This window comes from Vibrio sp. 1CM8B, assembly GCF_023161685.1.
GTDB classification, from domain to species: Bacteria; Pseudomonadota; Gammaproteobacteria; order Enterobacterales; family Vibrionaceae; genus Vibrio; species Vibrio coralliirubri.
This window is the reverse complement of sequence record NZ_JALNTU010000002.1, coordinates 531,943-619,991: the sequence shown is the minus strand read 5'-3', so window position 1 is coordinate 619,991 and position 88,049 is coordinate 531,943. Positions and strand designations below refer to the sequence as shown.

Genomic DNA, 88,049 nt, shown 5'->3' with positions numbered 1-88,049 from the left:
CGAACTCAGAAGTGAAACACAATAGCGCCGATGGTAGTGTGGGGCTTCCCCATGTGAGAGTAGGACATCGCCAGGCTCCAAATTTATTTTCACTTTTTAGAAAAGTGAAGACAAAAAGTTTTCAGAATCGTTTTTAAATGATTCTTGAACTGCTGATATAGCTCAGCCCGGTAGAGCGCACCCTTGGTAAGGGTGAGGTCCCCAGTTCGAGTCTGGGTATCAGCACCATATTTAGTTGATTTGATTGTTCAAGTTAACAACAGAATTTGTTTGACGACCATAGCATTGTGGACCCACCTGATTCCATGCCGAACTCAGAAGTGAAACACAATAGCGCCGATGGTAGTGTGGGGCTTCCCCATGTGAGAGTAGGACATCGTCAGGCTCAAATTGCTTTAAGCTGAATAGACACTGCGGAGTGGTAGTTCAGTTGGTTAGAATACCGGCCTGTCACGCCGGGGGTCGCGGGTTCGAGTCCCGTCCACTCCGCCACTTATTAGAAAGCCTAGTCTTATGACTAGGCTTTCGTCGTTTCTGGGTATCGATAATTTGGTCTCCGATCAACGAGTCCCGGTCGCCTGAGATCCCAGTTACTCAGCTACTATAAGAAGCCTCGCTAGAAGTAGCGGGGCTTTTTTACATCTAAATCATAGTGCTTCGCACGTTAGTCGAATAACTTGCACAAAAGATTCCCGTATCCCGTAGCTCTTAGCCTAGGGCTCTCCAACCTTACGATTAGAGTTACACCATTTCAGACTCCAGTTGTGAATTGAAACAAGCATAGAGCTTTAATCTCAGTGCCGAGTACCCGTACCATACGCGTTGTAAGTTAGCTTTATGAGACGAACTGACTCAACGTATCCCCTTCTCCACACCTGAAACTGTACAGGCCTTATAACCTATCTTGTTGCTCTGTACTTGTAGGTGGTTTCTCTATTTAGCGAGTTTTTTCAAGTATTAGCTAACAGCCCTTCGTCTACGAAACCTAACTTCTGTCCTATCTGTGAATCTAGAGGATAGTTCTGATGTGTAATTAGGGCTCTATCATGGGGGATTCTCTTAAGAACGCTAGAGCCCCTAATCAGTCGACTTAATAGCTATTGTTATGCATTACGCGCCTTGTTCTAATCATTTCAAAGGGTAAAAGTGGACTAGATTCAGGTTGAAGGAGAGGGGCGTTTGGTTGCGTTCCAAAGTTGTGCTGGAGGGATATAGACTAAGAAATAGTGAACCTCTCGTATCCGTGCCTACACGTGCAGTAATGTTTATCACCTAACCGGATTGGGACTCTTTGGTTCTAGGATCTGGTGTCTTAGGATGTTTACAGGTATCTCTTCGATTCTGATGTGTTTGTTGACTCGATATTAATCAGTTGTGTTGACCGCTTTGCTCTGAGCATATTGATTTCTTGCTGGTTAGTTCAAGCTATGTTTTGGTTATTGGGACTAAGATGAAGCTAGAAGGTCACTACTGTTTGCTTAGTTGAAATAAAAATCCCCCAAATCATCTGCGGATAGTTTTGTGATTATTTTACGAAATAGATAAAGCCTCAAAAGCTAATGGGTCGAACTATGAAATTGAGTTTTAACTTTGAAGATGCGAGCCAGATATTTGTGGGATCTTTTGCTTTGGCTGTACCGATTTCTTTTTCTGAAGAGGCTTGGAAGTTAGGGGAGACTTTACCTACCGCTAATCTATTGCTGCTATTTTTGCTGTCTGCGGTGTTCTTAGGCTTCTATACATATGAGAGCGTCTTTCAAAAAGATGTTGTTGCACGGTTGCCTGTGTTTATTTTTAGAATAGTTATTGCTTATGTTATGACGGCATTGGTCGTTGCTTTGGTACTGACTTGCCTGGACAAATTACCTCTAATGAGTGACCCTGTTGTATCGATCAAAAGAGTGATTGTTATTTCAATGCCTGCCTCTATGGGCGCTATTGTAGTGGATAGTTTTGATAAAGAGTGAACTGTGTTTCAATTTGGACTGAAGTGCCGTACAGAGCTTTTCTAGCGCTTATTTGATTCGTTATTTAGCTTTCTCACTTCCAGACTTAGCATTGATTTGTTTAACCGCTTTCTTCATCAATAAAATGAGTAGTAAGGTTACTATGAGTAACTCTTACGTCAATGTGTTGTTTGTTGTTGGGAGATATTGAAGAGCGTTAAGTAGCGAAGATTTGTAGCTTTGGAAGAATATGAAAACGGTTAGTTTCTGAATTGAATATGGTATTTGAAAGGTGAGGGTAGTTGTATTGAGATGTTGGGATCTTTAGATGCAAAAAAGCCGCATCAATGATGCGGCTTTTTTTAATTGGCTCCCCTTGCAAGACTTGAACTTGCGACATACGGATTAACAGTCCGCCGTTCTACCAACTGAACTAAAGGGGAATTGATTGTTTAGTCTCTAATCAAGAGAATGGTGCCGACTACCGGAATCGAACTGGTGACCTACTGATTACAAGTCAGTTGCTCTACCTACTGAGCTAAGTCGGCATCATGAATCAAAAAGCTTATGCTTGATGATTAACTTGGCTCCCCTTGCAAGACTTGAACTTGCGACATACGGATTAACAGTCCGCCGTTCTACCAACTGAACTAAAGGGGAATTATTCTTAAAGCTTTAAAGAAATGGTGCCGACTACCGGAGTCGAACTGGTGACCTACTGATTACAAGTCAGTTGCTCTACCTACTGAGCTAAGTCGGCACATAATATTTCTTTGTGCTTTACTGTTGTTGTCTAAGACACCAACAAATAAATTGTGGTGCCCGGAGGCGGAATCGAACCACCGACACGAGGATTTTCAATCCTCTGCTCTACCGACTGAGCTATCCGGGCGACGAGGTGTATTAAACGTGTTTTCGCGTTCTGGGTCAACATTAAATTGCAAAAAAAGTATCGTTTGATGTTTTTCTATACTTAGTGGGTTGTTTTTGCTCATTTGGGGTGAAAAACCTAGGTCTAGCATGCCCTAAAAGATAGTAAAACTACGGTTAACTACACTGAATGGGCGCCGAAATAAAAAAAGCACGTATGAAAACGTGCTTTTTTATTTAAAAATTTTCTAGGGAGTTTAGTGTTTTACTTCAAACCTATTAACCCAAGCTTCTAATTCGTTGGAAAGGGAGGCAAGAGTTTGGGTGCTGTTATGACTTTCTGTTACGACATTGCTCAGTTGGTTACCGCTCTCTTCGATCATATTGATACGCTTCGATATATCATCGCTCACCTGAGTCTGCTCAGCGGCCGCTGTTGCGATTTGATGACTCATTGATGAAATAGACTCTAATGCGACAACAATCTGTTGTAGTGCTTCAGAGGCGTTTTGAGACTCTGTTACGGTGCTTTCACTAGTCGCGGCACAAACTTCCATGGTTTGAATTGCGTTGCGAGATCCTTCTTGAAGGTTATTAATCATTAATTGGATTTCTTTGGTGCTCGATTGTGTTCGGCCTGCAAGGTTACGAACCTCATCTGCTACAACTGCAAATCCCCGACCTTGCTCGCCAGCTCGAGCTGCTTCAATAGCTGCGTTAAGTGCCAACAGGTTCGTTTGCTCCGCTATATCACCAATCACATCCAATACTTTTGCAATGTTGTTTACATCATTATCTAGGTTAGCGACAGCTTCGCTGGCTGTGCCTAGTTGGCCTGCTAGGCCTTGAATGTTATCTACTGTGTTGTGAATGAGTTGTTGGGTATGCTGGCTCTGTTTGTCGGCCTCATCTGTGTTGCGCGCGGTATCGCTAGCTGAATCAGCTACGTTATTGGCTGAAGAGGCCATCTCGGTCATTGCTGTCGCGATCATCTCTGTTGATTGCTGTTGGGTGTCTGTCAGTTGGGCAATTGACCCAGCGCGATCTTCTACGCGCTGCAGTTCGCCTCTTAATGCCAGCATTGAAGCGTCAAGGTTTGATACTAGCTCAGCCAATGACTTACTCATTTGTTGCACTGCGTGATAGATACTGCCGTCAATTGCCTGAGTTTCGAAAGAGGTTTGAATTCGACCTTGTGCTACGGCTTGTACTGCTTCTCGTACGTCTTTAGGTTCGCCGCCAAGAAGCGCTAGCATGCGTTTAATGGATACAATTAGGCTCGATAGAATAAGACCAGCAATCACCACACAAAGGAATAGCTGCCATTGAGCGGTAGACCAAAAACGAGCGTTAACTTCATTGAACCCGATACCGGTGCCGACAACCCAGCCCCAATGTGGTGTTTTCTCTGCTATAGACAGTTTTTCTTCAATCGTTCCATCTGGAAGTTTTTGTGTCCAGGTGTATTCAATTATCTGGCCAGTGCGATTACCAAGTACTCTTTGGATCAGCTGACCAACACTATTGCCGTCGCCATCTTTAAAGTCGTTAAAGCTGGTTCCGTGTAGTTGAGGATCTAATGGTGTCGCGACAAACGTCATGTTCTCATCGGCTACGTAAACATATTCATTATCTTTATAGATGTTGTTACGTAGAAGACGAGTAGCTAGTTGCTTAGCTTGCTCTTCTTCTAGAGTGCCATCAATCGCCATTTTTTCGACTTCAGTAAGGATGCTGTATGCACTCTTAAATAGCTCGGTCACGCGAGCTTTGTTGTCCATGTTGCTCGCGACTCTCAATGTCCATAAACCAGTAGCAGTCAGTGCTAGCAGGGCGATCAAGATGATGCCCGATAATAAGTAAGCTTGCGTTTTTAGTTTCATATTTCCCCGCGCAGCGATTCAATAATTAGTATTAGGTATAATTCATCGAATCTTAATCTAAGTGGTGTAAGGCAGATATTAGAAAGACATCAAAATATGATAGAGATTAAATTTTCGAAGAAAAAAAAGTAACAGAACTTGGTTCTGTTTGTTTTAATGTGAAGATTAGCGTGTCATGAACTTTGGGGTGAATTGTTCTGTCGAAGTGGGGGACTCTTTATAGAACTTAGAATCTGCTGCTGTAGTAAGAGTACTAGAAGGAGATAACTCAATTTATCGAGACTGATTAAGAGTAGAGTAGAGTAGATGAGTATATTGAATAGAGCTTGCTTTTGTTTAAACGAAAAAAAGCCAAGTCTTTCGACTTGGCTTTCTTGAATGTGGCTCCCCTTGCAAGACTTGAACTTGCGACATACGGATTAACAGTCCGCCGTTCTACCAACTGAACTAAAGGGGAATTATTTGTGTCAACATCAGGTCTATAAAGACCATTATTTGTTAAGCACCAAATAATGGTGCCTCGAGGCGGAATCGAACCACCGACACGCGGATTTTCAATCCGCTGCTCTACCGACTGAGCTATCGAGGCAAAAGAATGGTGCCGACTACCGGAGTCGAACTGGTGACCTACTGATTACAAGTCAGTTGCTCTACCTACTGAGCTAAGTCGGCACACTAAATTCTTTGCTTAAAGAGTTAAACTCTTCAATTAAAACCTCATATAAAATGAAGTCCTTTAAAAATGGCTCCCCTTGCAAGACTTGAACTTGCGACATACGGATTAACAGTCCGCCGTTCTACCAACTGAACTAAAGGGGAATTATTTGTGTCAACATCAGGTCTATAAAGACCATTATTTGTTAAGTACCAAATAATGGTGCCTCGAGGCGGAATCGAACCACCGACACGCGGATTTTCAATCCGCTGCTCTACCGACTGAGCTATCGAGGCAAAAGAATGGTGCCGACTACCGGAGTCGAACTGGTGACCTACTGATTACAAGTCAGTTGCTCTACCTACTGAGCTAAGTCGGCACACTAAATTCTTTATGCTTTTGTTCGTGTTGCTACTCCCTGTTAAAGAGTGTTGACACCAACAAATCAAATTGTGGTGCCCGGAGGCGGAATCGAACCACCGACACGAGGATTTTCAATCCTCTGCTCTACCGACTGAGCTATCCGGGCAACGGAGCGCTATTAAACGGATTTTCTTCATAACCGTCAACACCTTTTTTGAAAATAATTAAAAAAAACGTTCGTTAGTTGTTTTTTTATTCAAAAGTGAGGCTTACGTTTTACCTTGGTTAAAATCTTTCTTGAATTTTGTTACTTTTTCTAAGTATCGGCGCGACTCTTTGTTTGGGTGCTTTTTAGTAAGTGCCCAGTATGCTTGGCTAGGTTGCAGCGAGTTTAGGTCTCGCATTGCTCGTTTTCTATCCTTACTGAAGGTATTGAGTACGCCACCCGTGCCGCCGTTGTATGCTGAAATCATGCTGTACTCGAGCGTTGTCGGGTGTTTTACATCTTTCAAATAACGATTTTTGAGTATGTAAAAGTATGCGGTGCCTGCATCAATGTTGTTTTCTGGATTGAATAAATACTCAGGACTTGGCTCTCCAGGCTTGTTCTTTACTAGCTTAAACACATCTCGACCTGCGGTTTTAGGCACCACCTGCATAAGACCGTATGCATTCGCCCAACTCACCGCGTAGGGGTTGAAACTACTCTCTGTTTTGATTATCGCGTAGATCAAGTCTTCAGGAATGTCGTAACGCTGAGATGCTCGTCGAACGATATCGGCGTATTGATAACTACGCTGACTGGCGTGATCGGCCACCATTGGGATCTCAACGTAATAGGCTTTTTTAAAGTCGACTTCTTTGGTTTTTAGGTTATTAGCGATCAGGTAATCAGCGAACTGGTTAGCGCGCCAAGACCATTGGATAGGCTTTTTTTCTTGGTCTACAACTTGGTTGTAGAGGAAAGGCCTGCCTTCTAATTTGATGCTTTTGGAAGAGAATAGGTCGACATGCGCTGGATCATCTGGCGTCAAAAGCGTTGTCATGATTGCGTTTTTGAGGTGTTTTTTAGGTTCAGTCGAGGAGACCGTTTCTACCGTTATGAGGCCTTCGCTAAAGTTTACTTCGGAACGGCTCAGGTAATTATCTATGTATTTCACATAGTTACTCTTACCTGCCATTTTTACTTCACTACTACCCCAGCGTTTTTGGATATTGCCAGAAAAGCTATTAATCAAAGCATCTAGTGCTCCGGTGTCTTTTTCAAACTGACCAGGCAGCTCTGCCAAATTGCTTACAAATCGGTTGGTCGGCTCGTAATTAACATCATAAATGCTTTCGACAAATTCACGGCTGCAGCCAGTTAATAACATGGCTGTTAGGAAGTAACTTAGCTTTTTCATAGTTCCTCATACAAAAATGACATCGCAGCGTTAACCATGATGTCATTAAAAATTGCTTAAATAAATGTCTTATTCGCTTGGTGGAGTATAGCCATCAATTACGACATCTTTACCTTCGAAAAGGAAGTTAACCATCTCAGTTTCTAGAAGTTTACGATGCTCAGGATCCATCATGTTTAACTTCTTTTCATTGATAAGCATAGTTTGCTTACTTTGCCATTGTCCCCAAGCTTCTTTAGACACGTTGTCAAAGATACGCTTACCTAAGTCACCTGGGTAAAGTTGAAAATCTAGGCCTTCAGCATCTTTTTGAAGGCGAGCACAAAATACAGTGCGGCTCATAGTGGTTCCTCTTATCGCGTTCGTTGATTCAAACGTCGTCGTTCAGTTCAAAGGGTAGGCTCTCAATAAGCTGCTTTACAGGAGCGGCTAGGCCAATTTCTTCCGGTTTTGATAAGTTATACCAGAGACCTTTAGTCCCTTCCATTATCAAATCTGGTTGTTTATCTAATTTCACTAATACTGGCGTGATATCTAAGTGGTAGTGGCTGAAAGTGTGTCTAAACGTAATCATGGTCTTGATCGAATTGGTTTGAGTGTCTTTGATCGAGCGAAGATCTAGTTGATGTTCGATCTCTGCGTTTTCATTTTGAGGGAAACAAAACAATCCGCCCCAGATACCAGATTGAGGGCGCTGTTCGAGCCACACTTGGTTATCGTGATAGAGAATCACAAACCATGTTTCTTTTACTGGCTTTTCTTTCTTAGGCTTTTTGCCAGGGAAGTCGAGCTGTCTATCGAGCTTCTTAGCCTCACACATGCTTTCAATTGGACACAAGGTACATTTAGGTTTGCTACGAGTACAAACCATCGCACCCATGTCCATCATTGCTTGGTTGTACTTATCGACATCTTTGTTCGGAGTATGTGCTTCGGCGTGTTCCCAAAGCTGGTTTTCGACTTTCTTTTGCCCCGGCCAACCTTCAACGGCAAAATTTCTCGCAAGCGTTCGTTTTACATTGCCATCAAGAATCGCATGAGGAAGCTTATGAACCGATGATAAGACGGCTGCTGCTGTTGAGCGACCGATGCCCGGTAGCGCGTTCATCTCTTCGATAGAAAGCGGGAATTCACCACCATATTGCTCAGCAACGATCTTGGCTGCTTTATGTAGATTGCGAGCTCGTGCGTAATAACCAAGCCCTGTCCATAAGTGGAGTACCTCATCTTGTTCGGCGTTCGCTAGGTCGATAACCGTTGGAAAGCGTTCTAAGAAGCGTTGGTAGTATGGAATTACCGTAGCAACCTGAGTCTGCTGAAGCATGATTTCAGATAGCCAAACGGTGTAGGCGGTTTTGTTTTGTTGCCAAGGCAATTCTTTACGCCCGTAGGCGTCATACCACTTTAATATGGCGGTTGCGAAAGGAGTCACGACATGCTCTATGCTTTGCTATTATTAGAAGCGAAATTGCAACACACTTAACGTTGGATGTAAAACAGACAAATTGTGTGGGAATTTATCCACGGAAAGACTTGCACCGGAGGCAATTCTTTGGATAATCCCCGCTTTGATTAATCAATGTGCAGGCAAAAATCAATGAGTGAAGTGACCACTAACGAATATACTGAAGACGGCAAACTGGTTCGTAAGATCCGTAGTTTTGTTCGCCGCGAAGGCCGCTTAACGAAAGGCCAAGAGAACGCGATGAATGAATGTTGGCCAACAATGGGTATCGACTACAACCCAGAGCTTCTTAACTGGAAAGAAGTATTTGGCAACGATAACCCGGTTGTACTAGAGATTGGCTTCGGTATGGGTGCATCACTGGTTGAAATGGCAAAGAACGCACCTGAGAAAAACTTCTTAGGTATTGAAGTTCATAGCCCAGGTGTTGGTGCGTGTTTAGGTACAGCTCGCGATGCTGGCGTAACTAACCTGCGTGTAATGTGTCACGATGCTGTAGAAGTATTTGAACACATGATTCCAGATAGCAGCCTGCATACACTGCAACTGTTCTTCCCTGACCCATGGCACAAAGCTCGTCACCATAAACGTCGTATCGTTAAGGCTGAGTTTGCAGAGATGGTTCGCGGTAAGCTTCAACTTGATACTGGTATTTTCCACATGGCAACAGACTGGGAAAACTACGCAGAACATATGATTGAAGTGATGAACGTAGCTCCAGGTTTCAAAAACATCGCTGAAGATGGTGATTACATCCCTCGTCCGGATGAGCGCCCGCTAACTAAGTTTGAAGCTCGTGGCCACCGTTTAGGTCATGGTGTTTGGGACATTAAGTTCAAGCGTACTAAGTAACTCCGAATCAAATGAAGAGAAGGGCAGTCCGATTTAGGATTTAACCCCTACACTTTATGGGATTGATTAAAGCCAACATTATTGTAATGTTGGCTTTTTTGTCCTTAGGCTTTTATTTCAGTAAAGGCTTAAGGACAGAGAGTAATACCAATCACAGTAAGTAAGTGATCAGAAATAGCGTAGGAAAAAGGCTTGAGAACAAGGCAGTATTTTTCGATAAGTAGTTACTCTACAATCAAAAATTCTAACGCAGTTATCGAGCATTTTAACAAGCTAGAGTGAGCAGTTATTTACTACGATTGGTATATGTTACACCCCTACAAAAATAACAATATAGAAGTAAGCGCACATGAAACCAACTCAAGCTATTTTGGCCGAGATCTTAGACGAAGTTCGTCCTTTAATTGGACATGGAAAGGTCGCTGATTATATCCCTGCACTGGCTCGCGTATCGAACCAGAAACTGGCGATCGCGGTATACACCAATGAAGGTAAGGTGATTAAAGCCGGCGATGCTGAAGAAGCATTTTCTGTGCAATCTATCTCTAAAGCCTTGAGCCTTACGCTAGCTATGGTGCTATATAAGCCTGAAGAGATTTGGCAAAGAGTAGGCAAAGAGCCTTCTGGTCAAGCCTTTAACTCGATGATTCAGCTTGAGATGGAGCAGGGGATTCCCCGCAACCCGTTTATCAATGCGGGTGCTATTGTCGTAGCAGACCTATTACAAAGCCGCCTGTCAGCACCTAGACATCGCTTGTTAGAGTTTGTGCGCCAGTTGTCGGGCGACACTCATATCGTGTATGACAAGATAGTAGCGGCTTCAGAAATGATGCACAGCGATCGTAATGCGGCTATCGCGTACTTGATGCGTTCATTTGGTAACTTTGAAAATGATGTTATCCCTGTTCTGAATAATTATTTTCATGCCTGTGCGCTTAAAATGACGTGTGTTGATTTGGCCAAAACCTTTAGCTATTTGGCAAACAAAGGTGTCTCGGTTCAAACCAAGAAAGAGATCATCACGCCAGTCCAAACCAAGCAGTTGAATGCTTTGCTTGCGACATGTGGTTTGTACGATGGTGCGGGCGAGTTTGCCTACCGTGTTGGTATGCCAGGAAAGTCGGGTGTCGGTGGCGGTATTATTGCCATTGTTCCGGGTGAGATGACAATCGCCGTGTGGTCCCCAGAGCTTGATCCTTCTGGTAACTCTTTAGCAGGTACTAAAGCACTAGAACTGCTTTCTGAGCGTATCGGTCGTTCTATTTTCTAAGAGAAAGGTACGAGATTCGAGCACGGACGTTGTCCTATAGAACGCTTCGCTCCGAGAGGGGGCTATAAAACAAAAAGGGTTGACCCTAAAGCCAACCCTTACACAATACTTCTCGAATCTATTCGTCTTCATCTGCCATGAAGGCTTCCAGCAAATCATTTAGGAATAGCTTCCCTTTTTCAGTGATCTGCCAATGAGTGTCGGTTTCATTCAAGTAGCCTAGCTCTTTTGCCCATTCAATCGTTTTTTGAATCGAATCAAACTCTAACCCAGTCGTATCAATGAAGTCTTGCTTTGGACATGCTTCCATTAACCTAAAGCGGTTCATAAAGAACTCAAAAGGTCGGTCTTCATTCGGCACTTCAAACTCATCGGATAGGTACGGTTTCACCATGTTCTGGTAAGCCGCTAAATAGCCTCTAGGGTGTTTAACCTTAGTGGTGCGAACAATGCGTCCATCAGCAAAACTTAGCTTGCCATGAGAGCCACAGCCAATACCTAGGTAGTCACCAAAGCGCCAGTAGTTGAGGTTATGTTGACACTGATATTCCGGCTTGCTGTAGCCTGAAATTTCGTACTGCACATACCCTGCGTCTGCGAGCTTCTTATGGCCTAGGTCGAAGATATCCCAAAGGTCATCATCATCAGGCAGCGTTGGTGTTTTGTAATAGAACATGGTGTTAGGTTCTATTGTTAGCTGATACCAAGATAAGTGCGGAGGGTCGAGTTCGATCGCTTTGTCTAAATCAGCCAACGCTTGATCAATACTCTGATCCGGTAAGCCGTGCATTAAGTCTAAGTTGAAACTATTCAATCCAATCTTATGCGCTAAGTGAGCTGCGTTGACCGCTTCATCTTGACCATGAATACGCCCAAGCCTTTCCAGTTTCTCTTGCTCAAAACTTTGTACGCCTACCGAGATTCGACTCACCCCTGCCTTTTGGTAACCAGCAAAACGCTCAGCTTCGATAGTTCCTGGGTTGGCTTCCATGGTGATTTCTATTTCAGGTTTGAACGGGATACGCTGTTCAATGCCTTGTAGCAATCGGCCAATTCCTTCAGGAGAAAACAGGCTTGGGGTTCCGCCACCAATAAAGATCGAATGTAGCGGACGAGGCATACCATTGAGCTGATATTTTTCGATGTCTGTATCGAGATCCTCAAGCAGTGCATCGATGTATTCTTTTTCTGGAATCTCGGCTTTCAGAGCGTGAGAGTTAAAATCACAATACGGACACTTTTGTACACACCACGGGATGTGTACATAGAGGCTAAGTGCGGGTGGTATTAGCGCTGTGTCGTGCATTACAGAGCTTGCTCCTTGAGAGTCTTGAATAGTGACGCAAGCGCTTTACCACGGTGTGATAGTTGCTTCTTACGTGACGATTCAAGCTCTGCTGAGGCGCAGTTATCTTCTGGTACAAAGAACACAGGATCGTAGCCAAAGCCATTCTCACCGTGTTCTTCAGTAAGAATACGACCTTCCCATTTACCGTGACACACTAGAGGTGTTGGATCATTCTTGTGACGCATTAGCACCAACACACAGTGGAAACGCGCAGTACGCTTTTCAGTTTCGACACCTTGCATCGCGTTTAGCAATTTTTCGATGTTCTGCTTATCGGTTGCCCCTTCACCTGAGTAACGCGCTGAGTAGATGCCCGGAGCACCATTTAAGTAATCAACTTCTAAACCTGAGTCGTCAGCAATGGCTGGCAGCCCTGTTTCTTTCGCTGCATGGCGAGCTTTGATGATGGCATTTTCAATGAAAGTCGTTCCTGTTTCAGCGACTTCTGAAACGTTAAATTCACTTTGCGCGACAACGTCAAAACCAAACTCAGACAGAATATCTGCCATCTCGCGAACTTTGCCTTGGTTGCCTGTTGCTAAAACAATCTTACTCATGGGGATGTGGCTCTAAATAAGTTAATAAATGAAAAGTAAGGTTTGAGCTTACTCTTCTATATAGAATTTCTGTGTGAAACGCAGTGGACCAGTGCCTTTTAGGCCTGCGTTCACATCGATGTCGAAGGTGATGTTTTCTTCGTGAGTTACGGGGAACTCAGCAAGGTAATAAATCGCATCGCCTTCTTTGATTTCTCGAAACTTCAAAGTACGGGTGTTTCCAACGAGGTTCTTCGCTGTTCCGGTAATTTTAGCTGTTGTCGCAGGCTTGCCTAGAGAAGCCTTGTCTAACACGCTGATGTTGAGGATTGCTGAGTATCCATTTCGCTTAAGTTTGTATTGCTTAGCGACTTGCGAAGTTAAGAACGTGGAATTAAAAGCCGAGTAATGAACCTCGACATCCTTAATGTTCTTAAATTGCCCTGCAGAGCTCGGTAAGGCAACAAGAGCTGTGAGTAGTGCTGTTATCCATAAACGCATAATGACTCCAATAAATAGCAAAAAGCCATCACAGGATGGCTTTGACTTCAGTTGGGATCTGGCTTGGCGAGCATATTCGAACTTGCTTGTGCCTACCGAGCTCTCCCTTTTCTATCTTAATTTGCCCTTTTGCGACCTTAAACTGTTTCGCAAGGTATTTCGCTAAATGGGCATTGGCTTTGCCATCAACCGGTGGTGCAGTAATGGCAATTTTCAGTTCCTCACCGTGCAAGCCGACAATTTTGTCTCGGCTTGCTTTGGGTTGGATATAGAGCCTAAGAAGAATATCGTATTCCTCGGCCCAAACTGCTTTTGGCATCGTCAAAGTACCTGAGGTTCGTACTTGAATTATAGCTGATACCAAATAGGACCGATCATGTCGCCCATTAGGAAGTTCGCAAATTGCAGAACAATGAACAGAACCAGTACGCTTAGGTCGAAACCACCCATGTCCGGAAGGATACGGCGGATAGGCACTAGCATTGGTTCAGTCAGTTGATGGAACACGTACTCTATTGGGCTGCGACCTTGGCTTACCCAGCTTAGGATTGCACGGATAAGTAGAACCCAGAAGATCAAACCACCAGCCGCTTTGAGCAGAGACAGTGCACCAAAGATTAGGAAGCTAATATCGAAAACGGCAGCGCCGCCAGAGATAATCAGGTTTAGAGCAACGAACTTAAGTACACACAGCACATAAGCGAAAACAACGGTCGCCAGATCAAGGCTGCCGATTGATGGAATAACTCGGCGTAGTGGGGCAACAACCGGTTGTGTCGCTTTTACGATGAATTGTGAGAATGGGTTGTAGAAATCTGCACGTGATGCTTGTAGCCAGATACGCAAGATCACAACCATGATGTAAAGATCAAAAACGGTCGAGATCAGAAAGCTCATCGAGTTCATATTGTTTCCTTTTTCGGATTTACTTGCCGCTTAGATATAACCAGAGCGGCAAAATGCTTAAAACAGTTTTTCCATCTCTTCAGCTCGAGCAACCGCCGCTTGCATGGCTTTTGCTACGATGTCTGATAGTTGATGTTCGTTAAACGTGCGTAGTGCTTCTGCGGTCGTGCCGCCTTTTGATGTCACTTGTTCACGCAGTGTTGATAATTCAGTATCTGGGTTTGCTACGACCATCTCTGCCGCGCCTAATGCAGACTGTTGCACTAGCTTACGAGCGGTTTCTTGATCAAAACCTTGGTTGATTGCTTCAGCTTGCATCGCTTCCATAAACAGGAAGAAGTAAGCCGGAGCGCTACCCGCCGCCGCAATGATGTTGTTGATTCCAGACTCTTGTTCAACCCAGCTTACTTCACCAACAGCTTGCATCAGCTGAGAAGCAAAGTCTTTATCATCTTGGCTAACGGTTGAATCGGCATAAAGACCACTCATCCCTTTACCAAGCAGTGATGGCGTGTTTGGCATCACACGAACAAGGTTCAGCTGGCAGTTTAACATCTCATTGAGTCGGTTCGCATTAATACCCGCGGCAATTGAGATAACCAGTTTGTTGCTGAAGTCGATATCTTGTAAGGGTTTACATACATCAGCCATCATTTGTGGCTTCACGGATAACACCACAACGTCTGCTTGCTCTGCTGCTGCAATATTATCGCTGGTGGTATTGATACTGTATTCTTGTTCTAACGGCAGCCTTCTGGTTTCTGAAGGTGCTGTCGCAGTAATCTTTTGCGCTGGGTAACCACTCGCAACTAAGCCCGCTACAATTGAGCGAACCATGTTTCCCGCCCCAATAAAGGCGATGTTCTTATGTTCCATATATAAAATCCTGAGCGTGTCGCTGCGCGGATAAGGCGAAGCGGTATCAATACTTGTACTTGTCGTTACTTACTACGGCTATTTCGCGTAATCACGAGCGCCGAAAATAGCCGTTCCAATACGAACCATTGTGCTACCAGCCTCAACTGCTGCATCCATATCACCACTCATCCCCATCGAAAGGGTATCAATGTCTGAATACTTCGCTGCTAGCTTGTTTTTAAGCTCTGCCAGTTGAGAAAATGCATTAAGCTGAGATTGATAGTCAGATACGTTTGCAGGAATCGACATCAATCCTCTTAAGGTGAGGTTGGGTAGCGATGAAATCAACTCCGCGAGTGCAAAAACTGTCTCTTCTGAGGTTCCAGATTTGGACTCTTCACCACTAGTGTTTACCTGAATCAACACTTGCAAAGGTGGAAGTTCGCTTGGTCGTTGATCATTAAGCCTTTGTGCGATCTTATCGCGATCGACGGAATGCACCCATTGGAAGCTTTCCGCGATTGGGCGGGTTTTATTGGATTGAATTGGACCAATAAAATGCCACTCTAAATTTAGGTTAGAATGTTGTTCTGAAAAGTGTTTTACTTTATCTACACCTTCTTGAACATAGTTTTCACCAAAGGCAACCTGGCCTCCGAGTGCGGCTTCTAGAATCGCATCAATAGGTTTAGTTTTGCTGACGGCTAAAAGTTGCACGGACTCTGGAGCTCGTCCGCACTTTTGCTCAGCACTACGAATCTGTGAGGTGATTTGTTCGATATTTTGTTGAATACTACTCATAGCTGACTTTACTTAAGGGAAAATAAATGGATATCACTGAGTTACTAGATTTTAGTGTAAAGCATAACGCGTCAGATCTACATCTTTCTGCGGGTGTATCTCCAATGGTACGTATAGATGGTGAAGTAAGGAAGCTTGGAATCCCAGCTTTGAGTCATGCTGATGTGCATCGTTTGGTTTTTGAGATCATGAGCGATTCACAACGCGGTGAGTTTGAAGAAAAATTGGAAGTCGACTTCTCTTTTGAATTACCCAATGTTGGTCGCTTTCGTGTTAATGCGTTTAACCAAGCCCGTGGCTGCTCAGCTGTCTTTCGAACTATCCCTGTCGAAATCCCGACTTTAGATCAGTTAGGTGCACCTGAGATCTTCGAAAGGATTGCTAACTACGAAAAAGGCTTAGTGCTCGTTACTGGTCCAACTGGCTCTGGTAAATCAACGACTCTTGCGGCGATGGTTGATTACGTAAATCGCAACCACAATAAGCATATCCTGACGATTGAAGACCCGATTGAATTCGTTCACACCAACAATAAATGCCTAGTCAACCAGCGTGAAGTTCACCGTGATACTCACAGCTTTAAAGCGGCACTGCGTAGTGCGTTACGTGAAGATCCAGACGTAATTCTTGTTGGTGAGCTTCGTGACCAAGAGACGATCAGCTTAGCGTTAACCGCAGCAGAAACGGGTCATTTAGTGTTTGGTACTCTGCACACCAGTTCTGCGGCAAAAACGATCGACCGTATTATCGATGTGTTCCCAGGTAGCGATAAAGATATGGTTCGTTCGATGTTGTCTGAGTCACTGCGCTCGGTGATAGCCCAGAAGCTGCTAAAACGTGTCGGTGGTGGTCGTGTGGCGTGTCATGAAATCATGATGGCAACACCGGCGATCAGAAACTTGATTCGTGAAGACAAGGTTGCGCAGATGTATTCGATCATTCAAACGGGCGCAGCGCACGGCATGCAGACCATGGAACAAAATGCGAAGCAGCTGATGGCGCAGGGCTTGGTTGATTCGGAAGAGGTCGAGAAAAAGATCGAAATTGAAACCTCAATGTTTTAATCAAGGTGGACACAATGGAATTGAATCAAATCCTTGAGGGAATGCTTTCACAAAAGGCATCGGATCTTTATATCACTGTCGATGCGCCAATCCTGTTTCGTGTGGATGGTGAATTACGCCCCCAAGGAGAGAAGCTGAATGCGGCTCAGGTTGCTCAATTACTTGATGCGATGATGGAACAAGACCGACGTGATGAATATCAGCAAACGCGTGAGGCTAATTTTGCGATTGTGCGTGACTTTGGTCGTTTTCGTGTCAGTGCATTCTTTCAGCGAGAGCTGCCTGGAGCGGTCATTCGACGTATCGAGACTAACATCCCAACCTTTGAGCAACTAAAGCTTCCTGATGTACTGCAAGACCTGTCAATTGCTAAGCGCGGACTTGTGCTGGTGGTTGGGGCGACTGGCTCTGGTAAATCGACCTCGATGGCTGCAATGACAGGCTATCGTAACACCAATCGCTCGGGGCATATTTTGACGGTTGAAGATCCGATTGAATTCGTACACGAACATAAAAAGTGCATCGTGACGCAACGTGAGGTTGGACTCGACACCGAGAGTTACGAAGTTGCACTTAAGAACTCGTTACGCCAAGCACCAGATATGATTTTGATTGGCGAAATCCGGAGCCGTGAAACCATGGAATACGCGATGACCTTTGCTGAAACGGGTCATTTGTGTATGGCAACCTTGCACGCCAATAACGCTAACCAAGCGTTAGAACGTATTCTCCACTTGGTGCCGAAAGAACAGAAAGAGCAGTTCTTGTTTGACTTATCGATGAACTTACGTGGTGTCGTCGCTCAGCAACTCATTCGTGATAAGAATGGCAGCGGGCGTCATGGGGTATTCGAGATTCTGCTGAATAGCCCTCGTGTGTCTGACTTGATTCGTCGTGGTGAACTACACGAACTGAAAGCAACCATGGCTAAATCGAAAGAAATTGGTATGCAGACTTTTGACCAAGCTTTGTATGATTTAGTGATAGCAGGCAAGATCAGTGAAGAGGATGCGTTCCACAGTGCCGATTCTGCTAATGACTTGCGCTTAATGCTCAAAACCAGACGTGGTGATGATGACTACGGAACTGGGGCGTTGGCTGGTGTTAAAATTGATATGGGTTAGAAGCTACAGGCTTTAACGAAGAACGCCTGAGTTTAAAAACTCAGGCGTTTGAAGATACTTAATTATTATTCAGCGAACCGTGTTCTCGACGGCTGTCATCGTAATATTTGTTGCCGCTAGTGAAGCTAGAATTGGTTTTACCATCATTCATATACCCAGCACTGCTAGACCCTGTTGAGCTGCATGCTGAAATGGTTAGAGCGGCGAAGATTGCTAGAAAAATTTTCATGTGAACTCCCACTTACCTATTAATGAATTGCTTCGACATTACGTCGTAATATCATTATAGGATCACAACGGAGTTTAATCTTTGAGCTCTTAATTTTCGTTATGAATATTGTGCTTCAAACCAGCTCTCTAAAATGACGACTGCAGACTGGTTATCGACATTGCCTTTGCTTAGCGCTTTATAACCACCCATTTCAAAAAGGTCGGCTCTTGCTTCTGTGGTCGATAGTCTTTCATCATGTAGTTCAACATCGACACCAAAACGTCCTTTAAGACGGTTAGCGAACTTCTTTGCTCTGGGTGTGATGGTTGCTAAGTCTTTACCATGAAGGTCGGTAGGAAGGCCGACTACAATCAAGTTCGGTTGCCACTCCTTTATTTGCTTTTCGATGTCGTCCCAATTTGGGATACCATCTTTGGCTTTAAAAGCTTTTAGAGGACTTGCGGTGCCCGTGATTTCTTGTCCTATCGCACTGCCGATACTTTTTGTACCGTAGTCAAATGCCATAATTGTTCGTGACATGGGGTTTCCAAATTTATCTGTGTTTGAGAGTGGTTGCTGATTTGAGCTAGGCGTGACCAGCGTCTGCTGAAAGCTGAGCCGCATTTATGCCTAACATCTGTACAGCGACTTTCCAGCGGTCAGAAATCGGTGTATCGAAGATGACCTTCGGATCGGCTTCAACGGTTAACCATGAGTTCTCGGTCAGTTCGGTTTCCAGTTGTCCCGGTTCCCATCCTGCATAACCAAGTGCGACTAGATAATTCATCGGCTCATCTTCTGTGCCCAACACCATCAAGATATCTTTTGAGGTTGTTACCGAGATTTGGTCTGTCATGTTGATGCTGGATTGATAGCTGCCTTTAGGTTTGTGCAAAATAAACCCACGGTCTTCTGCGACCGGCCCACCGTTTAATACCGGCTTATCAAGACTTGCTTGATTGGATTTCGGCTGTTCAGAATCAACCTCAACTTGTTTAAGCATGCTGCCAACAGTGACATCGATAGGGGCGTTGATCATTAAGCCCATCGCACCTTCGTCGTTATGTTCACAAAGGTAAATTACCGAATTTTGAAAGTAGGGGTCTTTCATTCCGGGCATAGCAACCAGAAAGTGGTTCGTTAAATTCATAGAGCCTCCTGCCAGTGTGTTCCCAGTAAAGGAAAAAGAGCGGCGTGAAGCCGCTCATTGATTCTGTGCCGTTTGCGAATAGCTAAGGCTTTCTTTAGTTTAGGCTATTTAGCGTTAACGCGACGCTCGATTGCGTCCATTAATTTACCTGTTACCGAAATATCAAAAGCAGCTTCAATTTCACGGATACAAGTGGGGCTAGTCACGTTGATTTCTGTCAGCTTGTCACCGATAACATCAAGTCCGACAAAGATTAAGCCTTTTTCTTTTAGTGAAGGAGCTACTGCTCGTGCGATAGCCCAGTCTGTTTCACTCAACGGACGAGCTTCCCCTGTACCACCAGCAGCTAGGTTGCCTCGAGTTTCCCCTTTAGCCGGGATACGTGCTAGGCAGTAAGGCATTGGCTCACCGTCAACGACAAGAATACGCTTATCACCATTGCTGATGTCAGGAACAAAAGTCTGTGCCATTGCGTAGTTTTGACCGTGGTTCGTCAATGTTTCAATGATCACTGATACGTTTGGATCGCCTTCCTTCACGCGGAAGATTGACGCACCACCCATACCATCAAGTGGTTTAAGGATCACATCACCGTGCTTCTCACGGAACTCTTTAATCTTTTCCGCTTTACGAGTCACGATGGTTGTCGGTGTTAGTTCTGGGAACCAAGCCGTGAACAACTTCTCGTTACAATCACGTAGGCTTTGTGGTTTGTTTACGATCAGTGCGCCGTTCTCTTCAGCACGCTCAAGAATGTAAGTCGCGTAAATGTACTCAGTATCAAATGGAGGATCTTTACGCATTAACACTGCATCTAAATCAGATAGCGCGATTGTCTGTTCTGACTTGAATTCGTACCAACCGTTTAGATCTTCTTTTAGTTCTACAATTTTTGTGTCAGCAATGGCTACGCCTTGATCTAAGTGTAGATCATCCATTTCCATGTAATGGATTTCGTAACCACGACGCTGAGCTTCAAGCATCATGGCAAAGCTAGAGTCTTTTTTGATGTTAATGGATGAAATTGGATCCATTACGATGCCAAGTTTGATCATTTTTTTTCTCCTAGCCTAGATCGCCAAAACGAACTTGTAAGGCAGTAATTGCGGTTAGAGCTGCTGTCTCAGTACGAAGTACACGTGGGCCGAGTAGCGTCTCTTCAAATTTGTATTGTTCAGTCATACCGATTTCTTCAGCTGACAAGCCACCTTCAGGACCAATCAATAGGCGCACCTTGCTGATAGGTTCTGGAAGGGTGTTAATTGAGTACTTTGCACGAGGGTGTAGGTTTAGCTTTAGTGCTTCGCTTGGTTCGCTGCACCACTCTTCAAGCTGCATAATTGGACGAATGACTGGAACCGTATTGCGGCCACACTGTTCACACGCCGCAATAGCAATCTTTTGCCACTGTGCGAGTTTTTTCTCGAAGCGTTTTGTATCAAGCTTAACGCCACAGCGCTCTGAAATCAGAGGGGTAATGGTGTTCACACCAAGCTCTACCGATTTCTGAATCGTGAACTCCATTTTGTCACCACGTGAAATCACTTGGCCTAAATGTAAGTCTAACGGAGATTCGCTGCTGCGTTCGATGCGTTCAGAAACATTAACGGTGACATTTTTCTTTGATACTTCAGCTATCGTCGCAGGGAATTCAGCGCCACTGCCATCAAATAGAAGGACTTCTTGACCTTCTTTCATGCGAAGGACACGACCAACATGACCCGCGGCATCTTCGCCTAAAGCGAGTGAACCTAACTGATGAATGCGTTCTGGGTGATGGATACGAGGGATTCTCATGCTGGTAAACCTATAAATATGTTCATTTGGGTATTTTGTCTCTGCCTAACATGGATGCTTTTAGTTGAAAAAACAAGGGTAGAGCAAGAGTTTCAGGGGCAATTCTGAAACTCTTGTTTGAGATAGTTAGGAATGTTGATTGTACGAGCGACGTTATTGACAAGCAGGGTAAACAAATGGGTTGTGATTACCTTGGATGGCATAGATTCGCTCATCACGAGTACATTCCCACTTGTCGACAGGAAATTGCTTGTTCCACGCCATCATTAGGTTGGTTTGTTGCTTAGATAGCTTGAAACCATACTCTTGGCTCATGTAAAGGTAAGTACGCGCGATAGAGCCTTTTGCTCTGTCTGGCGGCATAACTTTACGCTGCTTAAAGTTGACCTGCATTTCACACTGACCATAGCTCACACCATCCATGCCATTCCACTGACTGAAATTGTAGTTGGAGCGATCACCGTTAACCTCGCCAATGGCTGGCGTTAGGTTGTGAAGATCGGCTTCCATGGACTTGAATATTTTGTCATTGCGAGTGCAGTTCTTGCGCCCGCCATCTTGCCAGCACTGACGCTGGTGGCCGAATTGCCAAGCTGGAACCACGTGTTCCCACTCAATTCGACTCGCCCGCTTTTGTTGTTTTCGGACTTGATAACCACAGCCGTCAAGGTCGGGAATCCCTTTCTTTTTGTCCTTCCATGTAATGTCACAGCCGCAATAAAATGAAGTTGGGTGGTCGAGATAAATCTTCACAGCTTCTCTTTTTGCTTTGGAGAATGAGCTCGGTGGTGCGGCGAAAGTGCTTTGGGTTACCAGTAGGCCAAATACTATTGATAAGTAAAAAGACACAGGTAGACCAAATGCTTTGAAGGTGAGTTTTTGCATAGAAAAAGACTGATAAAAGTATGATAAACATCAGTCTAGCACTCAAAGGATGAGTTTCTCCATTACATTTCTATCATCAACTTAATCGAGTGTAGCTTTCTGAAATAAAAAAGGATGGGGTTACCAAATCGAATAGGTGCGAGTCTAGGACTTTAGCTGAGCTGTGTGCCTGTGAAGGATAAGGTTTGATTGCACTGCTGGCAGCGATAGGTCGATTGATTTCGAAGTACTTTATTGTGTCGTCTGATTGATAATGGGTAAGTGGTGCACTCACATCTATACTCAAAGGTTTTCCCTTGAACTGAAGCTATTTCAAAGCTGTGGGTCGTTCTGGCTGGCACGTTGAATACTTTTTCCATCACGTATTTCCACTCGTTTCCGTGAGGCCTAACACGTCCAAATACCTGATACGTGATCAGGTGTGCGAGTTCATGCGGCACGACCTCGTTGATGAAGGCGTCTTCATTTTCAGAGAATAGTACGTGATTGAGCTTAATTTCGTTGAGCTGAAGGTAGGCCTTTCCCGCCGCTTTGCCTCTTAACTTGAAGGTAATAATTGGGTGTGGAAATTCACGAGAGAAATGTTGATTTGCGATAGCTAGGCACTCGGCCAATTTTTTATTTGCTCGATGCTGTTGCGGGGTGTAAGACAAACGTTGTTAACTCCAAATAAAAGGCCTCAGCGTTTAAGCTAAGGCCTCATCATAACATTGCTTGTTGATCTAGCGATGCTTTACACGTGATGTTTTTTCTTAATTATCTCGTGATAAGCGTGCCATGTACCATAACCAAGTAGCGGCATGGTGACGATCATTCCAATGCCGTAGGTGGCAAAACCCACCAGAATACCGGCACAAATAATACTTGCCCAAACCACCATTGCAGGAATGTTCGATTTCACGGCATTAAAGCTAGTGAAAATCGCACTCATCACATCAACGCGTCTCTCCATCATTAACGGAATTGAAAATGCTGAGATGCTAAATATGAGGCTTGCGATAACAAAACCAATCACAGAACCCGTAATTAAGAAGGGAGCGAACTCAGCCAATGGTGCACCTTGCACTGAAGGGTAGAGTGCGTGCAATAACGCAGCGATACGCATCCAGAATATCATCGCAACCATCAATACAATCGCAAAGGCCCATTGGTGGGTGGAGTTGCGAGTAATGGCTTTCATCGAGTGCAGTAGGCTGGCGTTGTGGCCTTTTTCTCTTTCCCAGGCTGCGTCATATAAGCCTAGAGCAAGAAACGGCCCTATCAGCATGTACACGATCAGGCTTGGCATTACGACCAAGTGTGTTCCTTGCCATTGGACAAGTTGAACAATCGCAATGGCCGCTCCCATAAAGCACAATCCGTAAAATGCGCTGATTAATGGCATTCTTACTAAGTCATGCAGAGCAAGCGACAACCAATGAAAGGGTGCGGAAATACTGATTTGGTTGCAAGGAATGGTGCGAGCGTAATCCTTATCGCTGACCTTGTGTTTTTTATCGTTCAGTTCGGATGGGTGCGCGGTACGAGGCATAGATCCCCCTAGTTAAATAACGTCCTAGTTATAATCCCATAAGGCTCATCGATGTGGCTTGTGTGAGAGTTATGGTGTTGAGCTAAATTGCTCTCTGTCATCCCAGTTATTGCTCTAGCGTGCATTTAACGAGCGTTATCAGACTGAATTAATTTAAGTTAAATGTGAGCTTGATCGCCTAGGAGTTACCTTAACTATTGTCAGTAGTGCTAGAAAACACAAATTATCAGCGGCTTTTTATACTAAGTGGTTAACGGTAAAGAAGGGCGTTGGAGAAGGGTATTGTGAGTGAAAGTTCGGTAAGTACATAAAAATAAAGCCCTTACTAAGAAGTAAGGGCTTTAAAGAAACAAATCGCAGTGGCTAAATTATTTTAGGCCAGCGAAGTCCGCAAGGATTGCTGCTTTGTCAGTCGCTTCCCAAGGGAACTCTTCACGACCGAAGTGACCGTATGCCGCTGTCTGCTTGTAGATAGGCTGAAGAAGGTTCAGCATCTCTTGAAGACCGTATGGACGTAGGTCGAAGTTTTGACGAACTGCTTCAATGATGATTTCGTGAGCTACTTTTTCAGTACCAAACGTTTCAACCATGATAGATGTTGGATCAGCAACACCGATAGCGTAAGACAGTTGAATCTCACAACGGTCGGCCATGCCAGCAGCAACGATGTTTTTAGCAACGTAACGAGCCGCGTAAGCTGCAGAACGGTCAACTTTTGATGGATCTTTACCAGAGAATGCACCGCCACCGTGACGAGCTGCGCCGCCGTAGGTATCAACGATGATCTTACGACCAGTTAGACCACAGTCACCCATTGGGCCACCGATTACGAAACGGCCTGTTGGGTTGATGAAGAAGTTAGTGTCTTTGTTGATCCACTCAGCAGGAAGTACTGGCTTGATGATCTCTTCCATTACTGCTTCACGTAGGTCAGGTGTTGTTACTGAATCGCAGTGTTGAGTCGAAAGAACAACAGCGTCGATACCAACGATCTTACCTTGGTCGTATTGGAACGTAACTTGAGATTTCGCATCTGGGCGAAGGAAGTCAAGCTTACCGCTCTTACGTACTTCAGCTTGCTTCTTAACAAGAAGGTGAGAGTAAGTAATTGGAGCTGGCATTAGGATAGATGTTTCGTTAGTCGCGTAACCAAACATGATGCCTTGGTCGCCTGCGCCTTGCTCTTTAGGGTCTTCTTTATCAACACCTTGGTTGATGTCCGGAGACTGCTTACCAATGGTGTTTAGAACAGCACAAGAGTCAGCGTCAAAGCCCATATCAGAATGAACGTAACCAATTTCACGTACTGTTTCACGAGTGATTTCTTCGATATCAACCCATGCAGACGTTGTTACTTCACCGCCAACCATAACCATGCCGGTTTTAACGTAAGTCTCACAAGCAACACGTGCTTTTGGATCTTGTTCCAAGATGGCATCAAGAACAGCATCAGAGATTTGGTCTGCAATTTTATCTGGATGGCCTTCTGAAACAGATTCAGAAGTGAATAGGTGCTTAGCCATGAGAGCTCCACTTTTAGTTTTTGGTGTAAATAGTTTATGGCGTCGCAAGCTAGGAAGCGCCGCCATTAAATACAGTATATTTTGTAGGTGTTTCTACATCTAGACGGCTATTCTAAATTCCAGCGGTCGAATTACAAGCTCTTTTTTATGATATGTCATAACTAAACGTTTGCGTCTTGATCAGGGTAAGCCATTGCTAAGTGATGTAAATGTTCGAAAATTGCGAAAAATGACCGTTAAAATGCCTGTAAAACGTTTGCAGTAGCAATAGTCGTTTGAGAGAATACCCGCGCTAATAAAAATGAAAACTTTAGCAATTATCTCTTTTTTAAATCGCTTATGTACTCAGGAGCAGACATGCCTTCTCGTAAAGATCTAGCCAATGCAATCCGCGCACTTAGCATGGACGGTGTTCAACAAGCAAATTCAGGCCACCCAGGCGCACCTATGGGTATGGCTGACATCGCTGAAGTTCTTTGGCGTGGCCACTTGAACCACAACCCAGCAAACCCAGAGTGGGCTGACCGCGACCGTTTTATCCTGTCTAACGGCCACGGCTCAATGTTGATTTACTCTCTGCTTCACCTTGCAGGTTACGAGCTTTCAATTGAAGACCTGAAAAACTTCCGTCAACTGCACTCTAAGACTCCAGGTCACCCAGAGTACGGTTACGCTCCTGGTATCGAGACAACGACTGGTCCTCTAGGTCAAGGCATCACTAACGCTGTTGGTATGGCAATGGCTGAGAAAGCACTGGCTGCGCAGTTCAACAAAGAAGGCCACGACATCGTAGACCACTACACTTATGCATTCATGGGTGATGGCTGTCTGATGGAAGGTATCTCTCACGAAGCATGTTCTCTAGCAGGTACGCTTGGTCTTGGTAAGCTGGTTGCTTTCTGGGATGACAACGGTATCTCTATCGATGGTGAAGTTGAAGGTTGGTTCTCTGACGATACACCTAAGCGTTTTGAAGCTTACGGCTGGCATGTAATCCCAGCAGTAGATGGTCACGACTCTGATGCTATCAACGCTGCTATTGAAGCGGCTAAAGCAGATCCTCGCCCAACACTTATCTGTACTAAAACTATTATCGGTTTTGGTTCGCCAAACAAAGCGGGTACGCACGACTGTCACGGTGCTCCACTAGGTGCTGATGAAATCACAGCAACTAAAGCTGCGTTGGGTTGGGAACACGGTCCTTTCGAAATTCCAGCGGATATCGCAGCTGAGTGGAATGCAAAAGAAGCAGGCGCAGCGAAAGAAGCAGCGTGGAATGCTAAATTTGACGCATACGCAGCGGCTTACCCAGAGCTAGCAGCAGAATTCAAACGTCGTACTAACGGCGAGCTTCCAGCTGAGTGGGAAGAGAAAGCAAGCGCAATCATTGCTGATCTTCAAGCTAACCCAGCAAATATCGCATCACGTAAAGCATCTCAAAACGCACTAGAAGCGTTTGGTCAAATGCTTCCAGAATTCATGGGTGGTTCTGCTGACCTTGCGCCTTCTAACCTAACTATGTGGTCTGGTTCTAAGTCTCTTGAAGCAACTGACTTCTCTGGTAACTACATCCACTACGGTGTACGTGAATTCGGTATGACGGCTATCATGAACGGTATCGCTCTGCACGGTGGTTTCGTACCATACGGTGCAACGTTCCTAATGTTCATGGAATACGCTCGTAACGCAATGCGTATGGCTGCTCTGATGAAAGTTCAGAACATCCAAGTTTACACGCACGACTCTATCGGCCTAGGCGAAGATGGTCCTACTCACCAACCGGTTGAGCAGATCGCTTCTCTACGTCTAACGCCAAACATGAGCACATGGCGTCCATGTGACCAAGTTGAATCAGCCGTGGCTTGGAAACTGGCTATTGAGCGTAAAGATGGTCCTTCATCTTTAATCTTCTCTCGTCAAAACCTTGCACAACAAGATCGTAACGCTGAGCAAGTAGCTAACATCGCTAAGGGTGGTTACATCCTGAAAGATTGTGCTGGTAAGCCAGAACTAATCATCATTGCAACGGGTTCTGAAGTTGAGCTTGCAGTTGAAGCTGCTGCACAACTAACCGCTGAAGGTAAAGCAGTACGCGTAGTATCTATGCCTGCAACTGACGCGTTCGACAAGCAAGATGCTGAATACCGTGAGTCTGTACTTCCATCTGACGTAACTGCTCGTATCGCAGTAGAAGCTGGCATCGCTGACTTCTGGTACAAGTACGTTGGTTTTGGTGGCAAGATCATTGGTATGACAACGTTCGGTGAATCTGCACCAGCAGGCGAACTATTCAAGATGTTCGGTTTCACTACTGAAAACGTAGTAAACACCGCGAAAGAGCTTCTTGCTTAATCATTGATTGCTAGCCTAGTGCTAACAATGAAATGAATAAAAAAACCGAGCACTGAGCTCGGTTTTTTGTATCTGGGATTTGTTTCTTCTAGGCTTATCTCTACAAGCAACAGATTAACCTGTCCTAACTAAACGGGGTTATTCAAGTAATGCCTTTTGGGTAGGATTCAGTTATCATCTGTTGCACGAAATTTTGGTTAGATGTACGGAACTATGCTAAAAGTCGCGATAAACGGATTTGGAAGAATAGGGCGTAATGTATTGCGCGCTGTTTATGAAAGTGGCAAAAGCCAACAAATCAAAGTAGTAGCGGTCAATGAGCTTGCTCAGCCTGACGCTATGGCTCACCTATTACAGTACGACACCAGTCACGGCCGCTTCGGCAAGAAGATCTCCAACGACCAAGAGCACATCTATGTTCATCATGGTATTGGTGCTGAAGACAAGGGAGAGTTTGATACCATTCGTATCTTACACTTGGCTGATATTGAGCTGTTGCCTTGGCGTGACCTTGAGGTGGACATTGTCCTCGATTGCACGGGTGTTTATGGTTGCCGAGATGACGGTCTAGCGCACATCGCTGCTGGAGCTAAAAAGGTGCTGTTTTCACACCCAGGTGCTAATGACCTTGATAACACCATTATCTATGGTGTGAATCACGAGACCATCGAAGCCGACCATCGAATCGTTTCCAATGGTTCATGCACCACCAACTGTATTGTCCCTATCATTAAGGTTCTTGATGACGCCTTTGGCATCGAGTCCGGTACTATTACGACCATTCACTCTTCAATGAATGATCAACAAGTTATCGATGCGTACCACAGCGATTTGCGCCGTACTCGAGCAGCAAGTCAATCTATCATTCCTGTCGATACCAAGTTGCATAAAGGTATTGAAAGAATCTTCCCGAAATTTTCCAACAAATTTGAAGCGATATCTGTGCGCGTGCCGACGGTAAACGTCACTGCGATGGATTTAAGTGTCACAATTAATGCAAATGTGAAAGTTAATGACGTAAATCAAACCATTGTTAATGCATCCCAGTGTACATTACACAATATAGTTGACTATACTGAAGCGCCGCTCGTTTCCATCGACTTTAATCACGATCCCCATAGCGCAATCGTTGATGGTTCACAAACTCGAGTGAGCAACGGCCACTTAGTGAAAATGCTAGTGTGGTGTGACAATGAATGGGGCTTTGCGAACCGAATGCTGGATACGGTTCTTGCAATGCAAGCTTCTGAAGGCAAGAGGTAAGACCTAGAAGCAAATGTGCGGATTATTTATTTTTTAGCTTGAAATAAATACTAAGAGTCCACATATTATTAGTAGTGAAAGAATTACCAGTTGAATAATTTATAGGCTTAGCAGGGTTGCTGAGTTTCCAAAACTTTATATTTATTTAAATTTGAGAGGACAAATCATGTCTGTGATCAAGATGACTGACCTGGAACTTGCAGGTAAACGCGTATTTATCCGTGCTGACCTAAACGTACCAGTAAAAGACGGTAAAGTAACTTCAGATGCACGTATCCTTGCATCTCTACCAACTATCAAACTTTGCCTAGAAGCTGGCGCAAAGGTAATGGTTACTTCTCACCTTGGTCGTCCTACTGAAGGCGAATACAACGAAGAGTTCTCTCTAGCTCCTGTAGTTAACTACCTAAACGACGCACTAGACTGCGAAGTTAAACTAGCTAAAGATTACGTAAACGGCCTAGAGCTAAACGCTGGTGAACTTGTTGTTCTTGAAAACGTTCGCTTTAACAAAGGCGAGAAGAAGAACGAAGAAGCACTTTCTAAGCAATACGCTGCACTATGTGACATCTTCGTAATGGATGCATTCGGTACAGCTCACCGTGCTCAAGCTTCTACACACGGCGTTGGTACTTACGCTCCTGTAGCATGTGCTGGCCCTCTTCTAGCTGCTGAGCTTGAAGCGCTTGGTAAAGCAATGGACAACCCAGCTCGCCCACTAGTGGCTATCGTTGGTGGTTCTAAGGTTTCTACTAAACTAACCGTTCTAGAATCTCTTTCTAAAATTGCTGACCAGCTTGTTGTTGGTGGTGGTATCGCGAACACATTCATCGCTGCTGAAGGTCACAACGTAGGTAAGTCTCTATACGAAGCTGACCTAGTTGAAACGGCTCAAAAGCTAATGAAAGAGTGTGCTATCCCAGTAGCAACTGACGTTGCATGTGCTAAAGCATTCGACGAAAACGCAGAAGCTGAAATCAAGCACGTTTCTGAAGTTCAAGACGACGATATGATCTTCGACCTTGGTCCAGATTCAACTGCGGCACTAGCTGAAATCATCGGCAACGCGAAAACTATCCTTTGGAACGGCCCTGTAGGCGTATTCGAATTTAAGAACTTCGAAGCGGGTACAGCGGGTATCTCTAAAGCAATCGCTGAGTCTGCAGGTTTCTCTGTAGCAGGTGGTGGTGACACGCTAGCAGCTATCGACAAGTTCGGTATCAAAGCTGACGTTTCTTACATCTCTACTGGCGGTGGCGCTTTCCTTGAATTCGTTGAAGGTAAAGTACTTCCTGCAGTAGCAATGCTTGAAGAGCGTGCTAAAGCATAATTGATTTAGAAAGGCGAGATGTGAATCTCGCCTTTTAACGTTTGCTGCATATCACACTTTTTTGCTAGAATGGCATAAGTTGTGAGCAAACGATTGCAAGTTTTTAAACTTAAGTTTTTTAATCTTAAAACGATAGAATAAATAGGACTATTTCCATGTCTAAGATCTTCGATTTTGTAAAACCTGGTGTGATTTCTGGCGATGACGTACAGAAAGTATTTGAAGTAGCAAAAGAAAACAAATTTGCTCTTCCTGCTGTAAACGTTGTTGGTACTGACTCTGTAAACGCAGTACTAGAAGCAGCTGCTAAAGTTAAAGCTCCAGTAGTTGTTCAGTTCTCTAACGGCGGCGCTGCATTCTTCGCAGGTAAAGGCGTTAAACTTGAAGGTCAAGGCGCACAAGTTCTTGGCGCTGTAGCTGGTGCAAAATACGTACACGCTGTAGCTGAAGCTTACGGTGTTCCAGTTATCCTGCACACTGACCACGCTGCTAAGAAACTTCTTCCATGGATCGACGGTCTACTAGACGCTGGTGAAGAGTTCTTCGCACAAACTGGTAAGCCTCTATTCTCTTCTCACATGCTAGACCTTTCTGAAGAGTCTCTAGAAGAGAACATCGAAACATGTGCTAAGTACCTAGAGCGCATGGCTAAAATGAACATGACAATCGAGATCGAACTTGGTTGTACTGGTGGTGAAGAAGACGGCGTTGATAACTCTGATATGGACGCATCTGAGCTTTACACTTCTCCAGAAGACGTAGCATACGCTTACGAGAAACTAATGGCTGTTAGCCCACGTTTCACTATCGCTGCATCTTTCGGTAACGTACACGGTGTTTACCAAGCTGGTAACGTTGTACTTACTCCAACTATCCTACGTGATTCTCAAGCATACTGTGCAGAGAAGTTCGGTATCGCACCTAACGCTCTAAACTTCGTATTCCACGGTGGTTCTGGTTCTTCTGAAGCAGAAATCCAAGAGTCTATCGGCTACGGTGTTATCAAAATGAACATCGATACTGATACACAGTGGGCAACTTGGGACGGTATCCGTCAGTACTCTGCTGACAACTTCGATTTCCTACAAGGTCAAATCGGCAACCCAACTGGCGAAGCTGCTCCAAACAAGAAGTACTACGATCCACGCGTATGGCTACGTGCTGGTCAAGCTTCAATGGTTGCTCGTCTAGAGAAAGCATTTGCTGACCTTAACGCTGTAGACGTACTATAATTCTTTGAATTAAGTACTCTTTAAGTTTTAAAAACCCGCTCATTGAGCGGGTTTTTTTATATCTGATAAAAACTTGTATTAAATATGTGAAAAACCTAGCGTGCGGTGAATAAATTTCGTAGTCTTTTAGTTATCGGTATTTGTGTTTATCGGTAAGTTTTAATAATTCAAAAGCTTACATAAATATGACTTTGCAATCTGTCAAAGATAGGATATCGTGCCGAAAAACTGAACTTGGTTCAGTTTATAAAAAGGACTTGGCTTTAATTTACTTTTAACACAATGACTTAACGGTAATTAAACTGTTTATTATATTGCAGAGTAAATTAGGCTTAAGGCAGTTTAGCCCATAGCATATTATATAGAGGATGCACATTATGGCTGATAGTTCGACAGCGATTGAGACTCCACTTGTGGATGGTTTGTCTCAAGCAGAGCAGTGGTTAACAAATAATTCAGATTTATTTATCCAATATGGCGTAAATATCATTTCAGCACTGATAATTCTATTTATTGGTAACCTTATTGTTAAAGCCGTAGCGAATAGCGTGTCTAAGGTTCTTCAGAAGAAGAAAATGGACCGAGCTGTTGTGGAATTTATTCACGGCTTAGTTCGCTACCTATTGTTTGTTATTGTTTTAATTGCTGCACTTGGTCGTTTAGGTGTTCAAACGGCATCTGTAGTTGCTGTTATTGGTGCGGCTGGTTTAGCCGTTGGTCTTGCACTACAAGGCTCACTATCTAACTTTGCTGCTGGTGTACTTATCGTTGCATTCCGTCCATTCAAGTCTGGTGACTATGTGGAAATTGGTGGCGTAGCAGGTTCAGTGGATTCAATTCAGATCTTCCAAACGGTTCTAACAACGCCAGATAACAAAATGGTAGTGGTACCAAACGGTAGCGTTATTGGTAGCCCAATTACTAACTACTCTCGTCATGACACACGTCGTATCGACCTAATGATCGGTGTTTCTTACGGCGCTGATCTGCAAAAGACCAAAGAACTTCTGACTAAGATCTGTGAATCTGACGAGCGCGTGTTGAAAGAACCAGGCGTTCAAGTTGGTGTTCACACGCTAGCGGACTCTTCAGTAAACTTTGTTGTTCGCCCATGGGTTAACACAGCAGAGTACTGGGATGTGTATTTTGACCTTATGCAAGCAATCAAAGAAGGCTTGGATAACGAAGGTATCGAAATTCCATTCCCGCAAATGGATGTACACATGAATAAAGTAGAAGCTTAATTTTTAGTTAGTTTTTATAGCTATAAGCTTTTATAAGGAAAGGCGGATAACTTAGGTTATCCGCCTTTTTTGTTGGTTTCATGAAGCTAAATAGATTTACCAGTATTGTTCAATCAGTCCATTGGTAAGCACTGCTGCAATGGCGAACATCATGGTCGCGACTGCGATATCAATGCCTTTCTTAACATTCGGTTTAGATAGCGTTGGGCCTAGCTTTGCCGCGCCCAATGACAAGGAATAAAACCAGACAAATGAAGCTAATATAGTCCCCATAGCAAACGCAATTCTGTCGTTGCCTTCAAATTGCCCACCAATAGATCCAAGAATTACCACGGTATCCAAATAGAGGTGTGGGTTTAATACTGTTACTGCCAATGCCCCTAAAATAACGGTGCGCTTGCCACGCGCCAATATCTCACCTTTCGATTCATCACTGGTGCGCACTTTGAATGCACTGCGTAGTGATAGCAAACCATACACAGTCAGAAAAGCGATGCCACCTAATGTTACGGAGGTCAGTAGTAATTCATTTTGCGACAAGATCGCTCCGCCGCCAAAAATACCTAATGAGATAAACAGAGTATCGAGCAGGCTACAAATCGTTGCTGTCGTTAAATGATGATTGCGTTTTATCCCTTGATTTAGGACGTACGCATTCTGAGCGCCAATAGGGATAATCATACTTGCCCCTAGACCAAAACCTTGTAATAAAACCCAAAAACTCATTTTAACCTCCACTTATTTAACGATATTTACGTGCTATATGGCGAAGATACTCCGACCCTTCAAATAAGTATAATTAATGATTTTAATCCATTATTAGAGTTGCTAATGTGGTGGGGAGTTAGCTTAAAAAGGAAGCAAATTGATGCGCGGATTGGATTATAAATGGATAGAAGCACTGGATGCGGTAGTAAAACAACGTAGCTTCGAAAGGGCTGCTGAACAGTTATATATCTCCCAGTCGGCGGTATCTCAGCGCATCAAACAGCTGGAAAAGTGGTTGGCTCAGCCTGCCTTAGTGAGAGAAAGCCCGCCTAGGCCAACGCCTGCGGGTAAAAAATTACTGGGCTTATATCGTCGTGTTCGTTTGTTAGAGCACGAACTTGTGCCTGAGTTGATGAATGAAGAGGGAACTCAGCCACTATCGATATCCATAGCCACTAACGCTGATAGTTTGGCGACATGGCTGCTACCGGCTTTGTCGGATGTGATGAAATCTCGCCAAGTCGAGTTGAACCTCGCGATTCATGGTGAGTCGAGAACCATTGAAAAGATAAAAAGTGGCGAGGTGGCCGGTGCAATCAGTTTGGAGTCTCAAGCGATTCCTGGCTGCAGTGCTGACTATCTCGGTAGGATGGATTATGTGTGCGTGGCTAGCCCTGGCTTTCATCAGCGTTATTTCTCAGAGGGCGTAAACTACGCCACCTTAAGCAAAGCGCCTGCGGTTTCCTATGATCAATACGATGATCTGCATAAGAAGTTTCTGCATGATCATTTTAACGTCCCGAGAGACAGTGTGATCAATCATACGGTCGGCAGTTCAGAAGCATTCGTGCGCTTAGCGTTGTCGGGTGTCGCCTATTGCTTGATTCCTCGATTACAGATTATCGATGAGCTCGAGTCTGGTGCTCTGATTGATATCACACCTGGATTTCTGCTCTCTTATCGCATCTATTGGCACCATTGGCAGCTTGAGAGCGGGGTATTAAAAGAGGTGTCTCAAGCGATATTAAGTTTTGCTCACAATCACTTACCTCAGTAAACTGTTGGTTTTTTCAGCGTCAAAATTCTGTTAGAAGTGTGTGCTCTGGATTGGCTAAACGATAAATTGCTCTATGATGAAAGTACATTTGTTTAGCATAGGTCATACCTAATGAAGCTTGTACCAAAGATGTTAGCAACGTCTCTTACTCTTACTGCGGCGTTGAGTGCTGTGAGTTTTCCATCATTGGCAGACTCTCCATCCTTTCCTCATATTTCAACGACAGGCTATGGTGAAGTGATCGCGACACCTGATATGGCGACATTCTCTGTGAGAGTCGTGGAATCTACGATGACTGCTGAACAGGCTAAAAATACCGTTGATAAAGTCGTGACAGGCTTTCTAAATAAGTTGCATCAAGCTGGTGTTGATGAGGCGAGTGTTCATAGCTCAAACCTGTATCTATCTCCTCAATATCACTACCCGAAAGATGGCAAACCGGAACTGGTTGGCTACCGCGCTTCACGTAATGTGACCGTTCAAGTGACTGAGCTAGCCAATCTTAATGAGTACATGGATATTGCTATTGGAGAAGGCATTAATCAGATCGACAACATTCAGCTTCAAGTTCGAGATCAAGCCAAGTATCAAGAGCAAGCGCGCTTAGAAGCCATCAAGGATGCGCGATCGAAAGCTAAATCATTAGCGAGTGGGTTTGAGCGTGAGTTGGGTGATGTTTGGCGTGTTGATTACAACGCACAATCTTCTCAGCCTGTGTTAATGCGTTCAATGGCGATGGATGCGAGAACAGAGTCGAACTCTTATGAAGACTCAACGATCACCATTCGCGATCGTGTTAATGTGATCTACCAGATCGAAGAATAAGATAGCGCTATAGAGGCTTTTGGATCATGGTGTTCTAATTACCTACGATAGGCCAAATACTAAAAAGGCTCTCATAATGAGAGCCTTTTTGTTTTTACTAATATCGAGTTCGATGATTAGTGAAGTAGACGAGCACGGATTGTGCCTTCGATCTCTTTCAGTTTAAGCAGTGCTTCTTCTGAACGATCCGCTTCTACATCGATAACTACATAACCCATATCAGCCGCAGTCTGTAGGTACTGACCCGCGATGTTAATGCCTTCTTCAGCGAAGATGGTGTTGATCTGAGTTAGGATACCTGGGCGGTTTTCGTGAATGTGCAGCAAACGAGACGTGCCCGTGTGTAGCGGTAGAGATACCTCTGGGAAGTTAACACTTGATAGCGTAGAACCGTTATCAGAGTATTTCGCTAGCTTGCCAGCCACTTCAACACCGATATTCTCTTGTGCTTCCTGAGTTGAACCTCCTACGTGAGGTGTAAGAATCACGTTGTCGAACTGCATCAATGGCGACTCAAACGGGTCTGCATTGGTTTTTGGTTCTGTTGGGAAAACGTCGATCGCTGCACCTGCAAGGTGACCAGACTCCAGAGCGCCACACAGAGCAGGAATATCGACTACCGTGCCACGAGCTGCGTTGATAAAGATAGAACCTGGCTTCATGCGCTCGAACTCTTCTTTACCCATCATGTCTTTTGTTTCGTTGGTTTCAGGTACATGCAAAGAGATTACGTCACACTTGTTCAGTAATTCCGTCATGGTATGAACTTGCGTTGCGTTACCTAAAGACAGTTTGTTTTCAATGTCGTAGAAGTAAACACGCATGCCAAGGTTTTCAGCAATAATACCCAGTTGAGTACCGATGTGACCGTAGCCAATAATACCTAAACGTTTACCACGAGCTTCGTAAGAGTTGTCGGCACTCTTTTTCCAGATGCCACGGTGTGCAAGAGCGTTCTTTTCTGGAATGCCACGTAGTAGCAAGAGAACCTGACCAAGAACGAGCTCAGCAACGCTTCGAGTGTTTGAGAACGGTGCGTTGAACACAGGGATACCGCGTTTTGCTGCTGCTTGAAGGTTGACTTGGTTAGTACCAATACAGAAACAACCAACGGCAACCAGCTTTTCAGCTGCATCAATAACTTCTTGGGAGATGTTAGTGCGAGAACGAATACCAATGAAGTGAGCATCTTTAACTGCTTCAAGAAGTTCATCTTCCGGTAGCGAGCCTTTGTGGTACTCAATGTTTGTGTAACCAGCGGCTTGCAGTACTTCTACAGAAGAAGGGTGAAGACCTTCTAGAAGTAGAATTTTTATTTTTTCTTTTTCCAGTGAAACTTTGGCCATTGTTCTCGTCCTTAAAATGGAAAGGTTGGGCAAATGCGGCGCACGTGCTACAAAATGGCTGAAAGGGGAACAAATTCACCACTTTGTTAGGAGACAAACGTTTTCCCTGTGCGTCTTCTGAACAATAAAGTAACAAAAAAAAAATGTTTTGGGTAAGAAAATTACGGAATAAGACATAATTTTACAGCAATAAAGCAAAAAAAACGGCGCCCTAGGGCACCGTATGTAATGAAGTAACAGAAAAACTCAATCTTCTATTATTTATTCTTCGATTTTTGCACCTTCAGGCGTGCCGGTGATAACCACATCGGCACCACGGTGAGCGAACAGACCAACCGTCACAACACCAGCGATACCATTGATGATATCTTCTAGTTGTTTCGGGTTTTCGATCGCCATGCCGTACACATCTAGGATCACGTTGCCGTTATCGGTTGTGCAGCCTTCGCGGTAAACTGGGTCACCACCAAGCTTAACCAGCTCACGTGCCACGTATGAACGTGCCATTGGGATTACCTCAACAGGCAGTGGGAATTTACCCAGCACATCAACTGCTTTAGTGCCGTCAACAATACACACAAACTTGTCAGAGATAGCTGCTACGATTTTTTCACGAGTCAAAGCAGCGCCGCCGCCTTTGATCATATCGCGTGAAGCGTTAATCTCGTCTGCGCCATCAACATAGATGTCTAGTTTGAATACGTCGTTGCACTCAAATACTTTGATTTCTAGTGCTTCTAGTTTTTCAGTAGAGGCTACAGAGCTTGAAACCGCACCTTTGATTTTGTCTTTCATTGTGCCAAGTGCGTCGATGAAGTGATTTACTGTAGAGCCAGTACCTACACCTACAATGCTGCCTTCTTCAACATATTGAAGTGCTGCCCAGCCCGCTGCTTTTTTCATTTCATCTTGAGTCATGCCATTCTCCTGAATAAGGTCTTGCGCTTTGAATTAATCGTTCGCGTATTGAAGTTAACGTTTATATATCGAGGTTAACGTTTGCGGCGCGATTATAGCGCTTTAATGGTTGTTTTCCCATTGCCAAGTTTTACTCGGAGTCACGATTTTAGGTAACGGAATGTCCCACTCTTCAATCGGTAGGGTATCAACATGTTGGCAATCATGAGCCAAACCAATAGGAGTTGCACCTTCGCCCGTCTCGAACCACTTCGCCAAGGTACGATCGTAATACCCGCCGCCCATACCTAAACGATGGCCATGAGAGTCAAAGCCGACAAGGGGCGTAAGAATAAGGTCGAGTTGCTGACAAGGTTTAACCAGCATTTGATTGAGCTGAGGTTCGACAATGCCGTACTTATTCAAGACCGTCGGTGTGGTTGGCGAGTAGTGCAGAAACAGCAGGTGTCCGGCAGAGAAGGGGTGCAATACTGGTAAATAAGTTTGCTTACCTTGCGCCCATAACCATTCGATTAAAGGCTGGGTATCGAGTTCGCCATCGATAGAGATATAGAGGGCAATATGCTGAGCAGACTGAATCTCATCAAGCTGCATGCACTGCTTAACTAAGTCTATACTGGATTGAGTTTGTTGGTCGCCAGATAAGGCATTGCGCTTGATACGGATCTGTTTGCGAAATTCGCTGCGTGTGAGCGTCTTCATAAGAAGGGATACCCCAAAGTGCCGTTGAGAATAGATGGCCCTTGAACCAGCGAGTTCAAGGCGGATCAGCAATGATTACCGTAGGCTTCTCGGTCGGGCCGAGCATGCTCAATAGCACTCAAGTACTAACCCTTAGGGATTGCTTATCGGCTCGGGGACGTGAATCCTCTGACAAACACTCCAGGGTAAATTTTGTGTACGCTATTGCTGTCCGTGCTTAACTTTACTGAGGACATCTGAAAGTGATGTCGTGAGCTGTTCCATTCGCTCGGTCAGTGCGTTTTGTTCATCATTTGCTTCAAACTTCTTGGTTTGTAATTCGTAGCAAATATTCAGAGCTGCGATAGTCAGCAGCTTCACTTCATTGGTTACCTTAGTACGTTCAGCCATCTCTTTCAATCGATTATCAAGATCGGCCGCCGCTGCAATCAATGACTCTTCTTGCCCTGGTGGACAATTCACTCGAGTCAGTTTTCCTAATATTTCAACGTCTACCGCTTGATTACTCATGATGGATGAACTCTTTAACGCGCTATTTTAAGGCTGTTGCCCTTCGCCATTTTTTGAGAAAGAAAAAGTGCAAGTACCGATGAGGAAGCAATCTCCTCTGAGGGAGAAACTATAGGTAAACCGCTATTAAGATTCAAGCTTTTCAGAGTGACTGTTTGTAAATGAGAGCTTGAGCACACAGTAATTCAGCAAATTGAACAATTGGTAGTCAGTCATCCTTCAATTGCTGGGGATCGATGCTTACCAGAATTGGGGTGAAGTGGTACGATTATACTATCGATATAAAGAATAACTGAGCGAGCTATCTGATGAGCGAAACTACTTTACCTGACTACCTAACGGTTGCGACTGAACTTCAATCGGCAAGTCTAGCCGTAACCCCTGCTGAGATGCACGGCTTATTAACGGGTATGTTAAGCGGAGGCTTAAGCCTTGCAGATAAAAGCTGGCAACCACTGATCTTCGATTACACCAATGAAGGCATGGGTTGGCCAGATCGCGCATTAACGCTAGCGGAAGCGACACTGAAAGTAACGACCAGTGAAATCACAGGTTCAGGCATGGAATTGTCTATGTTGCTGCCTGATAAAGACGCAAGCGCAAGCCTGTTTGACTTGGCTGATGGTGTGTCTGATTGGATTAACCATTTCATTTCTGGTCTAGGCTTGGTTGGCGCTCAATTGAACAAAGCGTCTGACAGTGCAAAAGAAGCATTAGCTGACCTTGAAGAGATGGCAAAGCTTGGCATTGACGAAGAAGATGATATGGAAGAGCAAGCGCAGCTTCTAGAACACGTTATTGAGCACGTAAAAGCGTGTGCACTAACGATTCATGCTGAATTTGGTGCTCGCCCATCTGAAGATGCGGCGCCTACCATTCATTAATTCGTTGGCCGGTTTGAGGTTATGATGGCTCAGTATGATGTTGTAATTGCTGGTGGCGCAATGGCAGGGGCAACCTTAGCCCTTGCTTTGAATCACCTAAGCCAAGGTTCACTGTCGATTGCGGTAGTGGAGCCTTATCAGGTTGATCATCAAGCTCACCCTGGGTTTGATTCTCGTTCGATTGCTTTGTCCTATGGCACGGTGCAGATCCTGGATTCTTTGCGCTTATGGCAATCTATAGCTCCGGTCGCGACCCCGATTAAAGATATCCATGTTTCGGATCGCGGGCATGCCGGAATGACAGACATCTACAGTGAAGAGCTTGCTGTCGATGCGCTTGGCTACGTGGTCGAGTTAGCAGATGTGGGTCGAATCTATCAGCAGAAACTTGAATCAGAAGCGGCAATTACCATGCTTTGTCCTGAGTCTGTTAGTAAAGTTGAACGTGAAGAAGCGTTGACGACGATTGAACTGACAAGTGGGCAAACAGTAACCACTAAGTTATTGGTTGCTGCTGACGGTGCAATCTCAACCTGTTGCCAACAGCTCAATATCTCATTGAGTGAGCACGACTTTGAGCAAGTCGCTGTGATTGCCAATATCGTGGCGAGTGAACCTCACCAAGGTCGCGCATTTGAGCGTTTTACCCATCATGGGCCAGTTGCTCTATTACCAATGAGTGACAACCGTTTATCTCTGGTTTGGTGTTTAACACCAGAGCAAGCACAAAAAGTGATGACGCTAAACGACAATGAATTTCTTGAGCAGCTGCAGAGTGACTTTGGCTGGCGACTTGGCCGATTAGAGAAAGTCGGCAAGCGTGCGAGCTACCCTCTCATTCTTCGTCACCGACAACAAAATATCTCTCATCGATTTGCCATTGTTGGTAATGCCGCTCAAACACTTCACCCAATTGCGGGGCAAGGCTTTAACCTAGGTATTCGAGATGTGGCTTCCTTGGCAGAAGAGTTGTGTACTCAACTAGATGATGTGGGTCGTTACAATGGTCTTGTTAACTTTAGAAAGCGTAGAGAACAAGACAGAGAAGCCACGATCACATTGACTTCAAGCCTAGTTCACCTGTTCTCAAATGATTATATGACCGCTCGCATTGGGCGTAATCTTGGGTTAGCCGTAATAGATAACCTTCCACCACTTAAAGGTCCACTTTTGCGTCATACGCTTGGCCTAGTAGAAAGATAAGGTAATAAATAATGATGCAAAGTGTTGATATCGCGATTGTTGGTGGTGGCATGGTTGGCCTAGCGCTCGCTGCTGCCCTAAAAGACAGTGACTTAAGAATTGCTGTCATTGAAGGCAGAGCTCCCAGCGAAGGGCTGAGTGAGTTGCCTGATGTACGTGTATCCGCGTTGAGTCGTTCTAGTGAAGTGATTCTTCGTAACCTAGGTGCATGGCAAGGTATCGAACAAAGACGCGCTGCACCGTATCAAGCGATGGAAGTGTGGGAGCAAGACAGCTTTGCTCGTATTGAGTTTGACTCGACACGCTTGGCTCAGCCTAACCTTGGCCATATCGTTGAAAACCGTGTGATTCAATTAGCGCTGCTTGATCAGGTTAAGAAGCAAGACAACGTCAGCCTGTATATGCCCGCAACGTGTAAAACGATGGCGATTGGTGAAAGCGAAGCATGGTTAACGCTAGATAATGGTCAAGCATTGACAGCTAAGTTAGTTGTTGGAGCAGACGGCGCAAATTCTTGGGTTCGTAAGCAGCAAGATATCCCACTAACACATTGGGATTACGGACACAGTGCGATTGTCGCGAACATCAAAACCACAGAGCCGCACCACAGCGTTGCTCGTCAAATATTCACACCTCAGGGCCCATTAGCATTCCTACCAATGCAACCAAGCAACATGAGCTCGATTGTTTGGTCTACGGAACCAAACCGTGCCGAGAAATTGGTATCCATGTCGGATGCTGATTTTAATAAGCAGCTAACGGCAGAGTTCGACTCAAAGCTTGGATTATGCGAAGTGGTTGGTGACCGTTTTGCCTTCCCACTGCGCATGCGTTATGCACGTGACTTTGCGGTTGAGCGTGTGGCTTTGGTTGGTGATGCTGCTCATACCATTCACCCATTAGCAGGGCAGGGCGTGAACCTTGGTCTATTAGACGCAGCAAGCTTAGCGCAAGAGCTGTTAAAGCTATGGTCTGCGGGTGAGGATATTGGCATCAAGCGTAACCTTCGCGGCTACGAGCGCTGGAGAAAAGCAGAGGCGGCGAAAATGATTGCTTCAATGCAGGGCTTTAAAGATCTGTTTGAAGGCGATAACCCAGCTAAGAAGCTGATTCGTGGCATTGGTATGAAGCTAGCAGGCCAATTACCGGGTGCGAAAGATGAGATCATGAAGCGCGCACTGGGTTTGTCAGGCAATCTTCCTGACTTAGCTAAGCGTCCAGTGACTCATCGATAGTGACATAGTGCTCTGGTGATTTATCAAATCATCATTGATACGATAAGTGATACGAAAAAAGGGTTGGCATAATGCCAACCCTTTTTGTTTTTAATTCTGTAGATAATCAGGTCATGCGTACGCGCAGCGCAGTTTCATGATTTCACTATTTATTTCTTTCACTGTTTGAAAGTGACGCTTTTCTGCTCGGTCTGGTAGCACTAGCTTACCGTTATCAAACTCAAATTTTCCTACGCCGTAAATGTAGATTCGTCCTTTGAAAAGTCGACTTACATGTTTAGCAATCATACTCGGTGTATAGCGCTTAAACAGTCTCATTCTTAATTATCCTTATATTTACCTAGCCTGCATATTATAGAAAAACTCCGAGATAATAATTGTGATAAGCATGGAGTTATATGCAGTAGAGTTGACGTTAATTAGATATTTGTGCTGTTCTAAGCACTTTCTTCAGTAAATATCTATTTTTACGTGAGCTCCTCCCCAAAATAATACTGAGTAGTGAACTGCCGTGAACTTTCCTGTTCGGTATTAAGCAGTGATAATGTTACAAGTATAAGAATAGGCGGGATTTTTTTGTTTGTGTAATCAAATTGTAAATTTCGGACAAAAAAAAGCCCGTCTAAAACGGGCGAATAGTCACAGATGCATTACACAAAAGTGGATACTGATGTTACTCAGTGGATTCACTTGCACTGATTTGCTTAATAGCTAGTCAGTAAATTTACAATAACGCAAATTTAACTTTGTGACTACTTATGCTTTTATTTTGAGTAACTATTTATTAATGGTGTGTTCTTCTTATGACGAGGTTCACACTAAAAATGTACTCAATGAAATATTCAAATGAAGTTTGCGAAGCATGAACTGATCGAAACGATCATCGACTGATGTCCGCGACAGTCGGTGCACATAACGTCATAAGATCATTGAGATCCAACGCAACGCCAGCCATTCGATCGCCGGAGCTAATGGTCACGGTCGAGTTGTTCTGAATGGAAGGATCAAAAATGATCGGCATGTGTCTCTTGAGAGCAAGCGGGCCAACGCAACCCACTTTAAAGCCAGTGATCGCTTCAACATCAGCGAGCGACACGCAGGTCATTCGACGGCAATTCAGTACCGAGCGTACTTTCTTGGGGTCGACAGAGCGATCGCCAGCAGTACAGGCTAACGCATACTGATTACCCATATCCTTGAGCAGGATGCACTTCACCATTTGAGAGGCGTCAATGCCTCGCTCTTGTGCGGTTTCTTCAATGCTGGTGGTTGGCTTGCTTTGCATCAGCAGGCGATAGTTCACCTGCTGTTGATCCAGCCATTGTGTAATCAGCGTTTCCACGTGGTTACTCGTCGTCAAGGCTGTACGGTAGTGGCAGGATATTCCATGTTTGATCAGGCTGCGCGGTCAGTCGAAGCTGAACATCGTCATCAAGGTTGTTTGGCAGTACCATCAAACCCATCGCTTGGTTATCCGCAAATTGATAGACATTTAATAGTCGGCCTGCGCCACGCCAGTTCTCACCCACGCTACGCTCTAGTTCAATTGGGTTCTCTAGAGACAATACTTCTGCTGTCGTTCCTGAAACAATACGCATCTCACGTTTGTTCATGCCACGGTACTTGGCACGAGCTACCGTTTCTTGACCTGTGTAGCAGCCTTTTGAAAAGCTGATTCCGCCAATCGCTTGCAGGTTAAGCGCTTGAGGAATGTGCTCGTTTTGCTCGGCTTTCGATAGGTTAGGCTGAGCATCTAGAATTTCATGATATTGCCAAAGTGCTTCTGATACTTTTTCTGCTGAACTACTTGAGACTAAAGTTGCAGCAACTTCTTCCGTAATAAGCAACGCCCAGCGATTGTCAGAGACTTTAACCGCTGTGCCACCAGAGATAGCACGCACGTTACCTTGGCTTTCTGAAATTGAATCAATGTATTGATCCGCAGACGCGCCCATCACACCGATAACAACATCTGTCGTTTGCTCGATATCAACCTTAGAGAACACGGCGTATTTTTTGATTTCGACCAGCTCTACTTCAATCGCAGATTTAGGCTGCATGAGTGCGTAACCACCATTGTGGTGGAACAGGCGGAAGATGCTCCATACCTTTCCTTTTGCATCACAGTGCGCGCCTAACGTGGATTCATCATTAGGAAGAGTGACGACATCGCACGTTACTTGACCCTGTAGGTATGACTTTTTGTCATCGCCTATCATGGTGATTGCGCTCCAGTCTGACACGTGTGTCATCATCAGTTCTGGAAGCGATTCATTTTGCGTATGAGCGAGTGGCTGAAATGTGTTTTTCCAATCCATTTTATCTTTCCTAAGAATTTTATTTGGCTCTATGTTAATCCGGTTCCGTTTCTTTGTCAGCCTAGGTTTTTTTGTGAGCTTAGATAGGGACTGTGACTCACATAGTAGTTGCAGGGCGTATGACTTGTTACACTCCGAGAAAGAAAAATTATAGGTGAGGATAGCCAATGTACACTGCAGAGCAGAAAGCACGAATTAAATGGGGTTGCCGTCGCGGCATGTTAGAACTTGATGTAGTCATCATGCCATTTTTCGAAGAGTGTTTTGATTCATTGCAAGAGCAGGAACAGCGCGAGTTTGTTTCTCTATTAGAGTGTGATGACCCAGATTTGTTTACTTGGGTAATGGGACACGGACGCAGTGAAAACCTAGGCCATGCATCAATGGTTGATAAAATTGTCGCACACAACCTCAGCAAGGTTCGTTAAGCTTCAGCTTAACCCTTCGTATTCCGCATTATTTGCAAAAGGCACTATTTTTGGGTGCCTTTTGTTTTTCATCGCCCTGTCTTCTATTCCACTTACCGCCAGCCTTTATTGCTTAGCTTTAATGATCCGTTTGTTCAGAAGCAACCATGTGATTCTAAATAGTGCCTATGGGCGTTTTGATTACAGAGAGGATGGTGATATTCGACTCAATGACCGAACTTACCGACTCAAGTCCGTTGATAGAACCTGGGCGCAGTTCTTCGTTAAATTGCAGTTTGAATGCGGGTATTCGGTACTGCTTTGGCGAGACAGCTGTTGCGAGCGCGAATATCGTCATTTTCTGGCGAACTTACAACGAGCACGCTAGATAAAAGAAAGCGTTAGACAAAAGAAAAGGGAGCACTCGGCTCCCTTTCGTTTAATCATTTTTCGCTGACGGCTAATTCGCTAAGCACGTTTAACCAATTATTATGCTTGGCGTTTCTCTGGCGTCAGAATCGTTGGGCCACTGTCTTCAGCAAGTTCAGGGTAATCCAACGTGTAGTGAAGGCCGCGGCTCTCTTTACGTTGCATTGCACAACGAACCATTAGCTCTGCCACTTGTAGCAAGTTACGCAGTTCTAATAAGTTATTCGAAACCTTGAAGTAGCTGTAGTACTCATGAGTTTCTTGTTGCAGCATCTGAATACGACGCAATGCACGCTCTAGTCGTTTATCCGTTCGAACAATGCCCATGTAATCCCACATGAACAGGCGCAGTTCGTGCCAGTTGTGTTGAATGATAACTTCTTCATCACTGTTGGTGACTTGGCTTTCATCCCATGCTGGCAGTTCAGCGCACAGTTGAGATTGGTCGATGTTCTCAACGATATCTTTTGCTGCTGCCCATGCGTAAACCACACACTCAAGCAGTGAGTTAGAAGCCATACGGTTTGCACCGTGTAAGCCGGTGTAGCTCACTTCGCCAATCGCATACAAGTTCGTTAGGTCGGTTTGACCTTGCTTATTCACCATGACACCACCACAAGTGTAGTGAGCAGCTGGCACGATAGGGATCGGCTCTTTGGTCATATCGATGCCCAAGTCCATCAAGCGTGTATGGATCATCGGGAAGTGCGTTGTGATGAATTCTTCAGGCTTGTGGCTGATATCAACATACATGCAGTCGGCACCCAAGCGCTTCATTTCGAAGTCAATTGCACGAGCAACCACATCACGTGGCGCCAGTTCACCGCGCTCATCGAAGTCCTTCATAAAGCGAGAGCCATCTGGACGACGCAAGTAGGCACCTTCACCACGCAGTGCTTCCGTTAACAGGAAGTTACGCGCTTCTGGGTGGAATAAACAAGTTGGGTGGAACTGGTTGAACTCAAGGTTTGCCACACGACAACCCGCACGCCAAGCGATAGCAATACCATCACCTGAAGAGACATCTGGGTTAGAGGTGTACTGGTAAACCTTTGAAGCGCCGCCTGTTGCTAGTACAACAAATTTAGCGCGCACGGTTTCAACGTGTTCTTGGTTACGGTTCCAAATATAGGCACCGATCACCTTGTCTTTTGAACCACCAATCTTATCTTCAGTAATCAAATCCAGCGCATTGTGGCGCTCGAAGATCTCGATATTTGGGTGGTTGTTGACGTTATCTTGTAGTGAGGTTTGCATCGCCATGCCAGTTGCATCGGCCGCGTGCAGAATTCTGCGGTGACTGTGGCCACCCTCACGAGTGAGGTGATATTTTGGTTGGCCTTCTGTGCTGTTCTCATCTTTATCAAATGGAACACCACCATCAATCAGCCATTGCACACACTCTTTCGCATTTTCAGCAATGAATTGAACTGTATCTTCTTCGCATAACCCAGCCCCAGCTATTTGAGTATCCTCCACATGAGACTCAATACTGTCCGACTCATCGAACACCGCGGCGATACCACCTTGTGCGTAATACGTCGATCCTTCGCTGCGTGGTCCTTTGCTTAATACAATTACTTTTGCATGTTCTGCTACGCGTAAGGCTAATGACAAGCCTGCCGCACCACTTCCTACCACTAATACATCACACTGATGTTCACGGTTTGCGTTCATAAAACTTATTAAATCCCGGGCTATAGTCGAGTTGTCCACTCTCAATTGACTTTGTCTTGTTTTAGGAGTTTGGCTAAGACTGTTATAATCTCTCCAGAGTCATCCTTAAACGCTATGCAAAATCAATATATAGACAGCTATCTAGAAATATTTAATTGCTCAATACCATTGCTTTTGCTCAAGTTTCCCCAAATTGATAGGGATAGCTATTTTTATTACATCACATTGTGAAACAATAATGGCAAATAATTTTAAGAAAGTTGGAACTTTCGGTATTTGGCTTAGTCACAATAGTGCTCTTGTAGACGGTGGTGTCAATACTACATTTCGCATAATTAGTACCCATATCTGTGAAGGTGAGGGTTATAACAATAGGAGTACCCGCTCGAATGAACGAGCAGCTAACCGATCAAGTGTTGATTGAGCGAGTTCAGAGTGGAGATAAGCAGGCATTTAACTTACTAGTGGTTAAGTATCAAAACAAAGTTTGTAATCTTATCTCTCGATACGTGAATAATTCTGGTGATGTACCTGATGTAGCACAAGAAGCTTTTATTAAAGCTTACCGCGCGATACCTAACTTTCGTGGCGAGAGTGCCTTCTATACATGGTTGTACCGAATTGCCGTGAACACCGCTAAAAATCATATCGTTGCCCAAAGCCGTAGGCCGCCAGCAACAGATGTAGATGCAGAAGATGCAGAATATTACGAAACAGGCAGCGCGTTAAAAGAAATATCGAACCCTGAGAACTTAACGCTGTCAAAAGAATTGAAACAAGTCGTTTTTGGAGCGATTGAAGCGCTACCAGAAGACTTAAAAACTGCAATGACGTTGCGAGAGCTCGAAGGTTTGAGCTACGAAGAGATTGCAGAAGTAATGGATTGCCCTGTAGGAACCGTACGTTCGCGTATTTTCCGAGCTCGTGAAGCGGTGGAAAAGAAAATTAAACCTCTTTTGCAACGCTAGAACTTGTAATAATTATGGTGAAAATAATGGCTGATAAAGAAAAGCTTTCGGCACTCATGGATGGTGAAACGATCGATAAAGCTCTCATTGTAGATCTCGAATCCGATCAAGAAAGCATGGATACCTGGCAGAGTTACCATTTAATTGGTGATGTTATGCGTGGGGATGCGCCAGAAACTCCAGAGTGGAACATTGCTAATAGTGTAGCGGCAGCGCTTGAGAACGAGCCTGCACATGGTTCAATGTCGAACCTGCACCAAGTGAATGTTGAACCTACTGTTGCTCCAATTGAAGAGCAACCTAAACCTCAGCAAGCGAAGCGTCAGCTTCCGGCGTGGTTACAACAGTTTGGACAAGTTGCCGTCGCAGCGTGTGTTTCATTAGCGGTTGTTTTAGGTGTTCAACAATATGGTGGCAGCGACCCTGCAGCACCAGAGCAGTTGCCTGTACTCCAGACGATTCCATTTGCGGGTTCTGCGGAACCAGTAAGCTTAACGCGTGACTCTGTTGAGAAACCAGCATCTGAAGCTAACTTGCAAGAGCAGCGTAAACGCGTTCATGCAATGCTAGAAGATTATGAGCTGCAGCTAAGATTAAACAGTGATGCATCGCCAATGCAAGATGCACATCTAGAATCGGACATTGAATGAAGAAAATCCTGGTCAGTGCACTGACACTGTTCAGCTTGATGTCTCCAACAGCCTTTGCAGAGGAAACCACTGCAAAGGCCTTGTTGCATCAAATGAACGAGGCCAGTCAGCATCTAAATTACGAACTCTCCTACATTTTGATAAAGAAGAGCAGTATTGAGCCTCTTGTTTATCGCCATGCGGTTAACGACGACCAACAACTTGCACACCTTGTTTATCTAAGCGGCCCTGTTCGTGAAGTCATTCGACGTGGCAACGAAGTTAGCTACATCGAACCGGGTACAGAGCCATTTACGATTCAGTCTGGCAGCATGGTTGCACCTGTTATTCCGATGATTAATCGAGATATCGAATCTCTGAATCAGTACTACGACTTTGTGAAAGTTGGGCGCTCTCGTGAAGCAGGTAGCACAACTCAAGTGCTGCGTGTCGTGCCGAAAGACGGCCTTCGCTATTCTTACGTGGTTTGGGTCGACGAAAAAACGAGTCTTCCTTTGCGTGCCGACCTTTTGGATCGTGATGGCGAAGTGCTTGAACAGTACCGCACTATCTCTTACGTGGTGAACGATAAGATTGCTGAGGCAATGGGTGGCTTGAACCAAGCTCAATTGCCGAAAGTCTTATCACTGCCGGAAGGCTTAGTGAGTGAAACTAACTGGCAAGCCTCTTGGATTCCTGAAGGATTTAAGTCAAAAGAGCTTAGCCGCTATCAAATGGCTGCGACCGATAAAATGGTTGAAAGTCAGCTTTTCAGTGATGGATTGTTTAGCTTTTCGGTTTATATCGCTGAAAAAGACGAGCATTCATTGAAAGGGCAGCTAGTACGTCAAGGGCGTAGAACCTTGCACAGCTTAGTGATTGGCGACAAAGAGATCTCAGTGGTTGGTGACATTCCGCCAGCAACTGCAAAACGTATCGCTCAGTCAGTTACATTCAATAAATCGGTACAAGCGCAATGATGACCGCGCTGGCGACCGTTAGCTCGGTTGAACAAAAAGGTAAGCAATACTTTGTTCAATTGAGCTGCGAACAACAAACCAGTTGTAGCAGCTGTTCTTCTCAAAAAAGCTGCGGTACGGGTATTGTGACCAAGGCTGTTGGCAATAAATCTTTGTTTTGGCAGCTTAAAACCAAAAGCTTAGTCAAAGCAGGACAAATCGTAGAAATTGGCTTTCCAGAAAAAAGCCTACTTCAATCGGCAGCCATTGTTTATCTCATCCCACTTTTCATGTTGATGATTGGTGCTGGTTTTGGACAACTCTTGTTACAACCCTTACTCCAAGGGGGCGAGGGCATTGTTATCTTAAGTGCAGCACTGTTTACTGCTGGTGGGATTGCCTTAGCGAAGCGGTTAGCCAAACCCATGGAAGACAAATCCAAGCAAGAAGTCGTCTTGATTCGAATCCTAGGTGAGTCTCTCGTCTAATTTATGATGCTTCTTGCCCTTAAATTGGGTAGAATCTGCCAACTTGATTGAAATGCCGCCACCAATGCTGACTGTAGATTGGACGCGTCGCGGCTTTCTTATTATCCCTATTCAAAGAGTTTAGTCACACCAAGCCTATGAAGCACATTCGTAATTTTTCGATTATCGCCCACATCGACCACGGTAAGTCGACCCTTTCTGACCGCTTAATCCAAGTTTGTGGAGGATTAAGTGAACGTGAGATGGCAGCTCAAGTCCTCGATTCTATGGATATAGAACGCGAGCGTGGTATTACAATTAAAGCGCAGAGTGTGACTTTAGATTACAAAGCTAAAGATGGTGAAACTTACCAACTTAACTTTATCGACACTCCTGGACACGTAGACTTCTCTTACGAAGTATCTCGTTCTCTAGCTGCTTGTGAAGGCGCACTACTTGTAGTGGATGCTGGCCAAGGTGTTGAAGCACAAACTCTAGCAAACTGTTACACAGCAATCGAAATGGAACTGGAAGTAGTGCCAATCTTGAACAAGATTGACTTACCTGCAGCTGAACCTGAACGTGTTGCTGAAGAAATCGAAGAGATCGTTGGCATCGATGCGATGGAAGCGACTCGCTGTTCTGCGAAAACAGGTTTGGGTGTTGATGATGTTCTAGAAAACATCGTAACGGCAATCCCACCACCGGAAGGTGATCCTGAAGCGCCTCTACAAGCGTTGATCATTGACTCTTGGTTCGATAACTACCTTGGCGTAGTTTCTTTGGTTCGTATCAAAAACGGTAAGCTGAAGAAGAACGACAAGATCAAAGTAATGTCGACAGACCAAGTATGGGGTGTTGACCGTCTAGGTATCTTCACGCCTAAGCAAATCGACACGACAGAGCTAAATACTGGCGAAGTAGGTTGGGTTGTTTGTGGTATTAAAGACATCCTAGGTGCGCCAGTTGGTGATACGTTGACGCTTGCAAAAGGCGGCAGCACTGAACGTCTACCTGGTTTCCAAAAAGTGAAGCCTCAGGTATACGCAGGTCTATTCCCTGTATCATCTGATGATTACGAAAACTTCCGTGACGCGTTAGGCAAACTAAGCCTGAACGATGCATCACTGTTCTTCGAACCAGAAAGTTCAGCAGCACTTGGTTTTGGTTTCCGTTGTGGCTTCTTAGGAATGCTTCACATGGAGATCATCCAAGAGCGTCTAGAGCGTGAATACGACCTAGACCTAATCACAACTGCACCAACAGTAGTGTATGAAGTTGTAAAAACAGATAAAACAGTTCTGTACGTTGATAGCCCGGCTAAACTGCCAGCGGTTAATGACCTAGAAGAAATTCGTGAGCCAATTGCACGCTGTAATATTTTGGTACCTTCGGACTACCTAGGTAACGTAATTACACTGTGTGTTGAGAAGCGTGGCGTACAAGTAGACATGGTTTACCACGGTAATCAAGTTGCTGTAACGTACGACCTTCCTATGGCAGAAGTAGTTCTAGACTTCTTCGACCGTCTGAAGTCAACGTCTCGCGGTTACGCATCATTGGATTACAACTTCCAGCGCTACGAACCATCAAACATGGTACGTGTAGACGTATTATTGAATGGCGAAACGGTTGATGCACTAGCGATCATTACGCACAAAGATATTGCTCAGTCTCGTGGTCGTCTACTGGTAGAGAAGATGAAAGAATTCATCCCTCGTCAGATGTTCGATATCGCGATTCAAGCAGCGATTGGTAACCACATCATTGCTCGTTCTACAGTGAAACAACTGCGTAAGAACGTAATCGCAAAATGTTACGGTGGTGATATCAGTCGTAAGAAGAAACTTCTTAAGAAACAAAAAGAAGGTAAGAAGCGTATGAAGCAGATCGGTAACGTTGAACTGCCTCAAGAAGCATTCTTAGCAATTCTTCATGTTGGTAAAGACTAACTTTATCCAGCATTAAACGAATAATTGAAAGTGGAAGAGTAGCTCGCTATTCTTTCACTTTCGTTATTTTTAAAGAAATGAAATTTAAGGGATATCAATGGCTAATACATTTTCGCTTATCTTAGTGATCGTAACTCTAGTGACCGGCATTGTATGGGCGTTGGAAAAGTTTGTGTGGGCGAAGAAGCGCCAGCAAAAACTTGCTGACGTTGAAGCACAATCGAATGGCCTAGACGCTGAAACTAGCGCAAAAGTTACGGCTCAGCCTTGGTGGGTTGAGAACAGTGTGTCCATTTTCCCGGTAATTGCATTTGTTTTGATCTTGCGTTCATTCATCTATGAACCGTTTCAAATCCCTTCTGGCTCGATGATGCCAACCCTTTTGGTTGGTGATTTCATCTTGGTAGAGAAGTACGCATACGGCCTAAAAGACCCAGTATGGCGCACTCAATTGGTAGAAACTGGCAAGCCAGAACGCGGTGATTCAATCGTATTTAAGTACCCACCTCAGCCAAACATCGACTACATTAAGCGTGTTGTTGGTATGCCAGGTGACACGATTCGCTACAGCAGTCGTAAAGAGATCTGCATTCAGGCGAAGGGTACAAGTAGCTGTGAACCAGTGAAACTAAGTAATGTTGAAGAGAGCCAATTTATTCAAGATGGTGTGCCTCTGATTCAGCTGAACGAACAGCTTGGAGACGTAGAGCACCAGATTTTAGTTAACCCATTACGCCGTGATCGTGTGCAAGCATATCAGCCTCGCAATGGTGTTAACGAATGGGTCGTTCCAGAAGGCCAGTACTTTGTGATGGGTGATAACCGTGACAACAGTGCCGATAGCCGTTACTGGGGCTTTGTCCCTGAAGCAAACCTTGTTGGTAAGGCCGTTGCTATTTGGATCAGCTTCGAGTTCGAACGCGGTTCAGACAGTGTACTTCCAACATGGATTCCTACTGGTGTGCGTTTTAATCGCATCGGTGGGATTCATTAATCGATCACATAACACATCGAGAGAGCATGAATTCTCCAATTGATAAACTAGAGAGAAAGATTGGCTATCAGTTTAATGATGCCGATCTTATCCACTTGGCGCTGACTCACCGCAGCGCCGCAGGTAAACATAACGAACGTCTTGAGTTTCTGGGCGATTCAATTTTAAGTTTTGTTATCGCTGATGATCTTTACCACCGTTTCCCTAAGGTAAACGAAGGTGATATGAGCCGCATGCGCGCAACATTAGTACGTGGTCATACATTGGCAGAACTAGGTCGTGAATTCGAGCTAGGAGATTACTTAAAATTAGGTCCAGGTGAGTTGAAGAGTGGCGGTTTCCGTCGTGATTCTATTCTAGCGGATGCGGTTGAAGCGATCATCGGCGCTGTCTATTTAGATAGTGATACCGAGACGGTTCGCGGCATTATTTTAAGCTGGTACCAATCTCGCCTAGATGCAATTCAGCCTGGAGTATCTCAAAAAGATCCGAAAACTCGCCTACAAGAGTTTTTGCAAGGTCGAAGAAATCCTCTACCTGTCTACACAGTGACTAATATTAAAGGTGAAGCACACAACCAAGAGTTTACGGTTGAGTGTGAAGTGGCAGGTGTGGATAAACCTGTTATCGGTAAAGGCACTAGCCGCCGCAAGGCAGAACAAGCGGCTGCTGAAACAGCATTAGAGCAACTAAGCAATGTCTGATAACAACCAAGATTTCGATATCGATGCATTCTTTTCATCTGATAGCAAAAAAACAGGCCTACCGGAAAACCAACACTGTGGCTTCATCGCTATTGTCGGTCGCCCAAACGTAGGTAAGTCGACGCTTCTGAACCATATTCTGGGTCAGAAGATTTCTATTACATCACGTAAACCACAGACGACACGTCACCGTATTATGGGCGTTGAAACTGAGGGTGATTACCAAGCGATCTTTGTTGATACTCCTGGACTTCATATTGAAGAAAAGCGTGCCATCAACCGCTTGATGAACCGTGCGGCGAACAGCTCACTGAGTGATGTAAACCTAGTATTTTTCCTTGTCGATGGTACTCACTGGACTGACGACGATGAGATGGTTCTGAACAAACTGAAGAAGACTGACTTCCCAGTTGTACTTTGCATCAACAAAGTAGATAACGTTCAAGACCGTACTAACGTGATGCAGCACATGATGGAAGTCTCTAAGAAGATGGACTTCATTGACGTTGTGCCAATCTCTGCGAAGCAAGGTAAAAATATTGATGTACTGCGTAAGCATGTACGTGAACATTTACCTAAAGCGACACACCACTTCCCTGAAGAATACGTGACAGATCGCTCGCAACGTTTTATGGCCTCTGAAATTATCCGTGAAAAGCTGATGCGCTTTACGGGTGATGAGCTACCTTACTCGGTAACGGTTGAAATCGAACGTTTCGATTACAACCCAGATAACGATGGCTTCCACATCAATGCACTGATTCTTGTTGAGCGTACAGGTCAGAAGAAAATGGTGATTGGTAAAGCGGGCGAGAAGATCAAAACGATTGGTCGTGAAGCGCGTATTGATATGGAAGAGCTATTCGGCCGTAAGGTTTACCTAGAGACTTGGGTCAAGGTTAAATCTGGTTGGGCTGATGATGAGCGTGCACTTCGCTCGTTAGGCTACATCGACGATCTATAATATATTGAACGTCACTTTCTGAGGTTAAGAAAGTTGAACTGAAGATAAATCCAAGAGAGAGTGCGAACTCTCTCTTTTTGTATCTGTAATAAGGGTAAGTGATTGAGCGAAGGGTTACAGCGATGCTTTGTGTTGCACCGTCGACCATACAGTGAGTCGAGCCTGATCTTGGACGTCTTCAGCGAAGAGTTCGGTCGGGTGACGTTGATGTCTAAAGGCGCTCGCAGCAAGCGTTCTAATTTGAAAGGTGCATTACAACCTTTTACGCCGCTACTGCTTAAGTGGTCTGGTAATGGTTCGATGAAAACCTTACGCCAAGCTGAACCCATCAGCTTGGGGCTTCCTCTCGCCGGTATTAATCTGTATTCAGGCATGTACGTGAACGAGCTTATCGGTCGCGTATTGATGGCGGAAGTACCGATGCCTGCACTTTTTCACGACTATCTTCATGCTTTAACAGAGCTGGCGCATAATGATAATCCTGAGCCAGCACTGCGTCGCTTTGAGCTGGCTCTATTATCCGCTATGGGTTATGGCGTCGACTTTTTACACTGCGCGGGCACTGGCGAAGCGATCGATCCGAGCATGACTTATCGCTATCGAGAGCAGAAAGGTTTCATCGCTTCGGTGCGTCGAGACAACCTGACTTTTATGGGCGATGAACTTATCGCAATCAGTGAACGTAGGTTTATCACTAAAGAGCAGTTAAAAGCGGCAAAACGCTTTACACGCATAGCCTTAAAGCCGTATCTTGGCGGCAAACCATTAAAAAGTAGAGAGCTATTTATGCCAACAATAGCCCTCTCTAGAGCACGGAGTATTGGAAAATGAGCTCAATCCTTTTAGGCGTTAATATCGACCATATTGCAACACTACGTAATGCACGTGGTACTAAATACCCAGATCCAGTACACGCAGCTGAAATTGCTGAACGTGCGGGTGCTGACGGCATTACTGTTCACCTGCGTGAAGACCGTCGTCATATCGTTGACCGCGATGTACGTATTCTGGCTGAAACACTTCAAACTCGTATGAATTTGGAGATGGCAGTAACGGATGAGATGGTTCAAATTGCCCTCGATACTAATCCTGAGTTTGTTTGTCTGGTTCCAGAGAAGCGTGAAGAGCTAACCACTGAAGGTGGCTTGGACGTGGTTGGTCAACTTGAAAAGATCAAAGCGGCGACGGAAAAACTGTCTGCTGCTGGCATTAAGGTGTCTCTGTTTATCGATGCTGACCGTGAGCAAATCGACGCAGCAAAAGCGTGTGGCGCACCGTTCATTGAACTGCACACAGGTCATTACGCCGATGCTAAAACAGAAGAAGACCAACAAGACGAGCTGAAAAAAATTGCTGCAGGCGCAAGCTACGCGGACGATCTTGGTATCACAGTCAATGCGGGTCATGGTCTGACTTACCACAACGTAGCCCCGATTGCGGCTCTTCCTGAGATCTACGAGCTGAACATCGGTCACTCGATCATGGGACGTGCAGTGTTTGATGGTTTGAACAAAGCCGTTGCAGACATGAAAGCCGTGATGGAAACAGCACGCAACAACGCTTAATTTTCTAAACCGTAAGCGTTAAGTCGTAAGCGACGAATTAGTAGAATTAATAGATAGAAGTTTAGTAGTAGGGTAAGCATGGCTGTTGTTGGATTAGGTACAGATATCGCAGAAATTGAACGTGTTGAAAAGGCATTGTCACGAAGTGGTGACGCTTTTGCTCAGCGTATTTTGACCGATTCTGAATTTGAAGTATTCCAGCAACTCAAGCAAAAAGGGCGTTACCTTGCAAAACGTTTTGCTGCCAAAGAAGCGGCATCTAAGGCGTTGGGCACGGGGATCGCGCTGGGTGTGACTTTCCACGACTTTGAGATTTCAAACGATGAGCATGGCAAGCCAGTTCTGAGCCTGCATAAAAAAGCGCGTGAAATCGCAGAGGCGAACGGCACAACATCAATTCATCTTACTATCTCGGATGAGCGTCACTACGCAGTGGCAACGGTGTTACTCGAATCGTAAACAGATTATCGCTACTTTATATCTACTGCTCTTGGCTATAGACAGAAAAAGCAGAGCTCATGAGCTCTGCTTTTTTATTAGCGGGTAAACCCTCTAACGAATACTGGTGAGTAACAAGTGCCCGCTAGGTCTTCGCAGGTTTCAAGTAATGAATCGCGGTTGCTTGAACCTTATCTAATTCATCCTGAAGCTCGAAAAGCTCCGGTTCAATGTCTTCAACAGAAGTGCCTGAACGCAGCTCTTTCTCTATCGTCGCACATACCGATTTTAGTCTTGGTACACCGCTGTACGAGCTGCTGCCATGCATCTTGTGGATGATGTGTATCAGCTCTTCAACTGGGTAGTCACTGTCTTCTATCGCTTTGTCTGCTGCCTCATACACCTCTGGAATAAAGTCTACGAGCATTTGCAGCATATCGCGTGCGAGGTCTTCTTTATTGGCGGCTTGTTTCATCGCAGCTTGCCAATCAATGATGATGTTTGTGTGCACGCTGGCTTCAGTTTCTGACACCGGACCGTTGTCGACTTCAGCAGAGACCGCTGGGTGGTCTGGATCTATTTTTTCGATGTGCTCAACCTCAGAGGTCGAGCTCCAATGAATCAGAACCTGCTGTAAAACATGCTCTTCAATAGGTTTGGTTAGATAGTCATCCATGCCCGCTTCAAGCAGTCGATCTCGTTCGCCAATCATTGCATGTGCGGTCACGGCAATTACAGGTGTATTCGCATTGTTCGCCAGCTTCTTAATGTTCTGACAGGCTGTCACACCGTCCATCTGTGGCATTTGAATATCCATGAAGACGATATCAAATGGCGTCTCTGTCGCTTTGTCTATCGCCTGCTGACCACTGGTACAACTGATGACGGTTTCTACACGCTCTTTGAGCAGTGCGGTGATCAGTTTTAGGTTGGCTGGGTTGTCGTCGACCGCCAATACCGTAAGCGGAAGCTTCTCTTCAGAATGCGTTTCAATCGCTGGTGCAATCAAAGTTGGTGCCTGATTCGATACCAGAGTTTGCAGTAACTTCTTACGAGAAAGAGGCTTAGTGATGCACTGAACATCGACCTCTTTCATTAGTTGCTCACCCAACGCTAGCTCGGTACTTGGTGTACCAATAATCACATTTTGAGCAATCTTCTTAGCACCGATCGCCCAACCACTCACGGTATCAAATTGATACTCTTGGTTGGCGGCTAGGTTAAGCAGAACGTAGTCATACGAGGTGGTCTCGTCTGGCATCACCGAACGATAGGTTACCACTAAGCCTTCTTGGGTTAGGATTTGCTGAGTAATCGATGCCGCTTGCATGTTTGGCTCGATAAGCAGCAGTTGTTTGTCTTGCAGACACTGCGTCTCAATCAGCTCAGTCATCGGCATATCAGTCGTTGATAGTCTCAAGGTAAACCAGAAGGTTGACCCTTGGTGAAGACGACTGGTTAGGCTGATCTCTCCGCCCATTTGGCTGACCAGTTTTTGGGTGATAACCAGACCTAAGCCTGTACCACCATAGCGACGAGAGATACTTGCATCGGCTTGGCTGAAGGCTTGGAACAGCTGAGCTTGTTGACGCTCCGAGATACCAATACCCGTATCGCGAACCATGAACTGCAGCTCGATGTTGTCTTCGCTTTGTGAACGCAGCTCAACGCTGATATCAATATTGCCGCGCTCGGTAAACTTGATTGAGTTACCCACTAGATTGGTTAGGATCTGCTGAATACGCAGTGGATCGCCCACCACACCTGGCGGTACTTTAGGGTCGATCTTCAGTGTCAGTTCTAGGCCTTTCTCATGAGCGTTGGTTGCTTGAAGGTTTACTACCTCTTCAAGGCTGGCTTGGAATTCAAATGGGATGTTCTCTAGGGCTAATTTACCGGCTTCAAGTTTCGAGAAGTCCAAGATATCGTTGATGATGCTAAGCAGGTTGTTTGCCGAGCGTTCAATGGTTTGCAGGTAATCGGTTTGACTGTTCGATAGGTGAGTCTTGAGCATTTGACGAGTAAAGCCAATCACACCGTTCAGCGGCGTTCTCAATTCGTGAGACATATTCGCTAAGAACTCAGACTTAACACGAGCAGCTTCTTGAGCGCGTTTCTTCGCGATGTCTAACTCAACGTTTTGAATCTCTAGCTGTTCAAGAGTTTCACGCAAATCTGATGTGGCCTGGTCGATACTGTGCTGCATCTCGACGTGATACTCTGATAGCGATACCGCCATCGCATTGATACCGTTTTTCAGCGAGTCTAGCTCACCATGCATCTTACCTTCGATACGCACATCTAGGTGACCTCGACGAATTCGGTCGACCATGTTTTTCATGTGTGTGATCGGTTGAGTGACATCGTGCATTAAGCGGAACGCAAACACGCCCGATAAACCAAGCCCGAGAATCAACACTAAGAATGCAGAGAACACTTCTTGATATTGCTGCAATCGAAGTGATGAAAGATCTAACTCAATTGCAATATAGCCGATCGCTTGATTAGCTTGAGACTGACCGTTGGCTGAGTTGATGTACTGGCCTTCGGCGATGATAGGTGTCCGCAGGATCAGCGTATTATCGAGCAGGTTCGATGAGCTTAAATGCGGGATCGGTTTATCTTTCGGATAGGTCAGGCTTTCAAAATCGGGGTGGAAGTTTGAGGTTACAAACAACTCATGACGCTCATCAAACACCGCGATACTGCGCACCAACTTAGAATTCTTTCGATGCGCATAGCTAATAAGCTGACGAACAGACTCTCGACTTTCGAGCTTCATACCTGATTCACTCGCAATCGCAAGTGGCTCAATGATGCTAGTACCAGTGTTAACCACTTGACCCTCAAGGTCTTGATAGCGGTTAAATGAGAAAAATGCACTCAATAGCAACCCAATAATCAGGGTTGGAGCTAGAGTTAAGGTAATTACACGGGCTCTTAAGCCATATCTGGTCATGTTCTTTAATTACATCGAGGTCTGGATATGGGAAAATAACGCACACAATGGCGGTTAAGTGAACGGTAAGCTTAATCAAAGCCGTGACGTTCGACAATGATTCCAAGACATAATAGTGAGTCCTGGATACCAATTACTTATTAAAAGATACATTAGGCACAAGCAATGGCACGTTTTTTCCAACCAAAAAAGAAAACTCAACTCGAGACCAAGCATCAATCGGTTTTGGTTGAACGAATGGATCACAATGGCGCTGGCATCGCTTATCAAAAGAATAAACCGGTTTTCATTGATGGTGCATTGCCTGGTGAGCAGGTGGTTATTCAACTTACTGAGAGCAAAAGTAAGTTTTCGCGAGCTAAACTCATCAAGTTATTGAAGCCGAGCGAGCAGCGTTTAAAGCCGTTTTGTAAGCACTTTAATCAGTGTGGTGGCTGTCACCTTCAACACCTCGGTTACTCTTCTCAGGTTGAGCATAAATCGCAATCTCTGACCCACCTGATGAGCCAATACCAAACGGTGAACACTGAAGTTGCACAACCTATTGTCGGTGATGAAACCGGTTATCGACGTCGCGCGCGTATCAGCCTATTTGTTGATAAAAAGACACAGCAGCTTCAGTTCGGTTTCCGTAAGAAGCAGAGTAAGCAGATTGAAAATATCACCGACTGTGCCGTGCTTGATCCTCGCCTCAATGTATTGCTGCCAAAACTGAAAAATTTACTGAACACTTTCAACAGCCTTACGTCTTTAGGACACGTTGAATTGGTGTTGGGCGATACTGGCCCTGTAATGGTGCTACGTCACCTTAAGCCTTTGGTTGAAAAAGATGAGCAAGCGCTGATTGCGTTAGCAAAAGAAGAAGGCGCTACGCTGTACTCGATGCCTGAAACCGATAAGTTGGTTCGCTTAGTTGGCGATGCACCTTCTTATAGCGAAACTGGCGTAACGTTGCCGTTTGAGCCAAACCACTTTATCCAAGTAAACCAGAAAGTGAATCAGCAGATGGTGGCTCAAGCGATTGATTGGCTAGAACCTCAAGCGGATGAGCGAGTGCTCGACCTGTTTTGTGGCTTAGGGAATTTCAGTTTGCCTATCGCGCAACAATCGGCGTTTGTGGTTGGCGTAGAAGGCGTTGATGAAATGGTTCAGCAAGCCACATCTAACGCAGCGTTAAACCAGTTAAGCAATACGGAATTTTACCAAGCTAACCTTGAAGAAGACTTATCTTCACAGCCTTGGGCAAAAGAGAAATTTGATAAAGTATTGCTTGACCCGGCACGTGCGGGAGCGAGTGGGATCGTTGATCAAATTTCAGCGTTAGGAGCGAAGCGTGTGGTTTATGTTTCGTGTAATCCTGCTACTCTAGCTAGAGATTCTGAGAGCTTAGAAAAACAAGGCTATCAATTAGCCAAACTGGGTATGTTGGACATGTTCCCCCACACCAGTCATCTAGAATCGATGGCTCTCTTTATCAAGGCTTAGAGGCCCTTAACAAGGCTTCAAATGAATCACAAAGGCGCAGGGAAGCCTGCGCTGATATCAATATGGTCGAACTAACTTGGAACCAGTTAGTCATATTGAATTGGGTATAAAACATAATAACTAGGAAGGCATGATGGTTGCGGTACGAAGCGCACATTTAAACCCAAGCGAACAGTTTGAGCTAGAAAGTTGGATTGCGTCACTAAATCAAGACGCAAAAACCTCGAATAAACTGATCAAAGTTTATCGTCACTGTGAAGAGCTATTAAAAGATCACGAGCAAGCGTCGCTCCTGCTTTGGCGTGGCCGCGAGATGATCGAAATCTTGGTTACGCTGTCCATGGACCGTGCCACTTTAATTGCAGCGCAACTTTTCCCCGTCGTCTCAAGCGGCGTTTTTGAGCGCGAAGCGTTTGAAGAAAGCTACGGTAAAGAAACCGTAAAGTTGATCGATGGCGTTGAAGAAATGGCGGCCTTAGGCCAGTTAAACGTGACTCTTGAAGGCAGTGCTGCCTCGGGTCAAGTTGATAACGTTCGTCGTATGTTACTGGCGATGGTCGACGACTTCCGCTGCGTAGTCATCAAACTCGCTGAACGAATCTGTAACCTTATTGAGGTGAAAAAAGCGCCTGATGCTGTGCGTCGCGCGGCCGCAAAAGAGTGTTCTAACATCTACGCTCCGCTCGCTAACCGTTTAGGTATTGGTCAGCTTAAGTGGGAAATCGAAGATTACGCATTTCGCTACCAACAGCCAGACACCTACAAGCAGATTGCTAAACAGTTGTCCGAGCGTCGCATCGTACGTGAACAATACATTAAAGATTTCGTTGACGACTTAACGGCGGAAATGAACCGTTCAAGCATCAATGCAGAAGTCAGCGGTCGACCAAAACACATCTACAGCATCTGGCGTAAAATGCAGAAGAAAGGCTTGGACTTCGATGAGCTCTTTGACGTACGTGCGGTACGTATCATCGCCGACCAGCTCCAAGACTGCTATGCCGGCTTAGGTGTGGTTCATACCAAATACAAACATCTACCAAGTGAATTCGATGACTATGTGGCGAACCCTAAGCCAAATGGTTACCAGTCTATTCACACCGTGGTTTTGGGCCCAGAAGGCAAGACCATTGAGATTCAGATCCGTACCAAGCAGATGCACGAAGACTCTGAGCTTGGTGTGGCGGCGCACTGGAAGTACAAAGAAGGTGCTTCAAGCGGACGCAGTGGTTACGACGAGAAAATCACTTGGTTGCGTAAACTTATCGATTGGCAAGAAGAGATGTCGGATTCTGGCGAGATGCTGGATGAAGTTCGTAGCCAAGTATTCGATGATCGCGTATATGCCTTTACACCGCGCGGTGACGTGGTCGATTTACCTATGGGTGCAACCCCACTGGACTTCGCTTACCACATCCACTCGATGGTCGGACACCGTTGTATCGGTGCCAAAGTAGCAGGCCGTATCGTCCCATTCACTCATAAATTATCGATGGGTGATCAGGTTGAAATTATCACTCAGAAAGAGCCGAACCCATCACGTGATTGGCTGAACCCAACCACAGGTTTTGTTCATTCTGGTCGTGCTCGAGCCAAGATCAATGCTTGGTTCCGTGCGCAAAGTCGTGAGAAGAACCTAGAAGCGGGTCGAGACATCCTTGAGGCGGAACTTGCTAAAGTGGGTGCAACCTTAAAAGATGCAGACCAATACGCTCTGAGACGCTTTAACGTCAACACGCCAGATGAGCTTTATGCTGGTATCGGCAGTGGCGATTTGCGCATTAACCAAGTGGTTAATCACATCAATGCGTTGGTCAACAAGCCTACGGCGGAAGAGGAAGACAAGAAAGCGCTAGAGAAACTGCTTGAGTCGGAAAACAAGCCAGCACAACAGAGCCGTCCGAAGAAAGATGCGGTAGTGGTTGAGGGCGTTGATAACCTAATGACGCACCTAGCTCGTTGCTGTCAGCCAATCCCTGGTGATGTGATTAAAGGTTACATTACTCAAGGTCGTGGTATCTCAGTGCACCGCGCTGACTGTGAACAGCTAGGCGAACTTAGTATGCACGCACCAGAACGTATCATTGATACTGTTTGGGGCAATGGCTTTGTTGGTTCATACATCCTAACGCTGCGTGTTGAAGCGCTAGAGCGTAATGGCTTGTTGAAAGACATCACCTCACTGTTCTCGAATGAAAAGATCAGCGTGACCACAATGAAGAGCCGTATCGACTACAAGCGTCAGCTATCGGTAATGGATTTCGATTTGGAAGTGACCAATATTGAAATTCTGAGTCGCGTGACCAGCCGAGTAGAGCAGATCAAAGATGTAATGAGCGTCAAACGCTTGGGCTAAAATTCTCGTCATACTTGAAGCTATGGCGTTGTTGACTGCGCGCACTCGCTCAATCACATAGGCAAGCTATGCTCAGGAGTCTCGCTTGCTTGTCGCCTAGCCATAGTTTCAATTATTTAGAGAATTAAACAGTATCAAGAAAGGTGAGTGGTTTGGCTGCTCACCTTTTTTAGTTTTAGAAGACGTTATAAATTTAAAAATCAAAGACAGTGAATAGGAAGAAAGCGATGAATCACCCGATTGAACAACTTGAACAGATCATGACTAAGCTGCGCGATCCAGAAGGTGGCTGTCCTTGGGATTTGAAACAAAATTTTGAAACAATTGTGCCGCATACTATCGAAGAAACCTACGAGGTGGTGGACGCGATTCACAACAAAGATTGGCCGAACCTACAAGAAGAACTGGGTGATTTGCTATTTCAGGTGATTTTCTACAGCCAGCTCGCCAAAGAGCAAGGGCTGTTTGAGTTCTCTGATGTGGTCGATGGCATCAATGAGAAGCTAACGCGCCGCCATCCGCATGTGTTTTCTGATACCGAGTTTGCGAGCGATGAAGAAATTAATGCCAACTGGGAAGCTGAAAAAGCCAAAGAAAAAGCTCAGGCAGGCAAAACTCAAGAAAGTATTCTAGACTCAATACCAAACTCTCTACCTGCGCTTTCACGTGCTACAAAGATTCAAAAACAGGTAGCGAAATATGGCTTTGATTGGGACTCTATTGGCCCAGTGGCGAATAAGGTTTTAGAGGAAGTCGATGAGGTGCTAGAAGAAGCGCTTCAAGTGACGCCAAATGAAGATTTGGTTGAAGAAGAGTTGGGTGATTTGCTGTTTGCGACGGTCAATTTGGTGCGACATTTGGGTAAAAATCCAGAGTCTGCACTAAATAAAGCCAATCTGAAGTTCTCACGTCGCTTTAAAGGGGTGGAACAAAAAGTTCGTCAGCAAGATAAAATTTTGACCGATTTTTCACTACAACAGCTTGATTCCATGTGGGATGAAGTCAAGGTGGCGGAGAAAAGATAACCAAAGCTTTTATCATGAATTGATTTGAAGCAAAAAATAAAAAATAGCAGTGTGATAGATTTCACGTTGTGGCGATAAGGGGCTTCTGGTATATTTTCATCCCGTCCAGAAGTAGTCCATTTCCCTCATTCAACCAATTTCAGGTTAAACATGACGACAAATTACATTTTTGTTACTGGCGGGGTTGTATCCTCTCTAGGTAAAGGTATTGCTGCAGCATCTCTTGCGGCTATTTTAGAAGCTCGTGGTCTTAAAGTGACTATGATGAAGCTTGACCCTTACATCAACGTTGATCCAGGCACTATGAGCCCGACTCAGCACGGTGAAGTGTTCGTTACGGAAGATGGCGCTGAAACAGACCTTGACCTTGGTCACTATGAGCGATTCATTCGCACCAAGATGACTAAGCGTAACAACTTCACTGCAGGTCGTGTTTACTCAGACGTACTCGCTAAAGAGCGTCGCGGTGATTACCTAGGTGCAACTATTCAGGTTATCCCACACATCACTAACTCTATCAAAGAGCGTGTAATTTCTGGCGCATCTGGCCACGATATCGCGATCGTTGAAGTTGGTGGTACGGTTGGTGATATCGAATCTCTACCATTCATGGAAGCGATTCGTCAGCTAGCAGTAGAGCTAGGCCGTGAACGCGCAATGTTCATGCACCTTACTCTAGTGCCATACCTAGCAGCTGCGGGCGAAGTGAAAACTAAGCCAACGCAACACTCTGTAAAAGAGCTACTGTCTATTGGTATTCAGCCAGACATCCTAGTTTGTCGTTCAGACCGCAACATTCCTTCGAACGAGCGTAAGAAAATTGCTCTGTTCTGTAATGTGCAAGAAAATGCAGTTATTTCTATGCGCGATGTTGACTCTATCTACAAGATCCCTCAGCTTATTAAAGCTCAAGGCACTGATGAACTTGTATGTAAGCGTTTCGGCATTACCGCTCCAGAAGCAGACCTGTCTGAATGGGAACAAGTAATTTACGAAGAAGCTAACCCAACGGGTGAAGTGACGATTGGTATGGTTGGTAAGTACATTGAACTACCAGACGCATACAAATCAGTAAATGAAGCGCTAAAACACGCGGGCTTGAAAAATCGCCTAAGTGTTAATATTAAATACGTAGATTCACAAGACGTTGAGTCTCGTGGCGTAGAAGTTTTAGAAGGCCTAGATGCAATCCTAGTTCCTGGTGGTTTTGGTGACCGTGGTGTTGAAGGTAAGATTCTTGCTGCTCAATACGCTCGTGAAAACAAAGTACCGTACTTAGGTATCTGTCTAGGTATGCAAGTAGCACTTATCGAGTACGCTCGTAACGTTGCGAAAATGGAAGGGGCACACTCTTCTGAATTCTGTACTGAAACTAAGTACCCAGTTGTTGGTCTTATCACTGAGTGGACTGATGGCGAAGGTAAAGTTGAAGAGCGTACAGAAACATCTGACCTTGGCGGCACAATGCGTCTTGGTTCACAGCTTTGTCACCTAGCGAAAGGGACGAAAGCTTACGAATTATACGGTAGCGCGACGATCCATGAACGTCACCGTCACCGTTACGAAGTGAACAACAATCTTCGTCCACAAATCGAAAAAGCGGGCCTAAAAGTATCGGGTCTATCTGCGGACAAGAAACTGGTTGAAGTTATTGAGAACCCAAACCACCCATGGTTCGTTGCTGCTCAATTCCACCCAGAGTTCACTTCAACGCCTCGCGATGGTCATCCATTGTTTGCAGGTTTCGTTAAAGCGGCTGGCGAGTTCCAGCGCGGCGAGTTAGAGAAGTAAAAAGGAATACAGGTAGCTGCGTAAGTTGTGCTGCTACCTTTAAATTTGACATTTATATATTCAACGAGAAGGAAACATTCAATGTCTAAGATCGTTAAAGTTCTAGGTCGTGAAATCATCGATTCACGTGGTAACCCAACTGTAGAAGCTGAAGTACACCTAGAAGGCGGTTTCGTAGGTATGGCTGCTGCTCCATCTGGCGCATCTACTGGTTCTCGCGAAGCTCTTGAGCTACGTGACGGCGACAAATCACGTTTCCTAGGTAAAGGTGTTCTTAAAGCTATTGAAGCTGTAAACGGCCCAATCGCTGAAGCTCTAGTTGGTACTGACGCTAAAGCACAAGCTGACGTTGACCAAATCATGCTTGACCTAGACGGTACTGATAACAAGTCTAAGTTCGGCGCGAACGCTATCCTAGCTGTATCTCTAGCTAACGCAAAAGCTGCTGCTGCTGCGAAAGGCATGCCTCTATACGAGCACATCGCTGAGCTAAACGGTACTGCTGGTCAGTTCTCTATGCCTCTACCAATGATGAACATCATCAACGGTGGTGAGCACGCAGATAACAACGTTGACATCCAAGAGTTCATGATCCAACCAGTTGGCGCTAAAACTCTTAAAGAAGGTCTACGTATCGGCGCTGAAGTATTCCACAACCTAGCTAAAGTTCTTAAGTCTAAAGGCTACAGCACCGCAGTTGGTGATGAAGGTGGTTTCGCTCCTAACCTTAAGTCTAACGCTGAAGCTCTAGAAGTTATCGCAGAAGCTGTTGCAGCTGCTGGTTACGAACTAGGTAAAGACGTTACTCTTGCTATGGACTGTGCAGCATCTGAGTTCTTCGACAAAGAAGCTGGCATCTACAACATGAAGGGCGAAGGTAAAACTTTCACTTCTGAAGAGTTCAACCACTACCTAGCTGAGCTAGCGAACAACTTCCCAATCGTTTCTATCGAAGACGGTCTTGACGAGTCAGATTGGGATGGCTTCAAGCACCAAACTGAACTTCTAGGCGACAAGCTTCAAATCGTTGGTGACGATCTGTTCGTTACAAACACTAAGATTCTTGCTGAAGGTATCGAGAAAGGCGTAGCTAACTCTATCCTTATCAAGTTCAACCAAATCGGTTCTCTAACAGAGACTCTAGCTGCTATCAAGATGGCTAAAGACGCTGGCTACACTGCAGTAATCTCTCACCGTTCTGGCGAAACTGAAGATGCAACTATCGCTGATCTAGCGGTAGGTACAGCTGCAGGTCAAATCAAAACTGGTTCTATGAGCCGTTCTGACCGTGTTGCTAAGTACAACCAACTTATCCGTATCGAAGAAGCTCTAGGTTCTAAAGCTCCTTACAACGGTCTTAAAGAAGTTAAAGGTCAATAATTCGTCCTATTTGGCACTGTAGCTGCGTTAATTGCAGAAGATTCACTAAGTCACATAGGAAACTATGCTCCATAGCTGAATCTTCTTTGTTGCCTTGCTACAGCACCAACTAGTTAGAATTATGCACTAATGCTTTTAAATGCCTCGCTTATGCGGGGCATTTTTTTGTCTGCAAAAAGGTGAAGAAAAGAAGCTCTAGGTTATATAGCTTTCTTTTTGATACCGAAAGTTCGTCATTCCCTAGACTGACGAAGGAAGGAGTAGGGAATCTCATTGTTGTCCTTACCTATCCCGACAATAATTCCCCGACTTATTGATTCCCTGACACCACATATCTCGCACCAATAAGCTCATTATGGTATATATGTGCCTTATTCTAGTTCCTTCTTTTTCAACCGGCGAAAGGTGTTATGCGAATTTTTGCTTTAGTACTGCTCATAGTGTTTGGCTGGCTACAACACACACTGTGGCTCGGTAAAAATGGTATCTCTGATTACTACGGTGTGAACAACGAAATCCAAGTTCAACAGCAAGTAAATGAAAAGCTGCATATTCGAAATGCAGAAATGTTTGCTGAAATTGACGATCTACGCCAAGGCTTAGACGCGATAGAAGAACGCGCACGTCATGAACTTGGAATGGTCAAAGAAGGCGAAACGTTTTATCGCATCATTGGCGAGGAATCCCATTAATGTCGACTCAACTTCAAAGCGTGATTGCCGTTGTACCTGCAGCGGGCGTCGGTAGCCGAATGAAGGCAGACCGCCCTAAGCAATATCTCAAGATTCACGGTAAAACAATTTTAGAGCACACCGTTGAGAAATTACTGTCTCACCCACAAGTCGCTCAAATTGTCGTTGCGATCAGCGATGATGACCCATACTACCCTGAGCTAGCACTCAACCAGAATCCACAAGTGATCAGAGTGTCAGGCGGAAGCGAGCGAGCAGATTCTGTACTCTCTGCGCTAAACTATATCGCTGAGCAGCAGCTTAGTGATTGGGTAATGGTTCACGATGCGGCAAGGCCTTGTGTTCAGCTAAGTGACATCGACAAGCTAATTTCCGCTGCAATGAGCCATGATGTGGGCGCTATTTTAGCGGCTCCCGTTCGTGACACGATGAAGCGAGGTGCCCAAGGGCAGATCGAGCATACCGTTGAACGAGCAGATTTATGGCATGCGCTTACCCCTCAGATGTTCCGATCTAAGCCTTTACGGAAAGTCTTGAGTGAGGCGTTGCAGCAAGGTGCTTCGATTACTGATGAAGCCTCAGCCTTTGAATGGAAAGGTTTATCGCCCGCTTTAGTGGCAGGGCGTTCAGATAATTTTAAGATTACTCAGCCTGAAGATTTAGCGCTTGCTGAGTTCTATTTAAGTCAGAATAAGGAATAATGATGATTCGTATTGGCCATGGCTTTGATGTACATAAGTTTGGTGGTGAAGGCCCGGTAATTATTGGTGGTGTAAGCATCCCTTACGAGCAAGGTCTTATTGCACACTCAGACGGTGATGTTGCCCTTCATGCGTTGTGTGACGCTCTATTAGGTGCGATTGCTGCGGGTGATATTGGTCGTCATTTCCCTGATACCGATGACGAATGGAAAGGCGCGGATAGCCGTGAACTACTGAAAGATGTTTACCGTCGAGTAAAAGAACAAGGTTACGTGATTGGTAATGCCGATATTACTATCATGGCGCAAGCTCCAAAGATGGCACCTCATATAGACTCTATGTGCCAAGCTATTGCTCAAGACCTAGAAACCAGCATTAGCAATGTGAATGTAAAAGCGACGACTACTGAGCGTTTAGGTTTTACAGGTCGCAAAGAGGGCATCGCATGTGAAGCGGTTGTCCTAATTACTAAAAGTGCGTAAGCACCAACACGAAAAGAACAGCATGTCAGATATTTTATCTTCATTGGCTTATCTAAACGGTAAACCAACTGCGAAAGCAAAACTAAAAGCAAAAGCCGAACACTTTGTCGTTAATGAAGACTTGGGTTTTGAGTTTACTGGTGAAGGCGAGCACCTAATGGTTCGTATTCGTAAAACTGGTGAAAACACGAGCTTCGTAGCAAACGAGCTGGCTAAAGCTTGCGGTGTTAAGTCGAAAGACGTGAGCTGGGCAGGTTTAAAAGACCGTCACGCAGTAACTGAGCAGTGGTTGAGTGTGCACCTACCAAAAGGTGAGCCTGACTTTTCAGCGTTCTTAGCACAGTACCCAAGCATTGAGATCTTGGCGACAGCACGACACAACAAAAAGTTACGTCCGGGTGATTTAGTTGGCAACCAATTCGAGCTGACTTTGTCTGAAGTAACAGATTGTGATGATGTCGTAAAACGTTTGAAAAAAGTCGCTCAAGTCGGCGTGCCAAATTACTTCGGTGCTCAGCGTTTTGGTAATGAAGGTAACAACTTATCTGAAGCTCGTCGTTGGGGCCGTGATAACGTTCGTACTCGTAACCAGAATAAGCGCAGCTTGTACCTTTCTGCGGCTCGCTCATGGATTTACAACCTGATCCTGTCAGACCGTATTGAGCAAGATGCATTTGCATCGGCATTGCTTGGCGATATTGTCATGAAAGACGGCGCTCAACTAGCGGTAACTGCGGACAATATCGAAGCAGTAAACCAAGACATCGCGAATGGCGCTGCATGGGTTACTGTTGCTTTGGCTGGCGATAACGCTTTGCCAACGACTGATGAGTCTCAAGCGTTAGAGCAAAAACATCTTGATTCTGAACCTGACCTAATGGCGCTGATTCGCGGTAACCGCATGCGCCATGACCGTCGTGAAGCATCGTTAAAACCAACCGATTTAACTTGGGAAGTGAACGAAGATAATATCACTCTTAAGTTCTCTCTAGACGCAGGTTGTTTCGCAACCGCTATCGTTCGTGAGTTGGTTGAAGAAGTACACGTAGAAAGAACCTACGAGCAATAACGATTCTGCTTGGAGCTGGGTCACTTGATATTGGAATTTAAGTGACTTGGCTTAGCATGGGAACAAAAGAAAGGATACAAGATGAAGATTTTACTCAGCAATGATGATGGTGTGCACGCTCAAGGTATTCATGAGCTGGCAAATGAGCTACGTGATCTTGCTGAAGTTATCATTGTTGCCCCTGACCGTAATCGCTCGGGTGCGTCAAATTCATTAACTTTAGAACAGCCTCTGCGTGTTCAAGAGATTGCTGAAAATACCTATTCGGTACAAGGAACACCGACCGACTGTGTGCATTTTGCGTTAAACGAACTGCTAAAGAATGACATGCCAGATCTGGTATTAACGGGCATTAATCACGGTGCTAACCTGGGTGATGATGTGCTTTATTCAGGCACGGTGGCTGCAGCAATGGAAGGGCACTTTCTAGGCGTTCAATCGGTAGCGTTTTCTCTGGTGGGAAAAAAACATTTTAAGACAGCGGCAGCGATTGCTCGTCGTATTGTCGAACAACATTTAGCAAACCCAATCCCGACCAATCGCTTGTTGAACGTGAACGTTCCTGATTTAGCCTTAGAACAGCTGTCTGGTACTCAGGTGACGCGCCTAGGTGCTCGTCATCACGCTGAAGATATGATCAAGCAAAAAGACCCGCGTGGTCACGATATCTATTGGCTCGGCCCTCCGGGCAAAGAGCAGGATGCCGGTGAAGGTACCGATTTTTACGCGATTGAGCATGGCTTTGTGTCGGTAACACCGTTACAAGTTGATCTAACGGCGCATGAGTCGTTGGGCGCGATGGCAACATGGTTAGGGGAGAAGTAAGTGAGTAATCCGCAAGCTGAGCGTTTAATTACTTTTCTGATTGAAAATGGTATTCAGGATCAAAAGGTTCTTGATGCGATCTACCAACTGCCGAGAGAGAGCTTTTTATCACAGGCGATGTATCACCAAGCCTATGATAATAACGCGCTGCCTATCGGTCAGGGTCAGACAATCTCCCAGCCATACATTGTTGCTAAAATGACAGAGCTGCTTGAATTACAACAAGATAGCCGTGTCTTGGAGATCGGAACCGGTTCTGGTTACCAAACTGCGGTATTGGCTCAACTTGTTGATCATGTTTATTCGGTTGAAAGAATAAAGTCGCTACAATGGGATGCCAAGCGTAGGTTGAAGCAACTCGATTTCTACAATATCTCAACTAAGCACGGTGATGGTTGGCAAGGTTGGTCTTCAAAAGCCCCTTTTGATGCGATTATTGTTACCGCCGCTGCAGAGTCGATTCCTCAAGCGCTTCTGCAACAGCTGAAAGATGGCGGCCGTTTACTGATTCCAGTCGGTGATGACGAACAGCAACTATTAAAGATCGTTCGACACGGCGATGAGTTTTTATCGAGTGTTATCGAGATGGTGAGATTTGTACCTCTTGTTCCTGGTGAGCTAGCTTAATAAAAGACTAATGGTGTAGGTGGATAGAGAGTCGATGCGTTCGAAGTTGTTAAAAGGAAGTACTTTACTGCTTAGCTGTGCCCTTGTTGGGTGTGCAGCGAATTCGCCTGCGCCCGTTTCAAGCCTAAACAAGAATTACTCATCGATTGATCGTGGTAGTTATCGTGGCAGTTACTATGAAGTTAAAAAAGGCGACACCCTTTACTTCATCGCCTATGTCACCAATAAAGACGTTAAAGATCTTATCGGTTATAACAAGTTGTCTGCTCCTTACACTATCCACCCGGGGCAGAAGCTTAAGTTGTGGCGTCCTAGCTACAACGCGCCAGCGTATGGCAAGTCAACGGTAGCGGCAGCAGCAGTTGCTGCGCCTGTCGCCGCATCCACAACGTCATCTGCGGCAAGTAAACCGAAAACTACACCACAAAAGAGCAAAAACTCTAAACCAGCTCCAGCTCAAACTACCACCAAAGTGGTGAAAAAAGATCCACCAAAGAAGGTTGAACAATCTAAATCAAAGGAGTATGTTGGTTCTAAAGGTAAACAGAATGTTACACCGTCCACCAAACCAACAAGTGATAAAGTATCCAAATGGTTATGGCCAACTAAAGGGAGAGTAATCAAGAATTTCTCTGTAGGCGAACAAGGAAATAAAGGCATAGACATAGCAGGACAGCGAGGTCAGCCAATAGTATCTACTGCAGGGGGAACGGTTGTTTATTCGGGTAATGCACTACGAGGCTACGGCAATCTAGTGATTGTGAAGCACAATGATAATTACTTAAGTGCATACGCGCATAACGACCGACTATTAGTATCTGAAGGGCAAAGTGTGAAACCAGGGCAGAAGATTGCAACAATGGGAAGCTCTGGAGCCAGCAGTGTTAGGCTGCACTTTGAGATTCGTTACCAAGGTAAATCCGTTAATCCAAAACGATATTTACCTTAAATACAATATGCAAAAATTACGTATTGTATGGAGTGACATAGTCATTTAGCGACATATGAAGTTGTAATGTCATGCTAATTTCGCCAGGGGGAGGCGTTATGAGTATAAGCAATGCAGTAACCAAAGAAGAGTTCGATCTTGACCAAGCAACCACGGAACCGGAAGCTCTTGGAAAAGCAAAACGAACAGTCACTAAGAAAACCGAAGCGAAAGAAGAAGTTGAAGTTACGTCTAAAAGTTTAGATGCCACTCAACTCTACTTAGGCGAAATCGGTTTCTCACCACTACTAACCGCTGAAGAAGAAGTGCTATACGCACGTCGAGCTCTACGCGGTGATGAAGCAGCACGTAAACGCATGATTGAAAGTAACCTGCGTTTGGTGGTAAAAATTTCACGTCGTTATAGCAACCGCGGCCTTGCACTTCTCGATCTAATCGAAGAAGGCAACTTAGGTTTAATTCGCGCCGTAGAGAAGTTTGATCCAGAGCGTGGCTTCCGCTTCTCAACTTACGCGACATGGTGGATTCGTCAAACCATTGAACGTGCGTTAATGAATCAGACTCGCACTATCCGTTTGCCAATCCATGTTGTGAAAGAGCTGAACATCTACCTACGTACTGCAAGAGAGCTATCACAAAAGCTTGACCATGAACCAACGGCAGAAGAAATTGCTTCTAAGCTAGATAAGCCGGTTGGTGATGTGAGCAAGATGCTTCGTCTAAACGAACGAGTGAGCTCTGTTGATACGCCAATTGGTGGTGACGGTGAGAAAGCGCTGTTGGATATTATTCCAGACATCAACAATTCAGATCCTGAGGTTTCAACTCAAGATAGCGATATCAAGAACTCGTTGATTTTCTGGCTTGATGAACTGAACCCGAAACAGAAAGAGGTGCTTGCACGTCGATTTGGACTACTGGGTTATGAACCTTCAACATTAGAAGAAGTAGGCCGCGAAATCAGCCTGACTCGTGAACGTGTTCGTCAAATCCAAGTTGAAGGTCTTCGCCGCCTACGTGAGATTCTTATCAAGCAAGGTCTGAATATGGAAAATCTGTTCAACGTAGAAAACGACTAATTGAACAAGTGATGCTTCTCTAATCTAAATAGAAGACAAATAAAAACGCTGACTTTAAGTCAGCGTTTTTTTGTTTGTGGCTTTGGTATTTCATGCCGTCTAATCAAAATAACAGTTTGGCAATAACAAGCTACTTGGTAAGAAACTAAAGCAGCTTCTTCAAGCGGTAAAGTTCTTCTAATGCTTGGCGAGGAGTTAGATCATCAGGATCAACATTCGCTAGCGCTTGCTCCACTTCACTAGGCTCTGGGATCAGGCTCAGCTGGTTTGCGATATCGACACCGCTTGGCTTCGATGTTGGCGACTCGATACTTAACGCTTCTAGTTGAGTCAGCTTCGCACGAGCATTCTTGATCACCGCTTTCGGTACGCCAGCTAGACCTGCAACCGCTAGACCGTAAGATTTACTTGCTGCACCTTCTTGAACTGCGTGCATAAAGGCAATGCTGTCACCATGCTCAACCGCATCTAGGTGCACGTTAGCCAGTGTTGGAAGTTGGTTAGGCAATTCAGTTAGCTCAAAGTAGTGCGTTGCAAACAGTGTCATCGCATTGATTTGATTGGCTAGCCACTCTGCACTTGCCCAAGCCAGAGATAGACCATCGTAAGTACTAGTACCACGACCGATTTCATCCATTAGCACAAGGCTATTTGGTGTCGCATTGTGCAGGATATTCGCCGTTTCTGTCATCTCAACCATGAAGGTTGAACGACCAGAAGCCAAATCATCGGATGCGCCAATACGGGTAAAGATACGGTCGATAGAACCAATCGTCGCGCTTTCTGCAGGAACATAACAACCGATATGAGCCATCAATGCGATGAGTGCCGTTTGGCGCATGTAGGTCGATTTACCACCCATGTTTGGACCTGTGATGATCAGCATCTTGCGTTGATCATTCAGATCGATAGGGTTAGCAATGAAAGGTTCGTCCATCACTTGTTCAACAACAGGGTGACGACCGGCCTGAATTTGTACGCCAGCAGACTCTGTCATGGTTGGACGACAGTAATCAAGGGTATCTGCACGCTCAGCCAAGTTCTGTAGAACATCAAGCTGAGATACTGAAGAGGCGATGTTTTGTAGGCGCTCTAGATACGGCAATAGCAAGTCAAACAACTCTTCCCAAAGCTGTTTCTCGATAGCGAGTGCTTTCGACTTAGAGTTAAGTACTTTGTCTTCGTGCTCTTTTAGTTCAGGAATGATGTAACGCTCTGCATTTTTCAGCGTTTGACGACGAACATAGTGTGGCGGCACAAGGTGGCTTTGCCCACGGCTTACTTGAATGAAGAAACCGTGTACGTTGTTGTAGCCAACTTTAAGCGTGTCGATGCCATGACGTTCACGTTCTTCTTGCTCAAGCTTATCAAGAAATTCGGTTGCGCCTGCTGCAAGGTCGCGCCATTCGTCTAACTCGGCATTGTAGCCTTCTGCAATCACACCACCGTCACGGATAACCACCGGTGGGTTCTCTTTGATTGCACGCTCAAGTAGCTCAGAAACCTCATCCACAGGAGAAGCATACTGAGCTAACTGAGTTAGGTACGGATGCTTAAGTTGCGTCAGTGTCTCTGCAAGCTCTGGTAAATATTCCATTGCTTGGCGAAGTCGTGCCATATCGCGAGGGCGAGCTGAACGAAGTGCCAATCGAGCAAGAATACGTTCGATATCACCAATCTGCTTTAAGGTTGGTTGTAGCTCTGTGAATAGAGCCAAATCTTTCATCTCACCAATCGCATCTAGGCGCTGATCGAGTGCAGAGATATTGCGCATTGGTTGATGTAACCAGCGCTTAAGCATACGGCTACCCATTGCTGTCGCAGTGTGATCAAGTACTTCGGCAAGGGTGTTATCAGTACCACCACCAAGATTTTGCGTGATCTCTAGATTGCGTCGAGTCGCTGCATCAAGGATCACCGAGTGATCTTGTTTATCCATCGTCAGTGAACGGATATGTGGAAGGGCAGTACGTTGGGTATCTTTCACGTATTGGATCAAACAACCAGCCGCACATAGACCCAGTTTCGCGCTTTCTACGCCAAAGCCAACCAGATCGCGAGTACCAAACTGCTTATTCAATTGCTGCTTAGCGGTGTCTAATTCAAATTCCCATACCGGGCGGCGGCGGTTGCCATTACGGCTTGCCATTAGATTGACAGGTTCGAAATCTTCAGGGAACAGTAGCTCACGAGGCGAGGTTCTCTGCAGTTCTGCGGCCATTGCTTCTTCGGTTTCTGGCTCGCAGAGTTGGAATCGACCGGAGGTAATATCCAGTGTCGCGTAACCAAACTTACCGTTGTGATGGTAGATGGCCGCAATCAGGTTATCTACGCGCTCAGAAAGCAATGCCTCATCGGTCACGGTACCGGGTGTAACGATACGTACGACAGCGCGCTCAACAGGGCCTTTTGAAGTTGCTGGATTACCAATCTGTTCACAAATTGCTACGGATTCACCAAGTTGCACTAACTTTGCAAGGTACCCTTCAACGGCATGGTAAGGAACACCCGCCATAGGAATAGGCTCACCGTTTGATGAACCACGTTTAGTCAGTGAAATATCGAGGAGTTGAGAAGCTTTTTTAGCATCATCGTAGAAAAGCTCGTAGAAATCGCCCATGCGGTAGAACAGCAGAATTTCTGGGTTTTCTGCTTTCAGTTTTAGGTACTGCTGCATCATGGGAGTATGTTTTTGATCGGCTTTCACAGTTAACTTCTTTCGTTTATTTCTATTGCGGCTTAGGATACGTGAAAGCGTTTCGTGCGAAAAGCAGCTCAAGCGAAAAGATGCAAAAGCCCTAACAAAAAAACACCTCGTGAGAGGTGTTTTGTTTTTGTGCTGTCTGATTTTATCGGCTTATTTTACATGTATGTTCGCCATATATTCATCTTCAGCCCAGTACATTCGTTGTGCTACTTTGGCTTCTGGATTCAATTCAACACCGTTTAATACGCGTTCTTTGAATCTTAGGTAGCCACCTTGGTCAATGAGGTGACCCATATGTAAATACTTAGGAATACCTTTCAGCATTTCTTTCTCAAACTCAAATAGGTTTTCAATAACCTGATGAATCACTTCTTCAGTTACCCAATTTAAGAATAATTTACCCACACGTGGGGTTTTCTTCGACGTACGTCCACCTAGCTTAACCATGTACAACTGTTTTGGATTACGTTGCCATGCCAAAGTTGGGCAGGCAAGAACACACTCACCGCAACCGATGCACTTGCTTTCTTCTTTGGTTGCTTTGCCATCGACAATAGATAGGCAGTTCACAGCATGGTGGGAGCAAGCGTCAACACAAGCACCACAACCAATACAACGCTCTGATGTGAAATCAATCTTTGCTATGCCTAATATACCGAAGTCTGCCATGTTGGCTTTAGCGCAATCATTAGGGCAGCCCGCGGCGACAATCTTCAAGTGATATTTGCTTGGGTATACGTGATGTTCTAAGCGCTGTGCTAACCCAGTCGTATCGGTATTGGCTTTTTGACAAATTTGGCTGCCTTGGCAAGCAACAATATTTCGTCCACCAATTGATTGGTAACCGGCCTCAAGATCTTCCACTTCAATGCCACAAATATCTTGAGTAATGTCTTCAATAAATGGGCGCAGTGCTTTATTTACTTCTGGAATATCTTCGTAGCGGATACCTGGCATCGCCAATTTTTGGCGAGTTGTGAGGTGGATAACACCGTTACCCCATTTCTCGGCAATCTCTTGCGCAGTTGCAAGTAGGTGAGCGGGCATGATGCCACCAGGGATTCGAACACTGATCATGCATTCGCCACGAACTTTCGATAGACGATAGTCCGCATCAGCACGCATTTTGATAATATCTACATCTAAACTCATCGTCGTCTCCCTAATCAACCATTGACTGTGCTTCGTCGTATTGGAATACAGGCCCGTCAACACATACGTACTTTTCACCAATACGGCAGTGCCCACATTTACCTACAGCACAAGCCATTTTTCGCTCGTAATCGACCCAGATTTGCTCTTCTTTAAGACCAAGCTCTAGAAAGGCTTTTACAACGAACTTGATCATAATTGGAGGGCCAACAACAATCAGTTGCACGTCGTGTATATCTGATAAATCAAGCGTTTCGATGTATTTAGTCACAAGACCAGTTTGATAAAACTCGTTATTGGATTCTTCATCCAGCGTACAAATCAGGTTGATTGTATCGTTCCAATGCTTCATTTCTTCTTTGTAAAGGACGGCTTGATCGTTTTTGTAACCGACAACCACGTCCATTGATTTTACTAACTGAGTCTCGTGACTGAAGTGGTTGATCAAACCTTTTACAGGCGCGACACCAGTACCACCAGCAATCACGATTAAGTGCTTACCGTGGTATTTTTCCATTGGGTAACCATTACCATGAACACCACGCATCCATACCATGTCACCAACATGTTTAGTAAATAGCTCATAGGTAACCTTACCGACTTTACGGATCAGTAGGTCGATATAGCCTTCACCAAAGTCTGAAATGGAGATAGGAGCTTCACCGAATAATGGTAATGAAACTTCAACAAATTGGCCGAATTTCACATCGAAGTCACACTCGACACGAAAGTTCCATTCGATCTCAGTATGCTTAGTGATGTCTAAGATCTTGTACGATTGAGGTACTAATTGATTTTTACACTGGCACATTTTCGGCCTCATTCTTCAAAGTTAATTCAATTTGATCAGACATTTTATTGATGATGTTGCTGAACGAAATGTAATGCGGACAGCGGTCATCACAGCGACCACAGCCAACACACATATGGTGCTCACCTTGGCGTGCTTTGAAGTCATTAACTTTGTGCAGAGCGCGGTAACGAAGTCGTTCGCCCGTCTTCTGTCTGAATTGGTGTCCACCAGCCATATCGGTAAAGTTCCCTGTCATGCAGCTCGCATGCTGACGACGGCGCTCACCCACTTTAGCTTCTTGGTTGTAAACCACATCAAATACGCTGTAGCAGCTACAGGTAGGGCATGATGTTGTACATCGTCCACAGCCAATGCAGCGGCTGTCGTATTCATTCCAAACCGGGTTGCCTGTTAGGATCTCGCGAACCTTAATTGGGTCACCACATATTTGGTCAGGTGTGCGTACTTTTACGTGGTTTTCTTGAACAAAACCTGTTTTATGATTTGATTCAATGCCGACTTCAGCCAAGTATTTAGCAAAGGCTTCATCTTGAGTTACCACATCAGCGCCGCCACCAGAAGAGAAGCGAATAGAGGCCGCAAAGTTAGTGGTCGTATTGGCATTCATTGATACGCAGAAGCAATTTTCAAAGCTTGATTCGCACTCAATTAAAACTAATTTGAGCTTTTCGCGTAGACGTTTGTAGTAGAAATCTTCATTTCCCCCATTTTTTAAGAACATGTGATCCAAGCTTTTTAGGGCATTGATATCGCAAGCTCGCAAAAATAAAACAACAGGTCGAGGGTCGACTTTTGACTCTCTGAGTTCGTTTCCATCTAACCAAAACAGAGTTTCAGTGATAGGAAAAACCACTTCTTTTGGAGAGAAATGAGACTTTTCCTTCCAGACGATATCGCTAAAAGACTCTATTTCGTCGTAGATTAGGTTATCAGTATGAGCAAACCGGCCGCCCATACGTTCGTACATCGGTGACATCACTCGGTAGGTTTCTTTCAAATCTGAAATGACACCTTGGAGTTCATCATTAGTTAAAAATTTAGACATGTTCTGCCTCTGGCATTTTTGTGAAAAATCTGCGTACGTAACCATCGAACGTTTCACGCTTGGTGAACCAGTCAATGGTTTCTGAAAGTTTGACGACGTGGCCTACGACGATGACGGCAGGCATGGGTGGATTACAGATATCGACAGCATCGGGGAGTTCACTTAACGAGCACCGAATGACGCGTTGGTCATGTCGCGTACCGTTGCTGATAATGGCTGTCGGAGTCTCTTTTCTTAGCCCATGGTCGATGAGGTTCTTTGAAATGTTGCCCGCTTTGTGTAGACCCATATAAAACACAATGGTGTGATTTACATTCGCGAGACCTTTCCAGTTAATGTGGTCTGAATCATGTTGGTCGCGTGCAGTGACAATCGTGACGCCGTTAGATATGCCGCGATGAGTGACGGGGATTCCAGCGTAACTGCAACAACCAACTGCAGCTGTGATCCCGGGGACTATGTCAAATGCTATGCCTGCATAGTCGAGAAAAAGCGCTTCTTCGCCACCACGCCCAAATACGAATGGGTCTCCGCCTTTAAGACGGCAAACTGTCTTGCCTAGCTCTGCGTGTTTTAGGATCTTCTGGTTGATCTCAGATTGAAGTATGCACTTTGAATTGAAAACTTTGCCGACGTAGACCTTTTCAGTCTCTTCGGGGATAAATGCAAGAATGTCAGCGGATATCAGATTGTCGTAAATAACAACATCGGCTGTTGAAATGATGCGTAATGCCTTAACCGTAAGAAGATCAGGGTCACCGGTTCCAGCACCAACAATATACACATGCCCTTTTTGTTTAATACTTGGGGTTAGTTTCATTTCATTACTCAAATTGTGGTTATATGAGAATGGTAAATGACGGAGGTGTTCAGGAAAATTAAGTTCTAATTAACATGCGTTAATCATTATTGAATATTTAGAGATAAAAGATGTTGCGTGTGAATTAAGCAATAGCGACAACATTGAGTTGGAATTCGTGGAAGTTATGAGAGGCTGTTTGTTATCGAGTTTAGGTTTTGCTCTTTCGTTTACTGTGGTTGAGTAATACGATGTCGTAAATCAATTTTAATGATCATTTCCATCGTTAGTCGTTAAACATGAGAAGGAGTATCGTTGTGCAAATAGAAAAGACACTATGTGAGAAGTTAGGTGTGTTACTCGTGAAACACAAACACGTGTTAGTGACGGCTGAATCTTGCACTGGCGGAGGTGTCGCGAGTGCAGTCACCGATATTGCGGGCAGCTCTGGGTGGTTTGATCGCGCTTTTGTTACGTACAGCAATGAAGCCAAACAAGAGATGATCGGTGTACAACTTAAAACCTTGATTGAGTTCGGCGCTGTGAGTGAGCCTGTCGTAATAGAAATGGCGAGCGGGGCATTGCAACATTCAAACGGGACTATCTCTGTATCGATCAGTGGTATTGCTGGCCCAGGCGGCGCGACCGAAGATAAGCCTGTTGGTACAGTATGCTTCGCGTGGAAAGCGCTAAATGGCTGGGATAAAGTAGAAACGCATGTATTTACAGGCGACAGATCACAAGTACGCCAACAAGCCACGCACCATGCCCTGCAAGTTATTTATGATTACCTATCAATGGAAGGTAAGTAACATTTGTACAAATTATTTTCATACAGGTATAGACACTGTATGAATCAACAGTATAATGAAAGCCAATTAGTCACCCCTATGTGGGTTAGAAATAGATTCTAGATCGCTTGTTGAGACAACCGATTATGTGGAGATAGAAATGGACGAGAATAAACAAAAAGCGTTAGCCGCAGCCCTTGGTCAGATTGAAAAGCAATTTGGTAAAGGTTCTATCATGCGTCTTGGTGATAACCGCACAATGGACGTAGAAACTATTTCTACAGGTTCTCTATCTCTAGATATCGCACTAGGTGCTGGTGGCCTACCAATGGGACGTATCGTAGAAGTTTACGGTCCAGAATCATCAGGTAAAACAACGCTAACGCTTGAGCTTATTGCTGCAGCACAGAAAGTAGGCAAAACGTGTGCATTCGTTGATGCGGAGCACGCACTAGACCCTATCTACGCTCAAAAGCTTGGTGTTGATATCGATGCACTTCTTGTTTCTCAACCAGATACGGGTGAGCAAGCGCTTGAAATCTGTGATGCACTGGCTCGTTCAGGTGCAATCGACGTTCTTGTTATTGACTCAGTAGCAGCACTAACACCAAAAGCAGAAATTGAAGGCGAAATGGGCGACAGCCACATGGGTCTTCAGGCTCGTATGCTTTCTCAAGCGATGCGTAAGCTGACGGGTAACCTTAAGCAGTCTAACTGTATGGCTATCTTCATTAACCAAATTCGTATGAAAATTGGTGTGATGTTCGGTAACCCAGAAACAACAACAGGTGGTAACGCACTTAAGTTCTACGCATCTGTTCGTCTTGATATTCGCCGTACTGGTGCGATTAAAGATGGTGATGAAGTTGTTGGTAACGAAACTCGTATCAAGGTCGTTAAGAACAAGATTGCTGCACCATTCAAACAAGCTGAGACTCAAATCCTTTACGGTAAAGGCTTCAACCGCGAAGGTGAGCTTATCGACTTAGGTGTTAAGAATAAGCTAGTAGAAAAAGCGGGCGCTTGGTACAGCTACAAAGGCGATAAGATCGGCCAAGGTAAAGCTAACGCTGGTAAATACCTACGTGAAAACCCAGAAGTTGCTCTAGAGATCGATACTAAACTTCGTGAGTTACTACTGACTCCTGCTGTTCTTGAAGAGAAGGGCGTAGAGAAAGAAGAAGAAAACGAAGAGCTATAAGCTAACGTTTTATAGAGTGGATGTTTGAAAGAAGCATCCGCTTTGAAAGAATTTAAAGCCTCGCATATTTTATGCGGGGCTTTTTTATTGGATCTGCTCCGTCGAGCATGTCTTTGGTCAAATCTCTTTCGTTGACTGAGTTTCTTCGGTACTAGGTCGTCAATTTAGTTCTGCTTTTCCACGGCTAGATATAGTGGAATATTCTTCATTTTATCGAATTCCCACTAAAATCCTGCCCAAGGGTGTCTTTTCTACAAGAAAACTAGTCGAAGCCTTAACCATGATCTACAATACGGCAAAATTCTAACTCGACTATTTTCAGGAAGAGCTGCATGTACATGAGCACTGATGAGGTTCGCAACGCGTTCCTTAAGTTCTTTGAGAGCAAAGAACACCAAATCGTAGACAGTTCATCGTTAGTTCCACATAACGATCCAACCCTGCTATTTACTAACGCAGGTATGAACCAATTCAAAGATTGCTTCTTAGGCGCCGAAAAGCGTGCCTACACTCGAGCAACTACGGCTCAGCGTTGTGTACGTGCGGGTGGTAAACACAATGACCTTGAAAACGTAGGTTTCACGGCTCGTCACCACACGTTCTTTGAAATGCTAGGCAACTTCAGCTTTGGCGACTACTTCAAAGAAGAAGCGATTGGTTTTGCTTGGGAATTCCTGACAGAAACTCTTCAACTGCCAAAAGATCGTCTACTGGTAACGGTATACGAGACAGATGATGAAGCATTCGATATCTGGAACAAGAAAGTAGGTGTACCTGCTGACCGTATCGTTCGCATTGGCGACAAAGAAGGCGGTAAACAGTTCGAGTCTGATAACTTCTGGACGATGGGTGACACCGGTCCTTGTGGTCCATGTACTGAAATCTTCTACGATCACGGTGAGCACATCTGGGGCGGCCGTCCTGGCACACCTGAAGAAGATGGTGACCGTTTCATCGAGATCTGGAACAACGTATTCATGCAGTTCAACCGTCACGCTGACGGCACAATGGAACCGCTACCTAAGCCTGCTGTAGATACAGGTATGGGTATTGAGCGTATTTCTGCAATTATGCAGGGCGTTCACTCTAACTACGAAATTGATGTATTCCAAAAGCTAATCAAAGCGACAGCGGAAGTTGTGGGTCATGACGATCTATCTAACCAATCGCTACGCGTTATTGCTGACCACATCCGTTCTTGTTCATTCCTAATCGCTGACGGCGTTATGCCTTCAAACGAAGGTCGTGGCTACGTTCTACGTCGTATTATTCGTCGTGCAGTTCGTCACGGTAACAAGATTGGTGCACAAGGCGTGTTCTTCCACAAACTTGTGGGTGTACTGGCTGAAGTGATGGGTTCTGCAGCTGAAGAGCTTAAGAAACAACAAGAACTTGTTGAAAAAGTACTTCGAATTGAAGAAGAGAACTTTGGTCGTACTCTAGAGCGCGGCATGGTTATTCTTAATGACGCACTAGATGCACTTGAAGGCAAAGAGCTTGACGGCGAAACAGTTTTCAAACTTTACGATACATACGGCTTCCCTGCTGACCTTACTAACGATGTAGCTCGTGAACGCGACTTTACTATCGATGAAGAAGGCTTTGAGAAGGCGATGGAAGCGCAGCGTAAGCGTGCACGTGAAGCTGGCCAATTCGGCACAGATTACAACGCGACGATCAAAGTAGACACCAACACTGAGTTCTGTGGTTACACAGCAACTGAAGGTGCTGGTGAAATCTCTGCGCTATTTGTTGACGGCGAAGAAGTATCTTCACTATCGGCTGGCGACAAAGCAATTATCATCCTTGAAGAGACACCATTCTACGCTGAGTCAGGCGGTCAATGTGGTGATGCTGGTACACTAAAAACAGCGTCGGGTCTTTTCAAAGTACAAGATACTCAGAAGCTAGGTAACGCATTTGCGCACCACGGTGAGCTAGTTGAAGGTGTATTTGCTAAGGGCGATAAAGTAGAAGCAACGGTTGACGCTGAGCGTCGTGCTGCTATCTCACTAAACCACTCTGCAACTCACTTACTTCACTCTGCACTGCGCGAAGTTCTAGGTGAACATGTTGCTCAGAAAGGTTCTTTAGTTAAGCCAGACAACCTACGTTTTGACTTTTCTAACCTTGAAGCGGTAACACCGGCACAGATTAAAGAAGTAGAGCGTTTGGTTAACGCACAAGTTCGTAAGAATCACGTGATTGAAACCAACATCATGGACATCGAGTCAGCGAAAGAAAAAGGTGCAATGGCACTGTTTGGCGAGAAATACGATGATGAAGTTCGCGTTCTATCTATGGGCGATTTCTCTACTGAACTTTGTGGCGGTATCCACGCAAGCAACACGGGTGATATCGGCCTATTCAAGATCACTTCTGAAGGTGGTATTGCTGCGGGTATTCGTCGTATTGAAGCGGTAACGGGTGAAGCTGCTCTAGATGCAGTAGAAGCTCAGGCTTACGCTTACGAAGAGAAACTTGCTGAATCAGCTAAGAAAGCAAAATCGCTAGAGAAAGAAATCCAACTGCTTAAAGAAAAGATGGCTGCTGCAGAAAGCGCAAACATCATGGGCAAAGTAGAAGACATTTCGGGTACTAAAGTTTTGGTTGCTGCAATTGAAGGCGCAGACAACAAGAACCTACGTACTATGGTTGATAACGCTAAAAACCAAGTAGGTAGCGGTATCATCCTGATCGCAAACGTAGCAGACGGTAAAGTTGGCTTGATTGCTGGTGTAACCAAAGACCTAATCGGCAAAGTAAAAGCGGGTGATCTCGTTAAGATGGTTGCTGAGCAAGTTGGCGGTAAAGGCGGCGGTCGTCCAGATATGGCTCAAGCGGGCGGTACAGATGTTGAAGCACTGCCAGAAGCGCTTAAATCTGTACGTACTTGGCTAGAAGAACGTCTTTAAGCTTAAGTAATTGATACAAAGATGCCCAATCAGTTGATTGGGCATCTTTTATTTTGCTTATTGGAAGTGTGTTTAAACAAGGTTTGATTGAGATTAACCAAGAAGTCTAATGGTGGCGTTAGACTCCTTGGTTAATTTTTTATTGCTTCGCCCTGACGCGGAGTATGTGTTTTTTTGTCATATATAGACATTGGTCTTGGGAAGGTGAGGACGGGTGAAAATGCCTCTTATCGTGCAGAAATTTGGTGGAACGTCGGTGGGTTCAATTGAACGAATCCATCATGTAGCAGAAAAAATCATTGAAGCGAAAAATGAAGGGAACCAGATTGTGGTTGTCGTTTCTGCTATGTCTGGTGAAACAAATCGGTTAGTTAACTTAGCCACACAAGTTGATAGCGTACCAAACGCTAGAGAACTGGATGTGTTGTTAACGGCTGGCGAGCAAGTTTCCATGGCCTTGTTAGCAATGACGTTACACAAGTTAGGTTATGAAGCGACATCGATGACTGGCTACCAAGCCAAGATACACACGGATTCTAATCATAATAATGCAGCGATTGAGCGTATTGATACTGCTCCGATTCAAGCTCTGCTAGATGACAACCAGATTGTCATTGTTGCAGGCTTTCAAGGATTCAATGCGAAAGGCGATATCACAACATTAGGTCGCGGTGGTTCAGATACTACAGCGGTAGCGCTTGCGGGTGCCTTACAGGCGAAAGAATGCCAGATCTATACTGATGTAGATGGTGTTTACTCTTGTGACCCTAGAGTCGTAAAGCAATCTCAGAAATTAGATACCTTAGACTTTCCTTCTATGGAAGAGATGGCTCGCCGAGGCGCTAAGGTATTGCACCTTCCTTGTGTTCAGTATGCATGGCAGCACAACGTGCCATTGCGAGTGCTTTCAAGCTTTGAACAAGGCGAGGGCACATTGATCGCGGGTAATCAGTGTTTGAATGATATTGCTGGCATCGCCATCCAAAGAGATATGGTACGTATCGAGTGTTTGAATGAAGATTTACCGTCTTTCATTTCACATTGCCAACTGTTGGGGATCGAAGTCTGTAGTGTGATCGAGGAAACAGAACGGGCAGCACTCATTATTAAACAAGACATAAGTGCCAAATTAAAACTAGTTTTTGCTGAGAAAATCCGTAATAGTGAACAGGTTAGTTTGTTAACTGTGGTAGGAAGCCGAACACAAGAAATTGTGGTCAGTTCACATGGATTGTTGTCTGAAGGCGAAATTGATGTACAGCATCACTTATTGCAGCAGCAGTCTTTAACTTTGGTGATATCACCAACGCAAGTCGATATGGCTGCTAACATATTACACAATGCATACATCGTAGCGCGTGAAACACAGGGTTATCCTAAAAAAGAAGTGCATTTTGGTTAAATAAACTCAATCGATAGTTTACGAAAATATAACTTTTGTTGGATAATGCTCTCGTAGCTAGATAAATTTAGAGATTACTCAAGGAGCAAAGAATGCTAATTTTGACTCGCCGCGTTGGCGAAACACTGATGATTGGTGATGAAGTAACAGTTACTGTACTAGGCGTTAAAGGTAACCAAGTACGTATCGGTGTTAACGCACCTAAAGAAGTATCTGTTCACCGTGAAGAGATCTACATGCGCATTCAAGCTGAAAAAGGTAATGGTAACGTTGCATCTGGCAACTACTAATACTTTTGCGTAGAGAAGAGGCTAGCATTGTTGCTAGCCTTTTTTGATCTTGGGGAACCGAAACACTGATTGGGACATAGATAGGTTGGATAACGCTTCAGTCTCAAAGTGGTGAAGTGAATGCTTTGTGATGCAGCGAGATACAGACAAGGTTGAACAGAACGGTTGCTCTGTATTTTGTTTGGCAAAACTCAAGATTTATTAGCTTCCCCTATGGCGAAAATACGCATCCCGTAGTATTGTGCCATCAGCGGTAGCACTTGCTGCTGGAGAAATTAGATAATTGTTTTCGGCTGTTTATTATTGCCAATCTTTCACCTTAATTTTTAAGGGAAAAAGCGCGATTTGAATCTTATAAGTTCAATTTGCAAGCGCTTTGATTAAATAGCAAACGGTTGAGTGTTTTTGTCCAATTTTTTTCAATAAAGTGTTTGACATATTTTCGGTAAAACGTAATATGTGCCTCCGCAAGACGGTGAGGTGGCCGAGAGGCCGAAGGCGCTCCCCTGCTAAGGGAGTATGTGGTTTGTAGCTGCATCGAGGGTTCGAATCCCTCCCTCACCGCCATTTCTTGCGAGTCTAAAATTAGCAATTTAGACAATGTAAATGTGCGTCCTTAGCTCAGCTGGATAGAGTACCTGGCTACGAACCAGGCGGTCGGAGGTTCGAATCCTCCAGGACGCGCCATTCTCTCTTTTCTTACTTGTAAGTGATTTGAGAATAATGAATTAGGTGAGGTGGCCGAGTGGCCGAAGGCGCTCCCCTGCTAAGGGAGTATGTGGTTTGTAGCTGCATCGAGGGTTCGAATCCCTCCCTCACCGCCATTCATTACAGGCCGATGGCCTTTTTTTTTCTTCGTAGCAAGAAGAATGTGATATATTTCACAACTTCATTCTTAATGAATGAACACCGTGCGTCCTTAGCTCAGCTGGATAGAGTACCTGGCTACGAACCAGGCGGTCGGAGGTTCGAATCCTCCAGGACGCGCCACTATTTAAGGGTTTATTTCTTTTAAGAATGAAAGTCCTTGTATTGACTAAGTTGATACTAAAACCGTGCGCTCTTAGCTCAGCTGGATAGAGTACCTGGCTACGAACCAGGCGGTCGGAGGTTCGAATCCTCCAGAGCGCGCCACTATTTAGGGTTTATTTCTTATAAGAATATGAATCCTGATATTGATAAATCGTTCGTCGAGAATTAATATCAAAAACCGTGCGTCCTTAGCTCAGCTGGATAGAGTACCTGGCTACGAACCAGGCGGTCGGAGGTTCGAATCCTCCAGGACGCGCCA

The 88,049-nt window shown here is 45.0% G+C and carries 81 protein-coding genes, 20 tRNA genes, 1 rRNA gene and 1 other RNA gene; 55 read left to right on the top strand and 48 right to left on the bottom strand.

The annotated features are described in order from the left end of the window. Positions 1–151 precede the first annotated feature (151 nt). From MSG36_RS06605 to MSG36_RS06590, 4 genes are all read left to right on the top strand, one after another. Positions 152–228, top strand: a tRNA-Thr gene (locus tag MSG36_RS06605). A gap of 41 nt (positions 229–269) precedes the next feature. Continuing rightward, positions 270–385 (top strand): 5S ribosomal RNA (rrf, locus tag MSG36_RS06600). A gap of 30 nt (positions 386–415) precedes the next feature. Continuing rightward, positions 416–492, top strand: a tRNA-Asp gene (locus tag MSG36_RS06595). Between the two features lie 1,079 nt (positions 493–1,571). Continuing rightward, positions 1,572–1,967 carry a DUF2391 family protein gene (locus MSG36_RS06590; protein WP_048611972.1) on the top strand — a complete coding sequence of 132 codons (396 nt, stop codon included), beginning with the start codon at positions 1,572–1,574 and terminating at the stop codon, positions 1,965–1,967. A gap of 346 nt (positions 1,968–2,313) precedes the next feature. On the opposite strand, the gene MSG36_RS06585 is transcribed toward MSG36_RS06590, so the two are convergent. The 16 genes from MSG36_RS06585 to mutY form a co-directional block, all read right to left on the bottom strand. Next, positions 2,314–2,389 (bottom strand) — tRNA-Asn (locus MSG36_RS06585). A gap of 29 nt (positions 2,390–2,418) precedes the next feature. Further along, positions 2,419–2,494 (bottom strand) — tRNA-Thr (locus tag MSG36_RS06580). Positions 2,495–2,530: 36 nt separating this feature from the next. Further along, positions 2,531–2,606, bottom strand: a tRNA-Asn gene (locus tag MSG36_RS06575). A 24-nt stretch (positions 2,607–2,630) separates the two neighbouring features. Then, a tRNA-Thr gene (locus tag MSG36_RS06570) sits at positions 2,631–2,706 on the bottom strand. Between the two features lie 56 nt (positions 2,707–2,762). Beyond that, positions 2,763–2,838 (bottom strand) — tRNA-Phe (locus tag MSG36_RS06565). 235 nt (positions 2,839–3,073) lie between these two features. Further along, a complete protein-coding gene (locus tag MSG36_RS06560; RefSeq protein ID WP_122082118.1) occupies positions 3,074–4,699 on the bottom strand; it encodes a methyl-accepting chemotaxis protein in 1,626 nt (541 codons plus the stop codon). 381 nt (positions 4,700–5,080) lie between these two features. Then, positions 5,081–5,156 (bottom strand) — tRNA-Asn (locus MSG36_RS06555). A gap of 56 nt (positions 5,157–5,212) precedes the next feature. Continuing rightward, positions 5,213–5,288 (bottom strand) — tRNA-Phe (locus MSG36_RS06550). 7 nt (positions 5,289–5,295) lie between these two features. Beyond that, positions 5,296–5,371, bottom strand: a tRNA-Thr gene (locus tag MSG36_RS06545). Positions 5,372–5,442: 71 nt separating this feature from the next. After that, positions 5,443–5,518: transfer RNA gene (locus tag MSG36_RS06540), tRNA-Asn, on the bottom strand. A gap of 56 nt (positions 5,519–5,574) precedes the next feature. Further along, positions 5,575–5,650 (bottom strand) — tRNA-Phe (locus tag MSG36_RS06535). 7 nt (positions 5,651–5,657) lie between these two features. Continuing rightward, positions 5,658–5,733 (bottom strand) — tRNA-Thr (locus MSG36_RS06530). Positions 5,734–5,807: 74 nt separating this feature from the next. Further along, positions 5,808–5,883 (bottom strand) — tRNA-Phe (locus MSG36_RS06525). A 103-nt stretch (positions 5,884–5,986) separates the two neighbouring features. Then, entirely contained in the window at positions 5,987–7,120 is a 1,134-nt protein-coding gene (mltC, locus tag MSG36_RS06520; protein WP_048615689.1) for a membrane-bound lytic murein transglycosylase MltC, read from the bottom strand. Between the two features lie 69 nt (positions 7,121–7,189). Then, positions 7,190–7,462 carry an oxidative damage protection protein gene (locus tag MSG36_RS06515; RefSeq protein WP_010435637.1) on the bottom strand — a complete coding sequence of 91 codons (273 nt, stop codon included), beginning with the start codon at positions 7,460–7,462 and terminating at the stop codon, positions 7,190–7,192. Between the two features lie 28 nt (positions 7,463–7,490). After that, complete coding sequence (gene mutY / locus MSG36_RS06510) at positions 7,491–8,552, bottom strand: A/G-specific adenine glycosylase (RefSeq protein ID WP_248366742.1); 1,062 nt, start codon at positions 8,550–8,552, stop codon at positions 7,491–7,493. A gap of 165 nt (positions 8,553–8,717) precedes the next feature. On the opposite strand from mutY, the gene trmB reads away from it, so the two are divergent. Together trmB and glsB are read left to right on the top strand one after the other, a co-directional pair. Then, the gene (gene trmB, locus MSG36_RS06505; RefSeq protein WP_029222028.1) at positions 8,718–9,437 is read left to right on the top strand and encodes a tRNA (guanosine(46)-N7)-methyltransferase TrmB; all 720 of its coding nucleotides are present in this window, start codon (positions 8,718–8,720) and stop codon (positions 9,435–9,437) included. A 349-nt stretch (positions 9,438–9,786) separates the two neighbouring features. Next, positions 9,787–10,707 carry a glutaminase B gene (gene glsB, locus MSG36_RS06500; protein WP_248366740.1) on the top strand — a complete coding sequence of 307 codons (921 nt, stop codon included), beginning with the start codon at positions 9,787–9,789 and terminating at the stop codon, positions 10,705–10,707. A 118-nt stretch (positions 10,708–10,825) separates the two neighbouring features. Here the strand turns inward: glsB and hemW are convergent, their stop codons facing one another. The 7 genes from hemW to MSG36_RS06465 form a co-directional block, all read right to left on the bottom strand. Continuing rightward, the gene (hemW, locus tag MSG36_RS06495) at positions 10,826–12,013 is read right to left on the bottom strand and encodes a radical SAM family heme chaperone HemW (protein ID WP_248366738.1); all 1,188 of its coding nucleotides are present in this window, start codon (positions 12,011–12,013) and stop codon (positions 10,826–10,828) included. After that, a complete protein-coding gene (locus MSG36_RS06490) occupies positions 12,013–12,612 on the bottom strand; it encodes an XTP/dITP diphosphatase (protein ID WP_248366736.1) in 600 nt (199 codons plus the stop codon). The genes hemW and MSG36_RS06490 overlap by 1 nt, the downstream gene beginning before the upstream one ends. Positions 12,613–12,660: 48 nt before the next feature. After that, positions 12,661–13,092, bottom strand: a complete 432-nt coding sequence (locus MSG36_RS06485; RefSeq protein ID WP_017062246.1) for a DUF4426 domain-containing protein — start codon at positions 13,090–13,092, stop codon at positions 12,661–12,663. 28 nt (positions 13,093–13,120) lie between these two features. After that, positions 13,121–13,411: a DUF167 family protein YggU gene (gene yggU / locus MSG36_RS06480; protein WP_171317513.1), complete on the bottom strand. Its 291-nt coding sequence runs from the start codon at positions 13,409–13,411 to the stop codon at positions 13,121–13,123. A gap of 29 nt (positions 13,412–13,440) precedes the next feature. Then, positions 13,441–13,998, bottom strand: a complete 558-nt coding sequence (locus tag MSG36_RS06475; RefSeq protein WP_017067798.1) for a YggT family protein — start codon at positions 13,996–13,998, stop codon at positions 13,441–13,443. A 57-nt stretch (positions 13,999–14,055) separates the two neighbouring features. Next, positions 14,056–14,874 (bottom strand): pyrroline-5-carboxylate reductase, encoded by an 819-nt coding sequence (proC, locus tag MSG36_RS06470; protein ID WP_248366733.1) that lies wholly within the window; start codon positions 14,872–14,874, stop codon positions 14,056–14,058. 78 nt (positions 14,875–14,952) lie between these two features. Next, on the bottom strand, positions 14,953–15,657 hold the full coding sequence (locus MSG36_RS06465; protein WP_059021997.1) for a YggS family pyridoxal phosphate-dependent enzyme: 705 nt from the start codon (positions 15,655–15,657) through the stop codon (positions 14,953–14,955). A gap of 26 nt (positions 15,658–15,683) precedes the next feature. Here MSG36_RS06465 and MSG36_RS06460 point away from each other — a divergent pair, with 26 nt between their 5' ends. Together MSG36_RS06460 and MSG36_RS06455 are read left to right on the top strand one after the other, a co-directional pair. Then, positions 15,684–16,721 (top strand): type IV pilus twitching motility protein PilT, encoded by a 1,038-nt coding sequence (locus MSG36_RS06460; protein ID WP_017062242.1) that lies wholly within the window; start codon positions 15,684–15,686, stop codon positions 16,719–16,721. A 14-nt stretch (positions 16,722–16,735) separates the two neighbouring features. Further along, entirely contained in the window at positions 16,736–17,845 is a 1,110-nt protein-coding gene (locus tag MSG36_RS06455) for a PilT/PilU family type 4a pilus ATPase (protein ID WP_017062241.1), read from the top strand. Positions 17,846–17,903: 58 nt separating this feature from the next. Here the strand turns inward: MSG36_RS06455 and MSG36_RS06450 are convergent, their stop codons facing one another. The 9 genes from MSG36_RS06450 to metK form a co-directional block, all read right to left on the bottom strand. Next, on the bottom strand, positions 17,904–18,074 hold the full coding sequence (locus MSG36_RS06450; RefSeq protein WP_156172492.1) for a hypothetical protein: 171 nt from the start codon (positions 18,072–18,074) through the stop codon (positions 17,904–17,906). 99 nt (positions 18,075–18,173) lie between these two features. Beyond that, positions 18,174–18,596 carry a Holliday junction resolvase RuvX gene (gene ruvX, locus MSG36_RS06445; protein ID WP_017062240.1) on the bottom strand — a complete coding sequence of 141 codons (423 nt, stop codon included), beginning with the start codon at positions 18,594–18,596 and terminating at the stop codon, positions 18,174–18,176. 46 nt (positions 18,597–18,642) lie between these two features. Next, positions 18,643–19,206, bottom strand: a complete 564-nt coding sequence (locus tag MSG36_RS06440; RefSeq protein ID WP_048611435.1) for a YqgE/AlgH family protein — start codon at positions 19,204–19,206, stop codon at positions 18,643–18,645. 104 nt (positions 19,207–19,310) lie between these two features. After that, positions 19,311–20,261, bottom strand: coding sequence for a glutathione synthase (gene gshB, locus MSG36_RS06435; protein WP_050634035.1), 951 nt, complete (start codon positions 20,259–20,261; stop codon positions 19,311–19,313). Positions 20,262–20,271: 10 nt separating this feature from the next. After that, positions 20,272–21,003, bottom strand: coding sequence for a 16S rRNA (uracil(1498)-N(3))-methyltransferase (rsmE, locus tag MSG36_RS06430; RefSeq protein WP_017062238.1), 732 nt, complete (start codon positions 21,001–21,003; stop codon positions 20,272–20,274). A 153-nt stretch (positions 21,004–21,156) separates the two neighbouring features. Continuing rightward, positions 21,157–21,888: an endonuclease gene (locus MSG36_RS06425; protein ID WP_248366730.1), complete on the bottom strand. Its 732-nt coding sequence runs from the start codon at positions 21,886–21,888 to the stop codon at positions 21,157–21,159. Positions 21,889–22,040: 152 nt separating this feature from the next. Then, the gene (locus MSG36_RS06420) at positions 22,041–22,541 is read right to left on the bottom strand and encodes a SprT family zinc-dependent metalloprotease (RefSeq protein WP_248366728.1); all 501 of its coding nucleotides are present in this window, start codon (positions 22,539–22,541) and stop codon (positions 22,041–22,043) included. An 80-nt stretch (positions 22,542–22,621) separates the two neighbouring features. Then, entirely contained in the window at positions 22,622–23,419 is a 798-nt protein-coding gene (locus MSG36_RS06415) for a DUF2189 domain-containing protein (protein WP_017067802.1), read from the bottom strand. 368 nt (positions 23,420–23,787) lie between these two features. Continuing rightward, a complete protein-coding gene (gene metK, locus MSG36_RS06410; RefSeq protein ID WP_248366726.1) occupies positions 23,788–24,942 on the bottom strand; it encodes a methionine adenosyltransferase in 1,155 nt (384 codons plus the stop codon). Between the two features lie 357 nt (positions 24,943–25,299). On the opposite strand from metK, the gene tkt reads away from it, so the two are divergent. The 5 genes from tkt to mscS all read left to right on the top strand — a co-directional run bounded on the left by tkt (position 25,300) and on the right by mscS (position 32,363). Further along, positions 25,300–27,294 (top strand): transketolase, encoded by a 1,995-nt coding sequence (tkt, locus tag MSG36_RS06405; RefSeq protein ID WP_248366724.1) that lies wholly within the window; start codon positions 25,300–25,302, stop codon positions 27,292–27,294. A gap of 213 nt (positions 27,295–27,507) precedes the next feature. After that, positions 27,508–28,557, top strand: coding sequence for an erythrose-4-phosphate dehydrogenase (gene epd, locus MSG36_RS06400; RefSeq protein WP_061018816.1), 1,050 nt, complete (start codon positions 27,508–27,510; stop codon positions 28,555–28,557). A gap of 166 nt (positions 28,558–28,723) precedes the next feature. After that, positions 28,724–29,887 (top strand): phosphoglycerate kinase, encoded by a 1,164-nt coding sequence (locus MSG36_RS06395; RefSeq protein WP_017059064.1) that lies wholly within the window; start codon positions 28,724–28,726, stop codon positions 29,885–29,887. Between the two features lie 155 nt (positions 29,888–30,042). Next, on the top strand, positions 30,043–31,119 hold the full coding sequence (fbaA, locus tag MSG36_RS06390) for a class II fructose-bisphosphate aldolase (protein ID WP_010435694.1): 1,077 nt from the start codon (positions 30,043–30,045) through the stop codon (positions 31,117–31,119). Between the two features lie 377 nt (positions 31,120–31,496). Beyond that, positions 31,497–32,363, top strand: coding sequence for a small-conductance mechanosensitive channel MscS (gene mscS / locus MSG36_RS06385; protein WP_050621008.1), 867 nt, complete (start codon positions 31,497–31,499; stop codon positions 32,361–32,363). 96 nt (positions 32,364–32,459) lie between these two features. Here mscS and MSG36_RS06380 read toward each other — a convergent pair whose 3' ends face one another. Further along, positions 32,460–33,089 (bottom strand): LysE/ArgO family amino acid transporter, encoded by a 630-nt coding sequence (locus tag MSG36_RS06380; protein WP_059022005.1) that lies wholly within the window; start codon positions 33,087–33,089, stop codon positions 32,460–32,462. Between the two features lie 142 nt (positions 33,090–33,231). Between MSG36_RS06380 and MSG36_RS06375 the strand changes: the two genes are divergently transcribed. Together MSG36_RS06375 and MSG36_RS06370 are read left to right on the top strand one after the other, a co-directional pair. Next, complete coding sequence (locus MSG36_RS06375) at positions 33,232–34,128, top strand: LysR family transcriptional regulator ArgP (protein WP_050621007.1); 897 nt, start codon at positions 33,232–33,234, stop codon at positions 34,126–34,128. Between the two features lie 111 nt (positions 34,129–34,239). After that, entirely contained in the window at positions 34,240–34,953 is a 714-nt protein-coding gene (locus MSG36_RS06370; protein WP_057622276.1) for an oxidative stress defense protein, read from the top strand. Between the two features lie 116 nt (positions 34,954–35,069). On the opposite strand, the gene serA is transcribed toward MSG36_RS06370, so the two are convergent. The 5 genes from serA to zapA all read right to left on the bottom strand — a co-directional run bounded on the left by serA (position 35,070) and on the right by zapA (position 38,429). After that, the gene (serA, locus tag MSG36_RS06365; protein WP_017059058.1) at positions 35,070–36,299 is read right to left on the bottom strand and encodes a phosphoglycerate dehydrogenase; all 1,230 of its coding nucleotides are present in this window, start codon (positions 36,297–36,299) and stop codon (positions 35,070–35,072) included. A gap of 261 nt (positions 36,300–36,560) precedes the next feature. Beyond that, positions 36,561–37,217 (bottom strand): ribose-5-phosphate isomerase RpiA, encoded by a 657-nt coding sequence (rpiA, locus tag MSG36_RS06360; RefSeq protein ID WP_048605825.1) that lies wholly within the window; start codon positions 37,215–37,217, stop codon positions 36,561–36,563. Between the two features lie 102 nt (positions 37,218–37,319). Further along, entirely contained in the window at positions 37,320–37,919 is a 600-nt protein-coding gene (locus MSG36_RS06355; protein ID WP_248366722.1) for a 5-formyltetrahydrofolate cyclo-ligase, read from the bottom strand. Positions 37,920–37,925: 6 nt separating this feature from the next. Further along, positions 37,926–38,109: non-coding RNA, 6S RNA (gene ssrS, locus MSG36_RS06350), on the bottom strand. A gap of 11 nt (positions 38,110–38,120) precedes the next feature. Then, positions 38,121–38,429: a cell division protein ZapA gene (gene zapA, locus MSG36_RS06345; protein WP_004735366.1), complete on the bottom strand. Its 309-nt coding sequence runs from the start codon at positions 38,427–38,429 to the stop codon at positions 38,121–38,123. A 308-nt stretch (positions 38,430–38,737) separates the two neighbouring features. Between zapA and MSG36_RS06340 the strand changes: the two genes are divergently transcribed. From MSG36_RS06340 to MSG36_RS06330, 3 genes are read left to right on the top strand one after another with little or no spacing between them, the layout of a single operon-like run. Then, complete coding sequence (locus MSG36_RS06340) at positions 38,738–39,313, top strand: YecA family protein (protein ID WP_248366720.1); 576 nt, start codon at positions 38,738–38,740, stop codon at positions 39,311–39,313. A gap of 24 nt (positions 39,314–39,337) precedes the next feature. Beyond that, positions 39,338–40,516 (top strand): 2-octaprenyl-6-methoxyphenyl hydroxylase, encoded by a 1,179-nt coding sequence (gene ubiH / locus MSG36_RS06335; protein WP_248366754.1) that lies wholly within the window; start codon positions 39,338–39,340, stop codon positions 40,514–40,516. An 11-nt stretch (positions 40,517–40,527) separates the two neighbouring features. Continuing rightward, positions 40,528–41,751: an FAD-dependent 2-octaprenylphenol hydroxylase gene (locus MSG36_RS06330; RefSeq protein ID WP_248366718.1), complete on the top strand. Its 1,224-nt coding sequence runs from the start codon at positions 40,528–40,530 to the stop codon at positions 41,749–41,751. A 111-nt stretch (positions 41,752–41,862) separates the two neighbouring features. Here the strand turns inward: MSG36_RS06330 and MSG36_RS06325 are convergent, their stop codons facing one another. From MSG36_RS06325 to ygfZ, 3 genes are all read right to left on the bottom strand, one after another. Continuing rightward, positions 41,863–42,069: a DUF1107 domain-containing protein gene (locus tag MSG36_RS06325; RefSeq protein ID WP_009847660.1), complete on the bottom strand. Its 207-nt coding sequence runs from the start codon at positions 42,067–42,069 to the stop codon at positions 41,863–41,865. 562 nt (positions 42,070–42,631) lie between these two features. Further along, positions 42,632–43,093: a YbaK/EbsC family protein gene (locus tag MSG36_RS06320; protein ID WP_248366752.1), complete on the bottom strand. Its 462-nt coding sequence runs from the start codon at positions 43,091–43,093 to the stop codon at positions 42,632–42,634. A 4-nt stretch (positions 43,094–43,097) separates the two neighbouring features. After that, on the bottom strand, positions 43,098–44,069 hold the full coding sequence (gene ygfZ / locus MSG36_RS06315) for a tRNA-modifying protein YgfZ (protein ID WP_050621002.1): 972 nt from the start codon (positions 44,067–44,069) through the stop codon (positions 43,098–43,100). Positions 44,070–44,236: 167 nt separating this feature from the next. Here ygfZ and MSG36_RS06310 point away from each other — a divergent pair, with 167 nt between their 5' ends. Together MSG36_RS06310 and MSG36_RS23900 are read left to right on the top strand one after the other, a co-directional pair. After that, a complete protein-coding gene (locus tag MSG36_RS06310; protein WP_004735374.1) occupies positions 44,237–44,497 on the top strand; it encodes a succinate dehydrogenase assembly factor 2 in 261 nt (86 codons plus the stop codon). Then, entirely contained in the window at positions 44,445–44,864 is a 420-nt protein-coding gene (locus MSG36_RS23900) for a protein YgfX (protein ID WP_348983439.1), read from the top strand. Before MSG36_RS06310 ends, MSG36_RS23900 begins: the two co-directional genes overlap by 53 nt. 101 nt (positions 44,865–44,965) lie before the next feature. Here the strand turns inward: MSG36_RS23900 and nadB are convergent, their stop codons facing one another. Next, entirely contained in the window at positions 44,966–46,582 is a 1,617-nt protein-coding gene (gene nadB, locus MSG36_RS06300; protein WP_050620518.1) for an L-aspartate oxidase, read from the bottom strand. A gap of 389 nt (positions 46,583–46,971) precedes the next feature. Between nadB and rpoE the strand changes: the two genes are divergently transcribed. The 11 genes from rpoE to acpS all read left to right on the top strand — a co-directional run bounded on the left by rpoE (position 46,972) and on the right by acpS (position 56,243). After that, complete coding sequence (gene rpoE / locus MSG36_RS06295; RefSeq protein ID WP_008223963.1) at positions 46,972–47,550, top strand: RNA polymerase sigma factor RpoE; 579 nt, start codon at positions 46,972–46,974, stop codon at positions 47,548–47,550. Positions 47,551–47,576: 26 nt separating this feature from the next. Continuing rightward, entirely contained in the window at positions 47,577–48,200 is a 624-nt protein-coding gene (locus MSG36_RS06290; protein ID WP_048605810.1) for a sigma-E factor negative regulatory protein, read from the top strand. Continuing rightward, positions 48,197–49,159 (top strand): sigma-E factor regulatory protein RseB, encoded by a 963-nt coding sequence (gene rseB, locus MSG36_RS06285; RefSeq protein ID WP_048605809.1) that lies wholly within the window; start codon positions 48,197–48,199, stop codon positions 49,157–49,159. Before MSG36_RS06290 ends, rseB begins: the two co-directional genes overlap by 4 nt. After that, on the top strand, positions 49,156–49,626 hold the full coding sequence (locus tag MSG36_RS06280) for a SoxR reducing system RseC family protein (protein ID WP_048605807.1): 471 nt from the start codon (positions 49,156–49,158) through the stop codon (positions 49,624–49,626). The genes rseB and MSG36_RS06280 overlap by 4 nt, the downstream gene beginning before the upstream one ends. A 137-nt stretch (positions 49,627–49,763) precedes the next feature. Further along, positions 49,764–51,557: a translation elongation factor 4 gene (gene lepA, locus MSG36_RS06275; protein ID WP_017059045.1), complete on the top strand. Its 1,794-nt coding sequence runs from the start codon at positions 49,764–49,766 to the stop codon at positions 51,555–51,557. A 97-nt stretch (positions 51,558–51,654) separates the two neighbouring features. After that, positions 51,655–52,551, top strand: coding sequence for a signal peptidase I (lepB, locus tag MSG36_RS06270; RefSeq protein ID WP_017066013.1), 897 nt, complete (start codon positions 51,655–51,657; stop codon positions 52,549–52,551). A gap of 26 nt (positions 52,552–52,577) precedes the next feature. Next, a complete protein-coding gene (gene rnc / locus MSG36_RS06265; protein ID WP_017059043.1) occupies positions 52,578–53,255 on the top strand; it encodes a ribonuclease III in 678 nt (225 codons plus the stop codon). After that, positions 53,248–54,219 carry a GTPase Era gene (era, locus tag MSG36_RS06260; protein WP_017059042.1) on the top strand — a complete coding sequence of 324 codons (972 nt, stop codon included), beginning with the start codon at positions 53,248–53,250 and terminating at the stop codon, positions 54,217–54,219. The genes rnc and era overlap by 8 nt, the downstream gene beginning before the upstream one ends. A gap of 102 nt (positions 54,220–54,321) precedes the next feature. After that, a complete protein-coding gene (gene recO / locus MSG36_RS06255) occupies positions 54,322–55,050 on the top strand; it encodes a DNA repair protein RecO (RefSeq protein WP_019826299.1) in 729 nt (242 codons plus the stop codon). After that, on the top strand, positions 55,047–55,784 hold the full coding sequence (gene pdxJ, locus MSG36_RS06250; protein ID WP_048605801.1) for a pyridoxine 5'-phosphate synthase: 738 nt from the start codon (positions 55,047–55,049) through the stop codon (positions 55,782–55,784). Before recO ends, pdxJ begins: the two co-directional genes overlap by 4 nt. A 78-nt stretch (positions 55,785–55,862) precedes the next feature. Next, on the top strand, positions 55,863–56,243 hold the full coding sequence (acpS, locus tag MSG36_RS06245) for a holo-ACP synthase (RefSeq protein ID WP_017059039.1): 381 nt from the start codon (positions 55,863–55,865) through the stop codon (positions 56,241–56,243). A gap of 124 nt (positions 56,244–56,367) precedes the next feature. Here the strand turns inward: acpS and barA are convergent, their stop codons facing one another. Further along, on the bottom strand, positions 56,368–59,181 hold the full coding sequence (gene barA, locus MSG36_RS06240; protein WP_050644142.1) for a two-component sensor histidine kinase BarA: 2,814 nt from the start codon (positions 59,179–59,181) through the stop codon (positions 56,368–56,370). Positions 59,182–59,346: 165 nt separating this feature from the next. On the opposite strand from barA, the gene rlmD reads away from it, so the two are divergent. The 13 genes from rlmD to rpoS all read left to right on the top strand — a co-directional run bounded on the left by rlmD (position 59,347) and on the right by rpoS (position 73,642). Beyond that, positions 59,347–60,666, top strand: a complete 1,320-nt coding sequence (rlmD, locus tag MSG36_RS06235; RefSeq protein WP_065675479.1) for a 23S rRNA (uracil(1939)-C(5))-methyltransferase RlmD — start codon at positions 59,347–59,349, stop codon at positions 60,664–60,666. A 133-nt stretch (positions 60,667–60,799) separates the two neighbouring features. Beyond that, complete coding sequence (gene relA, locus MSG36_RS06230) at positions 60,800–63,022, top strand: GTP diphosphokinase (protein WP_048611396.1); 2,223 nt, start codon at positions 60,800–60,802, stop codon at positions 63,020–63,022. 227 nt (positions 63,023–63,249) lie between these two features. After that, a complete protein-coding gene (gene mazG, locus MSG36_RS06225; protein WP_048611394.1) occupies positions 63,250–64,047 on the top strand; it encodes a nucleoside triphosphate pyrophosphohydrolase in 798 nt (265 codons plus the stop codon). Positions 64,048–64,197: 150 nt separating this feature from the next. Beyond that, a complete protein-coding gene (locus tag MSG36_RS06220; protein WP_048605791.1) occupies positions 64,198–65,838 on the top strand; it encodes a CTP synthase in 1,641 nt (546 codons plus the stop codon). 81 nt (positions 65,839–65,919) lie between these two features. Then, on the top strand, positions 65,920–67,218 hold the full coding sequence (gene eno, locus MSG36_RS06215; protein WP_017059033.1) for a phosphopyruvate hydratase: 1,299 nt from the start codon (positions 65,920–65,922) through the stop codon (positions 67,216–67,218). A 410-nt stretch (positions 67,219–67,628) separates the two neighbouring features. Beyond that, on the top strand, positions 67,629–67,910 hold the full coding sequence (gene ftsB, locus MSG36_RS06210; protein ID WP_010435786.1) for a cell division protein FtsB: 282 nt from the start codon (positions 67,629–67,631) through the stop codon (positions 67,908–67,910). Continuing rightward, positions 67,910–68,611: a 2-C-methyl-D-erythritol 4-phosphate cytidylyltransferase gene (gene ispD / locus MSG36_RS06205; RefSeq protein WP_248366713.1), complete on the top strand. Its 702-nt coding sequence runs from the start codon at positions 67,910–67,912 to the stop codon at positions 68,609–68,611. Before ftsB ends, ispD begins: the two co-directional genes overlap by 1 nt. A 2-nt stretch (positions 68,612–68,613) precedes the next feature. Continuing rightward, the gene (gene ispF / locus MSG36_RS06200) at positions 68,614–69,093 is read left to right on the top strand and encodes a 2-C-methyl-D-erythritol 2,4-cyclodiphosphate synthase (RefSeq protein WP_004739053.1); all 480 of its coding nucleotides are present in this window, start codon (positions 68,614–68,616) and stop codon (positions 69,091–69,093) included. A 22-nt stretch (positions 69,094–69,115) separates the two neighbouring features. Then, positions 69,116–70,162: a tRNA pseudouridine(13) synthase TruD gene (gene truD, locus MSG36_RS06195; protein WP_050651822.1), complete on the top strand. Its 1,047-nt coding sequence runs from the start codon at positions 69,116–69,118 to the stop codon at positions 70,160–70,162. Between the two features lie 81 nt (positions 70,163–70,243). Further along, positions 70,244–70,987, top strand: a complete 744-nt coding sequence (gene surE, locus MSG36_RS06190; RefSeq protein WP_050644146.1) for a 5'/3'-nucleotidase SurE — start codon at positions 70,244–70,246, stop codon at positions 70,985–70,987. Continuing rightward, a complete protein-coding gene (locus MSG36_RS06185; RefSeq protein ID WP_017059029.1) occupies positions 70,988–71,614 on the top strand; it encodes a protein-L-isoaspartate(D-aspartate) O-methyltransferase in 627 nt (208 codons plus the stop codon). Positions 71,615–71,648: 34 nt separating this feature from the next. Beyond that, positions 71,649–72,563: a murein hydrolase activator NlpD gene (gene nlpD / locus MSG36_RS06180; protein WP_050620526.1), complete on the top strand. Its 915-nt coding sequence runs from the start codon at positions 71,649–71,651 to the stop codon at positions 72,561–72,563. A gap of 98 nt (positions 72,564–72,661) precedes the next feature. Further along, a complete protein-coding gene (gene rpoS, locus MSG36_RS06175; RefSeq protein ID WP_017059027.1) occupies positions 72,662–73,642 on the top strand; it encodes an RNA polymerase sigma factor RpoS in 981 nt (326 codons plus the stop codon). Positions 73,643–73,787: 145 nt separating this feature from the next. Here rpoS and mutS read toward each other — a convergent pair whose 3' ends face one another. The 5 genes from mutS to cobA form a co-directional block, all read right to left on the bottom strand. After that, positions 73,788–76,349, bottom strand: coding sequence for a DNA mismatch repair protein MutS (gene mutS / locus MSG36_RS06170; protein WP_048605779.1), 2,562 nt, complete (start codon positions 76,347–76,349; stop codon positions 73,788–73,790). Positions 76,350–76,499: 150 nt separating this feature from the next. After that, positions 76,500–77,501 carry a sulfite reductase subunit C gene (asrC, locus tag MSG36_RS06165; protein ID WP_050651821.1) on the bottom strand — a complete coding sequence of 334 codons (1,002 nt, stop codon included), beginning with the start codon at positions 77,499–77,501 and terminating at the stop codon, positions 76,500–76,502. Between the two features lie 10 nt (positions 77,502–77,511). Then, a complete protein-coding gene (gene asrB / locus MSG36_RS06160; RefSeq protein WP_050651820.1) occupies positions 77,512–78,312 on the bottom strand; it encodes an anaerobic sulfite reductase subunit AsrB in 801 nt (266 codons plus the stop codon). Further along, complete coding sequence (gene asrA / locus MSG36_RS06155; protein WP_050651819.1) at positions 78,299–79,360, bottom strand: anaerobic sulfite reductase subunit AsrA; 1,062 nt, start codon at positions 79,358–79,360, stop codon at positions 78,299–78,301. Before asrA ends, asrB begins: the two co-directional genes overlap by 14 nt. Then, the gene (gene cobA / locus MSG36_RS06150; protein WP_081090214.1) at positions 79,353–80,180 is read right to left on the bottom strand and encodes a uroporphyrinogen-III C-methyltransferase; all 828 of its coding nucleotides are present in this window, start codon (positions 80,178–80,180) and stop codon (positions 79,353–79,355) included. Before cobA ends, asrA begins: the two co-directional genes overlap by 8 nt. Positions 80,181–80,458: 278 nt before the next feature. Here cobA and MSG36_RS06145 point away from each other — a divergent pair, with 278 nt between their 5' ends. From MSG36_RS06145 to MSG36_RS06095, 11 genes are all read left to right on the top strand, one after another. Next, positions 80,459–80,971, top strand: a complete 513-nt coding sequence (locus MSG36_RS06145) for a CinA family protein (RefSeq protein WP_048615633.1) — start codon at positions 80,459–80,461, stop codon at positions 80,969–80,971. Between the two features lie 139 nt (positions 80,972–81,110). After that, entirely contained in the window at positions 81,111–82,151 is a 1,041-nt protein-coding gene (recA, locus tag MSG36_RS06140) for a recombinase RecA (RefSeq protein WP_050651818.1), read from the top strand. A 332-nt stretch (positions 82,152–82,483) separates the two neighbouring features. Next, positions 82,484–85,066 (top strand): alanine--tRNA ligase, encoded by a 2,583-nt coding sequence (gene alaS / locus MSG36_RS06135; RefSeq protein ID WP_050646158.1) that lies wholly within the window; start codon positions 82,484–82,486, stop codon positions 85,064–85,066. Between the two features lie 220 nt (positions 85,067–85,286). Further along, on the top strand, positions 85,287–86,468 hold the full coding sequence (locus tag MSG36_RS06130) for an aspartate kinase (RefSeq protein WP_081090215.1): 1,182 nt from the start codon (positions 85,287–85,289) through the stop codon (positions 86,466–86,468). A 92-nt stretch (positions 86,469–86,560) separates the two neighbouring features. Next, the gene (gene csrA, locus MSG36_RS06125; protein ID WP_004415691.1) at positions 86,561–86,758 is read left to right on the top strand and encodes a carbon storage regulator CsrA; all 198 of its coding nucleotides are present in this window, start codon (positions 86,561–86,563) and stop codon (positions 86,756–86,758) included. Between the two features lie 474 nt (positions 86,759–87,232). Beyond that, positions 87,233–87,325 (top strand) — tRNA-Ser (locus tag MSG36_RS06120). 43 nt (positions 87,326–87,368) lie between these two features. Then, positions 87,369–87,445, top strand: a tRNA-Arg gene (locus MSG36_RS06115). 44 nt (positions 87,446–87,489) lie between these two features. Beyond that, a tRNA-Ser gene (locus MSG36_RS06110) sits at positions 87,490–87,582 on the top strand. An 89-nt stretch (positions 87,583–87,671) separates the two neighbouring features. Continuing rightward, positions 87,672–87,748, top strand: a tRNA-Arg gene (locus MSG36_RS06105). A 67-nt stretch (positions 87,749–87,815) separates the two neighbouring features. Next, a tRNA-Arg gene (locus MSG36_RS06100) sits at positions 87,816–87,892 on the top strand. An 80-nt stretch (positions 87,893–87,972) separates the two neighbouring features. After that, a tRNA-Arg gene (locus tag MSG36_RS06095) sits at positions 87,973–88,049 on the top strand.

Bases quoted from the DNA above. Each gene is read 5' to 3' on its own strand.
- recA (WP_050651818.1), top strand. From the start codon at position 81,111: ATGGACGAGAATAAACAAAAAGCGTTAGCCGCAGCCCTTGGTCAGATT.
- glsB (WP_248366740.1), top strand. From the start codon at position 9,787: ATGAAACCAACTCAAGCTATTTTGGCCGAGATCTTAGACGAAGTTCGT.
- relA (WP_048611396.1), top strand. From the start codon at position 60,800: ATGGTTGCGGTACGAAGCGCACATTTAAACCCAAGCGAACAGTTTGAG.
- mltC (WP_048615689.1), bottom strand. From the start codon at position 7,120: ATGAAAAAGCTAAGTTACTTCCTAACAGCCATGTTATTAACTGGCTGC.
- MSG36_RS06130 (WP_081090215.1), top strand. From the start codon at position 85,287: ATGCCTCTTATCGTGCAGAAATTTGGTGGAACGTCGGTGGGTTCAATT.
- era (WP_017059042.1), top strand. From the start codon at position 53,248: ATGTCTGATAACAACCAAGATTTCGATATCGATGCATTCTTTTCATCT.
- MSG36_RS06415 (WP_017067802.1), bottom strand. From the start codon at position 23,419: ATGCCTCGTACCGCGCACCCATCCGAACTGAACGATAAAAAACACAAG.
- rnc (WP_017059043.1), top strand. From the start codon at position 52,578: ATGAATTCTCCAATTGATAAACTAGAGAGAAAGATTGGCTATCAGTTT.
- MSG36_RS06290 (WP_048605810.1), top strand. From the start codon at position 47,577: ATGGCTGATAAAGAAAAGCTTTCGGCACTCATGGATGGTGAAACGATC.
- ygfZ (WP_050621002.1), bottom strand. From the start codon at position 44,069: ATGGATTGGAAAAACACATTTCAGCCACTCGCTCATACGCAAAATGAA.
- MSG36_RS06220 (WP_048605791.1), top strand. From the start codon at position 64,198: ATGACGACAAATTACATTTTTGTTACTGGCGGGGTTGTATCCTCTCTA.
- MSG36_RS06325 (WP_009847660.1), bottom strand. From the start codon at position 42,069: ATGAGACTGTTTAAGCGCTATACACCGAGTATGATTGCTAAACATGTA.
- MSG36_RS06310 (WP_004735374.1), top strand. From the start codon at position 44,237: ATGTACACTGCAGAGCAGAAAGCACGAATTAAATGGGGTTGCCGTCGC.
- MSG36_RS06380 (WP_059022005.1), bottom strand. From the start codon at position 33,089: ATGAGTTTTTGGGTTTTATTACAAGGTTTTGGTCTAGGGGCAAGTATG.
- ubiH (WP_248366754.1), top strand. From the start codon at position 39,338: ATGGCTCAGTATGATGTTGTAATTGCTGGTGGCGCAATGGCAGGGGCA.
- MSG36_RS06355 (WP_248366722.1), bottom strand. From the start codon at position 37,919: ATGAAGACGCTCACACGCAGCGAATTTCGCAAACAGATCCGTATCAAG.
- MSG36_RS06515 (WP_010435637.1), bottom strand. From the start codon at position 7,462: ATGAGCCGCACTGTATTTTGTGCTCGCCTTCAAAAAGATGCTGAAGGC.
- cobA (WP_081090214.1), bottom strand. From the start codon at position 80,180: ATGAAACTAACCCCAAGTATTAAACAAAAAGGGCATGTGTATATTGTT.
- ftsB (WP_010435786.1), top strand. From the start codon at position 67,629: ATGCGAATTTTTGCTTTAGTACTGCTCATAGTGTTTGGCTGGCTACAA.
- tkt (WP_248366724.1), top strand. From the start codon at position 25,300: ATGCCTTCTCGTAAAGATCTAGCCAATGCAATCCGCGCACTTAGCATG.
- MSG36_RS06590 (WP_048611972.1), top strand. From the start codon at position 1,572: ATGAAATTGAGTTTTAACTTTGAAGATGCGAGCCAGATATTTGTGGGA.
- MSG36_RS23900 (WP_348983439.1), top strand. From the start codon at position 44,445: ATGCATCAATGGTTGATAAAATTGTCGCACACAACCTCAGCAAGGTTC.
- MSG36_RS06375 (WP_050621007.1), top strand. From the start codon at position 33,232: ATGCGCGGATTGGATTATAAATGGATAGAAGCACTGGATGCGGTAGTA.
- MSG36_RS06280 (WP_048605807.1), top strand. From the start codon at position 49,156: ATGATGACCGCGCTGGCGACCGTTAGCTCGGTTGAACAAAAAGGTAAG.
- serA (WP_017059058.1), bottom strand. From the start codon at position 36,299: ATGGCCAAAGTTTCACTGGAAAAAGAAAAAATAAAAATTCTACTTCTA.
- MSG36_RS06425 (WP_248366730.1), bottom strand. From the start codon at position 21,888: ATGCAAAAACTCACCTTCAAAGCATTTGGTCTACCTGTGTCTTTTTAC.
- rpoS (WP_017059027.1), top strand. From the start codon at position 72,662: ATGAGTATAAGCAATGCAGTAACCAAAGAAGAGTTCGATCTTGACCAA.
- rpoE (WP_008223963.1), top strand. From the start codon at position 46,972: ATGAACGAGCAGCTAACCGATCAAGTGTTGATTGAGCGAGTTCAGAGT.
- yggU (WP_171317513.1), bottom strand. From the start codon at position 13,411: ATGCCAAAAGCAGTTTGGGCCGAGGAATACGATATTCTTCTTAGGCTC.
- ruvX (WP_017062240.1), bottom strand. From the start codon at position 18,596: ATGTCACGAACAATTATGGCATTTGACTACGGTACAAAAAGTATCGGC.
- proC (WP_248366733.1), bottom strand. From the start codon at position 14,874: ATGGAACATAAGAACATCGCCTTTATTGGGGCGGGAAACATGGTTCGC.
- metK (WP_248366726.1), bottom strand. From the start codon at position 24,942: ATGGCTAAGCACCTATTCACTTCTGAATCTGTTTCAGAAGGCCATCCA.
- surE (WP_050644146.1), top strand. From the start codon at position 70,244: ATGAAGATTTTACTCAGCAATGATGATGGTGTGCACGCTCAAGGTATT.
- MSG36_RS06395 (WP_017059064.1), top strand. From the start codon at position 28,724: ATGTCTGTGATCAAGATGACTGACCTGGAACTTGCAGGTAAACGCGTA.
- pdxJ (WP_048605801.1), top strand. From the start codon at position 55,047: ATGAGCTCAATCCTTTTAGGCGTTAATATCGACCATATTGCAACACTA.
- rlmD (WP_065675479.1), top strand. From the start codon at position 59,347: ATGGCACGTTTTTTCCAACCAAAAAAGAAAACTCAACTCGAGACCAAG.
- gshB (WP_050634035.1), bottom strand. From the start codon at position 20,261: ATGATCAAACTTGGCATCGTAATGGATCCAATTTCATCCATTAACATC.
- asrC (WP_050651821.1), bottom strand. From the start codon at position 77,501: ATGAGTTTAGATGTAGATATTATCAAAATGCGTGCTGATGCGGACTAT.
- truD (WP_050651822.1), top strand. From the start codon at position 69,116: ATGTCAGATATTTTATCTTCATTGGCTTATCTAAACGGTAAACCAACT.
- MSG36_RS06560 (WP_122082118.1), bottom strand. From the start codon at position 4,699: ATGAAACTAAAAACGCAAGCTTACTTATTATCGGGCATCATCTTGATC.
- barA (WP_050644142.1), bottom strand. From the start codon at position 59,181: ATGACCAGATATGGCTTAAGAGCCCGTGTAATTACCTTAACTCTAGCT.
- eno (WP_017059033.1), top strand. From the start codon at position 65,920: ATGTCTAAGATCGTTAAAGTTCTAGGTCGTGAAATCATCGATTCACGT.
- ispF (WP_004739053.1), top strand. From the start codon at position 68,614: ATGATTCGTATTGGCCATGGCTTTGATGTACATAAGTTTGGTGGTGAA.
- asrB (WP_050651820.1), bottom strand. From the start codon at position 78,312: ATGTGCCAGTGTAAAAATCAATTAGTACCTCAATCGTACAAGATCTTA.
- MSG36_RS06330 (WP_248366718.1), top strand. From the start codon at position 40,528: ATGATGCAAAGTGTTGATATCGCGATTGTTGGTGGTGGCATGGTTGGC.
- MSG36_RS06465 (WP_059021997.1), bottom strand. From the start codon at position 15,657: ATGAGTAGTATTCAACAAAATATCGAACAAATCACCTCACAGATTCGT.
- mazG (WP_048611394.1), top strand. From the start codon at position 63,250: ATGAATCACCCGATTGAACAACTTGAACAGATCATGACTAAGCTGCGC.
- lepA (WP_017059045.1), top strand. From the start codon at position 49,764: ATGAAGCACATTCGTAATTTTTCGATTATCGCCCACATCGACCACGGT.
- MSG36_RS06450 (WP_156172492.1), bottom strand. From the start codon at position 18,074: ATGAAAATTTTTCTAGCAATCTTCGCCGCTCTAACCATTTCAGCATGC.
- csrA (WP_004415691.1), top strand. From the start codon at position 86,561: ATGCTAATTTTGACTCGCCGCGTTGGCGAAACACTGATGATTGGTGAT.
- MSG36_RS06460 (WP_017062242.1), top strand. From the start codon at position 15,684: ATGGATATCACTGAGTTACTAGATTTTAGTGTAAAGCATAACGCGTCA.
- ispD (WP_248366713.1), top strand. From the start codon at position 67,910: ATGTCGACTCAACTTCAAAGCGTGATTGCCGTTGTACCTGCAGCGGGC.
- nlpD (WP_050620526.1), top strand. From the start codon at position 71,649: ATGCGTTCGAAGTTGTTAAAAGGAAGTACTTTACTGCTTAGCTGTGCC.
- MSG36_RS06485 (WP_017062246.1), bottom strand. From the start codon at position 13,092: ATGCGTTTATGGATAACAGCACTACTCACAGCTCTTGTTGCCTTACCG.
- trmB (WP_029222028.1), top strand. From the start codon at position 8,718: ATGAGTGAAGTGACCACTAACGAATATACTGAAGACGGCAAACTGGTT.
- MSG36_RS06455 (WP_017062241.1), top strand. From the start codon at position 16,736: ATGGAATTGAATCAAATCCTTGAGGGAATGCTTTCACAAAAGGCATCG.
- lepB (WP_017066013.1), top strand. From the start codon at position 51,655: ATGGCTAATACATTTTCGCTTATCTTAGTGATCGTAACTCTAGTGACC.
- MSG36_RS06440 (WP_048611435.1), bottom strand. From the start codon at position 19,206: ATGAATTTAACGAACCACTTTCTGGTTGCTATGCCCGGAATGAAAGAC.
- MSG36_RS06370 (WP_057622276.1), top strand. From the start codon at position 34,240: ATGAAGCTTGTACCAAAGATGTTAGCAACGTCTCTTACTCTTACTGCG.
- rpiA (WP_048605825.1), bottom strand. From the start codon at position 37,217: ATGACTCAAGATGAAATGAAAAAAGCAGCGGGCTGGGCAGCACTTCAA.
- rseB (WP_048605809.1), top strand. From the start codon at position 48,197: ATGAAGAAAATCCTGGTCAGTGCACTGACACTGTTCAGCTTGATGTCT.
- rsmE (WP_017062238.1), bottom strand. From the start codon at position 21,003: ATGAGAATCCCTCGTATCCATCACCCAGAACGCATTCATCAGTTAGGT.
- MSG36_RS06475 (WP_017067798.1), bottom strand. From the start codon at position 13,998: ATGAACTCGATGAGCTTTCTGATCTCGACCGTTTTTGATCTTTACATC.
- MSG36_RS06340 (WP_248366720.1), top strand. From the start codon at position 38,738: ATGAGCGAAACTACTTTACCTGACTACCTAACGGTTGCGACTGAACTT.
- alaS (WP_050646158.1), top strand. From the start codon at position 82,484: ATGTACATGAGCACTGATGAGGTTCGCAACGCGTTCCTTAAGTTCTTT.
- asrA (WP_050651819.1), bottom strand. From the start codon at position 79,360: ATGTCTAAATTTTTAACTAATGATGAACTCCAAGGTGTCATTTCAGAT.
- epd (WP_061018816.1), top strand. From the start codon at position 27,508: ATGCTAAAAGTCGCGATAAACGGATTTGGAAGAATAGGGCGTAATGTA.
- hemW (WP_248366738.1), bottom strand. From the start codon at position 12,013: ATGCACGACACAGCGCTAATACCACCCGCACTTAGCCTCTATGTACAC.
- nadB (WP_050620518.1), bottom strand. From the start codon at position 46,582: ATGAACGCAAACCGTGAACATCAGTGTGATGTATTAGTGGTAGGAAGT.
- fbaA (WP_010435694.1), top strand. From the start codon at position 30,043: ATGTCTAAGATCTTCGATTTTGTAAAACCTGGTGTGATTTCTGGCGAT.
- zapA (WP_004735366.1), bottom strand. From the start codon at position 38,429: ATGAGTAATCAAGCGGTAGACGTTGAAATATTAGGAAAACTGACTCGA.
- MSG36_RS06490 (WP_248366736.1), bottom strand. From the start codon at position 12,612: ATGAGTAAGATTGTTTTAGCAACAGGCAACCAAGGCAAAGTTCGCGAG.
- mscS (WP_050621008.1), top strand. From the start codon at position 31,497: ATGGCTGATAGTTCGACAGCGATTGAGACTCCACTTGTGGATGGTTTG.
- acpS (WP_017059039.1), top strand. From the start codon at position 55,863: ATGGCTGTTGTTGGATTAGGTACAGATATCGCAGAAATTGAACGTGTT.
- MSG36_RS06145 (WP_048615633.1), top strand. From the start codon at position 80,459: ATGAGAAGGAGTATCGTTGTGCAAATAGAAAAGACACTATGTGAGAAG.